We start from the raw sequence: 115343 nt of genomic DNA on the forward strand, positions 1-115343 counted from the left end.
CGAACACCTACGAGGTGATCGGCCAGTACATCGCCGAGGACGCGATCGTGGTGGTCAAGGGCCGGGTGGACCGGCGTGACGACACCCCCCGGATCATGGCGATGGACATGTCCATGCCGGACGTCAGCAGCACCCCCGGCAGTAAACCGGTGACGCTGACCATCCCGGTGCACCGCTGCACGCCACCGCTGGTGGAACGGCTCAAGGAGACCCTGGTGCTGCACCCGGGCGACACCGAGGTGCACGTCAAGCTGCTCAACGGCGGCAAGGTGACCACCCTGCGGCTCGGACCGTTCCGGGTGGCCGCCACCACCGCGCTGATGGGCGACCTCAAGAGCGTCCTCGGCCCCGCCAACGTCAGCTGACCCGCTGGCAGGTCAGCTCCACGTCGGTCGGCGGCAAGATCGTGCTCGATCCTTGTTCCGGTGGTTTCCCCCTGCGCGGATGCCACTACAACAAGGATCGAGCGGCCAGCGCGTCGTCCCCGCACGACAGCGCGGCGCTCGTCGCACAGACCGGCCGGTCGTCACTTGCCGCCGGTGACGATGCCCGGGTTGATGCACAGCCCGGGGGTGGAGCCGTTCTTCTCGGCGATCTCCAGGCAGCGGGACACCTTGTCGACCTTGGCGTTGGTCTCGGTGATCTGTTTCTGGATCTCGGCGTTCTTGCGGTCCTGTTCGAGGTTGCGGGTCTGGGCGAGCTTGTCCTGGAAGGCCTTGATGTTGCCCTCGGTCTTGTCGTCGTGGTTGACCCGGGTGATGGTGACGGACAGGATGTCGACGTCGCCGGAGAGCCGGCCCTCGGCGTTGCCCCGGATGCCCTCGGCGAACGGCTTCAGGTCGACGTTCAGGTTGCCCGTCCGGGCGTCGATCTTCTCCAGCGGGTTGTAGGTGGCGAAGGCGTCGTTGACCGCGCTGTCCAGCTGCACCCCCACCCGCTGGCCCCGGAAGCTCTCGAAGTCGCCCTTGTAGTCCATGAACTGCTTCGGCGCGTTCTCGGGCTTGACCTGCCACTCGATCAGCACTTCCACGCAGGCGTCGGCGAGGGTGCCGGTGCGGACCCGGACACACTGGTCGCCGCCGATGTGGTCGTACTTCTGCCGGCCGGCGTCCCACTCGCCGACCTTCTGCCAGGGGGCGACCCACTTCAGACCGGAGCCGGTGACCTCGCCGGTCGGCTTGTTGAAGCTGGTGACGATGCCGACCGAGCGGATCGGCACGGAGTGCGCGCTCGCTCCCACGCCGAAGAGCACTGTTCCGGCCAGGCAGCCGAGCGCGACCAGCGCGGCGATGCGCTTGACGCCCGGGTTGCGGGCGATGAGCAGCACCGCACCGGCGATCGCCAGCCCGATGGCGAGAATGACGGCGAACGTGAAGCCGACCGGCATGGAGGATCACCCTTCCGGGTTGGTCACAATGTTGATCTTCAACCTAGGGCACCCTGTCAAGCCCGGACCAGCACTGTGGCCTGCCGAGGCTCCCGCCACTGCCGTCCCGCCCGACCCAGGACCACGGCCAGGACCAGCGCCCGACCCAGGACCACGGCCAGGACCAGCGCCCGACCCAGGACCACGGCCAGGAGCAGGGCCCGACCCAGGGCCAGGGCGGACCAGGACCAGGACCAGGGCCCGGTCCGGGCCACCCGGCCCGGATTGGCGCTGACGCGCGGGCGGGGGGAGTGGCTAGCGTCGGTGGCATGGAGCTGGAACAGGCACGCGAGCTGTGGCAGCCGGAGCCGGGCTGGTTGAACACCGCCAGCTACGGGCTCCCACCCGAGCCGGTCTGGACGGCGGTGCAGGGCGCGCTGGCCGACTGGCGGGTGGGGCGTACCTCGTGGGAGGGGTGGGGAGAGGCGACCGGGCGGTCCCGGGAGGCCTTCGCCGGGCTGATCGGGGTGCCGGTGGCGGACGTCGCGGTGGCCAGCACCGTGTCGCAACTGCTCGCGCCGATCGCCGCCGCCCTGCCCGCCGGTGCCACCGTGGTCGTCCCGGAGGTCGAGTTCACCTCCAACCTGTTCCCCTGGCTGGTGCAGCAGGAGCGCGGGGTGCGGGTGCGTACCGTGCCGTTGGCTGGTCTGCGGGACGCGATCGACGCCGGCACCGACCTGGTGGCGTTCAGTCTGGTGCAGTCCGCCGACGGGGCCGTCGCCCCGTACGCCGAGATCGTGGCCGCCGCCCGCGTGCACGACGCGTTGGTGGTGGTGGACGCCACCCAGGCGTGCGGGTGGCTGCCGTTCGACGGGTCGCTGGCCGACGCGGTCGCGGTGGGGACGTACAAGTGGCTGATGTCGCCGCGCGGCTCGGCGTTGGCCTATCTGGCTCCGGCGCTGCGGGAGCGGATGCGGCCGGACGCCGCCGGCTGGTATGCGGGTAAGGACCCGCACTCCACCTACTACGGTCCGCCGCTGCGGTTGGCCGACGACGCCCGCCGGTTCGACATCTCCCCGGCCTGGTTCAGCTGGGTGGGCACCGCGCCGGCCCTGGAACTGGTCGCCGCGCTCGGCCCGGCGGTGATCGGCGCGTACGACGTGGGGTTGGCTAACCGCTTCCTGGCCGGGCTGGGTAGACCACCGGGGCGCAGCGCGATCGTCGCGGTGGAGGTGCCCGACGCGCGGCAGCGGCTGGCGCGGGCCGGGGTCCGGGCGGCGGTGCGCGCCGGGCAGGTCCGGGTCGCGTTCCACCTCTACACCACCGAGGCGGACGTGGACCTGGCGTTGACGGCGTTGACGGACTGAGCCGCCGCAGATAATCCACCGACGGCGCATCCAGACCGTGCCGTCCGGGCGAATCCCCTGGTAATGGTGAGCTACCCGGGGGTGCGTCTGGTGTTGACAGATCCGATGCCGGTGGAGGCCGTCGAGACGACCCGCAGGCGGCTCGCGGCAGCCGCCGAGGACCTCGACGCCAACCTGGTCGCCGCGCTGGTGCTGGAGTTCGCCGCCGACGCCGGGGTGGGGGCGGCCTGGGAACGGCTCTGCGTGCCGATGCTGGCCGGGCTGCGGGGGCGCGACGCCGCCGAGATCGCCGTCGAGCACGCCCTGTCCGAGGGCATCCGGATCGGGCTGGACGTGCACCGCCGTGCTCCCGTCCGGCGGTTGCGCGCCGACGGTGTGCTGCTCGCCGGTGCCGAGCACGAGGCGCACTGCCTGGGCCTGCACGCGGTGGCCGCCGCGCTGCGCGAGCAGGGTCGGGGCTGCCTGCACCTGGGGCCGGACCTGCCCTGGGCGGCGCTGCGTTCCGCCGTGCTGCGGGCCCGTCCGCGGGTCGTGGTGGTCTGGTCGCAGACGCCGGTCACCGGCCGCGCGTACCGTCTGGTCCGCTTCGGCCGCGATGTCCCGGGGGTACGCGTGTACGCCGCCGGGCCGGGCTGGATCGGGCCCCTGCCACCCCCGGCGACCCGGTTGACCAGCTTCTCCGCTGCCCTGGCCGCGTGCGGTGTGCCGGCCTGAGTCGCGCTTCGACCGTCCAGGGTGGCGTGACCCGCACCACATCCGATACGAACCGGTGCCGTATCGAAACATCCCCCTCGTAAGGTGAGTGTCGTTACGAGTCTGCCCCGTATCGTATTGCCGGTACGGGTGAACCGGGGGGAGCACCGGAGCGTATGCAACCGCACGAGAACACCGGACATCCGAGACGATGGGCGATCCTCGGCGTGCTGGTGGTCAGCCTGCTCGTCGTCGTCCTCGACAACACCATCCTCAACGTCGCGCTGCGTACCCTGGCCGACCCGGTGCACGGTCTCGGGGCCAGCCAGGGCGAGCTGGAATGGGCGATCAACTCCTACACCCTCGTCTTCGCCGGCCTGCTGTTCACCTTCGGGGTGCTCGGGGACCGGGCCGGCCGCCGCCGGTTCCTGCTCATCGGCCTGGTCCTGTTCGGCCTGTCGTCCCTGCTGTCGGCGTACGCGCAGAGCCCCGGCCAGCTGATCGCGGCCCGCGCCCTGATGGGCATCGGTGGCGCGGCGATCATGCCGGTCACCCTGTCGATCATCTCCAACGTGTTCGACCCCCGGGAACGGGGCCGCGCGATCGGCGTCTGGGCCGGCGCGGTCGGCCTGGCGGTGGCGATCGGCCCGATCCTCGGCGGCGCGCTGCTGGAGCACTTCTGGTGGGGCTCGGTCTTCCTGATCAACGTGCCGGTGGTGGTACTCGGCGTGCTGCTGGTCGCCCTGCTGGTGCCCGAGTCCCGCGACCCCCGGCCCGGCCGGGTCGACATCCTCGGCGTGCTGCTGTCGGTCGTCGGACTGGTCGCGCTGACCTACGGCATCATCGACGGCGGCGAGCACGGCTTCGGCCGGCCCACGGTCTGGGCCGCCATCCTGGGCGGAGTGGCGGTGCTGGCCTGGTTCGTCGAGCACGAGCGGCGCAGCGACCACCCGTCGCTGGACGTCCGGCTGTTCCGGGTGCCCCGGTTCGCCGCGCCGGTGGCGATCGTCGGCCTGGTCTTCTTCGCCGCGATGGGCGTGATGTTCTTCAGCTCGTTCTACATGCAGCTGGTCCGGGGCTACAGCCCGTTGGAGACCGGCCTGTTCTTCCTGCCGTTCGCCGGGGCCCAGCTGGTCTTCGCGCCGCGCAGCGCCGCGATGGTGCGCCGGTACGGCGGCCGGGCGGTCGCCACGGTCGGCCTGGTGCTGACCTCCGTGGCGCTGGCAGCCTTCGCCTTCATCGACGTCGACACGCCGATCTGGGTGGTGCTGGTGGCCTTCTTCCTCCAGGGCGTCGGGATGGCGAACATCATGCCCCCGGCCACCGAGTCGATCATGTCGGCGCTGCCCCGCGAGAAGGCCGGCGTCGGCTCGGCGGTCAGCAACACCGTCCGCCAGGTCGCCGGCGCGCTGGGCGTCGCGGTCCTCGGCTCGGTGCTGTCCGCCGTCTACCGGCAGGACATCGCCGCGACCGTCGACAGCCTGCCCGCCCCCGCCCGGGAGGCGGCCACCGAGTCGGTCTCCGGGGCGTACGCGGCGGCGGCGCAGGTCGGCCCGGCGGCACCGAAGCTGATCGCGGCGGCCAACGACGCGTTCGTCTCGGCCATGCACTGGGCGGCGGCGATCTCCGCGGTGGTGGCCGCCCTCGGCATCCTCATCGTGCTGCGCTGGATGCCGGGCCGCACCGCCACGGCCACCGACGCGACGCCGGTGGCGGAGCGGGAACTGGCCGCAACCACATAGGGCCGGGAACAATGTCTGACATGAACCCCACCGCCGATGCTCCGCGGTCGCCCGGGCGACCGCGGAGCGTCCGCGCGGACGAGGCCATCATCGAGGCCACCCTGGACCTGCTCGCCGAGGGCAGCACCCTCGAGGCACTGTCGATCGAGGCGATCGCGGCCCGCGCCGGGGTGGGCAAGGCCACCATCTACCGCCGCTGGCCCGGCAAGGACGCCCTGCTGCTCGACGCCCTGCGCCGGCTCAAGGGGGTGGTCCCCCAGCCGGCCGGGCACTCCGTGCGCGACGACCTGGTGCTGCTGGTCGGTGCGGTCGGGCACAACATCGACCCCCGGGCCGAGCGGATCATGCCGTGCCTGGTGCCCGAGGTGAACCGCAGCCCGGACCACTTCCAGCTCTACCAGAACATCATCGAGCCCCGCCGCAAGATCATGCGGGAGGTGCTCCGCCGGGGCGTGGCCACCGGCGAACTGCGCGCCGATCTCGACATCGAGGTGGCCATGGCGCTGCTCACCGGGCCGATGCTGGTCCAGCGGCTGCTGCGCTGGCATCCGGAGCTGGACGACCGGTTGCTCCCCGAACGGGTCGTCGACGGCGTGCTCGACGGCCTGCGTACCCGCTGAGCCCCACCGGCGGGCGGCGTGTCCGCCCACCGGCGTGTCGGGGTGGACCAGTAGGGTGTCGAACACCCGTACTGTCGAGGGGCCTGGAGGAGACGGCGTGCGTGTGCTGGGCGTCGACCCGGGGCTGACCCGGTGCGGGGTCGGCGTGGTCGAGGGCGTGCCGGGCCGCCCCTGCTCGCTGGTCGCCTACTACGTCGTCTACACCGATCCCGCCGACGACCTGTCGCTGCGCCTGCTGCACCTGGACCGGTCGTTGACCGACCTGGTGGCCGAGCACCGGCCCGACGCGGTCGCCGTGGAGCGGGTGTTCAGCCAGCACAACGTGCGCACCGTGATGGGCACCGCCCAGGCCAGCGGGATCGCCGTGCTGGCCGGGGCGCGGGCCGGGCTGCCGGTGCAGACCTACACGCCGAGCGAGGTCAAGGCCGCGGTGACCGGGTCCGGTCAGGCCGACAAGAAGCAGATGACCGCCATGGTCACCCGGCTGCTGCGGCTGGCCGAGCCGCCCAAGCCGGCCGACGCGGCGGACGCCCTGGCCCTGGCCATCTGCCACGTGTGGCGGGGCGGCACCCGGTCCAAGCTGGCCGAGGCCGCCGACCGGGTACGACGAGGAGGAGCACGATGATCGCCAGCGTGCGCGGCACGGTGACCGCGACCGGTCCGGACCATGCCGTGGTGGAGGTCGGGGGGATCGGCCTGGCGGTGCAGTGCGCCCCCGGCACCCTGGCCGAGCTGCGGGTCGGCCAGCCGGCCCGGCTCGCCACCAGCCTGGTGGTCCGGGAGGACTCGCTCACCCTCTACGGCTTCGCCGACGACGACGCCAAGCAGCTGTTCGAGCTGCTCCAGACGGCCAGCGGGGTCGGCCCGCGGCTGGCCCAGGCGGTGCTGGCCGTGCACACCCCGGACGCGGTGCGCAAGGCCATCGCCAACGCCGACACCGCCGCCCTGACCCGGGTCCCGGGGATCGGCAAGAAGGGCGCCGAGCGGCTGGTCCTGGAGCTGCGTGACCGGATCGGCCCGGTGCCGGTGGGGCCCGACGGCGCGGCCGGGGTGACCGCCGGGGCCTGGCCGGACCAGGTCCGCCAGGCGCTGGTCGGGCTCGGCTGGACGGCCGGGCAGGCCGACCAGGCGGTGGCTGCGGTGGCGGAGACCGTCGACGGCCCCACCCCGCCGGTGCCGGTCCTGCTCAAGCAGGCCATCCGACTGCTCGGTCGGACCCGGTGACCGCCGTGGCGCGGTCGGGGTCGGGGTGGCCGGCATGACCGGCGACGGCCTCGTCTCGGCGTACGCCGACGACGCGGAGCGGGACGCCGAGGTCAGCGTCCGGCCGAAGCGGCTCGACGAGTTCATCGCCCAGCACCGGGTCCGCGACCAGCTCGACCTGCTGTTGCAGGGCGCGATGCGGCGCGGCGCCCCACCCGACCACATCCTCCTGTCGGGGCCTCCTGGCCTCGGGAAAACGACGTTGGCCAATATCGTGGCCGCCGAGCTGGGTTCCGGTATCCGGGTGACCAGCGGGCCGGTGATCGAGCGCTCCGGCGACCTGGCCGCCATCCTGACCAGCCTCGCCGAGGGCGACGTGCTGTTCATCGACGAGATCCACCGGATCGCCAAGCCGGCCGAGGAGCTGCTCTACAGCGCGATGGAGGACTTCCGGGTCGACGTGATCGTCGGCAAGGGGCCGGGGGCCACCGCGATCCCGCTGGACGTGGAGCCGTTCACCCTGGTCGGTGCCACCACCCGGTCCGGCCTGCTGACCGGTCCGATGCGGGACCGGTTCGGTTTCGTCGCGCACCTCGACTTCTACTCCCCGGCCGACCTGGAGGCGTTGCTGCACCGGTCGGCGCGCATCCTGGGCGTGCCGATCACCCCGGAGGGGGCGGTGGAGATCTCCGGCCGGTCCCGGGGCACGCCCCGGATCGCCAACCGGCTGCTGCGCCGGGTGCGCGACTACGCCGAGGTCCGGGCCGAGGGGGTGGTCACCCTGGAGACCGCGCGCGCTGCCCTGACCGTCTACGACGTGGACGCCCTGGGGCTGGACCGGCTGGACCGGGCGGTGCTGACCGCGCTGGTCGACTCGTTCCGGGGCGGGCCGGTGGGCCTGTCCACCCTGGCGGTGGCGGTGGGGGAGCAGCCGGACACGGTGGAGGAGGTCTGCGAGCCGTTCCTCGTCCGCGCTGGACTGCTGGCCCGTACGCCCCGGGGGCGGGTGGCCACCGAGGCGGCCTGGCGGCACCTCGGCCGGACACCACCAAATGGTACATTTGGCATGGAAGCCCCCGCTGTGCCTGATCTGTTCTCGAACGCGCCCGATCCACCGTGATCTGAACGTGATCTGCGCCGCATTCGGCGTTCCCAGGTGCAGGGATTAGACTCGCCGCGGTCTGTACAGGATGTGAATATCCGCCTCCGCTCCGGCGCGCACCGCGCCGAACGGGGGCCAATGGGAAGGTCGCACACCGTGCTTTACGCAGCACAGTCCGGCGGAGGCGCCGGCAGTCTGACGCCGATCATCATGATCGCCCTGCTCTTCGGGGTCATGTACTTCATGATGATCCGGCCGCAGCAGAAGCGCCGCCGCGAGGCCGAGGCCATGCAGTCCGCGCTCGGCCCCGGTGACGAGGTCGTCACCATCGGCGGGCTCTACGGCACGGTCGTGGGCGTCGAGGACGACACCGTGCTGCTGGAGGTGGCCCCCGGCGTGCAGTCCCGTTACGCCCGGCCGGCCATCGCCCGGGTGGTCACCCGGGCGGAGCGTCCGGAGGCCGACGAGCCGGTCATCGAGGACGCGGAAGCCGTCAAGGAGTGAGTGTCCGCCCGCCCCGCCGGGGTGGGCGTGACAGGACAACTGGATAGGTGGGCCGGTCCCCGGGGCCGGCACGCGCGCCCCGCCGTCCGACGCCCCCACGTCGGCGGTGGTACGCCGTGCCGCACGGTCGGGAGCGGTCCGCGCAGAGCACGTCGGGGCGGGAACCCCGCTCCGACCTCGTCGCCGCTGCGCCGGCGGCGCGACCGTTACAGGGAGACAGACAGCCGTGGCACCACCTCAGGGACAGATGCGCCCCGGGCGGCAGCTCGCCGTGCTCGGGATCATCTTCGTCGTCCTCTATTCCTTGGTGTTCTTCTCGGGCGGCGCCAGCGGTAGCTGGAAGGACCGGTTGGAGCCACGGCTCGGCCTGGACCTCATCGGTGGCACCCGGCTGACGCTGGAGGCGACCAACAGCATCGACGGCAAGCCCCCGACGTCGGCCAACCTGGAGGAGGCCCGGCAGATCATCGAGAGCCGGGTCAACGCCTACGGGGTGGCCGAGGCCGAGGTGGTCACCGAGGGCAACCGGAACATCGTCATCTCCCTGCCCGGTGAGAACCGGGAGCTGACCGACGTCGGCAGCGCCGCGGAGCTGCGCTTCCGCAAGGTGCTCAAGGCCGCCGACGGCAGCGGTACGGTCGCCGCTCCGGCTCCGTCCGGCAGTGCGTCGCCGGCCCCGTCGGGTAGCGCCTCCCCGGCTCCGTCGGGCAGCGCGTCGCCGAAGGCCTCCGGCAGTGCGGCGCCGAAGGTGACCGGTTCGCCGAGCGCCGGTGGGCAGGGTGGTGGCGCCCCCGCGCCGAGCGCCAGCCCGAGCGCCTCCCCGTCCGGGTCGGCCTCGCCGAGCGCCCCGGCCGCCTCGCCCAGCGCCACCGAGGCGCCGGTGTCGCAGAGCATCGAGGAGCAGCGCAAGGCCGTCGAGAAGAAGGTCGGTGCACCGGCCTGGGCCGCCGCGAGCGGGCTCCAGGCTCCGGCCGACCTGGCCACCAACCCGGCCCTGGCGGAGACGCTCAAGCCGTTCGGCACGCTCTCCCCGCAGGAGATCGCGGTGCTGAGCCCGCAGATGCAGTTCAACGTGCCGACCATCACCTGCGCCCAGCTCGACAAGCGGCCCCCCGCGTCGATCAAGGACGAGAAGCAGCAGGCGGTCGCCTGTGAGGGTGGTGCGGCGAAGTACCTGCTCGACCAGGCCAAGGTGCTCGGCACCGACGTCAAGGACGCCAACGCCGTCCTCGACCAGGCCAGCACCTGGGTGGTCAGCCTGAACTTCACCGGCGACGGCCAGTCCAAGTGGACCGAGCTGACCCGGGAGGCGTTCAACAACACCGGCGGCGGCTGCGACCAGACGGCTCTGGGCCAGGACGGCAAGTGCCGGGTGGCCGTGGTGCTGGACAACGAGATCGTCTCCTCGCCCGAGATCCAGGGCGTGCTGACCGGCGACTCGCAGATCACCGGCAGCTTCGACAACACGTCGGCCAACGCGCTGGCCAGCCAGCTGCGCTACGGCGCGCTGCCGGTCACCTTCGTGCCGCAGGAGCAGCAGAACGTCACCGCGACGCTGGGCGACAGCCACCTGCGGGCCGGTCTGCTGGCCGCCGGCATCGGCATGCTGCTGGTCATCATCTACTCGTTCTTCTACTACCGGCTGCTCGGCTCGGTCATCTTCCTGAGCCTGGTGCTCTCCGCGTTGCTGGTCTTCGGCGCGCTGGTGGTGCTCGGCCGGTCGATCGGCTTCACTCTCACCCTCGCCGGCATCGCCGGCATGATCGTCTCGCTCGGTGTGGCGGCGGACTCGTTCGTCATCTACTTCGAGCGGCTCAAGGACGAGATCCGGGAGGGGCGCAGCCCGCGTAGCGCGGTGGGCCGGGCCTGGATCCGGGCCCGCCGGACGATCATCTCGGCCAACGCGATCACCCTGATGTCCGCCGTGGTCCTCTACATCGTCTCGGTCGGCACGGTGAAGGGCTTCGCCTTCGCCCTCGGCCTGGCGACCGTCCTCGACCTGGTGGTCGTCTTCCTCTTCCGGCACCCGATCATGACGATGTTCGCCCGGACCCCGGCGTTCCTGTCGCCCCGGGTCAGCGGCCTCGGTCGGGCCCTGCCAGCCCGTTCGGCCGACCCGGCCACCGCCCGCAACTCGCGCGTCAAGGAGGCCTGAGATGGCTAAGAGTGGTCTGGCGTCCCGGCTCTACCGGGGCGAGGCCGGTCTCAACATCGTCGGCCGGCGCAAGTTGTGGTTCACCGTCGCCGGCGTGCTGGTGCTGATCGCCGTGCTCAGCTTCGCGGTGCGCGGCTTCAGCCTGGGCATCGAGTTCGCCGGCGGCAACTCGTTCCAGGTGCCGGCCAGCGTCGGCACCCTAGACCAGGCCGAGGGCAAGGTCAACGACGCGCTGGCGGCCGAGGGCGGCGGCGCCGAGGTGGTGACCGCGCAGAAGGTCGGCAGCACCAGCGGCGAGTACTACGAGCTGCGCACCTCGCAGCTCAGCGCCGACCAGGCCAACGCGGTCAAGGCCGAGATGGCGCAGGAGTTCGGCATCAACGCCGACCAGATCAGCGGCAGCCAGGTCAGCGAGGCCTGGGGCAGCCAGGTGACCTCCCGGGCGCTGCTCGGCCTGATCATCTTCGTCCTGGTGGTGGCGGCCTACCTGGTGCTGCGCTTCGAGTGGCGGATGGCGGTCGCGGCGATCATCTCGCTGTTCATGAACCTGATCCTCACCGCCGGCATCTACTCGCTGGTCGGCTTCGAGGTGACCCCGTCGACGATCATCGGGTTCCTCACCATTCTGGGCTTCGCGCTCTACGACGTGGTGGTGGTCTTCGACAAGGTCCAGGAGAACACCCGGGGCATCACGGCCAACAACAACCAGACCTACGGCGAGGCGGCCAACCTGGCGCTCAACCAGAGCCTGATGCGGTCGTTGAACACCTCGGTGGTCGCCCTGCTCCCGGTCGGCGGTCTGCTCTTCATCGGTGCCGGCCTGCTCGGCGCGGGCACCCTGAAGGACCTGGGCCTGGTGCTCTTCGTCGGTATGGCGATGGCGTTCCTGACCTCGATCCTGCTGTCCACCCCGTTGCTGGTGCTGCTCAAGAACTATGACCCGCGCATCGAGGCGCACACCAAGCGGGTGCTGGCCCGGCGGGGCGCGATCGCCCGGGGCGAGGTCGTCCCGCGTGGCGCGGCCCGGCAGGCGGCCGGCGACGACGCTGCCGACGAGCCGATCGACCCCGAGGCGGCGGCCCTGGCCGGCAGCGCGCCGAAGGTCGGTTCCCGGCCGGCGGCCAAGCGGGCGACCGGTGCCCGGGGTGGTCGTCCCAGCGGCGGCGGGGGCAACCGCCCCGGTGGCGCGAAGCGGCGCTGACCGACGGGCGACCCGCCACACGTCGAGTCGACGGCGTCCGCCATGCTGTGCGAGCAGCATGGCGGACGCCGTCGTCGTAGCGAAGGAGAATCGACCATCGTGACGGAGACCCACAGCACCGCGGTACGGGGAGACAGCGGCCCGCAGGTCGCCCGGCTGGTCGCCAGCCGGGTGCTGGACGTGCCGGACTTCCCCAAGCCCGGTGTCCTGTTCAAGGACCTGATGCCGTTGTTCGCCGACGGCGACGTGTTCCGCGAGGTGATCGACGGCATCATCGACCACCACGGGCGGGACAGCTTCGACATCGTGGTCGGCATCGAGGCCCGGGGCTTCGTGATCGCCGCCGCGATCGCGTACGCGACCGGGATGGGGGTGGTGCCGGTGCGCAAGGCGGGCAAGCTGCCCCGGCCGGCGTACTCGGCCTCCTATGCCCTGGAGTACGGCGAGGCGACGCTCGAGGTGCACCAGGACGCCTTCACCGCCGGGCACCGGGTGCTGGTGGTCGACGACGTGCTGGCCACCGGTGGCACCGCCGAGGCGACCCTCGATCTGGTCGAGCGGGCCGGTGGCACGGTGGCCGGGTTCACCGTACTGCTGGAGTTGGGTTTCCTGGGTGGGCGGGAGCGGCTCGCCGGGCGTCCGGTCCATGCCCTGCTGACCGTGTGACGCCCGGTCGTCCCGCCGACCTGGGACGGACCGTCCGGCGGAGCGGCACGGCACCTACCGTGCGGGTAGCATTGCCCATTGCTGACCGGGCGATCACCCGTCCGGGCGGCGGGCAGGGCGTCGGCCGGGGGCCGGCGGGTAACGCCATCGGCCCCGACGGCGGCCGATGGGAACATGCCGGCGCGACGGCCGGTTGGAAGACAGGCGTCGGCCGCACGGCCGGCGTGGTCCCGGCGATCGGTGAGGAGGCCGGTGTCCCACGATGTCGTCCCTCCGGTGGAGGGCACGGTGCACCCGACAGGCGACGCTGACGGCGCGGTGACCGCTCGGAAGAACGACCCACCGGTCGGCCCGGCGGGGGTCGGCGACGACGTCGGTGCCACGCTCGACGGCATGGCAGCCGGGGCGGCGCTCGACGACGACCCGTCCCCGAGCGCCGGTTTCGCGTTGTCCAACGCGCCGACCGGGCGTCGGGTGCGGGCGCGGCTGGCCCGGTTCAACGCCCCCTGGCAGAGTTCCCAGGTCAGCGAGGTGCTCGAACCGCTGATCGCCAGCCACCGGGAAAACCACCCCAAGGCGGATGCCCGGCTGCTCCAGCGTGCCTTCGACACCGCCGCGCGGTGGCACTCCGGTCAGTACCGCAAGTCCGGTGACCCGTACATCACCCACCCGCTGGCGGTGGCGACCATCCTGGGCAACCTGGGAATGGACACCACCACGCTGGTGGCGGCGCTGCTGCACGACACGATCGAGGACACCGAGTACACCCTCGACCAGATGCGCACCGACTTCGGTCCCGAGGTCACCCTGCTCGTCGACGGCGTGACGAAGCTGGACAAGGTCAAGCTGGGCGACGCGGCCAAGGCGGAGACGATCCGCAAGATGGTCGTGGCGATGGCGAAGGACCCCCGGGTCCTGGTGATCAAGCTGGCCGACCGGCTGCACAACATGCGGACGCTGTCCTTCCTGCCGGCGCCCAAGCGGGAGCAGAAGGCCAAGGAGACGCTGGAGATCCTGGCTCCGCTGGCCCACCGCCTCGGTATGAACACGATCAAGTGGGAGCTGGAGGACCTGGCCTTCGGCACCCTGTTCCCCAAGCGCTACGAGGAGATCCTCCGGCTGATCGGGGAGCACCAGCCGCAGCGGGAGTCGCTGCTCAAGCAGGTCACCCAGAAGGTCGGCACCGACCTCAAGGCCGCGAAGATCAAGGCGGAGACGACCGGCCGGCCGAAGCACCTCTACTCGATCTACCAGAAGATGATCGTGCGGGGGCGGGACTTCAACGACATCTACGACCTGGTCGGGGTGCGCATCCTGGTCGACACGGTGCGGGACTGCTACGCGGCGTTGGGGGTCATCCACGCCAACTGGCAGCCGGTGCCGGGCCGGTTCAAGGACTACATCGCGATGCCCAAGTTCAACATGTACCAGTCGCTGCACACGACGGTCATCGGGCCCACCGGCAAGCCGGTGGAGATGCAGATCCGCACCTACGCGATGCACCGCACCGCCGAGTTCGGTATCGCCGCGCACTGGAAGTACAAGGAGCACAAGGGCACCCAGATCGTCGGCCCGCCCGCGCACATCGACGAGATGACCTGGCTGCGGCAGCTGCTGGACTGGCAGCGGGAGGCCGCCGACCCGTCGGAGTTCCTCGACGCGTTGCGCTTCGACCTGTCCAGCCAGGAGGTGTACGTCTTCACCCCCAAGGGGGACGTCATCCCGCTGCCGACCGGGTCGACGCCTGTGGACTTCGCGTACGCGGTGCACACCGAGGTCGGGCACAAGTGCATCGGGGCACGGGTCAACGGCAAGCTGGTGCCGTTGGAGTCGGCGCTGTCCAACGGCGACGTGATCGAGATCTTCACCTCGAAGTCCGACACGGCCGGTCCGACGCAGGACTGGCTGAGCTTCGTCAAGAGCCCCCGGGCGCGTACCAAGATCCGCCAGTATTTCAACAAGGAGCGGCGTGAGGAGGCGATCGAGGCCGGTAAGGACTCGATCGTCAAGGCGATGCGCAAGCAGGGCATGCCGTTGCAGCGGATGCTCACCTCCGACGCGTTGATGGCGATCGCCCGGGACCTGCACCTCGCCGACGTCGCGTCGCTCTACGCGGCGGTCGGCGACAGCCAGGTGTCGGCGCAGTCGGTGGTGCAGAAGCTGATGGCCGCGTACGGCGGCGAGGAGGGCGCGGCGGAGGACATCGCCGAGACCGCCGTCGCCACCCGTCCGCCGCACAGCCGGCAGAACAGCAGCGATCCCGGGGTGGTGGTGCGGGGCGTCAGCGACGTCTGGATCAAGCTGGCCCGGTGCTGCACGCCGGTGCCCCCGGACTCGGTCTTCGGGTTCGTCACCCGCTCCGGCGGGGTCAGCGTGCACCGCGACGACTGCGCCAACGCCGAGGACCTGCGGGCCCAGGCCGAGCGGGTGGTGGAGGTCAGCTGGAAGCTCACCTCCGCCTCCACGTTCCTGGTGGCCATCCAGGTGGAGGCACTCGACCGGCACAAGCTGCTGGCCGACGTCACCCGGGTGCTCTCCGAGGAGCGGGTCAACATCCTGTCGGCGACGGTCACCACCACCCGGGACCGGGTGGCGGTGAGCCGGTTCAGCTTCGAGATGGCCGACCCGAAGCACCTGGGGCACCTGCTGGCCGCCGTCCGCAAGGTCGACGGGGTCTTCGACGCCTACCGGGTCACCTCCGGCGCCTGACGGGCCTGGGACCCCACCGGGCGGACCACCCGACCGCCTCCGGATCCGTGGGTCCGTAGGGTCCCCGGGAGTGTTGCGGACACCGAGGTAACGAAAGCGCCCGCCGGCTCAGCCGGCGGGCGCTTCGTCGTACCCGAGGGGTCAGCCCTCGATGTCGCTCATGGTCAGCTTGGTGATGGTGACCTCCTTCTTGGGGTGGCCACCCCCGGCCTGCTGCGCGTACGCCTTGTCGTCACCGGCCGCCCCGACCTGCTTGACCAGGTCCATGCCGGAGGTGACGGTGCCCAGCACTGTGTATTTCGCATCGAGCTGCGAGTCGCCGTAGACGATGAAGAACTGACTGCCGGTGCTGCCCGGCTGCCCGGAGTTGGCCATCGCGATGACGCCCTCCGGGTAGGGGGGCCGCTTGTCGGTCGGCAGGTTCTCCTCGGCGAGGCCGTAGCTCGGCCCGCCGGTGCCGTCGGTCTGCCGCCAGCCGGCGCCGGTCGCGCTCGGGTCACCGCACTGGAGCACCTTGATGCCCTCGGTCACCAGCCGGTGGCACTTGGTGTTGTCGAAGAAGCCCTTGCTGGCCAGGTGGGTGAAGCTGCCGGCGGTGCAGGGCACCTTCGTCCGGTCGAGCTTGGCGACGATCGGGCCCAGGTTGGTCTCCAGGGTCAACGTCTGGGTGCCCTTGTTGGCCTGCTGGTTGGGGGGCAGCCCGACATCCTTGATCTGGGCGGGCCGGCCCTCCTTGGGCGCCTCGGTATAGGTGCACTGCGAGAAGCCCTCGGTGCTGGCGGTCTGCTGCTTGTTGTCGTCGTCATCACCGCCGAGGCTGGTCGCCAACCAGACGGTGCCGGCGACCACGAGCACCAGGATCGCGGCGGCCCCGACGATCGCCTGCGTCTGCCGGCGCTTGCGGGCCTTGGCCGAACGTTCGGCCATCTCCCGCTCAAGTCGGGCCCGCGCCGCCGCGCGCTGCCGCTCTCTCGTGGACGTCACGGTCACTCCTCCTGGGCTTTCTCTGGCGCGGCGTGGCCGCAGGTACGGGTGGTGGGCCGGCTCAGCCGGCGCTGGGGCTGGCCGCCGGGGACGCGGCCGGGGAACCGGTCGCCGGAGCCGGCGCGGCCTGCGCCTCGCCGACGGTCAGCTTGCGGATCAGCACGTCGGTCTTGGGCTTGACCTTGGCGCCCGCCCCGTTGTCCACGGTCGGCTGGGCGCCGATCTTCTCGACCACGTCGAGGCCGCCGGTGATCCGGCCGATGATCGGGTACGCCGGCTGGGCCGGGCTGGAGTCCTTGAAGAAGAGCAGGAACTGGCTGCCGTTGGCGCCCGGCGGGTTGCTGATCATCGCGACCGTGCCCTTGGGGTAGGTCGGCGGCTGCCCGGGCGGTGGGCTGGCCGAGGGGCTCGCCTCGGGCGCGGTCGGCACGTTCTCGTTGTAGAACGAGTAGCTGGGGCCGCCCAGGCCGGTGCCGCTCGGGTCGCCGCAACGCAACGCACCCTCGGTGGTGATCTCGTGGCACTTGGTGTTGTCGTAGAACGACTTGCCGGCCAGGTGGGCGATGCTCGCCCCGGCGCACGGCGCCGCGGCGAGGTCAAGCTCGGCGGTGACCGGGCCGCCCTGGTCGGTGTCGATCGTCATGGTGCGTACCCCGGTGGTGGGCAGACCGGTGGTGGCCGGGGTGCCGACGTCCTTGAGGTTGGTGTTGGCGGCCGCGTCCTGCGGCGTCCAGAGGCAGACGTCCTCGGCGGCCTTCTGCTCGGGGTCGCTGTCGAAGGCACCCAGCCCCCAGGCCGCGCCGGCCACGATCAGCACCAGCACCACGGCCGCACCGACCCCGGCCTGGATCTGCCGACGCCGTCGGGCGGCGGCGGCCCGCCGGGCCAACTGCCGGTCGAGCTTCTCCCGCGCGAGCTTGCGCTGCCGGTCCCTGCTGGAAGCCACCCGTGCTCCCCTCCTCTACCCTGGTCGTCACCGGCGGTCGGGCCGTACGCGCCACGATGTCCGCAGGTGCGCCACGCCACACGCCCGCCAGAGTGTACGGGTACCCGCTGTGAAAGTGGTGTACGAGGGCCGGCCTGGGTTTATCAAAGTGCGTCACTGTGCCGTACGGGGCCCGTGGTGCGGGTGGGCGCGGATGTCGGCTCGCGCCGACGACTAGGCTGCCCAGGAGACGGACGACTCGAACGAAAGGGGAGCGGACGTGCTCGTGGCCGGCTTTCCCGCGGACGCCTTCGGCACCAACTGCTACGTGGTGGCGACCGCGCCGGGGGAGCAGTGCGTGGTGGTCGACCCCGGTATCGGGGTGCTCGACCGGCTCGACGCCGTGCTCGCCGAGCACCGCCTGCACCCGGCCGCCGTGCTGCTCACCCACGGCCATCTCGACCACACCTTCTCCGTCGCCCCGGTCTGCGGCGCGCGCGGCATCCCGGCGTACGTCCACCCGGAGGACCGGGAGCTGCTGGCCGACCCGACCAAGGCGCTGTCGATGGACCTCACCGCGCTGTTCGGCGGCCGGCTGCCGTACACCGAGCCGGACGACGTCGCGGAGCTGACCGACGGTGCGACGTTGGCGCTGGCCGGCCTGGAGATCACCGTCGACCACGCGCCGGGCCATACCGGCGGGTCGGTGCTGTTCCGGCTGCCCGGCACCGGCTCGCCCTGGGAGGCCGACCAGCTCTGCCTCTCCGGTGACGTGCTCTTCGCCGGCTCGATCGGTCGCACCGACCTGCCCGGCGGCAGCATGCCCCGGATGCTGGCCAGCCTGCGGGAGAAGGTCCTCCCGTTGGCCGACGACACGGTCGTGCTGCCCGGCCACGGCCCGAGGACCACCATCGGCCGCGAGCGGGTGCGCAACCCGTACCTGGTCGACGTGGCGGGCCCCGGTGGCGCACGTCCGGCCGCGCCCACCCGCGGCCTCTAGCTTCTCCTCCGCGCCGCGCGCGGACCTTTCGCTCTCACCGCGCCCGGCGCGGACCCGCAAGGAGTACGCCATGAGCAAGCCCACGCCCCTGTCCGGCTTCCCGGAGTGGACCACGTCGCAGCGGATGATCGAGCAGTTCGTCCTCGACCGGATCCGGCACACCTTCGAGCTGTACGGGTTCGCGCCGCTGGAGACCCGGTCGGTGGAGCCACTGGACCAGTTGCTGCGTAAGGGGGAGACCTCGAAGGAGGTCTACCTGCTGCGCCGGTTGCAGGCCGACGCGGATGGTCCGGCCGGTGACGATGCGCTCGGCCTGCACTTCGACCTGACCGTGCCGTTCGCCCGGTACGTGCTGGAGAACGCCGGCAAGCTCCAGTTCCCGTTCCGCCGCTACCAGATCCAGAAGGTGTGGCGGGGTGAGCGCCCGCAGGAGGGGCGCTACCGGGAGTTCCTCCAGGCCGACATCGACATCGTCGACCGGGACACCCTGCCGGCGCACTTCGAGGCGGAGATGCCGCTGGTGATCGGGGACGCGCTGCGGTCGCTGCCGATCCCGCCGGTGCTGATCCAGGTGAACAACCGCAAGATCTGTGAGGGGTTCTACCGGGGCATCGGGCTGACCGATCCGGAGGCGGCGCTGCGCGCGGTCGACAAGCTCGACAAGATCGGCCCGGACAAGGTGGCCGACCTGCTGGCCGAGACGGCGGGGGCGAGCGCGGCCCAGGCGAAGGCGTGCCTGGCGCTGGCCGGGATCTCCGCCCCGGATGCCTCCTTCGCCGACGCGGTGCGCGCCCTCGGGGTGAGCGACCCGCTGCTCGACGAGGGCATCGCCGAGCTGGTCGCGGTGGTGGAGACCGCCGCCGCGCACGCGCCGGGGCTCTGCGTCGCCGACCTGCGCATCGCCCGGGGCCTGGACTACTACACGGGCACCGTCTACGAGACCCAGCTGCTCGGCTACGAGCGGTTCGGTTCGATCTGCTCCGGTGGCCGGTACGACAACCTGGCCAGCGCCGGTGCCGTGTCGTACCCGGGGGTCGGCATCTCGATCGGGGTGACCCGGCTGCTCGGTCTGCTCTTCGGCGCCGGGGCGCTGTCGGTCTCGCGCAGCGTGCCGACCTGTGTGCTGGTCGCGGTCGGTGCCGAGGAGGAGCGGGCGGGCAGCAACGCGGTCGCCGCGGTGCTGCGGTCGCGGGGGATCCCGACCGAGGTGTCGCCGAACGCGGCGAAGTTCGGCAAGCAGATCCGCTACGCCGAGCGGCGTGGTATCCCGTACGTGTGGTTCCGGGGTGCCGAGGGTGACCAGGTCAAGGACATCCGTTCGGGCGAGCAGGTGAACGCCGTGCCGGCCGAGTGGACGCCGCCCCACGCGGACCTGAAGCCGCTGGTCGGCTGAGTCTCAGTTACTGGCGCGTACGCCGACGGGGACCTACGGTGGCGTAAGTTACGCCACCGTAGGGAGGGGCCCTGTGACCGAGCTGAGCCAGACCGCGCTGCTGCACGAACTCGAACCCGTGGTCGCCAAGAACCTCGACCGTCACCTCTCGGTGGCCAAGGAGTGGTTTCCGCACGAGTACGTGCCGTGGAGCGAAGGGCGGACCTTCGACGGCCCGCTCGGCGGCGAGGCGTGGTCGGAGGGGGACTCTACCCTGCCCGAGGTGGCCCGGACGGCGTTGATCGTCAACCTGCTCACCGAGGACAACCTGCCGTCGTACCACCATCAGATCGCCACCCTGTTCGGTCCGGACGGGGCGTGGGGGACGTGGGTGGGTCGGTGGACCGCCGAGGAGGGTCGGCACGGTACCGCCATCCGGGACTACCTCACGGTGTCCCGGGCGGTCGACCCGGTGGCCCTGGAGCGGGCCCGGATGGTGCACATGACCGCCGGCTACAGCAACTCGCACGACACGTCGATGCTGCGCTCGCTGGCGTACGTGTCGTTCCAGGAGCTGGCGACCCGCATCTCGCACCGCAACACCGGCCGGATCACCGGTGACCCGGTCTGCGAGGCGTTGCTGGGTCGCGTCGCGGCCGACGAGAACCTGCACATGATCTTTTATCGCAATCTGCTCGGCGCGGCCCTCGAGGTGGACCCGAACCAGACCATGCGAGCCATCGACGAGGTGCTGGCAGACTTCCAGATGCCCGGGGTGGGTATCGAGGGGTTCGCCCGCAAGTCGGTGACGATCGCCCTCGCCGGCATCTACGACCTGCGTCAGCACCGCGACGACGTGGTGGCCCCGGTGCTGCGCCAGTGGGACGTGTTCAACGTCGTCGGTCTGGACGCCGAGGGCGAGGCCGCCCGCGACCGGATCGCCGCCCACCTGGACGGCCTGGAGCAGGCCGCGTCCCGGTTCGAGGAGAAGCGCGACGCGCGCGCCGCCAAGCTGGCCGCCCGCGCCTGACCTGACCGTCCCCTCCGGCGTTTCACCACCCCCGTGCCTGCCCGCAGGCACGGGGGTGTGCTGCAACCACGTCGCCACCCCCTGCGGCGGGCGCGTCGGGTGTGCCGCGCGGGTGGGGACGGCTCTTCCGGCCCCCGCCGCTTCGCCCGGGGTCGTGCCGACGTCATGCGTCACCCGGTTGCCCCGTCCGTCCCTCGAAGTCGGTGACTTTCGGTGACAGGTCGGCGGGTGTGACGCGCCGTGACAACGGCTCCTCCCTCGTGCTCCTACCCTTCCGCGCTTTGCTCTGCTGCCCTAGGAGCACCACCGACCTGAGCTGCCCTTCCTTGCGGCGTGTGATTCGCTTGTCTTCACATGCATGGCTACCTGAGGTAACTGTCGCGGTGAGGGCGGCAGAGCAAAGGGGACGACCGTCAGGCGGCGGGGTCGACTGATGATGACTCCCGGTGACGGGTGCCGAGTGTTGCCGTTCTCGCCGCCATCGGGCCTGCCGGCACGGGACGTCCTGGTCGGCGGCCCGGTCGTGTCGTGCCGTCCCGGCTGTGGCCGGACCGCCCCGGTGCCACCGGTCTCGTCGGACGGTGCGGGGGGCGGGTCGGCTCCGGTCGGTGCGTCCACGGGATCGGCTGCGGTGCCTGCGGGACCGGGTGCGGCGCGCAACCGGGCCGCCTGCGAACCACTCAACGCCGGGTCGGGACCGCGGCGTCGGACCCCCGGCGGGGCCGCTTCGGGCTGTCGGCGGTGGCCGCTTCGGGCCCGGCCCGCTGTGGGGGCGGGGCAGGTTGGCGGAGGGTCTGACATGGATGTGTCCACGATGTTGCCTGACCGTCATAACCGCTGGTGGGGTGAATCCGGGCAAACGCATGTCTTGATAACGATCTTAAATATGTGAATACTTCAGTCTCTCGGCCGGTTTCCCCAGGTCGGCCGGTTGTCCCCGGGCGCGTCTTCATGACGCCGCCCGTCACCCCCTTCCGGAGGTTGTTGCATGCGACCCACGAGGTCCTCACTCCGACACGCCGCCGCCGTCGCCATGGCCGGCACCCTGGTCACCGGCGCGCTCATGGGTGCCCCCGCCCAGGCGGCCCCCGCCTCACCCGCATCCCCCGACGCCGCCGCCAGCCTGGCCGAGCGTCTCGGTGACCGCGCCGCCGGCACCTACGCCGACGCCGCCGGCAAGATGGTCGTCACCGTCACCGACACCGCCGCCGCCAAGCAGGTCCGCGCCGCCGGTGCCGTCCCGAAGCTGGTCACCCGGGGCGCGGCCCAGCTCCGCTCCGCCACCGCCGAGCTGGAGCGGTCGGCCAAGATCCCCGGCACCGCGTGGTGGACCGACACCGCCACCAACCAGGTCGTCGTGTCGGTCGACAGCACCGTCACCGGCGCCAAGCTGGAGCGGGTCAAGGCCGCCGCCGCGCGCACCGGTGGCACCGTCCGGGTCGAGGCCGAGACCGGCGTGCTCAGCACCAAGATCTCCGGCGGCCAGGCCATCTACACCGGCGGCGGTCGCTGCTCGCTCGGCTTCAACGTCCGCAACAGCGCCGGTCAGACCTTCTTCCTGACCGCCGGGCACTGCACCAACATCGGCTCGACCTGGTACTCGAACTCCGGCCAGACCAGCGTGCTCGGTACCCGTACCGGCACCAGCTTCCCGGGCAACGACTACGGCATCGTCCGGCACAGCAACGCCGCCAACGCGACCGGCAACGTCTCCCTCTACAACGGCAGCTTCCGGGACGTCACCGGTGCCGCCAACGCGTACGTCGGCCAGAGCGTGCAGCGCTCCGGCAGCACCACCGGCCTCAAGAGCGGCTCGGTGAGCGCCATCAACGCCACCGTGAACTACGCCGAGGGCTCGGTCTCCGGCCTGATCCGGACCAACGTCTGCGCCGAGCCGGGCGACAGCGGCGGTTCGCTGTTCAGCGGCAGCAGCGCGGTCGGCCTCACCTCCGGCGGCAGCGGCAACTGCACCCGCGGTGGCACCACCTACTTCCAGCCGGTCACCGAGCCGCTGAGCGTCTACGGCGTCAGCATCATCTGACCGATCTGCCGCATCCTCTGATGCACCACCGGATCCGCTGATCCACCTTGCGTGAACGGGCCGTCGGGAACACCGGCGGCCCGTTCCGCGCGTCCGGTGGGCGGGCCGGCCTTGCTCACCCCGCAACCGGGCGGACCGGGCGGCTGACACAATGCGGGGGAACAGCCGTACCGCAGATGAGGAGACGCAAGTCGTGATCCGTACCCATGACGCCGGCAGCCTGCGCGCGACGGACGCCGGCACCACGGTGACGCTCGCCGGGTGGGTGGCCCGCCGGCGCGACCACGGCGGTGTCATCTTCGTCGACCTGCGCGACGGCTCCGGCGTGGTCCAGGTGGTGTTCCGCGAAGAGGACGCGCACGCGCTGCGCAACGAGTTCTGCGTCAAGGTCACCGGCGAGGTGACCCGCCGCCCCGAGGGCAACGAGAACCCGGAGCTGCCCACCGGTGAGATCGAGGTGACCGCCAGCGCGCTGGAGGTGCTCTCCGAGGCCGCGCCGCTGCCGCTGCCGGTCGACGACCAGGTCGAGGCGGGCGACGACATCCGGCTGCGCTACCGCTACCTGGACCTGCGCCGCAGTGGCCCGGCCAACGCGATGCGGCTGCGCTCCCGGGCCAACCAGCTCGCCCGCACCGTGCTGCACGAGCGGGACTTCCTGGAGATCGAGACCCCGACGCTGACCCGGTCCACCCCCGAGGGCGCCCGCGACTTCCTGGTCCCGGTCCGGCTCCAGCCCGGCAGCTGGTACGCGCTGCCGCAGTCGCCGCAGCTGTTCAAGCAGCTGCTCATGGTCGGCGGCATGGAGCGGTACTACCAGATCGCCCGCTGCTACCGCGACGAGGACTTCCGCGCCGACCGGCAGCCGGAGTTCACCCAGCTCGACATCGAGATGTCCTTCGTCACCGAGGACGACGTGATCGACCTCGGCGAGGCGATCGTCGCGGCACTCTGGAAGGACCTGGCCGGGCACGAGATCTCCCGGCCGATCCCCCGGATCACCTGGCACGACGCGATGGCCCGGTACGGCTCCGACAAGCCCGACCTGCGTTACGGCCTGGAGCTGACCGAGCTGACCGAGTACCTGCGCGGCACCGAGTTCCGGGTGTTCGCCGGTGCGATCGACGCGGGCGGCTACGTCGGCGCGGTGGTCATGCCCGGCGGTGCGGCGCAGACCCGCAAGGAGCTGGACGGCTGGCAGGACTGGGCCAAGGCGCGTGGCGCGCGCGGCCTGGCGTACGTGGTGCTGGACGCCGAGACCGGCGAGGCGCGTGGGCCGGTGGCCAAGAACCTCTCCGCCGAGCACCTGGGTGGCCTGGCCGACGCGGTCGGGGCCAAGCCGGGCGACGCGGTCTTCTTCGCCGCCGGCACGAACACCCGGGAGGCGCAGGAACTGCTCGGCGCGGCCCGGATCGAGATCGCCAAGCGGGCCAAGCTGATCGACGAGAGCGCCTGGGCGTTCTGCTGGGTGGTCGACGCGCCGATGTTCGAGCGCACGGACGAGGGCGGCTGGACGGCCGTGCACCACCCGTTCACCTCGCCGAACGCCGACTGGGTCGGCCGGTTCGAGGAGGCCCCGGACCGGGCCCTGGCCTACGCGTACGACATCGTCTGCAACGGCAACGAGATCGGCGGCGGCTCGATCCGTATCCACCGGGGCGACGTGCAGCAGCGGGTCTTCGACCTGCTCGGCATCACCCCCGCCGAGGCGCAGGACAAGTTCGGCTTCCTGCTGGAGGCGTTCAAGTACGGCGCCCCGCCGCACGGCGGCATCGCGTTCGGCTGGGACCGGGTCTGCATGCTGCTGGCCGGGGCCGACTCGATCCGCGAGGTGATCGCCTTCCCCAAGACCCGGGGCGGCTTCGACCCGCTGACCGGCGCCCCGACCCCGATCACCACCCAGCAGCGCACCGAGGCCGGCATCGACGCCAAGCCCAAGCCCCCGGCCGCGTCCCCCGGCACCGCCGGCCCCGCCGCCCCGGTAGCCGACCCGGCCTAACTCCCACCCCACCCCACCCCGGCCGGCCCGCCCGGCCGCCCTACCCCGGATCGTTGATCAAGAGGTTTACGTCATCATCACGCCGTGAGGTGACGTGAACCTCTTGATCGCTGTAAGGGGAGTGGTGGGATGCGGGCGTTGGTGGTGGGGGGTAGTGGGTTTCTCGGGGGTGAGGTGTGTCGGCGGGGGGTTGCTGCCGGGTGGTCGGTGGTGGGGACGTGCTGGTCGGGTGCGGTCGGGGTGCCCGGGGTGGCGGCGCGTCGGCTCGACGTGACCGATCGGGAGGCGGTGCGCCGGCTGGTCGCCGAGGTACGCCCGGACGTCGTCGTCGCGACCGCGTACCGCACCGACGACTGGACGGTCACCGCCGACGGGGCGGCGCACGTCGCGTATGCGGCGGCCGAGGTCGGGGCGCGGTTGGTGCACCTGTCCAGTGACGCGCTGCACGCCGGCCGTCCGACCCCCTATCTCGACGACGACGTGCCGACCCCGGTGCATCCCTACGGTGCGGCGAAGGCGGCGGCGGAGACCGCCGTACGGGTGGTCGACCCGGGAGCGGTGCTGGTGCGGACCTCGCTGATCCTGGGGGAGGGCAGCAAGCAGATACAGCTCTGCCGGGATGCGTTGGCGGGTCGGGCCACCCTGTTCACCGACGAGTTGCGCTGCCCGGTCGACGTCGGCGACCTGGCCGACGCGGTGCTGGAACTGGCCGACTCGACAGTCGCCGGCCCGCTCAACGTGGCCGGCCCGGAGCCGGTCAGCCGGGCCGGGCTGGGACTGCTGGTGGCCCGTCGGCACGGGATCGATCCGGCCGGGATGACGACCGCCACGACCACGGCGGCCGGGCTGCGGCGCCCCACCGACGTGCGGCTGGACTCGTCCCGCGCCGTCACCCTGCTGCGGACCCGGCTGCGCGGCGCGACCGAGTTGCTCGCCGACTGACGGGAGACCGTCGGGTCGGCCGTGTCGGGCCCCACAGGAGATCTTGCACAGAATCTATGCACAAATATTGTGCATAGATTCTGTGCACAGTTATTGTGCATGCATGGAGAACGACGACACCGGCGGGCGACCCGCGACCAGCTCCGTCCGGATCGACCACCGGCAGGTCCGCGTCCTGGCCCACCCGCTGCGGCTGCGGCTGCTCGGCGCGCTGCGGGTGCAGGGACCGGCCACCGCCACCACCCTCGCCGGCCTGCTCGCCACCAACACCGGCGCCACCAGCTACCACCTGCGCCAGCTCGCCGACGTGGGGCTGGTGGTCGAGGACCCGGACCGCAGCGCCGGGCGGCAGCGCTGGTGGCGGGCCGCGCACGAGGTGACCGACTGGGAGCCGAGCGACTTCGACGACGACCCCGACGCCCGGGCCGCGATCGAGTGGATCCAGGGCGACCAGGTGCGCCTCCTGGCTGAGCGGGCCGAACGCTGGTTCGCCGTCCAGCAGGACTGGTCACCGGCCTGGCGGGACGCGTTCGGGATGAGCGACGCCTTCCTCAGCCTCCCCGCCGACCGGCTCCAGGCCCTGGAGGACGAGCTGTGGCAGGTGCTGGAGCGCTACCGCACCGAGGCGGACCCGGCGCAGCCGGACGCCGAGCGGGTGCACGTCTTCGTGGCCGCGTTCCCGATGATCGAGCAGCAGTGATGGCCGCGCTGACCGTACGCCAGGTCCGGTTCCGTTATCTCACCCTCTACGGCCTGCGGTGGCTGCCCACCGGCCTGACCATTCCGGTGCTGATCCTGCTGATGCAGGAACGCGGCCTGTCGCTGTCCCAGATCGGTCTGGTCGCCACCGCCCAGGGCCTGGTCGTGCTGGTGCTGGAGCTGCCGACCGGTGGCCTGGCCGACGCGCTCGGCAGCCGGGTGGTCCTGGTCACCGCCTGGTCGGTGAGCCTGCTGTCGCTCGGGCTGTTCGCGGTGGCGGACTCGTTCGCCCTGTTCTTCCTGGTCTGGGCCCTACAGGGGGTCTACCGGGCGCTCGACAGCGGCCCGCTCGACTCCTGGTACGTCGAGTCCACGCTCGCCGCCGACCGGGACGCCGACTACGAGCCCGGCCTCGGCTTCGCCGGCACCGTCGCGGGCGTCACCATCGCCGGCGGTGCGCTGCTCAGCGGCGGTCTCATCGCGCTCGGCCCGGTCGGGCCGGTGAGCGCCCTGACGGTGCCGGTGCTGGTCGCCGCCGCCCTCCAGGCCGTCGCCCTGGTCGTCCTGCTGATCCTGCTGGTCGAGACCGGCCCGGCCCGGGGCCCCGGCACGCTGCGTGCCTCGGTCGTGGCGGCACCCCGGATGGTGGGTCGGGCCGTCGGCCTGTTGCGCCGCTCCCGGGTGCTGCTCGCCCTGGTCTCGGTGGAGCTGTTCTGGGGTTTCGGCATGGTCACCTTCGAGTCGCTGCTGCCGATCCGGCTCGCCGACGTGGTCGGCGACCCCGAGCGGGCGGCGGCACTGCTCGGCCCGGCCAACTCGGCGGCCTGGCTGGTCTCGGCGGCCGGTGCGGCGGCCACCCCGCTGCTGCTGCGCTGGCTCGGTGCCGCCCCCGCCGCCGGGCTGCTGCGCATCCTCCAGGGTGTCACCGTGCTCGGTATGGGGCTGTTCGCCGGGCCGGTCGGGGTGCTGGTCGCCTACCTGGCCTGCTACGCGGTGCACGGCGCATCCAACCCGCTGCACCTGGGGCTGCTGCACCGGCAGGTCGACGGGCCCTACCGGACCAGCGTCATCTCGCTCAACTCGATGATGGGGCAACCGGGGTTCGCCCTCGGCGCGGTGCTGCTCACCGCGCTGGCCGACCGTAACGGGGTCGGCCCGGCGATGGTGGTCGGCGCGGTCGCGCTGGCGGTGGCCGCCCCGCTCTACCTGCCCGCCTGGTGGGCCGGCCGGCGGGCCGCCCCGGCCGCAGCCCCACCCGGCGATGTCCCGGTCGAAGCCGAGCCGGGGAACGTCCCGCTCGAAGCCGGACCCGGGAACGTTCCGGCCACACCGGCCGGGGCCGGACTTCCGGCTGTGCCCGCCGGGGCCGGACTTCCCGCTGTGCCCGCCGGGGCCGGACTTCCGGCTGTGCCCGCCGGGGCCGACCACCGGGGCGCCCAGTCGGCCGGGTCGGCGGCCTCAGCCGAGCCACACCGAGCTGCGCCGTAGGGTGCCGGTGAAGCCGAGCCGGCGGTAGAGCCGCAGTGCGGCGAGGTTGTCGGCGTAGACGCCGAGCCCGACCTGGTCGTACCGGGTGAGCAGGGCCCGGGTCATCCCGACGGTCAGCGCCGCGCCCAGCCCCCGCCCCCGTCGGTCGCGGGCCACGGTCAGCCCGGCGAGGAAGCCGATGTCGCCGCGACTACGGTCCGCCCCACAGGCGACCAGTCGCTTGGCCTCCCACCTGCCGTACCAGTCGACGACTGTCGGGTCCTCGGGGCGCGACGAGGAGGTGGGGAAGGCGTCGTCGATCAGCGCGGACAGTGCCGGGTGGTCCGCCGGGCCGAGGCGGACCACCCGCTCCTGCCCGGGTTGCCGTGGCGGGGCGGCGGTGGTCCAGAGGAAATCCCAGTCGTCGACCCGGGTCGCGCCGAACCGGTCGACCAGCAGCCTCCGGTCGGCCCGGGGCAGCTGCAGGTACTGCCCCGGGCGCACGAACCCGTCGGTGACCAGCGCCGCGACCAGCTCCACCGCCGCGTCGACCGGACCGACCACACCACCCGCCCGGTCGTTCTCCGCCGCCGGGAGCACCCAGGCCACCGCGCCGTCGCGGACCCAGCCGCGGGGCCGGTCGTCGCGCCGCAACGCGTGCCGTACGTACGGATGGTTGTCGGTGGCGGCGAGGACTGCCGCCCGGCCGGCAAGTTCCCGGTCGGTGTCGATCATGCCAGCAGCCTAGAACCCGGCCGGTCGAGACGCCCCGGCGACGACGATCTCCACGGTGGAGATTGACGAGTCGACCGATTGGGTACATCGGGGCCGACCTACTGGGACCCCCTACCGGAGGACATACACATGCTCGCCATCCTCGCGGCCGTCGTCTTCGGCTTCGCGCTCCTGCTGGACCTGCTCAACACCAACTTCGGCGCCCCCGACCTGTTCAACTGGAACACCCTGGTCCTGATCGGCCTGCTGCTGCTCTCGCTCTACCTGGCCGGCGTCGGCAGCGGCCCGCGCGGCGGTGGCGGCGGCCGGTGGTACCGGGGCCGTCGGCCGGGTCGCGGCTGACCGCACCTGACCGCATCGGATCAGAACGGGCGGGGCCGACGGCGCGATTCCGGCGTCGTCGGCCCCGCCCGGTACTGTCTTCCTGATGGATTCCGACGCCCTCTTCTCCCTCGGTGCACCCGCCGCGGCGCCCAGCGCCCCCGCGGGCACCGTCGGCGTCGACGACTTCGCCTCGGTGGGGCAGGACGCCCCCCTTCCGGTGCGGATGCGGCCCGCGAGCATCGACGAGCTGGTCGGGCAGGAACACCTCCTCGCGCCCGGCGCCCCGCTGCGTCAGCTCGTCGGCGGCGGCGCGGCGCTGTCGGTCATCCTCTGGGGCCCGCCGGGCAGCGGCAAGACCACCATCGCCCACCTGGTGGCCCGGGCCACCGACCGTCGCTTCGTGGCGATGTCGGCGCTGACCGCCGGGGTCAAGGATGTCCGGGCCGTCATCGAGGCCGCCCGTCGGCAGCGCCGCTCCGGCGGCCCGCAGACCGTGCTCTTCATCGACGAGGTGCACCGGTTCAGCAAGACCCAACAGGATTCGCTGCTCGCCGCCGTCGAGGACCGTACGGTCACCCTGCTCGCGGCGACCACCGAGAATCCGTACTTCTCCGTCATCTCGCCGCTGCTGTCCCGGTGCGTGCTGCTCACCCTCCAGCCGCTGGACGACGCGGCCGTGCGGGCGCTGCTACGGCGCGCGGTGACCGACCCGCGCGGCCTCGCCGGCGCGCTGACCCTGGCCACCGACGCCGAGGACCACCTGGTGCGCCTGGCCGGCGGTGACGTCCGCAAGGCGCTCACCGCGCTGGAGGCGGCGGCGGCCTCGGCGACCGCGCTCGACGTCGACCGGATCGACCTGGCCACCACCGAACAGGCGGTGGACGTGGCGGCCGTGCGTTACGACCGCGACGGCGACGCGCACTACGACGTCACCAGCGCCTTCATCAAGAGCATGCGCGGCTCGGACGTCGACGCCGCGTTGCACTGGCTGGCCCGGATGCTGGTCGCCGGGGAGGACGCCCGGTTCATCGCCCGCCGCATGGTCATCTTCGCCAGCGAGGACGTCGGCCTGGCCGACCCGTCCGCCCTGTCGGTGGCCACCGCCGCCGCGCACGCGGTGGAGTACGTCGGCCTGCCCGAGGCCCAGCTCAACCTCGCCCAGGCGGTCATCCACCTGGCGACCGCGCCGAAGTCCAACTCGGCCACCACGGCCCTCGGCGCGGCGATGGCCGACGTACGGGCCGGTCGGGGCGGCGCGGTGCCGCGTGGGCTGCGCGACGCGCACTACTCCGGCGCCCGGGGGCTCGGGCACGGCACGGGCTACCGCTACCCGCACGACGACCAACGCGGAGTGGTCACCCAGCAGTACGCTCCCGACGACCTCGTCGGGACCGACTACTACCGGCCCAGCGGGCACGGTGCCGAGCGGTCGGTGGCCGCCCGGCTGCCCCTGCTGCGCCGGATCGTCCGGGGGCTGTCCACCCCGGTGTCACGACCCGACGGGCCGGTGCCGGTGGTCAACGGCCGTCACCCGTCGGGCCCGGGACACGCCGGTGGGGCGGATGAGGACGGCGGCGACGCCGGGGAGGTTCAGCAGTGACATCGCGAGGTGGGGAGCAACCGCAGGACGGTCCCGACGAGCGGCGTGAACCTCGCGCCAAGGGACGTCGGTGGGGTCGGGGGCGGGGCGGCGACGACACCCCGCCCGAGCCGGCCGGCGAAGAGTTCGGTTGGATCGACGACCTGCGTACGGCGAAACAGCAGCGCACCGAACTCGGCCCGGACGGTGGTCCCGTGCCGCCGGTCCGCCCGGTGCCGCCGGTTGCCGGACGGGGACCGGTCGCCCCGCAGGACGCCCCGGGGGGGCCGGTCGCGCCGCGCGTCGGTCAGCCGGTGTCCCGTCCCGACGGGCCCCCCTCGGCCGGCGTCCGCCCACCGCAGCCGGACCCCCGGCCGCAGCAGGCGCCGCCGGCTCTCCGGCCGCAGCCGGCCCCGCCGGAGCCTCGGCCGCAGCAGCAGCCGGGCGCCCGACCGGAGTCCGGACCTCCGACAGGTCCGCCGGCCGGTTCACCGGGTCCGCGGCGGGAGACGCCGACATCCGGTGGCCCCCGCCCGCCGCAGCCGGGTGGGCCGTCCCCGCTGCCGCCGGTCGGCCCCGCCCGGCCCGGGTCGGCGTCAGCCGGCACCGATTCGCCCCGTCCCGCCCGCCCCGACGGACCTCCACCGGGGCCGGCACACCCCGCTACCCAGGCTGCCCCACCGGTGCGCGGGCCGGGCTGGTCCGCACCCTCCGGGCAGCATCCGCGTCCGGGTGCCGGGCCCTGGCCGGGCCAGGCGTCCGCCGATCACCCCGGCCCGCAGCGGCCCGGACAGGCATCCCACCCGGACGCCACCGCCGGTGGTTCCGGTCCGGGCCGGGCTGCGGTCCCGGCCCCCGGCCGGGCGACGGTCCCCGGCGCCGCTCCCGGCCGGCCGGTGCCACCCGGTCAGGCACCACCTGTCGGATGGGTCGGTCCCGGTGCCCCGACGCCTGCCGGGCCTTCGCACGGTGCCCCGACACCCGCCGGGCCACCCCTGGGCCGTCGGGCGGTACCCGACGACCGGTCGGGGGCGGCAGCAGCGGATGGTCCTTCCCTGCGGGGTCGCCGGGCCGTGCCGGACGACCGGCCGAGAGAGCGACGTCCCGGTCCGGTCGAACCGGCGAACCGGCCCGGCCCCGGGCCCGGTGGTCCCGCGCCCGCTGCGGCGCAGCCGGCGGGCACACCCCGCGCCGGGGTGGGTGCCCCGACCGGCGCCGGAGTACTACCGGACCCGACTGCCGGCGGCCCCCGTACCGCCCCGACGGCCCCGCCGGGCGGTAACCCTCCGCCCGAGAGGGCCGGGGGGTCCGCCGCGCCGAGGCGCCGCCCACCCCAGTGCGCGATCCCGGTGGCCGGCCGGCCGGCGAGCGGGCAGGCCGTCGTCGTGCCGCCGAACCGGACCAACCGGTGGTGCCGCTGACCGGCAACGCGCCACCGCTACCCGGGGCCGCGCCGACCCCACCCGATGTTCCGTCGTCGCCGTCCGTTCCCGGCACCGGCCGGTCCGGTCCGGCTGCCCACGACGACAACGGGCGTCGCCGCCCGCCCACCGACATCGCCCCCCACCGGGCCGACGGTCCGGTCCGGACGGCGGGCCGGCGGCCCACCGTCCCGGGTCGGACGGCGACGGGCCCGGGGGCGGCGGAACCGCCCGGACGGTGAGGAGCCGTCAGGGCAGTGGCATGTCCGGACCGGGAACGAGTCCGATCCCCAGGGTCGCCCGCCCCTCGACGAGTCGCGCGGCCGGCGGAGTCGGCCGGACGAGGGTACGGCGGCTGGTCGACCGGTCCCGACCGGTCCCGCCCAGGACGAGCGGCCCCGTGGCGACCGGCCGGATCGGCCGGCGGACTGGCTGCGGCAGGCCGGTCGCACCTCACACACCGACCCCGCCCTGCGGGTGCTCAACCGATCGACCCCACCGGGTGGTCGGCCGACCCCGCCGGGCGGCGTTGGTCCGGCCGACCCGGCTGGTCGGGGGCGACCGGGTGACCCGCACCGGCCGGAGCAGGCTGGCCCACGCCGGCCGGAGCACGGTGACCCGCATCGGCCGGAGCAGGCTGGCCCACGCCGGCCGGAGCACGGTGACCCGCATCGGCCGGAGCAGGCTGGGCCGGCTCGGGGGACGGCACGGCCGGTCCCGCCCGAGCGGCCGGCCGGTCCCGGGCCGGTGGGCGATGACCCCGGTCCGGTCCGTGCAGCCCGCCCCGGGCCCGACCCGGCTCGGGGTCCGCGTCCCGGTGGCTCCGATCCCGGGTCCGGCGGCCCCCGGGCCGGTGGTACCGCTTCCGTACCGGTTCCTGGCACCCCGCCGGTTGCGGGGGCTGCGCGCCCCGCCGGTCCCGGTCCGGTGTCCGGTGGCCCCCGGGTCGGCGGCTCGGCCCCGGTGCCCGGCACCGCGCCGGTCCCGGGCGGGTCGCGCCCGGCAGGCCCGCCGCCGGTGGCCCGACCGTCCCGCGACGCCGGTCCGGACGGTGCCGCGACGGCACCGACCTCCGGCGCTCCCCGCTTCGGCGCACCGGGTCCGAACGCTGCCGCCGCGCCCCGCAACGAGGTACGCGCCGGGGGCGGGCCACGTCCGGACGCCCCCGCCCCGCCGGCCCCGCAGCCGGGGGCACCCGAACCGGGCGCACGCCGACCGGGCGCGTCCGACCCGAGGACGACCCGACCGGGCGCGTCCGACCCGAGGGCGGCGCAGCCTGACCCGAGGGCGGCCAAGCCCGGCGCGTCCGACCAGGTCGCACCCCGTCCCGGCACGTCGTCGCGGGGCACCGCCCGTGCGGAGGGGTCGGCCACCGGCACCGCCCGCCCGGACGATCCCGCCACCGGCCCGGTCACCGGCGTCGCCCGACCGCCCGCCATCACCGACGATCCGCATCGGGCGGCTGGCGCGGACGGCGGCCGGCCCGCCGGGCCACGGTCCGCTGCCCGACCCGCCGGTACGGGTGGGGCCGTCGCGGCGGCGGCTGTCGCCCGGGCCACCGCGCCGGGCGGACGACCGGTCGCCGGCCCGCAGGACGCCGTGGGCCGGGCAGCACCTCCGGTGCGCCCCCCCGATCGGACGGAGCCGGCAGGTGCTCCGGCCGGCCCGTCCTCCGGTCGGGTCGACGGCCCCGGGGTGGCCCGGGTGACGCCACCGCAGGGGGCCCGGTCTGATCCGGACGGGTCGGCCGGGGCGCCGTTGCGTTCGCCCACGCAGGACGAGCCCGACGGCGCCGACGACACCGGTGGCGAACCGCGTCGCCGGACCGGGCACCGGCGTCGCCTGCGGCTGGGAATCCTGGTGCTGGCCAGCGCGTTGCTCCTCGGGGCGCTCCCGGCCTTCTTCGGGATGCGGACCTTGAGCCGGGACCCGGTCTTCGGCACCCTCGACGAGTTGGGCGTGCCGGGTTGGGCGACGGTGGAGACGGTGGACAACGTCAGTGGCAGCCGCTGGTGCCTGCAGGACTGCCGGCTGCGGGAGCGCACCGTGGAGTCCGACCGCGCGCCGCAGGAGACCACCCAGGTCTACGAACAGGCCCTGCGCGCGCAGGGCTGGCGGCCGTGGAAGGTGACCCGGTGCCCGGAACAGCCGGCCAAGGGCAGCTACACCTGCTGGCGGCGCGACGAGTTGACCCTCGACCTGTGGGTGCGGGAGCCGACCTGTGCGGCACCGCAGGCCAGCGGTGACCCGGCGGTACCGCCGGCCACCCCGGTCCCGCCCGCGGCGGGGGAGTGCACCGGCTCGTTGGTGTCGGTGAAGATCCGCAACGCGATCGACGACGAGCGGACCCGGCCACAGCCGAGCACCGACCCGTCACTGACCGGTGAGGACCCGTTCCCGACGATCACCGACGATCCGCTCGGCAGCCCGACACCTTCACCATCCTGAGCCGGCTTCCATCACGGACGGTAGGGTCTGGGGCTGGCAGGCCCGCCTGCTCCCGATCGACCCGGTGCGGGTCACGCCGCGACCCGGGTCGCGTGTTCCGGGGCGTCGGGCCCCGGAACCCTGCTTGAGGAGGACATGCGTGGATGGTGGACAGATCGCTGCGCTGATCGCGGCCGGCGCGTTCCTGATGCTGGTGCTCGTGCTGGCGGTACCGATCCTGCGGCTGCGGCACACCGTGGACGCGACGACCCGGATGATCAACGACCTCAACGAGCAGACCGCCCCGTTGCTGGGGGACGTGAACACCACGGTCAAGAACGTCAACGTCGCCCTGGAGCAGGTGCAGACCTCCCTCGACGGGGTGAACCTGCAACTCGCCAAGGTCGACACGATGACCAACCACGCGCAGAACGTCACCGCCAACGTGGCGAACCTGGCCACCGTCGTCTCCGCCGCCGCGGCGAACCCGCTGGTGAAGGTGGCGGCGTTCGGGTACGGCGTCCGCCGGGCCGCCTCGGCGCGGCGTACCGCGGAGACCGAGCGTGAGGTGCGCGACACCATCAAGCAGCAGCGTCGGGCCGCCCGGCGCGGCAACAGCTGACCCGGCCGGCGTCGCACAGGAGGAATGAGACATGAGGCGACTTTTCTGGCTCGGCATCGGGCTGGCCGTGGGCGTGGTGGTGGTCCGCAAGGCCACCCGGACCGCGCAGGCGTACACCCCGGCGGGGATCGCCAGTGGGCTGTCCGAATCCGCTGGCGGTCTGGTCGAGTCGCTGCGTAGCTTCGTGGAGGACGTACGGATCGGGATGGCCGAGCGCGAGCAGGAGATCCACGAGGCGTTCGCCCGGGGTGAGGCGTTCGACGACCAGTTCGCCGAGCTGCGGGAGGACCCGCGTATCGGTGACCGAGAGATCTTTCCGGAGGAGCACCAGCGATGAAGACGGCGGAGATCAAGCGGCGGTACCTCGCCCATTTCGAGGCGAACGGGCACACCGTGGTGCCGTCCGCTCCGCTGCCCGCCATCAGTGATCCGAACCTGCTGTTCGTCAACGCCGGCATGGTGCAGTTCGTTCCGTACTTCCTGGGGCAGCAGACCCCGGCGTACCGGCGGGCGGTGAGTGTGCAGAAGTGTCTGCGTACGCCGGACATCGACGAGGTCGGCAAGACCAGCCGGCACGGCACGTTCTTCCAGATGAACGGCAACTTCTCCTTCGGTGACTACTTCAAGTCCGGGGCGATCCCGCTGGCCTGGGACCTGGTCACCAAGCCGGTCGCCGAGGGCGGTTACGGGCTGGACGGGGAGCGGGTCTGGCCGACGGTCTACCTCGACGACGACGAGGCGTTCGAGATCTGGCGGTCGGTGGGGGTGCCGGCCGAGCGGATCGTGCGCCGGGGCAAGGCGGACAACTTCTGGTCGATGGGCATTCCGGGGCCGTGCGGCCCGTGCTCGGAGCTGTTCTACGACCGGGGTCCGGAGTACGGCCGCGAGGGCGGCCCGGCGGTCGACGAGGACCGCTACATGGAGTTCTGGAACCTGGTCTTCATGCAGTACGAGCGGGGTCCGGGCAGCGGGAAGGAGGACTTCCCGATCCTGGGTGACCTGCCGGCGCAGAACATCGACACCGGCATGGGCCTGGAGCGGATGGCCTCGATCCTGCAGGGCGTCGACAACCTCTACGAGATCGACGAGGTGCGGCCGATCCTGGACCGGGCGGCGGAGCTGACCGGCAAGCGGTACGGCGCGCACTCGGGTCACGTGGCGAGCGAGTCGCACCCGGACGACGTACGGCTGAGGGTGGTCGCCGACCACGTGCGGACCGCGTTGATGCTGATCGGTGACGGGGTGACCCCGAGCAACGAGGGGCGCGGCTACGTGCTGCGCCGGATCATGCGGCGGGCGATCCGGGCGGTGCGCCTGCTGGGCTGGCAGGAGCGGGCGTTGCCGGAGCTGCTGCCGGTGGCCCGGGACTGCATGTCCCCGTCGTACCCGGAGCTGGCGGCCGAGTTCGACCGGATCTCGCAGTACGCGTACGCGGAGGAGGACGCGTTCCTGTCGACGTTGCGGGCGGGGACGACGATCCTGGACACGGCGATCGCGCAGACCCGGTCGGCGGGCAAGCCGGCCCTGTCGGGTGAGCAGGCGTTCCAGCTGCACGACACGTACGGTTTCCCGATCGACCTGACGTTGGAGATCGCCGCCGAGCAGGGCCTCCAGGTCGATGCGGAGGGTTTCCGCCGGTTGATGGCCGACCAGCGCAACCGGGCCAAGGCCGACGCGCAGGCCCGCAAGACCGGGCACACCGACGTGTCGGCATACCGGTCGGTGCGTGACGACGGTGGTGCGGTGGAGTTCACCGGCTACAGCGAGCTGAGCCGGGAGTCCCGGGTGCGGGCGCTGCTCAGCGGTGGCGTCACTGTCGGCGCGGCGGTCGAGGGTGACACCGTCGAGCTGGTGCTCGACACCACCCCGTTCTATGCCGAGGGTGGCGGTCAGCAGCCCGACCAGGGGCTGATCACGGTCGGTGCCGGTCAGGTCGAGGTCTTCGACGTGCAGCAGCCGGTGCCGGGTCTGATCGTGCACCGGGCGAAGGTGGTCCGGGGTGAGGTGCGGGCCGGCGAGACCGGCTACGCGGAGATCGACGTGACCCGGCGGCGGGCGATCTCGCGGTCGCACACCGCCACCCACCTGGTGCACCAGACGATGCGCAACTTCCTCGGCGAGTCGGCGACCCAGGCGGGCTCGCTGAACGCCCCGGGGCGGCTGCGGTTCGACTTCAACACCCCGACCGGGGTGTCGCCGAGCGTGCTGCACGACGTGGAGCAGCAGGTCAACGAGGTGCTGTTGGCGGATCTGGAGGTCAACGCCTTCATCACCACCCAGGAGGAGGCGCGGCGGATCGGCGCGATGGCGCTGTTCGGCGAGAAGTACGGCGAGCGGGTCCGGGTCGTCGAGGTCGGCGACTACGCCCGGGAGCTGTGCGGCGGCACCCACGTGGCCCGTTCGGCCCAGCTCGGCCTGGTGAAGATCCTCTCCGAGGCGTCGGTGGGTTCGGGCGTGCGCCGGATCGAGGCGCTGGTCGGGATGGACGCGTTCGGTTTCCTGGCCCGTGAGCACCTGCTGGTGTCCCGCCTCGCCGAGTTGTTCCGGGTGCCCGGTGAGCAGGTCGCCGACCGGGTCGAGCAGACCGTGACGCAGCTGCGTGACGCCGAGAAGGAGCTGGAGAAGCTCCGCGCCCAGCTGGTGCTGGGCGGGGCGGCGGCGCTGGCCGGGCAGGCGAAGGACGTCGGCGGGGTGGCGTACGTCGGCACCGAGGCGCCGGAGGGCGCGGCCGGTAACGACGTGCGGACCCTGGCCCAGGAGATCCGCGGCAAGATCGATCCGGCGCGGCCGGCGGTGGTGGCGGTGGCGGCCCGATCGAACGGCAAGGCGTCCCTGGTGGTGGCCGTGAACGCGGCGGCCCGTGGCCGTGGTCTGGCGGCGAACGACCTGGTGAAGGCGGCCTTCTCCGGTCGGGGTGGCGGCAGCCAGGACGTCGCGCAGGGTGGTGGCCTGCCCGCCGCCGAGGCGCCGAAGCTGCTGCTCACGGTCGAGAAGGCGATCGCCGACGCGTGACGGATCAGCGCACGAGCCAGGGCGGACCAGAGCTGGTCCGCCCTGGCTCGTCACCGGGGAGGGTGACCGACGGTGAGTGAGTTGTCCCGGGGGGTCCGGTTGGGTGTCGACGTCGGGCAGGTCCGGGTGGGGGTGGCCCGCTCCGATCCGCACGGGATCCTGGCCACTCCGCTGGTCACTCTGGCCCGGGATCTGACCACCGGCCCGGACGCGGTGCCCGGTGACCTTGCGCAGCTCGCGCAGCTGGTGGCCGAGCACGAGGCCGTCGAGGTCGTCGTCGGGCTGCCGGTCAATCTGGCGGGCCGGCAGGGGCCGGCGGCCCAGCACGTGTTGGCGTACGTGCGCCGGTTGACCGAGGTGATAGCGCCGGTTCCGGTGACGCTCACCGACGAGAGGATGTCAACCGTCGTCGCGTCTCGTAGGCTTGCCGAGCGTGGCGTCCGGGGAAAGCGCCAACGTGCGGTGGTGGATCAGGCCGCCGCGGTCGAGATCCTGCAGAGCTGGCTGGAAGCGCAGCGGAGGCGGACGGAATGATCGACGATCTGGACCTCGGGTTCGACGAGCAGGAGAGGGGGGAGAAGGGCCGGCACCGGCGTGGCTTCGTCAGCCGACGCAACGGCGCGTCGGGTGGCGGCAAGTCGGGCGGCGGGCACCTGAAGACGATCTTCGCTCTGTTCATGGCCCTGGTGCTGCTGGGTGGCATCGGGGGCGGGGCCTTCTACGGCTTCGACCGGATCCGTAACCACTTCATCACGCCGGACTTCGACGGCCCGGGCACCGGTGAGGCGCTGGTCGACGTCAAGCAGGGCGACACGGCCACCGACATCGGCAACTCCCTCTATGACGCCGGTGTGGTCAAGAGCACCAAGGCCTTCGTCGAGGCGGCCGACGACAACGCGCTCAGCAAGAACATCCAGGTCGGCCGGTACAAGGTCAAGAAGGAGATGCGCGCCTCCGACGCGCTCGCCCTGTTGCTGGATCCGAAGAGCCGGGTGGTCAACGGGATCACCATCCCCGAGGGCATGATCACCCTGGCGATCTACGACCTGCTGGCCAAGGAGACCAAGATCCCGGTCGCCGAGTTCAAGGCCGCCGCGAAGGACCCGGTCAAGTTGGGCGTGCCGGAGTTCTGGTTCAACCGCAAGGACGGCAAGAAGGGGCCACGGAGCCTGGAGGGCTTCCTCTACCCGGCCACCTACGAGCTGCCGCCGAAGGCGACCGCCCCGCAGATCCTGTCGCTGATGGTGGACAAGTTCCTCGACGTGACCGGGGAGATGAAGTTCGTCGAGACGGTCGAGGCCGACCGGGGCATCTCCCCGTACGAGGCGTTGATCACGGCGTCGATCGCGCAGGCCGAGTCGGTCAACCACGTGGACATGCCGAAGGTGGCCCGGGTGATCTACAACCGGGTCTACACCGACCGCTACCACTGCAAGTGTCTGGAGATCGACAGCGCGATCAACTACTGGCTGCGGTTGCAGGGCAAGAACCCGAAGGATTCCGACATCCTCAAGCAGTCCGAGCTGAACGACCCGAAGAACCCGTACCGGACGCACGGCGCGGACGGGCTGACCATCACCCCGATCAGCAACCCCGGCGAGGACGCCCTCAAGGGGGCGATGAGCCCGCCCAACGGCACCTGGGTCTATTTCATGACCGTCGACAAGAAGGGCACCATGGGCTACGGGACGACCGACGCCGACTTCCGTGACCTGCAACGCCAGATGTGCACCAACGGCGTGCTGAGCGGAGAGAACTGCCGGTGAGGGCTGCGGTGCTCGGCCGGCCGATCGCGCACTCCCTCTCCCCGGTGATCCACAACGCCGGTTACGCCGCGGCCGGGCTCGACGGCTGGTCGTACACCCGGATCGAGTGCGGGGCGCAGGAGCTGCCGGCCCTGGTCGCCGGCCTGGGACCGGAGTGGGCCGGGTTGTCGGTGACCATGCCGGGCAAGGAGGCCGCGCTCGCGGTGGCCGACCGGGCGTCGCCGGTCGCCACCGCCGTCGGCGCGGCCAACACGCTGGTACGGCGTCCCGACGGCTCCTGGTACGCCGACAACACCGACGTCTCCGGCATGGTGACCGTGCTGACCTCGGCCGGGGTGCCGGCCGGGGCCGCCGTCACGGTGCTCGGCGCCGGGGGCACCGCCCGGGCCGCCCTGGCCGCCGCCGGTGGGCTCGGCGTGACCACGGTGACCGTGGTGGCCCGCCGCCCGGCGGCGGTGGCGCAGCTGCGGCCGGTGGCGGCGGCCGTCGGGGTGGACCTGGTCCCCGTGGCCTGGGCCGACGCCGCCGCGTACCTGCGCGCCGACCTGGTCGTCTCCACCGTGCCGAAGGGGGTCGCCGACCCGTTGGCGGACGGGGTCGACTGGGGACCGTCCACGGTGTTCTTCGACGCGTTGTACGACCCGTGGCCGACCCCGCTGGCCGCCTCGGCGCTGGCCGCCGGCCGTCAGGTGCTCTCCGGGCTGGATCTGCTGCTGGCCCAGGCCGTCGGCCAGTTCACCCAGTTCACCGGGGTGCCGGCACCGGTCGAGGCGATGCGCGCGGCGCTGGCGGCGGCCCGCCGCTGACCCGCCCTCCCGTCGGGCCGGCCGGTCCGGCCGGCGTTCCCCGCGACCCTGCCCGGCCGGTCAGGAGCGGCCAGGATGACGGCGAACCGCATCGCCGACTTTCCGGTCAATCAGGCGTAACCTCGGGAAGCCGGCATTCGTTTGCTCGCCCGCCGAAAAGCAACCCCGGCTGCCTTATTCTTTGGTTAAGTCCTGTCGCCACCTTGATTTCACCCCTGCCACAGCCGCCCGTGGTGGTTACGCTGCTGCCGGTAATCGTCGCCCACCCGGGGAGAGTTCCTTGAGCAGGCACGGAATCCACCGCGCCCTTCCGGCCATCACCGGCCGACGCAAGGCGGTCGTCCTCAGTGTCCTGAGCGTCACCGCAGTCGGCGGCATCGTGGCCACGATGATGCCGCTGATCGCCGCCGAGGTGCCGCCGATCGTGCTCTCCGCCGTCGCGGACACCACGGCCACCCAGGTCCCGCAGGACGGCGACAACGGGGTCAAGACCACCCTGGCCAGCTGCCCGCAACTCTGCGACGGCAACCGGGTCGGCCAGCGCGACGCCGTCCTGGAATTCCAGGTGCGTGGCCTGCCCGCCGACGCGGTGAAGGTCAAGGCGTCCCTGCGGGTGTACGCCTGGCAGCAGTTCACCTCCCGGGTCCGGGCGCACGCCGCCGAGGGCACCGCGGTCGGTACCGGCGCGTGGCACGAACGGCCCGTCCTCGGCCCGGCGCTGGCCACCGTCGACCGGGTCGCCCAGGGCTACAACGAGTGGGACGTCTCCGGCGCGGTCAGCGGCAACGGCCAGGTCACCTTCGCCCTGACCCAGGAGAACTGGAACACCCGCATCTACTGGGCGTCCCGGGAGAACACGAAGGCCACCATCCGGCCCAGCCTGGTGGTGACCTACCAGCGGGGCGGCCGGCCGCCGACCCGGCCACCGGCCACCACGGCCCCGCCGACCACCGCCGCCCCGAAGCCCACGCCGACGCGTACGGTGGCGCCGTCGCCGACCCGGACGGTCGGCCCGCCCGCGCCGACCACGGCCGCCCCCGCCCCACGCCGACGGTCCGCCCCGGCACGGACGTGCCCGGCTGGCGGCTGGTCTGGTCCGACGAGTTCACCGGGCCCACCGTCGACCTGAAACGGTGGAACCTGCGCGACAACGAGGGCCGCGACATCGACAAGGGCTGCAACGTCGACGACGCGGACAACACCTTCGTCGCCGACGGGGTGCTGACCCTGCGCGCCCAGCGGGAGACCGCGGTGTGCAGCTCGCAGACCCGGCAGTACACCCAGAGTTACCTGGACACCATCGGCAAGGCGTCGTTCACCTACGGCCGGTTCGAGATGCGGGCCAAGTCGCCCAACGGGCCGACCGACTCCAAGGGCCTCTGGCCGGCGTTCTGGCTGCGCCCTGACGACGGCGGCAAGGGCGAGATCGACGTGGTGGAGCTGCCCGGCGGGTCGTCCCTGCACGGGGCCGCCACCCAGGCGATCTTCTACGACTACACACCGGTCAAGCAGGACCAGCGGTGGGACTTCCCGACCGGCTACCCGGGTGACGGCTTCCACACGTACACCACGGAGTGGGAGCCGGGGGTGATCCGCTGGTACATCGACGGCCGGCAGGTCTGGCAGCGCGACCGCAGCACCACCCCGTGGTTCGACGAGGCGTTCAACAAGCCGTTCAACCTGCGGCTGAACTTCCAGGTCGGCGGCTGGCTGGGCGACCCCGACGCGGCCACCCGCTTCCCGGCCGACTTCCGGGTCGACTACGTCCGCGTCTGGCAGCGCTGACCCGGACCGGGCACCGTACGCCGCCCGGTGGGCCTCGGCCCGCCGGGCGGCTGCTTGCCCGCTGCCCCTATCGTGTCCGCCAGCGCGCGGCGCTCGGGCGAGGACGGGAGAGGGCATGACGGCGGTGGCGGACCCACGGACCCGGCAGGACGGCCTGGGCTGGGTGACCCGGGCCATCTTCGGTGACCCCCGGCTCTGGCTCGGCGGTCCGGCCGACCCGGTGCCCACCACCCACCGCCCGGCCGTCCGGTACGCCGTGGTGCCCTCGGTGGAGCGGGCCAGGTTCCTGCTCCCGCTCGTCTCCCGCCGGGTCGGCGCGGCGTCGACCCTGGCGTACAACGCGCTGCGCCCGCCCCGGGTGCGGGCCAACCGGTTGGCCGTCGGGATGCTGGCCGGGCTCGGGGCGACCGGGCTGGCCCGGATGCCGGTGCTGACCGTCGCGGTGCCCACCGACGCCGATCCGGCCGAGTTGCTGCTCGCCGAGCACCTGGGCCGGCTGGCTGGCCGACCGCTGCACGCCGCGATCGGCATCCGGCCGCCGGACCCGCACCACAAGCCGACGTTGCAGCTCTTCGACGACCGGGGCGCCGCGCGGGCGTACGCGAAGATCGGGTGGAACGACGCGACCCGGGCGATGGTCCGCGCGGAGGCCGCCGCGCTGCGGGATCTGCCCCGCGACGGCGGTGACTTCCCGGACGTGCCCCGGCTGCTGGACGAGGTGAGCTGGGGTGACCTGGCGGTGACCCTGGTCGAGCCGATGCCGGCTCGGATCCGCCGGCCGCGTCACCCGCTGCGCCCGGAGGTGGCCGCGATGCTGGCGGTGGCCCGCCGCGGTGGCCCGGCGGCGGCCCGCCGCCCATTGCGCGGCTCGGCGTTCCTGGCCGATGTGACCGCGCGGGCCGCGACCGCCGGTGGTCCGGTGGTCGGGGCGCTGGCCGCCCTCGTCGACCGTGACGGCGACCGGCCGGTGGAGTTCGGGCACTGGCACGGCGACTGGGTGCCGTGGAACCTCGGCCGGCACCGGGGCCGGTTGGTCGTCTGGGACTGGGAGAACAGCGGTGCCGACCGGCCCCTCGGGCTCGACCTCGCCCACCAGGGTTTCCAGAGCGCGTTGTCGCTGGCCGGCCGGGACGTGGCGGGGGCGACCGGCGAGATGGTCGAGCTGTTGGACCGGCACGGCCCGGCGTTCGGCCTGGACCCGGCGGGGCGTCAATTCGTCGCCGACGCATATCTCGTCGAGCTGTGGTTGCGGACGGCGGAACTGGCAGCCGGCGGGGGCGGCTGGAGTGCGAAGTTGCATCCCGCACTGCTGCACACGCTCGCCGACCGGCTGGGCTCACCCGGCCCCTGACCGGCGGTTTCTCCCGGTGAATGGGACAAGTGTCGGGGTCCCGACCGGAAAAACGGCGAAAAGCCCACACTGCCGTCACCGCCGCTACCGAAGCCGGCTCACGTTCCATTAGGGTGGCCCCACTCGATGACCACTGGCCGGCGACGGCGTGGTCGGTGCGGCCCGGGACGGCGTGGGGACCTCGTCCGGGGTGTGGGGAGGCCCGGCCGATGGCCGGCACAATCAGGGAGCACGATGGGATCGTCACGCGTCAATCAGTTCGGGGTCACCTGCGCCCCGGCCGCCGGCCGTTCGGGCGGCGGTGACCCCAGGTGACCATCGTCTACGTGTTGGCCGTGTTGGCCGTGCTGGTGCCCCTGCTGACAGTTCCGGTGCTGGCGGCCCGGTGGGCGTCGGCCGTCGACACCGGCCGGACGGCCGAACGCTTCCGGATCGCCCTCGCCGGGCTGACCGCCGCGTTCGGTCGGACCGGAGCGGCGCTGGTGGTGCTGCTGGCCGGTGCAGCGGCGGTCGTCGCCGTCTGCTGGCCGCTCGGTGAGGCGATCTCCCGGCTCGAACCCCACGTCGACCACCCCGTCTTCGACTACGTGCACGCCCACCGGGTCGGCTTCTGGGAAGACGTCAACCTGTTCATCTCCCCGATCGGCGACCGCTACCCGCTCAAGTGGGTGACCGTGGTGGCCGCGATCGGCTTCGCCATCGCCTGGCGTCGCCGCCGCTGGTGGATTCCGCTGGTGGCGATGCCGTTGCAGTTCGTCGTCGAGCAGTACACCCAGACGATCCTCGCGAAGGTCGTCGACCGGGGCCACCCGCCGACCGACCTGGGCACCTACCCCTCCGGCGGCTGCGCCCGGGTGCTGATGACCTTCGGCACCATCCTGGTGCTGGCCGCGCTGACCTGGCGGATTCCGCGTAGGGTGCTGATCGGCCTGGTCACCGCCCTGGCGGTGCTGGTCACGGTGGAGGGCTACACCCGCATCTACGCCGAGAAGCACTGGCTCACCGACGTCTTCGGCGGCTGGTTCTTCGGCACCCTGCTGACCGGCGTGATGGTGCTCGCCGTGCTGGTCGCCGACGGCCGGGTCCGCCCGCCGGGGACGCCTGCCGACCCGGCACCGCGCAACGCCGACCGGCTGACCACCGGTACCTGACCCCCTCCCCGTCCGGACCGGCGCTACCCCTCCCCGCGCCGCGACGGACCCGGCCCCCACCACTCCTCGAACGGAAGTTGGGCCACCACCGTGACCACCCTCCTCGTCGCCTCCACCGGTGGGCACCTCGCCGAGCTGCACGATCTGCTGCCCCGGCTCGGGGTGCAGGACGACTGCGTCTGGGCGACGTTCGACTCCCCGCAGAGCCGCTCGCTGCTCCACGGACACGAGGTCATCCACGTGCCGCCGGCCGCCACCCGGGACCCGGTCGGTGCGCTGCGCGATCTGCTGGCCGCCCGCCGGGTGCTCTGCGGCGGACGGTTCCGCCGGGTGGTCAGCACCGGTGCCAGCGTCGCCATGTCGTTCTTCCTGCCCGCCGTGCGGCACGGCCTCGACTGCCACTACATCGAGAGCGCCACCCGCACCGAGGGCCCGTCGCTGACCGGTCGGCTGGTCGCCCGGGTGCCCCGGACCCGGCTCTACACCCAGTACCCGGGTTGGGCGGACGGCCGGTGGCGCTACGGCGGTTCCATCTTCGACGGCTACCTGCCCGCACCCGCCGCCCCGCGCCCGGTCTCCCGGATCGTGGTGACCCTCGGCACCCAGTCCCGCTTCGGCTTTCCGCGCCTGCTGCAACGCCTGGTCGACGTGGTGCCCCCCGAGGCGGAGGTGCTCTGGCAGGTGGGGTCGACCCGGATCCCCCGGATGCCGGCCGGGGCCCGCCGGCAGGTGCCGCACGCCGAGATGCAGCAGGCCATGCGGGAGGCCGACGTGATCGTCACCCACGCCGGGGTCGGTTCGGCGCTGGCCGCGATGCGGGCCGGACGCCGTGCCGTCTACGTGCCGCGCCGGGCCCGGCACGGCGAACACGTCGACGACCACCAGGTCGAGATGGCCCGGGAACTCGACCGGCGGGGCCTGGTGCTGGCCCGGGAGGCCGACGCCGTCACGGGCGACGACCTGGCCAGCGCGGCATCCTGGACGGTCACCACCACCGGCACGGTCCCGCCGTTCCGGTGGGCGGAGCCGGCGTGAGGCCGGCCGGGACCGGGCAGGCCGGTGACGGGTCCCGCCGGTCGATGCGCAATCCTCGTCCTCCGTGGGTCGCCCGGACGCGACCCGTACGGCAGGACCGGACCGAGCCGGTGGTCGAGTGGACCGGTCGGTTGATGGTGCGAAATGTCCGGGCAGAGCAAGCTACGCGTGATCTCACTTCATTTTGGGGGCGCCAGTGCTTCACAGAACGTCTCGACCGGTGTGGCGGCGGTGGTTCGCCGCTCTCGCCGTACCGGTGCTCGCGGTCAGCCTGCTGGCCGCGCCCGCCCACGCGGCGGACCTCACCCCGGTGACCAGCACTCTCACGTCGGCGAACCCGGCGGACAACATTCCGCACGCGCAGGACGGCGACACCAAGGCGTTCGCCGAGATCGGTAACACGATCTACGTGGGTGGCTCGTTCACCTCGGTCAAGGCCGCCGGGGGCACGAGCTGGACCTCCCGCAACTACCTGTTCGCCTACGACCGCAGCAGCGGGGCGTTGAAGGCCGACTTCGCCCCGACCCTGGACGGTGCGGTGCACGCCCTCGCGGTGAGCCCGGACGGCAAGCTGATCGTCGGCGGCGCGTTCAAGAACGTCAACGGGGTCAGCCGCAAGAACCTCGTCCAGCTGGACCCGGCCACCGGCGCGACGATCACCGGCTGGGTCGGCCGCAGTGACGGCGGACTGGTCCGCCGGACCGTCGTGGTCGGCAACAAGCTCTACATCGCGGGCGCGTTCCACTGGGTCAACGGCACCGAGCACTCGCTGCTGGCCCGGCTCGACGCGACCACCGGTGCGATCGACCCGAGCTTCCAGATCGACGCCAGCGTCGCCCGGGCCAGCAGTGAGCTGGTCTGGGGTCTCGCCGTCGCACCCGACAACAAGACCCTGGTCGCGGTGGGCAACTTCACCGAGGTCAACGGCCAGCCCCGCAACCAGGTGGTGGTCGTCGACCTGGACGGCACCCCGGCGGTCGCCAACTGGAGCACCCAGCGCTACGTGGCGCCCTGCTACAGCGGCTCGTTCCCGTTCTACGCCCGGGACGTCGACTTCTCCGACGACGGCTCATACTTCGTGATCATCGCCGATGGTGGCCGGGGCGACGGGGCGTACTGCGACGCCATCGCCCGGTTCGAGACCGCTGACCGGGGTACGGCCCTGGACGCCACCTGGGTCAACTACACCGGCACCGACTCGGTGACCTCCCTCGAGGTGGCCGACAACGTGGTCTACGTCGGCGGTCACTTCCGCTGGCTGAGCAACGCCAACGGCAACGACTCGGCCGGCAGTGGCGCGGTCAACCGGTTCGGCCTGGGCGCGCTGGACCCGATCAACGGCCTGCCGCTGGTCTGGAACCCGACCCGGTCGGGCGCCCCGGCGGGCACCACCACCTGGGGCCCGATCATGTGGGAGCTGTGGCGGGGCAGCACCGGCCTGTACGCCGGCTTCGACTCCGACGGGCTGGGCAACGAGTACCACGGGCGGATGGGCCTGTTCCCGCTCGCCGGTGGGCGTACGGTCGCGGCGACCAACGCGCCGACGGCGTCGTCGGGTTACCTGTACGTCGGCACCGGCAACGGGCAGACCACCCGGGTGCCGTTCGACGGCAGCACGCTGGGCACGCCGGCGGGCAGCGCGCAGGCGAACCTCACCGCGGCCGGCGCGGCCTTCTCGGTCGGCAACAAGCTCTACTGGTCCAAGACCGACGCGACCGCCGCCGGTGGCAGCTACCTGGGTGTGTCGATGTTCACCGGCGGTTCGGTGGGCGCACCCTGGGTCAGCAGCGGCTACAACGACTGGTTCAACCCGGCGACCATGGCCGGCGCGTTCTACCTCGACGGCCGGATGTACTACACCAAGGCCGGCACCAACAAGTTGTTCTACCGCTACCTGGAGCCGGACGGCTACGTGGTGGGCTGCACCGAGTTCACCCTGCCGAGCGTGGGCCTGAACTGGGGCTCCGTGCGGGGGATGGCCTGGGTCAACGGCAAGATCGTCTATGGCAACACCAACGGCTCGCTGCGCGCCGTGCCGTTCGACGAGGTCGCCGTCGACGGCGCCGCCTCGGTGGAGATCGCGCCGGCCGGTGCCGGCGTGGACTGGTCGAGCAAGACGCTGTTCTTCGCCACCTCCTGACCCACCTTTGGTACGGGCGGTCCGCCGGTGTCCCCGAGGCACCGGCGGGCCGCCCGTCGCGCAGGGGACCGGTCGGCTGTCGACCATAAGTGAACGGTCGGCGACAATAGGACGACCGGCGGCTCGCACCGGGGCCGACGTCCGGCCCACGCCGACCTGCCCACCCCCCTCATCGCTAGAGGACCTGACTGATGGACGTGACCGACGTCACTCCCGCCCGGCAGCGCCCGGTCGGCCTGGCCGAGTTGGCCCGTATCCCGGTGCGGCGGTGGCGCACGGTGCTCGCCGCCACCGGGTTGGTGCTGTTACTGGTGGCCGCCTACCTGCTGGTCTTTCCCGCCACCTACACCGCCACCACGGCCGTGGTGGTCCGCCCGGTGGTCACCGACCCGTTCTCGGTGCCCTCCGGTGGTGCCGACCGGGCGGTCAACATGACCGCGGAGAGCGGGATCGCCACCAGCAACGGGGTCATCGACAAGGTCGCCTCGATCACCGGCCGGGACACCACCGGCGTGGCCGACGCGCTCACCGTGGAAACCCCGGTCGGTGGACAGGTGATGCGGTTCAGCTACTCCGGGCACAGCGAGGCCGAGGCGGTGGACGGCGCGAACGGCGCCGCCGAGGCGTACCTCGAACTGCGCAAGGGGATGTACGAGAACCAGCGCGCCGCCGTGCTCAAGTCGTACGACGACACGATCGCCCTGGTCACCAGCCAGCGCACCACCACCCAACGGTCGTTGCCGGCCAACCAGAACTCCTCCACCCCGTCGCCGCGCACCAGCGCCCTGCTGGACCAGCTGCGGGCGCTCAACGACCAGCTGGCGACCCTCGCCGAGCAGCGTTCCAAGATCGGCTCGGCGGATCTGAGCCCCGGATCGGTCACCAGCGCCGCCCGCGCCCCCGTCCCGTCGAGCCGGGACGCCGCCCCGCTGATCCTGGTCGCCGGGCTGCTCGGCGGGCTGCTGGTCGGCGGTCTGGTCGCCTTCGTCCGGGAGTCCATGGACCGCCGGGTGCGTACCGCCGACGAGGCGTCCGCGCTGGTCGGTGCCCCGCTGCTGGGGACCGTCGGGCGGGACCGCTCCGGGCGGCTCTCCGACACCGACCTGCGCTACCTGGTGCTGGCCCTGAGCCGCTGGGTGGACGGGCCGAGACCGCTGCCGCTGGTACTGCTGTCCAGCGCCGCCGACGAGCGACGCGAACAGGTCACCGCCGGGATCGCCGCGGCGCTCGCCCAGGGCGGGCACGAGGTGCGGCTCGGGGTGGCCCCAGAGAGCCGGGACCGGATCCGGCCGTTGCTCCAGGACGCCCAGCGCCGCCACCCGGCCACCGAACCGACCCGCCCCCGGGTGCCCCGCCCGCGCCCGGCGCCCAGCGCCGTCCCGGCACCGGCGGCCACCGCCCCGATGGGCAGCCCGGAAGACACCATGATCATCCAGCCGGTCCGCAAGCCCCGGCCGTTCCCCACCGAGGACCCGAAGAACGGCGGGGTCTACCGCTCCACCACCACCTCGGCGGACAAGACCGAGATCATCCCCCGGGTGCTGCCCAAGGAGACCCCCACGGTCGACGGTGAGGAGCTGCGCATCGGGTCCGGCGCGGTGCACCTGGTCCCGCTGGACGCCCCGACCGGCGGTGGCGTCACCGTGATCGACGCGCCTCCCGCCCTGCACGACGAGCGGGGCGTGCGAGCCGCCCGGGAGGGCCGGGCCGTGCTGGTCGCCGCCCGGGACAAGACCCGCACCGGCCGGCTGAGCCAACTGGTGGAACGGCTGCGCGCGGTGGGCGTCGAGCCGGTCGGATTCGTGGTGACGGGAGAGAAACGTGACTGAGTCGACGGCCGTCGGGCAGCACCCGCCGGTGACCGTGGTGATCGCCACCCGGGACCGGCCCGGCCTGCTGGAACGGGCCGTGGGTGCCGTGCTCGGCCAGGACTACCCCGGCCCGGTGGAGTGCATCGTCGTCTACGACCACACCGACCTGCGCGAGCTGGCCGTGGACGTCCCGGCCGGCCGTAGCCTCCGCTATGTCAACAACGCCCACCGGCAGGGCCTGCCCGGCGGTCGCAACACCGGCGCCGACGAGGCCACCGCCGACCTGGTCGCGTTCTGCGACGACGACGACTTCTGGCTGCCGGCGAAGCTGCGCCGGCAGGTCGAGCTGCTGGCGCAGCGCCCCGACGCCGCCGCCGCGAGCTGCGGCATCCGGCTGGAGGGCCCCGGCATCGCCAAGGAACGCCAACTCGACCGGGCCGAGGTCACCCTCCCCGACTTCGTCGAGGACCGGATCATGGAGGTGCACTCCAGCACCATCCTGATCCGCCGCTCGACCTGGGACGCCATCGGCCCGGTCGACGAGGAGCTGCCCGGCGGCTACGGCGAGGACTACGAGTGGCTGCTGCGGATCGCCGCGCACGGCCCGGTGGTGATCGTGCCCGAGGTGCTGGTGGTGGTCGACTGGCACGGCGGATCGTTCTTCTTCGGCCGCTGGGCGACCATCGTCGAGGCCACCCGCTACCTGCTGGACAAGCACCCCGAGCTGGCGGGCAGCCGGACCGGCCTGGCCCGGCTGCACGGCCAGATCGCCTTCGCGCTCGCCTCCGGCCGACGGCGGCGGGAGGCGGTCCGGGAACTCGGCCGGGTGGTCCGGCTCAACCCCCGGGAGAAGCGGGTGCTGGTGACCGTCCCGGTGGTGCTCGGGCTGCTCTCCGGGGAACGGGTGCTCCGACTGGCCCAGCGTCGGGGTCGAGGTGTCTGACCGGCGGCGTCGGGCCGGCACGTCGCCGACCGGACTGCCGCCGCTGCCCACCTGGCCGCTGTTGGCCATGTTCGGGTTGATGCCGCTGTGGTGGGCGCTCGGCGGCTTCTACCTCGGCTGGTCGGCGTTCGGACTGGTGCTGCTGGGCCTGATGGTCACCCGGGGCCGGGTGGCGTTGCCCGCCGGCACGGCCTGCTGGATGGTGCTGCTGGCGCTGGTGCTGCTCAGCTTCACCCGGCTGGACCGGGCCACCGCCTACCTCACCTCCGGGTTGCGGCTCGGCTTCATGGTCACCGCCCTGATCGTCTGCGTGTACGTCTACAACCTGGTCCGCGACGGCGTCCCCTGGGCCCAGGTGCTCCGCCCCCTCGGCTGGTACTGGCTGGGCGTGGTCGCCCTGGGCTGGCTGGCGGTGCTGGCCCCCCGCTTCCAGCTCACCACCCCGATGGAACTGCTGCTGCCGGGCAGCATGTCGGGGGAGCGGTTCATCCAGGCGCTGACCCACGTGCGGGCCAACGAGTTCAACCCGGTCTCGCGCGCCCCGATCTACCGGACCGCTGCGCCCTACCCGTACACCAACAACTGGGGCACGGCGTACGCGCTGCTGGTGCCGTGTGTGCTGGCGTACCTGACGTCGGTGCGTACCGGCAAGTTCCGGGTGGCGCTGCTGGTGTCGTTGCCGCTGTCGATGGTGCCGGCGTTCATGACCCTCAACCGGGGCATGTTCCTCGGCCTCGGCGCGGGACTGACCTACCTGGGCCTGCGGGCGCTGGTACGGGGCAACGCCAAGCTGATCGCCTCGATCGGCGGGCTGGTGCTGCTGGTCTGGGTGGTCAGCCTGGTGGTGCCCGTGCAGGAGCTGATCGACAACCGGGTCAGCAGCACCGACACCAACGTCGACCGGATGGACCTCTACGTGCGTACCCTCCAGGCCGTCGAACGCTCGCCGCTGCTCGGGTACGGCGCACCCAACAGCGTCGACACCACGCTCGCCGAGGAGCCGCCGGGCACCCAGGGCATGATCTGGCAGGTGCTCTACAGCCACGGCATCCCGGCCCTGGTCGCCTTCCTGGCCTGGCTGGTGCTGATCGCCAAGCGGCTCGCCGGCGCGGTCTCCCCGGCCGGGCAGTGGCTGAGCACCATCCCGGTGATCGCCCTGGTGGTGATCCCCGTGTACGCCTACATCGACCCCAACATGTCGGTGATCTTCTATGCGGTCGGGGTCGGGTTGGCGGCGGTCAGCGGGCCGGTGAACCGCCCGGTGACCCTCGCGCCCGGAGTCGTCGAGCCCCGCGCACCCCGCCCCACCGCGGCGGCCTCCGGCCCGCCGACGGCGGCGCTCACCGGCCCGCCGACGGCGGCGACCGGAACGGCATCCGTGCCGACCAGGGCATCGGCCACCGTCCCGCCCCCCAGCGCCACCGGCACCGCCCCGGCCACGCGTGGCCGAGCCACCGCCAGCGTCCCGTCCCCGCCCACCAGGGTCACGGCCAGCGCTTCCCCGTCCGCCCCCCGGGGCGCGACCCCACCCCCGACCCCGGTCCCGCCCCGCCCCGCGGCCCCGGCCCCAGCCCCAGCCCCAGCCCCAGTGCTGGCCCCGGCCCCGAGCCGAGTTCCAACCCCGGGCCCGAGTCCGGTGCCGAATCCGGCCCCAGGTCCGGCTTCGGCACCCGCTGCGGACCCGGCTCCCGCTCCCGCCGGCCGGAGCGCGTCGCCGTCGGCCCCGGCCCCGGCCTGGCCCCCGCTCCCGGCTTCCGCTCCGGCTCCGGCTCCCGCTTCCGCTTCCGCTTCCGCTCCGGCTCCGGCTCCGGTTTCCGCTCCGGCTCCGGCTCCGGCTCCCGCTCCGGCTTCCGCCGCTGCGCCGCACCCGGTGCCGGCCGCCACCCAGGCTTCGGTCCGGCCGTCGGTCCCACCGTCGGTGCCGGCCGCTACCCAGGCTTCGCCCCGGCCGCTTTCACCGCCGCTGCCCGCTGCCGCCCAGGCTTCGGCCCGGCCGTCGGTCCCATCGCCGACCTCGGCCCCGGCTCCGGGCGGCGGGTCCCGGCCGGGTGGCGGGGTGGACGCACCCACCGTGGTGCAACCGGCCCGGCCCGACGGGCCCACCCCACCGGTCCGGACCGCCACCCGGACCGCAGACCAGACCGGCACCGAGGACGGCAGGGAGCGGACATGAGCCATCCGGGCACCGGGACCGGGACCACACCCGCGGCTCCTCGGCAGGTCGACCGCCGTGCCACGGCGGCCGACGCACCGGCCGGGCCGGTGGCGGACACCTCCGACGCGGCGAGCGGCGCCGGGGAGGTCCGCCGCAGCGCCCGCAGCGGCGCGGTGGGGCTGGTCGGCGCGGCGGTCAACGGCGCGCTGGGTTTCCTGCTCACCGTGGTCATCGTGCGCGGTTTCGGCACCGACGGATCGGGTGCGCTGTTCACCGCCATCGGTGTGGTCTCCATTCTGGGCGCGATCTGCTGCGCCGGTGCGGACACCGCGCTGGTCTGGGCGCTGCCCCGACGCCGCACCGGTGTCGACGGTGACGCCGCCCGGCTGCTGCCGGTGGCGTTGCTGCCGGTGCTGCTGCTCACCGGGGTCGTCGCGACGGTGGGCGCGTTCACCGCCGACCGGCTCGCCCCGGTCTTCTTCGAGCGGTCGGACGGGCCGACACTGCTGCGGCTGGCGTTCCTCGCCCTGCCGGTCACCGTGGCGATGACCGTGCTGCTCGCCGCCGTCCGGGCGGTCCGCCCGGTGACCGCCGTGATCGGCATCCAGTACGTGCTGGTGCCGCTGGCCCGACCCGTACTGCTGCTGGCGACGGTCGCCACCGGGGCCGGGGTGGCCGTCGGGTTCGGCGGTTGGCTGCTGCCGGTGGCGTTGGCCGTGGTCGCCGCCGCCGTCCTGCTGCTGCGTCCGCTCGGGGTGCTGGCGGGGGCGCGGCTGCGGCCGGACGGCGCGGACTGGCGTACCCTCTGGGGCTTCGCGCTGCCCCGGGCGGTGTCGGCGGCGATCGACGCGAGCAGCATGTGGGTCGGGGTGTTGCTCACCGCGGCGCTGGCCGGTGCGGACGAGTCAGGTGTCTTCGGCGCGGTCGGCCGGTACGCCCTGGCCGGGCTGCTGATCATGCAGGGGTTGCGGGTGGCCGTCGCGCCCCAGCTCTCCCGGCTGCTCGGGCAGGGGCGCACCGCCGACGCGGCGCTGGTCTACCGGCGGGTCACCGTCGTGATCATCCTGCTGTCCTGGCCGGCGTACCTGCTGCTGGCGGTGTTCGCGCCCGGGTTCCTCAGCCTCTTCGGTGACGGGTTCACCGTCGGGGCCGCCCCGCTGGCGGTGCTCGCCTTCGCGATGCTCGTCAACTCCGGGGTGGGGATCGTGCAGACCATGCTGCTGATGAGCGGCAACAGCACCCGGCACCTCCAGGCCACCGTGGTGGGGCTGGCGCTCACCGTCGGCCTGGGTTTCCTGCTCATCCCCGACCACGGGGCGCTCGGCGCGGCGTACGCCTGGACGGCCGGCGTGGTCGCCGAGAACGTGCTGGCCGCGATCGCCGCCCGGGTGGCGATCGGCGAGCCGCTGCTCACCCGGTCGGTGGGTTGGGCGGCGCTCGGGGCCGGCGGCGGTGCGGCCGTGGTGGCGGTGCTCAGCGCGCTGGTCGCCGGCCGGGGCGTGGCCGGTCTGGCGCTGGCCCTGGCGGTGCTGGCGGTCGTCGCCGCCGGGCTGCTGCTGGACCGGCGGGTCCGGGGTACGGTCCGGGCCGCCGTGACGATGCTCAGGCCGAAACCGGCATGAGGCGTTCGGGCCGAGGCCGCCGTGACGATGCTCAGGCCGAAACCGGCGTGACGAGAGGGAGACGATGACGATCCGCGACCGCCTCAAGGGTGTGGTCCCGCACCAGGTCACCCACCAGGTACGCAGCTCGCTGGTCCGGTACGGCGAACGCACCAGCGACCGTCGGCCGCTGCCCGACTTCCTGATCACCGGCACCAAGCGGGGCGGCACCACCTCGCTGTGGCGCTACCTGCTGGCGCACCCCCTGGTGCCCCGGCTCTTCCCGGCCTGGAACACCAAGACCTCGCACTACTTCGAGGAGAACTGGGGTCGGGGCGAGGCGTGGTACCGCTCGCACTTCCCGACCGTGCGGCACCGGCAGGCCCTGGAACGTCGGCACGGCGGGCCGGTCCGCGTCGGTGAGGCCGCCCCGCTGTACATGTTCCACCCGCTCGCCGCGCAGCGGGTAGCCGAGCTGATGCCCGACGTCCGGTTGATCTTCCTGCTCCGGGACCCCGTGGAGCGGGCGTACTCGCACTGGAAGGAGCGGCGCACGGAGGGCAAGGAGCCGTTGGACTTCGTCGAGGCGCTGGCCCGGGAGGAGGAGCGGACGGCGGGGGAGCGGGAGAAGCTGATCGCCGACCCGACGTACTTCAGCGAGGCGTACGACTGGTACACCTACCGGGCCCGGGGCCGCTACCTGGAGCACCTGACGCCGTGGCTGGACCGGTTCGACCGTTCCCAGCTGCTGATCCTGCCCAGCGAGACGCTGTACGCCGAGCCGGCCGCCACGTACGCCCGGGTGTTGGACTTCCTCGGTCTGCCCCCGCACCAGCTCGCCGCGTACGAGGCGCACAACCACCGCCGCAGCAGCGCCATGCCCGAGCAGGTACGGGAAGAGTTGAGCGTGCACTTCGCCCCGCACAACGCGGCGTTGGAACAACGACTGGGTATGCGCTTCGACTGGTCGTGAACCCGGTCGGCGGCCCGCCCGGCGCAGCTCGGCGTCCGCAGGGCGGGACGGACCGGACAGGGTGCCGACGCCGGCACCGGGCGTGACAGACTGACCGTCGTGTTGCGTTGGCTGACTGCAGGTGAATCGCATGGTCCGGCTCTGGTGGCGTTGTTGGAGGGGGTTCCCGCCGGGGTGGCGGTGACTTCTGGTGACATCGTGGGTGAGTTGGCGCGGCGTCGGTTGGGTTATGGCCGGGGTGCGCGGATGGCGTTCGAGCAGGATGAGGTCGAGGTCGTCGGTGGTCTGCGGCACGGCGTCACGCTGGGCAGTCCGGTCGCGATCCGGGTGGGGAACTCGGAGTGGCCGAAGTGGCAGACGGTGATGGCCGCCGACCCGGTGGATGCGGACGAGTTGGCGAGTCAGGCCCGGAACGCTCCGCTGACCCGTCCCCGGCCCGGCCACGCCGACCTGGCCGGCATGCAGAAGTACGGTCACACGGATGCGCGGCCGATCCTGGAGCGGGCCAGCGCCCGGGAGACGGCTGCGCGGGTGGCCGTGGGCACCGTGGCGAAGGCCCTGGTGAAGCAGGCCCTCGGCATCGAGATCGTGTCGCACGTGGTGGAGTTGGGTTCGGTGGCCGCGAAGCCCGGTTTGCGGCCGGTGCCGGAGGATGCTGAGCGGATCGACGCGGACCCGTTGCGGTGTCTCGATCCGGACGCGAGTGTCCGGATGGTCGCTGAGGTGGATGCTGCGAAGAAGGCTGCTGACACGCTGGGTGGGGTGGTGGAGGTGTTGGCGTATGGGGTGCCGCCGGGTCTGGGTAGTCATGTGCAGTGGGATCGGAAGCTTGATGCCCGGTTGGCGACGGCGTTGATGTCGATCCAGGCGATCAAGGGCGTCGAGATCGGGGACGGGTGGCAACAGGCCCGGTCCCGAGGCTCGGAGGCGCACGACGAGATCATGCCCACCGCGACCGGGGTGCGTCGGGTCACCGACCGGGCGGGTGGTCTGGAGGGTGGGATCACCACGGGTGAGCCGGTGCGGGTGCGGGCGGCGATGAAGCCGATCTCGTCGTTGAACCGGGCGTTGGCCACGGTGGATGTGACCACGGGTGAGCCGGCGACGGCGATCAACCAACGGTCGGATGTGTGTGCGGTTCCTGCTGCGGCGGTGGTCGCGGAGGCGATGGTGGCGTTGGTCCTCGCCGAGGCCACCATGGAGAAGTTCGGCGGTGACTCGGTGGCCGAGATCCGCCGCAACCTTGCCGGCTACCTCGACGCGCTGATCATCCGGTGAGCGCCGGCTGCCAAGAAGGGCTGGCTTCGGTGAGGGCGAGGAGTGCAGCGCAGCGGAGCCCCGCAGTCGCGAACGAAAGGCTGGACCAGTGACGAAGCCTGTCTGCGTGCTGGTCGGGGCGCCCGGCTCCGGCAAGAGCACCGTCGGCGCGGAGCTGGCCACCCTGCTCGGGGTGGCGTTCCGGGACACCGACACCGACATCGAGCAGATGGCCGGCAAGCCGATCCCGGAGATCTTCATCGACGAGGGCGAGGCGCACTTCCGGGCCCTGGAACGGGCCGCGGTGCTGGCGGCGCTGACGTCGCACGCCGGGGTGCTCGCCCTCGGCGGTGGGGCGATCCTCGCCGAGGATAACCGGGCCGCGTTGGTCGGGCACACCGTGGTGCACCTGTCGGTGGAGTTGCCCGACGCGGTGAAGCGGGTCGGGCTCGGTGCCGGCCGGCCGTTGCTGTCGGTGAATCCGCGCGCCACCCTCAAGCACCTGATGGACCAGCGTCGGCCGCTCTACGCGGAGGTCGCGACGGCGACGGTGGTGACCGACGGCCGCGCGCCGGAGGACCTCGCCGCCGAGATCGTCGCCCTGCTCAAGCCCTGACCGGGCCCACCCGGCGACGCCGGTGCGGCCGGACGGCCGTCGACCCGTTCCGGCGGGGTTCGGGCCGCCAGGTCACCAGCAGGGCCAGCGCGAGCAGGATCTCGGCCAGGTCGCCGACGTAGTACATCAGGGTCGCCGCCGTCCGTAGTTGGTCGGCGGGGGCGTCGGCGTCGACCAGGCCGGCGTACATCAGCTGGGCCAGGGTGGCGTGGGCGGCGACGGACAGGCCCAGCACCACCAGGCGCACCGGCACGCCGGGGCGGTGCGGCCCGGGGTCGGGGCCGGCGATCGCCCAGGTGAAGGCGTACCCGCTGAGCAGGAAGTGCAGCAGGAGCAGCGGGTGCAGGCCGGGGTGGGTCAGGGTGGCCCGGTACAGCGGCGTCAGGTGCAACAGGTACAGGCCCCCGGCGGTGAGCAGCAGGCCGGTGACCGGGTGGGTGGCCACCGCCACGGCGGGATGCCGCAGCAGCCGCAGCGCGGCCCGGCCGGCCCGGGGGCGTACCGTCCGCAGGGCCAGCGTGCCTGGTGCGCCGAGCACCAGCCCGAGCGGCGCGAGCATCCCGACCAGCAGGTGCTGCCACATGTGCCCGACCAGGTCGTGGGCGGGCAGCAGCAGGGCCACCGCGAGCAGCGCAGCGCCCGCGCCGAAACTGGCGGTCCGCCAGTGGCTCCAACCGGCCCGCCCCGGGTCACCCTGGCGCAGGGCGGCGGCCAGATAACCCCAGAACACCATCGCCGGTACGAGCAGCAGCGGTCCGACCCCGCCGTCGTGCGCCCCGGTCATCGCGGCCCGGCGCAGGTGTCCACGGCCGTGGCGCGACGCTGGACCGCCCAGCCGAGGGCCACCAGTGCCGCCCCGAGCAGCAGGAAGCCGACGTCCCAGGCGGTCTGGTGCGGACCACCGTGTACGTGGTGGATGCCGAGCAGATGGTGGTCGATCACCCCTTCGACCAGGTTGAACAGTCCCCACCCGACCAGTGCCCAGCCCCAGAGCACCCCGGAGCGCCACAGTCGGCCCCGGGACCGGGTGACCCGGGAGTGGAGCAGGGCCAGCCCGGTGAGCACCGCCACCCAGGTCACCACGTGGAACAGTCCGTCCCACAGGGTGTTCATCTGCAACCCGGGCACGGTGTCCACCGGATACGCCCTGATCCCGACGTTGTCGCTGCCGGTGCTGCTGAGCATGTGGTGCCACTGGAGCACCTGGTGCAGGACGATGCCGTCGACGAACCCGCCGAGGCCGACGCCGAGGATGACGGCCGGCAGCCGGATGTCCGCGCCGTCGATGGTGGTGCCGGCCATGGGTTCCTCCGCGTTCGGGTCGATCCCGTCCCCGGTGCCCGGGTTCTGTCGGGCTAAACGCCGGCCCTGCCGTGCGGTCACGCGGTGGGTCCGGCACGCGGTGGGCCCGGCATCCGGCGGGTCCGGCATGCGACGAGGGTCCGGCATCCGGCGGGTCCGGCACCCGATGAGGGTCCGGTCGGGCGGCCGATGGTCCGATCTCCGGGCCGTGGTCGGTCGGCCACCTCCTCTCCCGGACCGCCACCAGGTGGACACCCGCCGTGTCGAAGCCGACGCTGGACTAGGCTCCCGGCGATGGACGAGGTGACCCGGATTCCGGTCGGCGGCGAACGGCCGTACGACGTACTGGTCGGGCGGGGCCTGCTGGCCGAGCTGCCCGCGTTGCTGCCCGACGCGACCCGGGCGGCGGTGCTGTACGCGCCGCCCCTACGGGCGTTGGCCGAGGAGATCGGCGAGCGGTTGGCCGGGGCGGGGGTCACCCCGCTGGCGATCGAGGTGCCCGACGCCGAGGCGGGCAAGCGGGTCGAGGTGGCCGCCGACTGCTGGGAGCAGCTCGGTGCGGCCGGCTTCACCCGTACCGACGCGGTGGTCGGGGTGGGCGGCGGTGCCGTGACCGACCTGGCCGGCTTCGTCGCGGCCTGCTGGCTGCGCGGGGTGCAATGGGTGCCGGTGGCGACGTCGCTGCTCGGCATGGTCGACGCCGCCGTCGGCGGTAAGACCGGAGTCAACACGGGGGCCGGCAAGAACCTGGTGGGGGCCTTCCACCCGCCGGTCGGGGTGCTGGCCGACCTGGGCACGTTGGACAGCCTCCCGGCGGCCGACCTGGCCGCCGGGCTGGCCGAGGTGGTCAAGTGTGGCTTCATCGCCGACCCGGCGATCCTGGACCTGGTCGAGGGGGACCCGGCCGCCGCCGTCGACCCGACCGGCCCGGTGGCCCGGGAGCTGATCGAGCGGGCGATCCGGGTCAAGGCCGACGTGGTCTCCGGTGACCTGCGCGAGTCGGGTGTCCGGGAGGTGCTCAACTACGGGCACACCCTGGCCCACGCGATCGAGAAGGTCGAGGGGTACCGCTGGCGGCACGGGCACGCGGTCTCCGTCGGCACCGTCTATGCCGGCAGCCTGGCCCGGTTGGCCGGTCGGCTCGACGCGGCGACCGCCGAGCGGCACCGCAGCGTGCTGACCGCGCTGGATCTGCCGACCAGCTACCCGGCGGACGCCTGGCCGGACCTGCTGGCGGCGATGCGGGTGGACAAGAAGGCCCGGGGCAGTCGACTGCGGTTCGTGGTGCTCGACGGGCTGGCCAGGCCGGCAATCCTGGACGGCCCGGACGACGAGCTGCTGCACGCCGCCTACCGGGAGGTCAGCCGGTGACCACCGCCACCCCCCGGGTGTACGTGCTCAACGGGCCCAACCTGGGCCGGCTGGGCACCCGTCAGGTCGACGTGTACGGCGTTACCAGCTATGCCGACCTGGTGACGCTCTGCGTCGAGACGGGCCGCGAACTGGGGCTGGACGTGGTGGTCCGGCAGACCGACGCCGAGCACGAGCTGCTGGGCTGGCTGCACGGGGCGGCGGACGAGGGTGCGGCGGTGGTGCTCAACCCGGCGGCCTGGTCGCACTACTCGATCGCGGTGCGGGACGCCTGCGCGTTGCTGCGTGCGCCCCTGGTCGAGGTGCACATCTCCAACATCCACGCCCGGGAGGAGTTCCGGCACCACTCGGTGGTGTCGGCGGTGGCCACCGGCGTCATCTGTGGGCTCGGCGTGGACGGTTACCGGCTCGCGCTGCGGCACCTCGCCACCCGGCTCGGCGGGGCCGACTGACCCCCGCTTCCGTCACTGTGCGTGACGGTCGGGGTGGTCGGTGGCGGCGGGGCGGTCCCCGGCCGCCGGAACCGCCGCCGATTAGACGCAGCTAGTAGACTTGCCAGGTCTGTCCGCCAATTGATGATCAAGGCAGGAAATGGCATCCACCAACGACCTCAAGAACGGCCTGGTACTCAACCTCGACGGGGAGCTCTGGGCCGTCGTCGAGTTCCAGCACGTCAAGCCCGGTAAGGGTGGGGCGTTCGTCCGCACGACGCTGAAGAACGTGCTGTCCGGCAAGGTCGTCGACAAGACCTTCAACGCGGGCACCAAGGTCGAGACCGCCACCGTCGACAAGCGCACCATGCAATACCTCTACGCCGACGGCGAGGACTACGTCTTCATGGATCTGGAGACGTTCGACCAGATCACCGTCCCCGGCGGCACCGTCGGCGAGGCCGCCAACTACCTCCTCCCGGAGGCCGAGGCGACCGTCGCCACCCACGAGGGTGTGCCGCTCTACATCGAGCTGCCGACCAGCGTGGTGCTCCAGGTCACCTACACCGAGCCGGGTCTGCAGGGCGACCGGTCGACCGGCGGCAACAAGCCGGCCACCGTGGAGACCGGCGCGACCGTGCAGGTGCCGCTCTTCATCACCACCGACGAGAAGATCAAGGTCGACACCCGCGACGGCCGTTACCTCGGCCGGGCCTGATGGCCGAGGGCGCCAAGCAGCAGATGCCGGCGCGTCGCAAGGCGCGTAAGCGGGCGCTGGACGTGCTCTTCGAGGCGGACCTGCGGGACCGGCCTCCGGTCGAGGTGCTCGCCGGCTACGTCGAGCGGATCGAGAAACCGCGTCCCGAGCACCTGGACTACGCGGTCGGTCTGGTCGAGGGGGTCGCCGCGCACCTCGACCGGATCGACGAGGTGATCGCCAGCTACGCCGAGGGCTGGACCCTGGACCGGATGCCGGCGGTCGACCGCAACCTGGCCCGGATCGCCGTCTACGAGCTGCTCTACGTCGACGAGATCGACGACGCGGTGGCGATCAGCGAGGCGGTGGAGCTGGCCCGGCAGATGTCGACCGACGATTCGCCGCGCTTCCTCAACGGCATCCTCGGCCGGATCGCCGAGTACGCCACCCGCTGACCGGGTCGCGCGCGTGCCGCCCCACCAGGGCCGGTCCGCGCCGCCGGGGGCGGGAGACGGTGTGACAGAAGGGCCCGTGCCGGACGGCACGGGCCCTTCGACGTCAGCGACCGCGGATCAGGAGGCGAAGAACGCCCGCGGGTCGGCGACCAGCACACCGTGCTCGGTGAGCCGCTCGATCAGCCCGGACGGCGAGGCGTCGTAGACGATCGCCAGGGCGCGCAGGTCGTCGGCGCGGATGGAGAGCACCCGGCCGTTGTAGTCGCCCCGTTGCTGCTGGATCGCCCGGGCGTACCGGGCGACGTAGGCGAGGTCCTCGGAGGCCTCGTCGTAGAGCCGCTCCAGGTCCAGGACGATCTTGCTGGTGGGCTCGTGCCGTACGCCGCTGCCGTCGGGCAGCAGCTCCGAGACGGGTACGCGGTAGAAGTCGGCCAGCTCCGCCAGCCGGGACACGGTGACGGCCCGGTCGCCGCGCTCGTACGAGCCGACCACCACCGCCTTCCAGCGTCCGTTTGACTTCTCCTCCACCCCCTGCAGGGACAGGCCCTGCTGCTGGCGGATGGAGCGCAGGCGGGCGCCCAGCGACTTGGCGTATTCAGAGGGCATTCGGACACTCCCAGTGCTGTGCTTTGGGGTTCTCCCAGCGATCGCTACGGAGCGTGACGGTACGGGGATTGCGACACGTGGTCAAGTGCTCGTGACATTCCCATCGGAGATAGCGGGGGAGTTGTCCGGATTTCACCGTCCTGATCCAGGGATCAGTGGGTCGCGGTGAACCGCGAGGTGACCGCTGGTAACGTGGCCGCCAGCCCCGGTCGGGCCACCCTGACCCGACCGGACACCCCCGACATCCTTTAACGACCCGTCCCGTGAGGCGGGGAAGGAGGTCCGCCGTGGCCTGCCCACCGGCTGCCCATCCGTCGCCCGAGCGACAACCCTCGGTGAAGGTGATCCTCGCCAGCGCCGACGTCCAGCGCGTCGTCGACCGGATCGCCCACCAGATCCTGGAGAAGACCCAGGGCGCCGCCGACACCGTCCTGCTGGGAATCCCCACCCGGGGCGCCCCGCTCGCCCGACGGCTCGCCGCCCGGATCAGCACCTTCGAGGACGTCGACGTCCCGGTCGGGGTGCTCGACATCACTCTCTACCGCGACGACCTGCGTCGGCACGCCACCCGTGCGGTCGGCCCGACCCAACTGCCCCCGGGCGGCATCGACGGCAAGCGGGTCGTCCTCGTCGACGACGTGCTCTTCTCCGGCCGTACCGTCCGGGCCGCCCTCGACGCCCTCAACGACGTCGGCCGACCCGCCTCGGTGCAGCTCGCCGTGCTGGTCGACCGGGGCCACCGGGAACTGCCGATCCGCGCCGACTACGTCGGCAAGAACATCCCGACCGCGCTCGCCGAGAGCGTCAAGGTCACCCTCGTCGAGACCGACGGCGCCGACGAGGTCCGACTCTGCGGGGGGACCCGGTGAGCGCGCCGCGACGGCATCCGGCAGACGCGAACGAGAGGCGGCCCCGCCCGTGATCAGACACCTGCTCTCCGGGGCCGACCTGGACGCCGACACCGCGACCCAGATCCTCGACACCGCCGCCGAGATGGCCACCGTCGCCGGCCGCGAGGTCAAGAAGCTCCCGGCGCTGCGCGGCCGGACCGTGGTGAACCTCTTCTACGAGGACTCCACCCGGACCAGGATCTCGTTCGAGGCCGCCGCCAAGCGACTCAGCGCCGACGTGATCAACTTTTCCGCCAAGGGCTCCAGCGTCACCAAGGGCGAGAGCCTGAAGGACACCGCGCTGACCCTCCAGGCGATGGGGGCCGACGCGGTGGTCGTCCGGCACCCCGCCTCCGGGGCCCCGCACCGCCTGGCCAACTGGGTGGACGGGTCGGTGGTCAACGCCGGCGACGGCACCCACGAGCACCCCACCCAGGCGCTGCTCGACGCGTACACCATGCGGGCCCGGCTGGGTCGGCTCGCCGGCCTGCACGTGGCGATCGTCGGCGACGTCCTGCACTCCCGGGTGGCCCGCTCCAACGTCCTGCTGCTGAGCACCCTCGGCGCCAAGGTCACCCTGGTCGGTCCGCCGACGCTGATCCCGGTCGACTGGGCCGCCCGCGCCGGCGTCGGGTCCGTGGCGACCGACGCCGACCCCGGCACCGACGTCTGCTACGACCTCGACGCGGTGCTGCCCGGGGTGGACGTGGTGATGATGCTGCGGGTGCAGCGGGAGCGGATGAACGACTCCTACTTCCCGTCCGCCCGCGAGTACGCCCGCCGCTACGGGCTGGACGGGCCACGGATGCGCCGGCTGCCCGAACACGCGATCGTCATGCACCCCGGGCCGATGAACCGGGGGATGGAGATCACCCCCGAGGTCGCCGACTCACCCCGCTCCACCATCGTCGAACAGGTCGCCAACGGGGTCTCCGTGCGGATGGCCGTGCTCTACCTGCTGCTCGGAGGAAACAACCGGTGACCGCGTACCTGATCACGAACGTGAGCGTCGTCGGCGGCCCGCCGACCGACCTGCTGATCCGCGACGGCGTCGTCGCCGAGACCGGAGCCGGGCTGACCGACCCGGAGGCCGCCGTCATCGACGGCACCGGCCTGGTCGCCCTGCCCGGCCTGGTCGACCTGCACACCCACCTGCGCGAGCCCGGCCGGGAGGACGCCGAGACGGTCGACTCCGGCTCCCGGGCGGCGGCGCTGGGCGGCTACACCGCGGTCTGCGCGATGGCGAACACTTCGCCGGTCGCCGACACCGCGGGCGTGGTCGAGCAGGTCTGGCGGCTCGGCCGGCAGGCCGGGCTGGTCGACGTGCAGCCGATCGGCGCGGTCACCGTCGGGCTGGCCGGCGAGCGGCTCGCCGAACTGGGCGCGATGGCCGACTCGGCGGCCCGGGTGCGGATCTTCTCCGACGACGGGCACTGCGTCGCCGACCCCAAGCTGATGCGCCGGGCCCTGGAGTACGTCAAGGCGTTCGACGGGATCATCGCCCAGCACGCCGAGGAACCCCGGCTCACCGAGGGCGCGCAGATGCACGAGGGGGAGGTCTCCACCCGGCTCGGGCTGACCGGCTGGCCGGCCGTCGCCGAGGAGGCGATCATCGCCCGCGACGTGCTGCTCGCCGAGCATGTCGGCAGCCGGCTGCACGTCTGCCACGTCTCCACCGCCGGCAGCGTCGAGGTGCTGCGCCAGGCCAAGGCCCGGGGGGTACGGGTCACCGCCGAGGTCACCCCGCACCACCTGCTGCTCACCGACGAGGTGGTGGCCGGCCGGGGTGAGCAGGCCAGCCCCGGGCTCTCGCCCGACTGGAGCCCGACGGCCAGCTACGACCCGGTCTTCAAGGTCAACCCGCCGTTGCGGACGGGCACCGACGTCGCCGCGCTGCGCACCGCGCTCGCCGAGGGCGTCATCGACGTCGTCGCCACCGACCACGCCCCGCACGCGGTGGAGGACAAGGAGTGCGAGTGGACGTACGCCCGGCCGGGCATGCTCGGTCTGGAGACGGCGCTGTCCATCGCCCTCGACGTGCTCGGCCCGCAGTGGGACCTGATCGCCGACCGGATGTCACGGACCCCGGCCCGGATCGCCGGACTCGACGGCCACGGCCTCGACCCGGCACCCGGGGTACCGGCCAACCTGACCCTGGTCGACCCGGCCGCCCGACGCGTGATCGAGCCCGCGGAGCTGGCCAGCCGCAGTCGCAACACCCCGTACGCCCGCATGACGCTGCCGGGTCGCATCGTGGCGACCTTCCTGCGCGGCGAGCCGACGGTCCTGGACGGAAAGGCTGTCAAGTGATCCGAGCGAGGAACGTAGCGAAGCGGAGTCCCGCAGTCCGGATCGGAGGTGGGCGCGTGATCCGAGCGAGGAACGTAGCGGAGCGGAGTCCCGCAGTCCGGATCGGAGGTGGGCGCGTGATCCGAGCGAGGAACGTAGCGGAGCGGAGTCCCGCAGTCCGGATCGGAGGTGACGTGTGATGGGTAGGCGCAGATCGGCGATCCTGGTCCTGGAGGACGGGCGCACCTTCCACGGTGAGGCGTACGGCAGTGTCGGGGAGACCTTCGGCGAGGCGGTCTTCAACACCGGGATGACCGGCTACCAGGAGACCCTGACCGACCCGTCCTACCACCGGCAGGTGGTGGTGCAGACCGCCCCGCACATCGGCAACACCGGCGTCAACGGCGAGGACGACGAGTCCGACCGGATCTGGGTCGCCGGGTACGTGGTGCGCGACCCGGCCAGGATCGGTTCCAACTGGCGGTCCACCGGCGGCCTGGAGGACCGGCTCGGCGTCGAAGGTGTGGTCGGCATCGCCGGGGTGGACACCCGGGCGCTCACCCGGCACCTGCGCGAACGTGGTGCGATGCGGGTCGGCATCTCCAGCGTCGAGGACGACCCGCGCGCCCTGCTGGAGCGGGTCCGGCAGTCCCCGCAGATGGTCGGCGCGGACCTCTCCGCCGAGGTGAGCACCGCCACCCCGTACGTGGTCGAGGCCGAGGGCGAGCACCGCTACACCGTCGCCGCGCTGGACCTGGGCATCAAGCGCAACGTGCCGCGGCGGCTGGCCGCCCGGGGGGTCACCACCCACGTGCTGCCCGCCAACTCCAGCATCGACGACCTGCTGGCCACCGGCGCGGACGCGGTCTTCTTCTCGCCCGGCCCGGGTGACCCGGCGACCGCCGACGGGCCGGTGACGCTGGCCCGGGAGGTGCTGAGCCGGCGGATCCCGCTGTTCGGCATCTGCTTCGGCAGCCAGATCCTCGGCCGGGCGCTCGGCTTCGGCACCTACAAGCTGGGCTACGGCCACCGGGGCATCAACCAGCCGGTGCTCGACCGGGCCACCGGCAAGGTCGAGGTGACCAGCCACAACCACGGCTTCGCGGTGGCCTGGCCGGGCCGCGAGCCCGGGGCGGCGGCCGGCGCGGTCGTCCCCGACGAGGTCATCGAGACCGAGTTCGGTGGCGTGCAGGTGTCGCACGTCTGCCTCAACGACAACGTCGTCGAGGGGCTGCGGGCCGTGGACGTGCCCGCCTTCACCGTCCAGTACCACCCGGAGGCGGCAGCCGGCCCGCACGACGCCGACTACCTCTTCGACCGCTTCGCCGAGCTGATCGAGGGCCGTGGCCCCGACGGGCAGCCCGGTGCGGGTCGGAACCACAGCGAGGGGCGCACGAATGCCTAAGCGCGACGATCTCAAGCACATCCTGGTGATCGGCTCCGGGCCGATCGTGATCGGTCAGGCCTGCGAGTTCGACTACTCCGGCACCCAGGCCTGCCGGGTGCTGCGCAGCGAGGGGATCCGGGTCAGCCTGGTCAACTCCAACCCGGCGACCATCATGACCGACCCTGAGTTCGCCGACGCCACCTACGTCGAGCCGATCACCCCGGAGTTCGTGGAGCTGGTCATCGCCAAGGAGCGCCCCGACGCGCTGCTGCCGACCCTGGGCGGGCAGACGGCGTTGAACACGGCGGTCGCCCTGCACGCGGCGGGCGTCCTCGACAAGTACGGCGTCGAGCTGATCGGCGCGAACATCGAGGCGATCAACCGGGGTGAGGACCGCCAGCTGTTCAAGGAGATCGTCGCCAAGGCCGGCGTACGGCTGGGGCTGGCCGACCCGGCCGGCCTGGTGCCCCGGTCGCGGGTCTGCCACTCGATGGACGAGGTCCGGGAGACCGTCGCGGAGCTGGGCCTGCCGGTGGTGATCCGGCCGTCGTTCACCATGGGCGGACTGGGTTCCGGCATGGCGCACACCGACGAGGACCTGACCCGCATCGCCGGGTCCGGCCTGGCCGCCAGCCCGGTGCACGAGGTGCTCATCGAGGAGAGCGTGCTCGGCTGGAAGGAGTACGAACTCGAGCTGATGCGCGACCGGCACGACAACGTGGTGGTGGTCTGCTCGATCGAGAACATCGACCCGATGGGCGTGCACACCGGCGACAGCGTCACCGTCGCCCCGGCGATGACGCTCACCGACCGGGAGTACCAGAACCTGCGTGACCTGGGCATCGCGGTGCTGCGCGAGGTCGGGGTGGACACCGGCGGCTGCAACATCCAGTTCGCGGTCAACCCGGCCGACGGCCGGATCGTGGTGATCGAGATGAACCCCCGGGTGTCCCGGTCGTCGGCGCTGGCGTCGAAGGCCACCGGCTTCCCGATCGCCAAGATCGCCGCGAAGCTGGCCATCGGCTACACCCTCGACGAGATCCCCAACGACATCACGTTGAAGACGCCGGCGGCGTTCGAGCCGACGCTGGACTACGTGGTGGTGAAGATCCCCCGGTTCGCGTTCGAGAAGTTCCCCGGCGCGGACCCGGAGCTGACCACCACGATGAAGTCGGTCGGCGAGGCGATGAGCCTGGGCCGTAACTTCACCGAGGCGCTCAACAAGGCGATGCGCTCGATGGAAACCAAGGCGTCGGGTTTCTGGACCACCCCGGACCCGCAGGGGGCGACGCGGGAGAACACCCTCGCCGCGCTGGGGACGCCGCACGACGGGCGGCTCTACACCGTCGAGCGGGCGCTGCGGCTGGGCGCGTCGGTCGCCGAGGTCGCGGCGGCGTCCGGCGGTATCGACCCGTGGTTCCTGGACCAGATCGTCAGCCTGGTCGAGCTGCGGACCGAGATCGTGGCCGCCCCGGTGCTCGACGCCGACCTGCTGCGCCGGGCCAAGCGGGCCGGGTTGTCCGACCGGCAGCTCGCCGCGCTGCGCCCGGAGCTGGCCGCCGAGGACGGCGTGCGCACCCTGCGGCACCGGCTCGACGTGCGCCCGGTCTACAAGACGGTGGACACCTGCGCCGCCGAGTTCGAGGCGACCACCCCCTACCACTACTCGACGTACGACGAGGAGACCGAGGTCGCCCCGTCGGACCGGCCGAAGGTGCTGATCCTCGGGTCGGGGCCGAACCGGATCGGGCAGGGCATCGAGTTCGACTACTCCTGCGTGCACGCCGTCCAGGCGCTGCGTGCCGCCCCGCTGCCCGACCCGGACGGGTCCGGTGCCGGATCGGGTTCCGGCGGTGGGTCCGGCTCCGGCGGTGGGTCCGGTGCCGGCGGCTACGAGACCGTCATGGTCAACTGCAACCCGGAGACGGTGTCCACCGACTACGACACCGCCGACCGGCTCTACTTCGAGCCGCTGACCTTCGAGGACGTGCTGGAGGTGTGGCACGCCGAGGACTCCTCCGGGAAGGCGGCCGGCGGCCCCGGCGTGGTCGGGGTGGTCGTGCAGCTCGGCGGGCAGACCCCGCTGGGGCTGGCGCAGCGGCTCAAGGACGCCGGGGTGCCGGTGGTCGGCACCTCCCCGGAGTCGATCCACCTGGCCGAGGAGCGCGGCGCGTTCGGTCTGGTGCTGGCCCGGGCCGGCCTGCGTGCCCCGGCACACGGCATGGCCACCTCGTACGACGAGGCGAAGGCGATCGCCGACGAGATCGGCTACCCGGTGCTGGTGCGCCCGTCGTACGTGCTCGGCGGGCGGGGCATGGAGATCGTCTACGACGATGCCACGCTGCGCGACTACATCGGGCGGGCCACCGACATCTCCCCGGACCACCCGGTGCTGGTCGACCGGTTCCTCGACGACGCCATCGAGATCGACGTGGACGCGCTCTGCGACGCCGACGGTGAGGTCTACCTGGGCGGCGTGATGGAGCACATCGAGGAGGCCGGCATCCACTCCGGCGACTCGTCGTGCGCGCTGCCGCCGATCACGCTGGCCGGTTCGCACCTGACCGAGGTACGCCGCTACACCGAGGCGATCGCCCGGGGGGTGGGGGTCCGCGGCCTGCTCAACGTCCAGTACGCCCTCAAGGACGACATGCTCTACGTGTTGGAGGCGAACCCGCGGGCCTCGCGTACCGTCCCGTTCGTCTCCAAGGCCACCGCCGTGCCGTTGGCGAAGGCGGCGGCCCGGATCGCCCTCGGCGCGACCATCGCCGAGCTGCGCGCCGAGGGGCTGCTCCCGGCGACCGGCGACGGTGGGGTGCTGCCGCCCGACGCCCCGATCGCGGTCAAGGAGGCGGTGCTGCCGTTCAAGCGGTTCCGCACCCCGGCCGGCAAGGGTGTCGACTCGTTGCTCGGCCCGGAGATGAAGTCCACCGGCGAGGTGATGGGCATCGACACCAGCTTCGGGCACGCCTTCGCCAAGAGCCAGTCCGCCGCGTACGGCTCGCTGCCGACCACCGGGAGGATCTTCGTCTCGGTGGCCAACCGGGACAAGCGGGCCATGATCTTCCCGGTCAAGCGGCTGGCCGACCTGGGCTTCGAGATCGTCGCCACCACGGGTACCGCCGAGCTGCTGCGCCGGCACGGCATCGCCTGTGAGCAGATCCGCAAGCACTACCAGGCGGGCGAGGGCGCGGACGCGGTGTCGATGATCCTCGCCGGTGACGTGGCCCTGGTGGTGAACACCCCGCAGGGCTCCGGCGCGAGCGCCCGCTCGGACGGCTACGAGATCCGTAGCGCCGCCGTCACGGCCGACATCCCGTGCATCACCACCGTGCCGGGGGTGGCGGCGGCGGTGATGGGCATCGAGGCCCGCATCCGGGGCGACATGCGGGTACGCCCCCTCCAGGAACTCCACGCCGCCCTCCGGGCCGCCCAATGACCCCCACCCCCCGCTCGGTCCGCGCTCCCCGCTCGGTCCGCGCTCCCCGCTCAGGCCGGTGATCAAGAGGTTTCGGTCACCGGACGGCGGTTGTGGTGACGCAAACCTCTTGATCACCGACGAGGGCGTCACCGACGAGGGCGTCACCCATGAGGGCTCCGGCCGAGGGGGCGTCACCGACGAGGGTGCCGGCCGGGGGAGTGTCGGTTGGGGGGCCGGGGCGTGGTGATGTTCGAGAAGGGGGTCCGGAGGGCGCTGTTCCGGATCGGGGGCGGGGACGCCGAGGCGGCGCACGAGTGGACGTTGCGGCGGTTGGCGACCCTGTCGCGGCGGCCGGCGGCGCTGGCCCTGCTGCGGGCCCGCAACCTGCACCGGGCGCCCCGGACGGTGTTCGGGGTGGAGTTCCCCAACCCGGTGGGCCTGGCGGCGGGGATGGACAAGAACGGGGTGGCCCTGCCGGCCTGGCCGGCGCTGGGGTTCGGCTTCGTCGAGGTGGGCACGGTCACCGCGCACGCCCAGCCGGGCAATCCCCGGCCCCGGCTGTTCCGGCTGCCCGACAGCGCGGCGGTGATCAACCGGATGGGCTTCAACAACGCCGGCGCGCAGGCTCTGGCCGACCGGCTGGCCGCGCTGCCCCGCCCGCTCGGGGTGCCGCTGGGCATTTCGCTCGGCAAGTCCAAGGTGACCCCGCTGGACGAGGCGGTCGAGGACTACCTCGCCTCCTACCGGGCGTTGCGGGGGCACGGTGACTACTTCGCGGTCAACGTCTCCTCCCCGAACACCCCGGGTTTGCGGTCGTTGCAGGACAAGGCACACCTGGATGCCCTGCTGACCGCCCTGGTGGGGGAGAAGCCCGTCCTGGTGAAGATCGCCCCGGACCTCACCGAGCCGGCCGTGGCCGAGCTGTTGGAGGTCTGCCTGGCCCGGGGTGCGGCCGGCGTGATCGCCACCAACACCACCCTGGGCCGGGCCGGTCTCGCCCCCGCCGACGCGGAACGTGGCGCGCAGGCCGGCGGCCTGTCCGGTCGTCCGCTGACCGGACGGGCCCGGGAGATGGTCGCCTTCGTCCACCGGGAGACCGGCGGTCGGCTCCCGGTGATCGGCGTCGGTGGCATCCTCGACCCGGACGACGCGGCCCGGATGTTCGACGCCGGTGCCAGTCTGGTCCAGCTCTACACCGGTTTCATCTACCGGGGCCCGGCTCTGGTCCGGGCCGCCGCCCGCGTCTCGACCGGGTCCGGGATGCCGACGGGTGATCCGGCGGTGAGCGGCCGGTGATCCGGCGGGCGCGTCCGGTGTATCCGGTCGTGCCCGCCGTGGTGCCGCCCGGGAGCCGATCCGACCCCGGCCGGGCCGCCGCGCACCGCCACGGGCGCGGCGCGTGACACCCGCGCGGGTCGCCGCCGCCGCAGCCCTGCGGCGGTCCGGGGGCGTCGCTGTCCCTGTCGCCGCGCAGCCGGGGCGGGGCGTGGCCGTCGGGGCCACCGTGCGGCAGGTCCAGACCCGCCGCCGTCGCCGTCAGGGCAGCAGAGCAGCGCAGGCCGCCGGTGGTGCGGCGGCTGACGAGGGTACGGAGGAACGCGCGTGACGCCCGAGCAGATCCTGGCCGTCGACCGGGCCCGTGTCTGGCACCCGTACGCGGCGCTGCCGCCGGCTCACCCGCCCTATGTGGTGCACAGCGCCGAGGGTGTCCGGCTGCGGCTGGCCGACGGCCGGGAACTGGTCGACGGGATGTCGTCGTGGTGGGCGGCGATCCACGGTTACCGGCATCCGGTGCTGGACGCGGCGGTCACCGACCAGCTCGGCCGGATGAGTCACGTGATGTTCGGCGGGCTCACCCACGAGCCGGCGGTCCGGCTGGCCGAGACGCTCGTCGAGTTGGCCCCGGACGGCCTGGAACACGTCTTCCTGGCCGACTCGGGCTCGGTGTCGGTCGAGGTGGCGATCAAGATGTGCCTGCAGTACCAGCGGGCCACCGGCCGGCCGCAGCGCCGTCGGCTGGCCACCTGGCGGGGCGGTTATCACGGGGACACCTTCCACCCGATGAGTGTGTGCGACCCCGAGGGCGGGATGCACCACCTGTGGGGCGACGTGCTGCCCCGGCAGGTCTTCGCCTCGGTGCCGCCCGGTGGCTTCGCCGACCCGCCCGACCCGGCGTACGTGACGGCGCTGACCGACGCGGTCGCCCGGCACGCCGACGAGTTGGCTGCGGTGATCGTCGAGCCGGTGGTGCAGGGGGCCGGCGGGATGCGCTTCCACCACCCGGGGTACCTGCGGGTGTTGCGCGAGGTGACCCGGGCGCACGGGGTGCTGCTGATCTTCGACGAGATCGCCACCGGGTTCGGCCGGACCGGGCGGATGTTCGCCGCCGACCACGCCGGGGTGACCCCGGACGTGCTCTGCGTGGGCAAGGCGCTCACCGGGGGCTACCTGACCCTCGCGGCGGCGCTGTGCACGCCGGAGGTGGCCTGGGGGATCTCCGCCGACGGGGTGTTGGCACACGGCCCCACGTTCATGGGCAACCCGTTGGCGTGTGCGGTCGCCAACGCCTCCCTGGGGCTGTTGCGGGCCGGTGACTGGGTCGCCGGGGTCGCCCGGGTGGGTGCGGGGCTGCGGGCCGGCCTGGAGCCGTTGCGCGGGACGCCAGGGGTGGTGGACGTGCGGGTGTTGGGTGCGATCGGCGTGGTGCAGTTGGACCACGAGGTGGACGTGGCGGCGGCGACGGCCGCTGCGGTGGCCCGGGGCGTGTGGCTGCGCCCCTTCCGCGACCTGGTCTACGCCATGCCGCCGTATGTGACCGGGGAGGACGACGTGGCCCGGATCGCGGCCGGGATGACCGCTGCGGTGGCGGCCGGCTGACCGGCCGCCCGGGGCCGACGCCGCGGTGGCGACCGCCGCTCGCGGTGAACGCAGGAGCAGACGAGAGGAGCATCGATGGAGACCTTCGGATTTCGATTGCACCGGGCGGTGGCGGAGCGTGGGCCGCTGTGCGTGGGCATCGACCCGCATCCCGGGCTGCTGGCCCGCTGGGGGCTGCCGGACGACGTCGACGGCTTGGAGCGGTTCGCCCGGACCGTCGCGGAAGCGCTCGGTGACCGGGTTGCGGTGATCAAGCCTCAGTCGGCCTTCTTCGAGCGATTCGGGAGCCGCGGAGTGGCGATTCTTGAGTCAACTATCCGACAGTTGCGCGAAGCTGGCGCGCTCGTTCTCCTCGACGTCAAGCGTGGCGACATCGGTTCGACCGTCGCCGCGTACGCCTCCGCGTACCTTGATCCATCCAGCCCGCTGTATGTCGACGCGGTCACCGCGAGCCCCTACCTGGGAGTAGGTTCGCTGGCCCCGATGTTCGAGTCGGCCGTCGCGCACGGTGGCGGAGTGTTCGTGTTAGCGCTCACCTCCAACCCCGAGGGGGCTCAGGTGCAGCGTGCCGTCACGGCCGGTGGGCGGACGGTCGCGCAGCTTGTTATCGATGAGATTTCGCAGCTCAACAGGGGTGCGGAACCGCTCGGCAGCATCGGGTTGGTGGTCGGCGCGACCATCGGCGACACCGGTCACGACCTGTCCCGGGTCAATGGCCCACTGCTCGCGCCGGGGCTCGGCGCCCAGGGTGCGACGGCCGCCGACCTACCCACCGTGTTCGGTTCGAACCTGTCCGCAGTGCTGCCGTCGTACTCCCGGGAGGTGCTCAACGCGGGCCCGGACGCCGACGCGTTGCGGGCCGCCGCGGACCGGGCGGTGGCCGACTGCCGGCACATCCTGGCTGCCCGACACTGACTGACGGCTCGGTCACTTTACGTTGATCATCGCGCGTCCACGTTGCCGAAAGCTCCGCCGAACGCTAGTTTTCCCCGCGCTGGGAACCACGGACCCCTTTGGTTTTCAGCGACACCACGTTTCACAGAGCGACGGTGCGTTCCGCCCGTCGCGATAGGGACCTGAGGAGAACTGGTGCCGCTCCCGTCACTGACCCCCGAGCAGCGCGCTGCCGCGCTGGAAAAGGCCGCGGAGATCCGCAAGGCCCGTGCTGAGCTGAAGGAGCAGCTCAAGCAGGGCAAGACCACCCTGGCCGCCGTCCTTGCGCGAGCCGAGTCCGACGACGTCGTCGGCAAGCTCAAGGTGTCGGCCGTGCTGCAGGCGATGCCGGGTATCGGAAAGATCCGGGCCACCCAGATCATGGAGAAGCTCAAGATCGCCGACAGCCGCCGTCTGCGTGGTCTGGGCGAGCAGCAGCGTAAGGCGCTGCTTGGAGAGTTCGCCGCCAACTGATCGCCGCAGCAGGTAGAAACAAGCGGTGAGCACGGTTGACGAGGCGTGCCCGGCGGCGCGGCTCACCGTCCTGACCGGACCTTCGGGTGCCGGTCGGGGCGGTGTGGTCGGAGCGGTCCGGGCACGTTCTCCCGCCGTGTGGGTGCCGGTCCCGGTGACCACCCGGGCACGTCGCCCCGGCGAGTCCGACGGCGTCGACCGGCTCTTCCGGGAGCCGGCCGAGTTCGATCGGATGATCGCCGCGGGCGAATTGCTGGAGTGGTCCCGGGCCGGGCCGTACCGGCGGGGCACCCCGCGTGCCCCGCTGATCGACCGACTGACCCGGGGGTGGCCGGTGCTGCTCCCGTTGGACCCGCCCGGGGCGCTCGTGGTGACCGAAGCCCTGCCATCGGCCCGGCTGGTGCTGCTGCTCCCGCCCGGACACCGCGCGGACCCGGCCCTGGCGGCCCTCGTCGAGCGCACCGTCCACCACGACCACACCGAGCGTGCTGCCGCTGAGCTGGTAAGCTTGCTCGGTTCGTCCTAATCTGGCTCCCGTCCGACCGCAGACCGTGTTCGAGCGACCAGCAGTGTTCGAGTGACCAGCCGCGGTCGAGCGACCAGCCGCGTCCGCGCGGCGAGCGACCAGCCGCGTCCGCGCGGACACCTTTCAGACGCAGAGGTATTTCGTGGGATCCATCGCCAACCCCGAGGGCATCACCAACCCGCCGATCGACGAGCTGCTCGAGAAGACCACCTCGAAGTACGCGCTGGTGATCTTCGCTGCCAAGCGTGCGCGTCAGGTCAACGCCTACTACAGCCAGCTCGGTGAGGGCCTGCTCGAGTACGTCGGCCCGCTCGTGGAGACCACCCCGCAGGAGAAGCCGCTCTCCATCGCCATGCGCGAGATCAACGCGGGCCTGCTCACCGCCGAGCCGACCGACCAGCCGTAACCCCCGTACCCCCGATGTCCGCCGAGATCGTGCTCGGAGTCGGCGGTGGCATCGCCGCCTACAAGGCGTGTGAGCTGCTGCGGCTCTTCATGGAGTCGGGTCACCGGGTCCGGGTCGTGCCGACCGCGTCGGCGCTCCGCTTCGTCGGGGCGCCGACCTGGGCGGCGCTGTCCGGCCAGCCGGTCGCCGACGACGTCTGGGCCGAGGTGCACGAGGTGCCGCACGTCCGGCTCGGCCAGCGGGCCGACCTGGTGGTGGTCGCGCCGGCCACGGCGGACCTGCTCGCCCGGGCCGCCCACGGCCTCGCCGACGACCTGCTCACCAACACCCTGCTCACCGCCCGCTGCCCGGTGGTGCTCGCCCCGGCGATGCACACCGAGATGTGGGAACACCCGGCCACCGTCGCCAACGTGGCCACCCTGCGGTCCCGGGGGGTGCGGGTGATCGAGCCCGCCGTGGGCCGGCTCACCGGGGCGGACAGCGGCAAGGGCCGGCTGCCCGACCCGGCCGAGATCTTCGCGGTCGCCCGCCGGGCCCTCGCCCGGGGCGTCGACGCCCCCGCCGACCTGGCCGGTCGACACCTGGTGGTCACCGCCGGCGGCACCCGGGAGCCCCTCGACCCGGTCCGCTTCCTCGGCAACCGTTCCTCCGGCAAGCAGGGGTACGCCTTCGCCCGCGCGGCCGTCGCCCGGGGCGCCCGGGTCACCCTGATCGCCGCCAACGTCGCCCTGCCCGATCCGGCCGGGGTCGACCTGGTCCGGGTGGGCACCACCGAGGAGTTGCGCACGGCGACGCTGGCCGCCGCCGTCGACGCCGACGCGGTGGTGATGGCGGCGGCGCCGGCCGACTTCCGCCCGGCGACGTACGCGCCCGGCAAGATCAAGAAGTCGGACGACGGCAGCACGCCGACCATCGCCCTCGTCACCAACCCGGACATCGCCGCGGAGCTGGGTCGAACCCGTCGTCGGGAGCAGGTGCTGGTGGTGTTCGCCGCCGAGACCGGTGACGCCGAGGCCAACGGCCGGGCCAAACTCGCCCGCAAACGCGCCGACCTCGTCGTCGTCAACGAGGTCGGCGTCGACAAGGTCTTCGGGGCCGAGACCAACGCGGCCACCGTGATCGGTGCCGACGGCGCCGTGCACCGCCTGCCTGAGCAGGCCAAGGAGGATCTGGCCGACCGCGTCTGGGACCTCGTGCTCGCCCGGTGGCCCGCCCGGTCCTGAACGGTGGATGCCGACTCGCCGGGTCGTGAGCGGTACGTGAGGGTGACTAGACTGCTGCGCAACGATTATCTAAAGAGCTTAGGAGTGCCGTGACACGCCGCCTCTTCACGTCCGAATCGGTCACGGAAGGCCACCCGGACAAGATCGCCGACCAGATCAGCGACGGGATCCTCGACGCCCTGCTGACCCAGGACCCGCACAGCCGGGTGGCGGTCGAGACCCTGATCACCACCGGTCAGGTCCACGTCGCCGGTGAGGTGACCACCAAGGCCTACGCCGACATCCCGACCATCGTCCGCGAGACGATCCTCGGTATCGGCTACGACTCGTCGAAGAAGGGCTTCGACGGCGCCTCCTGCGGCGTCAGCGTCTCCATCGGCGCCCAGTCGCCCGACATCGCGCAGGGCGTCGACAACGCCTTCGAGCTGCGCACCGGGGCCTCGGAAAGCGCGCTGGACGCGCAGGGCGCCGGCGACCAGGGCATGATGTTCGGCTTCGCCTGCTCCGAGACGCCGGAGCTGATGCCCCTGCCGATCGCGCTGGCACACCGGCTGGCCCAGCGGCTGTCCGCGGTGCGCAAGGACGGGACCATCCCCTACCTGCGGCCGGACGGCAAGACCCAGGTCACCATCGAGTACGAGGGGCTGCGTCCGGTCCGGCTGAACACCGTCGTGGTGTCCAGCCAGCACGCCGCCGACATCTCGCTGGACTCGCTGCTCACCCCGGACGTGCGCGACCACGTCATCGCCCCGGAGCTGCAGAACCTGGGCCTGGACACCGAGGGCTACCGGCTGCTGGTCAACCCGACCGGCCGGTTCGAGATCGGTGGCCCGATGGGTGACGCCGGCCTGACCGGTCGGAAGATCATCGTCGACACCTACGGCGGGTACGCCCGGCACGGTGGTGGCGCGTTCTCCGGCAAGGACCCGTCCAAGGTGGACCGCTCGGCCGCGTACGCGATGCGTTGGGTGGCCAAGAACGTCGTCGCCGCCGGCCTGGCCGAGCGCTGTGAGGCGCAGGTCGCGTACGCGATCGGCAAGGCCCACCCGGTCAGCCTCTTCATCGAGACCTTCGGCACCGAGACGGTGCCGGTGGCCGCGATCGAGAAGGCGGTCGGTGAGGTCTTCGACCTGCGGCCGGCCGCCATCATCCGGGACCTCAACCTGCTCCGCCCGATCTACCGGCAGACCGCCGCCTACGGCCACTTCGGCCGGGAGCTGCCGGAGCTGAGCTGGGAGAGCACCGACCGGGCCGCCGACCTGAAGTCGGTAGCGGGCGCCTGACCGGCACCACGCCCAGCGACCGGCGACCCGCGGACGGGTCGCCGGTCGCGCGGGTTTGCGTGGACGTCCCGCTGCCGCACCTCGACCGGCCCTTCGACTATCTGGTCCCCGCCGGCCTGGCCGCCGACGCGGTCCCCGGGGTGCGGGTCAAGGTGCGCTTCGCCGGTCAGCTGGTCGACGGGTGGCTGCTGGAGCGGGTCGACGCCTCGGCGCACGGCGGCAGGTTGGCCTACCTGGAGAAGGTGGTCTCCGCGGAGCCGGTGCTGGCCGCCGAGGTGGCCCGGCTGGCCCGGGCGGTCGCCGACCGGTACGCCGGCAACCTCGCCGACGTGCTCCGGCTGGCCGTGCCGCCCCGGCACGCCCGGGTCGAGAAGGAACCCCACACCGCCCCCGAGCCGCCTGTCTCCGATCCGACAGTCGCCGATCCGACAGTTCCCGTTCCGGGCGGCGGCCCGGCGGCGCGGCGGCGGGCGGTACCCGACCCGCGCGGGTGGCGGGAATACCCGGCCGGCCCGGCCTACCTGACGGCGCTCGCCGACGGGCGGGCCCCCCGGGCCGTGTGGTCGGCGCTGGCCGGGGAGGACTGGGCGGCCCGGTACGCCGACGCGGTCGCCGCCACCCTCGCCGGTGGCCGGGGCGCCCTGGTGGTGGTCGCCGACGCCCGGGACCTCGACCGGCTCGACGCGGCGTTGACCGCGCTGCTCGGCCCGGGGCGGCACGTGACCCTCTCCGCCGCGCTCGGCCCGGCCCGCCGCTACCGGGCCTTCCTGGCCGTCCGGCGGGGCGACGTGCCGGTGGTGATCGGCACCCGGGCCGCCATGTTCGCCCCCGTCGACCGGCTGGGTCTGGTGGCGATCTGGGACGACGGCGACGACCTGCACGCCGAGCCGCGCGCCCCCTACCCGCATGCCCGGGAGGTGCTGCTCACCCGGGCCCGGCTCGGCGAGGCCGCCGCTCTGGTCGGTGGCTGGACCCGGACCGCCGAGGGGCAGCTGCTGGTGGAGACCGGGTGGGCCCGTGAGGTGGTGGCGGACCGGGCGACCCTGCGGGCGCGTACCCCGGCGATCGCCCCGACCGGGGACGACCCGCAGCTGGCCCGCGACCCGGGCGCGGCGACGGCCCGGCTGCCCAGCCTGGCCTGGACCACCGCCCGGGACACCCTGCGCGCGGACGCGCCGGTGCTGGTCCAGGTGCCCCGCCGGGGCTACCTGCCGTCGGTCTCCTGCGCCGACTGCCGGACCCCGGCGCGCTGCCCGCACTGCGCCGGTCCGCTGGCGTTGCGCGCCGCCGACGCCCCGCCGGCCTGCCGGTGGTGCGGCCGGGTCGCCGCCGCGTACGCCTGCCCGCAGTGCGGGGGGCGGCGGCTGCGGGCGGCGGTCACCGGGGCCCGGCGGACCGCCGAGGAGCTGGGCCGGGCCTTTCCCGGGGTGCCGGTGCGCACCTCGGGCCGCGACGAGGTGCTGACCGACGTCCCGGCCGGCGCGAGCCTGGTCGTCGCCACCCCCGGCGCCGAGCCGGTGGCCGAGGGTGGGTACGGCGCGGTCCTGCTGCTGGACTCCTGGGCCCTGCTCACCCGGGCCGATCTGCGGGCCGGCGAGGAGACGCTGCGCCGGTGGCTGTCCGCCGCCGCCCTGGCCCGGCCCGCCCCGGCCGGTGGCAAGGTGGTGGTGGTCGCCGACGGCGCGCTCGCCCCGGTGCAGGCGTTGCTGCGGTGGGACCCGGGCTGGTTCGCCGCCCGGGAGCTGGCCGAGCGTCGGGAGCTGGGTTTCCCCCCGGCGGTGAAGATGGCCAGCGTCACCGGCGGCGCGGAGGCGGTGGCCGACCTGCTGGCGCAGGCCCGGCTGCCCGACGGGGCGGAGGTGCTCGGCCCGGTCCCGGCCGATCAGGACCGGGAGCGGATGCTGGTCCGGGTGCCCCGGTCCCGGGCCGCCGCGCTGGCCGAGGCGCTGCACACCGCCGCCGGGGTACGCAGCGCCCGCCGGGCCGCCGACCCGGTCCGCCTCCAGGTCGACCCGCTCAGCCTTTTCTGAGTCACCAGTCAGCTTTGGAGTGCACCTGGCCAGTCGTCCGTCGCACACCGCGTGCGGCGGGAGGCGATGGGCCGCGTGATAGCATCGCCCGTCATACCCGGGCGCACGATGGCGCGACGAAGGCGCAAACGCGTCGGGCCGACGCCGGATCGATGAAGTCAAGCAGCCGGTGAGCAGGGGTGGGTCAGTCGTGACCGTTCGTCAGTCGATCGTCTTCAACGGTGACCTCGGCAGCGGCAAGAGCACCGTCTCCGTCGAGATCGCCCAGCGGTTGGGCCTGCGCCGGGTCAGCGTCGGTGACCTCTACCGGCAGATGGCGCAGGAGCGGCAGATGACCGCCCTCCAGCTCAACCTGCACGCCGAGCTGGACCAGGCCGTCGACGGCTACGTCGACCAGCTCCAACGCGACATCGCCGCCTCCGGCGAGTCGCTGGTGATGGACTCCCGGCTGGCCTGGCACTTCTTCACCCACGCGCTCAAGGTCCACATGATCACCGAGCCGGCCGAGGCGGCCCGCCGGGTGCTGCTGCGCCCCTCCGGCCCGGCGGAGAGCTACACCTCGCTGGACGAGGCGGAGGCCAAGCTGCGCGAACGCAGCGAGAGCGAGCGCAACCGGTTCATCCTGCGTTACGGCGTCGACAAGGCCCGGCTGCGCAACTACGACCTGGTCTGCGACACGACCCGCGCCTCCGCCGAGGAGGTCATCACCCACATCGTCGACGTGTACGAGGGCCGCCTCGGTGCCGACGTGCTGCGTGACGCCCCGCCGCTGCTGCTGCTGGACCCGGCCCGGGTCTACCCGACCGAGGACGTCGCCACCCTGCGCGGGCTCGACGGGTCCGAGTTCGTCGGCGGGCTGGCGGCGGCCGGCGACGAGGCGCTCGAACCGCTGCGGATCGGCTTCACCGGCGAGTACTTCTTCGTCGTCGACGGGCACCGCCGGCTCAGCGCCGCCCTGCGCAACGGGTTCTCCCTGGTGCCGGCGCAACTGGTCGCCGAGGTGGACGAGCCGGTCGTCGGGCAGACCAGCGCCGTCGACTACTTCGCCGCCCACGTGCGCCCGAGCCTCGTGCACGACTGGGAGGCCGCCCACGGCACCCGGCTCCCGCTGCCCGCGCACGCCCTGCTCGGCGACCACGCGGTGCTGGCCGGCGAACCGGGCGCCAACGCCTGACGCCGGCGTCAGCGGCACCATCCCGACCCGTCGCGGTACGCCGGCCGACACCACCTCGGCACTCCGTAGACTGGTACGGCACCACGCCGTCCAACGAAGGAGCCACCCCGCGTGACCGTCCAGCCCATCCGTCTGTTCGGGGACCCGGTGCTGCGCACGCCGGCCGATCCGGTCGTCGACTTCGACGTCGAGCTGCGTAGGCTCATCGCCGACCTCACCGACACGATGCGTGACCGTGGCGGCGCCGGGCTGGCCGCCCCCCAGCTCGGGGTGGGCCTGCGGGTCTTCACCTTCGAGGTGGACGACGTGCTCGGCCACCTGGTCAACCCGGTGCTGGAGTTCCCCGACACCGAGGAGCAGGACGGCCCGGAGGGCTGTCTGTCCATCCCCGGGCTCTACTTCGACACCAAGCGCCGGCAGAACGTCGTCGCCAAGGGCTACAACGGCTACGGCGACCCGTTGCAGATCGTCGGCACCGGGCTGATGGCGCGCTGTGTCCAGCACGAGACCGACCACCTCGACGGGGTGCTCTTCCTCGACCGGTTGGACCCCGCCGGGCGCAAGGAGGCGATGAAGGCGATCCGCCAGGCCGACTGGTACGACGACGCCGCCCCACCCACCGTCAAGGTCAGCCCGCACGCCGCCGGTGGCCCCTTCGGTCTGGGCCGGTGACCCGCCGATGCGTCTGATCTTCGCCGGCACCCCGGCGGTCGCCGTCCCCGCCCTGGCCGCCGTGCACGCCTCCGGGCACGACCTGGTGGCCGTGGTGACCCGCCCCGACGCCCCCGCCGGACGGGGCCGGGGGTGCTCCGCTCACCCGTCGGCGCCTGGGCCGACGAGCACGGCGTCGAGGTGCTCACCCCCGCCCGGCCCCGGGAGCCCGAGTTCCTCGACCGGCTCGGCGCGCTGGCACCCGACTGCGTGCCGGTCGTCGCGTACGGCGCGCTGGTGCCCCCGGCGGCGCTGGAGATCCCCCGGTTCGGCTGGATCAACCTGCACTTCTCACTGCTGCCCGCGTGGCGGGGCGCGGCACCCGTGCAGCACGCGGTGCTGCACGGCGACGAGCTGACCGGGGCCAGCGTCTTCCAGCTGGAACAGGGGCTGGACACCGGCCCGGTCTACGGCACCCTCACCGACGAGATCCGCCCCACCGACACCTCCGGCGACCTGCTGGAGCGGCTCGCCCACTCCGGCGCCGGGCTGCTGGTGGCCGTCCTGGACGCGATCGAGGCGGGCACCGCCCGGGCCGAACCGCAGCCCGCCGACGGGGTGTCGCTGGCCCCGAAACTGACCGTGGACGACGCCCGGGTGCGCTGGACCGACCCCGCCTTCGCGGTGGACCGTCGGATCCGCGCCTGCACCCCGGCCCCCGGCCCGTGGACGACCTTCCGGGGCGAGCGGGTCAAGCTCGGCCCGGTCACCCCGGTCGGCAACGGCCCCGAACTGAAGCCTGGAGAACTGCTGGTGGAGAAGTCCCGCGTGCTGGCCGGCACGGCGACCGTACCCGTTCAACTCGGTGAGGTGCGCGCAGCCGGCAAGCGGGCGATGCCGGCGGCCGACTGGGCGCGCGGCGTGCGGGCCGGTGCCGGGGAGGAACTCGCGTGACCGGGCCGACGCAACGACCCGAGCGCCCTGTCGACGGCGGGCGACGTGAGCAACGCGGCGACGACCGGCGACCTGATCGGCCGAGTGGCGGCTTCCGGGGGGACCGCACCGCCCGTACCGGCGGCTGGGGTGGCCGGGACGACACGCGGGGCGGGCGGCCGGGCCGCCCGGTCCGCCCGGCCGTGGACCTGCCCCGGTACGCGGCGTACCAGGCGGTCGCGGCGGTGCACCGCGACGACGCGTACGCCAACCTGGTGTTGCCGGTGATCCTGCGCGAGCAGGGACTGACCGGTCGGGACGCCGCCTTCGCCACCGAGCTGACCTACGGCACGCTGCGTCAGCTCGGCACCCTGGACACCATCCTCACCGCCGCGGCCGGCCGGGACGTCGAGCGGATCGACCCGCCGGTGCGTGACGCGCTGCGGCTCGGGGCCTACCAGCTGCTGCACACCCGGGTACCGGCGCACGCCGCCGTGTCGTCCACGGTCGACCTGGTCCGCACCGTGGGGGAGGGGGCCACCGGGTTCGCCAACGCGGTGCTGCGCGAGGTGGCCGGCCAGGACCTCGACGCCTGGGTGACCAAGCTCGCTCCGTCCCCGACGGCCGACCCGATCGGCCACCTGGCCGTGACCTACAGCCACCCGCAGTGGATCGTGCGGGCCTTCGCCGACGCCCTCGACGGTGACCTGGGTGAGGTCACCCGGCTGCTGATCGAGGACAACGAGCGCCCGCCGGTGCACCTGTGTGCCCGTCCCGGCCGGGCCGACCCGGTCGAGCTGGCCGACGAGGTCGGCGGCGCTCCGGGCGCGTTCTCCCCGTACGCGGTCTACCTGGCCGGTGGGGCCCCCGGTGACCTGCCGGCGCTGGCCGACGGTCGGGCCCACGTGCAGGACGAGGGTTCCCAGTTGGTGGCGAACGCGCTGGCGGCGGGCCCGCTGGACGGCCCCGACGGGCGCTGGCTGGATCTGTGCGCCGGCCCCGGCGGCAAGGCCGGGCTGCTCGGTGCGCTCGCCGCGCAGCGGGGCGCCCGGGTGACCGCGGTCGAGGTGTCCGAGCACCGGGCCCGGCTGGTCGAACAGGCCACCCGGGGGTTGCCGGTGAACGTGCTGCACACCGACGGGCGCACCGTCGGGGCGGACCCGAAACTGCCGGAGGGGCACTTCGACCGGGTGCTGGTCGACGCCCCGTGCACCGGGTTGGGTTCGCTGCGTCGTCGGCCGGAGTCGCGCTGGCGGCGGCAGCCGTCGGACCTGCCTCCGTTGACCCGGTTGCAGCGGGAGCTGCTCGCCGCCGCGCTGCGGGCGACCCGCCCGGGTGGTCTGGTCGCCTACGTGACCTGTTCCCCGCACACCGTGGAGACGCACGTGACGGTCACCGAGGCCGCCCGTCGCGCCGGGGTGCCGGCGGACTTCGTGGACGCCCGTACCCTGCTCCCGTCCGGCATGCCCGGCCTGGGCGACGGCCCCACCGTCCAACTCTGGCCCCACCGCCACGGCACCGACGCCATGTTCCTGGCCGTCCTCCGCCGCAACTAACCCACCCCAAACCCCACCCCCACCCACCCTCACCCACCCCCGCCTGACCTCGGTGATCAAGAGGTTTACGTCACCCGCCAGCGCGATCCTGACGTAAACCTCTTGATCAACTCGGGTGGGGGTGGGGGGTGGGGTTGGGGTTAGGTGATGGGGAGGCCTTTGGGGCCGGCGCCGCGCATCGAGCGGGTCAGTTTGCGGTCGTCGCTCCAGAGGAAGCAGCGGATGCCGCGGTCGCCCTCCTCCCACTCCCGCTGCGACGGCGGATAGAAGATCGACCCGGCCCGGTACGGCAACTCGCTGTTGTTGGGGACCTCGGCGAAACCGGCGATCAGCGCCATGCACCGCCGGTGCACCCGCTGGTTGGCGCGACTGAAATCGGCCCAGCTCAGGTCGCTGCGTTCCAGGTAGACGCCGACGAACTCGGCGCGGTGCGGCTCGGAGCACAGCACCGGGGCCATGTAGTTGAGGTTGTTGCCGATCAGCTTGGGATCGAAGCAGCGGTGGCTGAGCGGGTTGTCACCGACCATCGCCCCGCGCAGGCTGCCGACCCGGTTGACCGGCCGGGTGTTGTCGATGCTGTCGGTCTCGCTGAGGTCGCACCGGAACCAGCGGGCCCCGCTGTTCCACGCCGAGTTGGACGGCAGCGCGATGTTCATCGTGAGCCGGGCCGAGTGCCAGTCACCGCCGAGCACGGCCCGGGCCCGCTGGTCGCACTCGGTGCGGGCGGGACGCAGCGCGGCGGAGCCCGGCTCGGGCCGCTCACCCCGGGTCACCGCGCCGGTGAAGGTACCGACGTGGACGGCCTCGGCCAGGTGGCTGCGCGCACAGTCCACCGTCTCGTAGGTGCCGGCCTGCACGACGGGGGTGATCCGGGGCAGGCAGGCGTCGGTGGCGGGCACGAACGACTGGGCCACCGGGAGCACCGGCCAGTCGTCGAGCAGGTCGCCGTCGGCGCTGTGCTGCGACACGCAGCCGCTGAGTGACACCGTCACCGCGCCGGCCACCGCCACCGCCACGAACCACCGTCGCATCGTTCGCCCTTCCCGCGCCATGACGGTCCGTCGCCGTGCCCCATGTGGCGTCACCCGTCGACGGGCGAGCAGCATACGTGACCATCCCTGATGGAGTGTCGTCATTTCGGTGCCGTTCGGCCAGTCGCCACCGGCCATTCGTCCCGCACTCCCGCCGAAGGGAGCCGATGCTGCACCGTGGGTCACGCCTGGATCACAGGGCGTCGCTCATGGTGCCGTGCTGTCCGCGGCGGATGGCCGCGTTCGTACACTTGCCCTGTGACCGTACCGCCGTCGATCATCGCGCCCAGCATCCTCGCCGCCGATTTCGCCCGCCTCGCCGATGAAGTCCGCGCCGTCGAGGACGCCGCGGACTGGCTGCACGTCGACGTGATGGACAACCACTTCGTGCCCAACCTGACCATCGGCCTGCCCGTGGTGCAGAGCCTGCGGGCGGTGACCCGGCTCCCCTTCGACGTGCACCTCATGATCACCGACCCGCGGCGGTGGGCCCCCGGGTACGCCGACGCCGGCGCGTACAACGTCACCTTCCACGCCGAGGCGTGCGACGACCCGGTGGCCCTGGCCAAGGACCTGCGCTCGGCCGGCGCCAGGGCCGGGCTGGCCATCGACCGGGACACCCCAATCGAGCCGTACCTCGACCTGCTGCCCAGCTTCGACACCCTGCTGATCATGACGATCAAGGCCGGTTTCGGCGGGCAACGGTTCATCCCGCAGCTGCTCGACAAGGTGCGGGTGGCCCGGCGGCACGTCGACAGCGGCCACCTGGAGCTGCGCATCGAGGTCGACGGCGGGATCGCCGCCGACACCATCGAGCAGGCCGCGGCGGCCGGCGCGGACGCCTTCGTGGCCGGCACCGCCGTGTACGGGGCGGCCGACCCGGCCGAGGCGGTCCGCCGCCTGCGCGGGCTCGCGGAGCGCGCTGCCCCCGGGGCCTGAGGTGGAACCCGCAGGCGACCGTCCCGACGTGATCCTGGTCGTCGACGACGACGAGGACATCGCCCGCTTCGTCGAGTTCAACCTGCGGCTGCACGGCTTCGAGGTGCTGCATGCCGGTGACGGTCAGGAGGCCCTCGACATGGTCGAGCGGCACCGGCCGGACCTGGCCGTGGTGGACCTGATGATGCCGCGCATCGACGGCCTGGAACTGACCCGGAGACTGCGGGCCAACCCGATCACCTCGGCGCTGCCGGTGATCATGTTGACCGCCAAGGGCATGACCGTGGACAAGGTGCACGGGCTCAGCGCCGGTGCCGACGACTATCTGGTGAAACCGTTCGACACCGCCGAGCTGGTGGCCCGGGTCAGTTCCACGCTGCGCCGCAACAAGGAGTTCCGCGAGGTCTCCCCGCTGACCGGCCTGCCCGGCAACAGCCGCATCCGCCGGGAGATCAGCGACCGGGTCCGCAGCGGCGTCGACTACGCCGTCGGCTACATCGACATCGACCGGTTCAAGAGCGTCAACGACCGGTACGGCTTCGTCCGGGGCGACGAGTTCATCTCCGCGCTGGCCCGCAGCCTGCACCGGGCGGTGGTGGCGATCGGGCTGCCGCCGGCCTTCCTCGGTCACGTCGGCGGCGACGACTTCGTGATCGTCTGCGCCCCCGAGCAGATCCGCCCGCTGACCTCCCGGGCCGTGGTCGACTTCGAGAAGTCCGCCGACACCCTCTACGACCCGACGGACCGGGAGCGCGGCTTCGTCGAGCTGAAGGACCGCCGGGGCAACATCCGGCGGGCCGCCCTGGTCACGCTGTCGATCGGCGTTTCGCTCTCGGACGCCCGCAAACGCTTCACCGACCCCCTGGACGCGATCGCCGTGGCCAGTGAGATGAAAACGGTCGCCAAGAGCCAACCGGGGTCATACGTCGCGGTGGACCGCCGCCGCGCCGACGGGGTGTGAAGTAGCACGCTGGAGGTGGCGGACCTCCCGGGGTGACGTGTAAGACTTCGCATGTACCCACCACGCGCTGGCGGGGCTCGGTGAAATTCCGAACCGGCGGTGATCCACGTAACAGTGGTAAGCCCGCGACCCGGACGGCTGTGCCGCCCGGTGGACCTGGTGAGAATCCGGGGCCGACGGTGGGGGAGCGGTCCGTCCGCACCCCCGACAGTCCGGATGGGAGACAGCGCGCGGGCGGGGCGGGCCTGCGCGGGCGTCATCCGGCCGCGCGTGGGCTCCCCCGGGGGCGGCCCTGCCGTTCCCGGTTCCGCCGCCGCCTGCCCGTTCCTCCCGTACCGCCCGCGCGCGGACCGGCGAGGGAGAGGGCAGGGCATGGGCGGCGTCTCCGTGGACGAGGCGATGCGTCGTGCCATCGAGCTGGGTGCCCGGGGCCTCGGCACCACCAGCCCCAACCCGGTCGTCGGCTGTGTGCTGCTCGACGCGGACGGCACGGTCGTCGGGGAGGGCTTCCATGCCTACACCGGCGGGCCGCACGCCGAGATCGTCGCACTCGCCCAGGCCGGTGAGCGGGCCCGGGGCGGCACCGCCGTGGTCACCCTGGAACCCTGCGACCACACCGGTCGTACCGGCCCGTGCAGTCACGCGCTGATCCGCGCCGGCATCGCCCGGGTCGTCGTCGCCGTGCCCGACCCCAACCCGGTCGCCTCGGGTGGTGCCGCCACCCTGCGCGCCGCCGGGGTGCGGGTCGAGTTCGGGGTACGCGCCGACGAGGCCGAGGCCGGCAACGTCGCCTGGCTGACCTCGATGCGGCGCGGCTGGCCGTACCTCATCTGGAAGTACGCCGCCACCCTCGACGGCCGGTCGGCGGCGGTCGACGGCAGCAGCATGTGGATCACCTCCGAGGCCGCCCGGATGGACGTGCACGCGCTGCGCGGCACCGTGGACGCGGTGATCGCCGGGGTCGGCACCGTGCTCACCGACGATCCCCGGCTGACCGCCCGTAACCTGCGCGACGGCACCCTGGCCATCCGGCAGCCGCTGCGGGTGGTGGTGGACAGCGCGGGGCGTACCCCGGCCGACGCCCGGGTCCGCGACGGTGCCGCCCGCACCTGGATCGCCACCGTCGCGGAGGTCGGGGCCGGCCCGGACGGCCGGGTCGACCTGCCGGCCCTGCTGGCCGAACTGCACCACCGGGGGGTACGCGCCGCGCTGCTGGAGGGCGGCCCCCGGCTGGCCGGGGCGTTCCTCGCCGCCGGCCTGGTCGACCGGGTCGTCGGTTACGTCGCGCCGAAGCTGCTCGGGGGTGGCCCCACCGCATTGATCGACGCCGGTGTGACGACCATCGCCGACGCCATCGATCTGGAACTCACCGACGTTACCCGGGTCGGATCCGACCTGCGGATCACCGCGCTGCCCCGGAAGAGGGAGGCCTGACATGTTCACCGGCATCGTCGAGGAGTTGGGCGAGGTCGTCCGGATCGCCGACACGGGGGGTGACTCGGCGCTGGTCGCGATCCGCGGCCCGCTGGTCACCTCCGACGCCCGGCACGGCGACTCCATCGCGGTCAACGGGGTCTGCCTGACCGTGGTCGAGGTCGACGGCGGGGTGTTCACCGCCGACGTGATGGGGGAGACCCTGCGGCGTTCGGCGCTCGGCGGGCTGCACCCCGGTGACCCGGTCAACCTGGAGCGGGCCGCCGCGTTGAACAGTCGGCTCGGCGGACACCTGGTGCAGGGCCACGTCGACGGGGTCGGCGAGGTGCTCTCCCGGGAGCCGGCCGCGCAGTGGGAGACCCTGCGGTTCCGGCTCCCCGCCGCCCTGGCCCGGTACGTGGTGGAGAAGGGCTCGATCACCGTCGACGGGGTGTCGCTGACCGTGGCGGCGGTGGGCGACGACTGGTTCACCGTCGGGCTGATCCCCACCACCCTCAAGCTCACCACGCTCGGCGGTCGGGGCGTCGGTGCCCCGGTCAACCTGGAGGTGGACGTGTTGGCCAAGTACGTCGAACGTCTCCTCGGCACCCGCCTGCCCGGCGACGGCGCACCGCCGTCCGCAGGCCCCCACGGGCCGGTGGCCGGGAACGCCGGTGGCCCGGTGCTCCCGTCGGTCGGCGGGGGTGCGCGGTGACCGGCCCGATAGGTTGGCTGCTCGACGCCCAGGTGCAGGTCGTCGGTTCCCCGGTGCTCGTCCGGGAGATCGTCGGCAACGCCTTCGGGCTGGTCTCGGCGCTGCTCGGGTTGCGCCGGCTGGTCTGGGCCTGGCCGGTCGGCATGATCGGCAACGGGTTGCTGTTCACGGTCTTCCTCGGCGGCGTGTTCGCCACCCCGCAGGCGCACGACCTCTACGGCCAGGCCGGCCGGCAGGTCTTCTTCTTCGCGGTCAGCGTCTACGGCTGGTGGCGCTGGTCGAGCAACCGCCGCCAGGGTGGGGACGCCCCGGCGGTCACCCCCCGCTGGGCCACCGGCCGGGAACGGCTGGGCCTGCTGCTCGCCGCCGTCGTCGGCACCGCGCTGGGCTATCCGCTGCTGGCCGCGCTCGGCTCCTGGGGGCCGCTGCCGGACGCCTGGATCCTCACCGGCAGCCTGCTGGCCACCTACGGGATGGCCCGGGGCTGGGTGGAGTTCTGGCTGGTCTGGATCGCCGTGGACGCGGTCGGCGTACCGCTGCTGCTGCGCGGCGGTTTCTATCCCTCGGCGGCGATGTACCTGGTCTACGGCGCACTCTGCGGCTGGGGCTTCGCCGCCTGGTGGCGCACCTCGCGGGCCGCCCGTACGGCGTCCGCGCCGATCCCGCCCACCTACTCGGAGGTCGTGGCATGAGCACGCACGGTGTCACCTTTGCCCGCATCGAGGAGGCGGTGGCCGACATCGCCGCCGGCCGGCCCGTCGTGGTGGTCGACGACGAGGACCGGGAGAACGAGGGCGACCTGATCTTCGCCGCCGAGCTGGCCACCCCGGAGCTGCTCGCCTTCATGGTCCGCTGGACCTCCGGTTACGTCTGCGTACCGCTGACCGAGGCGGAGTGCGACCGGTTGGACCTGCCGCCGATGCACCACACCAACCAGGACCGGCGCGGCACCGCGTACACGGTGACCGTGGACGCCCGGGAGGGGGTCAGCACCGGCATCTCCGCAGCCGACCGGGCGCACACCATCCGGCTGCTCGCCGACCCCGGCACCGACCCGACGGATTTGGCCCGCCCCGGCCACGTGGTGCCGCTGCGCGCCCGTGCCGGCGGGGTGCTGCGCCGACCAGGGCACACCGAGGCGGCGGTCGACCTGACCCGGCTGGCCGGGCTGCGGCCCGCCGGGGTGCTCTGCGAGCTGGTCAACGACGACGGCACCATGATGCGGCTGCCGGATCTGGAAAAGTTCTGCGTCGAGCACTCGCTCACCCTGGTCACCATCGCCGACCTGGTCGCCTACCGGCGGCGGCACGAGAAGCAGGTCGAGCAGGTCGCCGAGGCCCGGATGCCCACCCCGTACGGGGTGTTCCGGGCGCTGGGCTACCGGGCCGAACACGACCCGGCCGAACACGTCGCGCTGGTCTTCGGCGAGTTGGGCGAGGGCGACGACGTGCTGGTCCGGGTGCACTCCGAGTGTCTCACCGGGGACGTCTTCGGGTCGCTGCGCTGCGACTGCGGGCCGCAGTTGCAGGCGTCGCTGGCCCGGGTCGCCCGGGAGGGGCGGGGCGTGGTGCTCTATGTGCGCGGCCACGAGGGGCGGGGCATCGGTCTGCTGCACAAACTCCAGGCGTACCAGCTCCAGGACCAGGGCCGCGACACCGTGGACGCGAACCTCGACCTGGGGTTGCCCGCCGACGCCCGGGACTACGGCACCGGCGCGCAGATCCTCTACGACCTGGGCGTGCGGTCGATGCGGCTGCTCACCAACAACCCGGCCAAGCGTGCCGGCCTGGAGGGGTACGGGCTGACCGTCACCGGCCGGGAGGGGCTGCCGGTCCGGCCGCACCCGGAGAACGTCCGCTACCTGCGGACCAAGCGGGACCGGATGGGCCATCTGTTGGACGAGCTGGACGAGGTGACCGAGGCCCCGATGGGCCGGCCGGTCCCCGGCGACGAGATCGGAGCATGACCATGGCGGGTTTCGGTGAACCGGGAGTGACCCCGGTGGACGCCACCGGGTTGACGGTCGGGGTGGTGGCCGCGCGTTGGCACGGCGAGCTGACCGACCACATGCTCGACCGGGCGGTGGCCGCCGCGCAGGCGTGCGGTGCGCGGGCCGTGACGGCCCGGGTGGCCGGCTCGGTGGAGCTGCCGGTGGTGGCGCAGGCCCTGGCCCGGCGCTGCGACGTGGTGGTGGCCCTGGGCGTGGTGGTGCGCGGTGCGACCGCCCACTTCGACTACGTCTGCCGGTCGGTGACCGACGGGCTGACCCGGGTCGCCCTGGACGAGGGCAAGCCGGTGGCGCACGGGGTGCTGACCGTGGAGACCCTCGACCAGGCCCGGGACCGGGCCGGGCTGCCCGGCTCGGCCGAGGACAAGGGCTGGTCGGCCACCGTCGCCGCCCTCGACGCCGCCCTGGCGATTCGTACCGCCACCACCAACCCCCACCGCGTCGGCTTCGCCCACTGACCACCCGCTGCCCGCCGGTGAGTTGCTCACCATTGACGCGGGACACGCCCCGCACATCCATCGACCGGCCGAGTTCCACGCCGCAGTACGGGCGTTCCTGGACCGCACCCTCGGCTGATCCCGGGTCCCGCTGTCGCGCTGGTCGGGAAGGGCCCCTTCCTATACGGAAGGCGCTGGTGAGGGGCCCTTCCTTACAGGCGGCCGGCGTCGATGATCCGCTTGAGGAACTGGCGGGTCCTCGGGTGGGTCGGCTCACCGAGCACCTGGGCGGGTGGCCCGGCCTCGACCACCCGACCGGCGTCGAGGAAACAGACCTGGTCGGCGACCTCCCGGGCGAAGCCCATCTCGTGGGTGGCCAGCACCATGGTCATCCCGGCGGACTTCAGGTCCCGGATCATCGCCAGCACCTCCCCGACCAGCTCCGGGTCGAGCGCCGAGGTGACCTCGTCGAGCAGCATCAGCCGGGGCGAGTTGGCCAGCGCCCGGACGATCGCCACCCGCTGCTGCTGGCCGCCGGAGAGCCGGTCCGGGTAGGCGTCGGCCTTCCCGCCCAGGCCCACCCGGTCGAGCAGTTCCCGGGCCTGCGCCTCGGCCTCGGCCCGCTCCCGCCGATGCACCCGGCGCGGCGCGAGGGTGACGTTGTCCAGCACGCTCAGGTGCGGAAACAGGTTGTACGACTGGAAGACCATGCCGATGCGCCGGCGGACCCGGTCGGGGTCGACCCGGGGGTCGGAGATCTCCACGCCGTCCAGCTCGATGGTCCCGTCGTCCAGCTCCTCCAGCAGGTTGACGCAGCGCAGCAGGGTCGACTTGCCCGACCCGGACGCGCCGATCAGGGCGACCACCTGGTGTTCCTCGACGGTCAGGTCGAGCCCGTCGAGGACCACCTGACCGCCGAACTCCTTGCGCAGCCCCCGGCAGGTCAGCACGGCCATCTCAGCCTCCGGACTGGCGTCGGGCCGAGCGCAGCGTCACCCAGTCGGTGACCGCGATCAGCGGGATGGCGAGCAGCACGAACAGCACCCCGGCCAGGATGTAGGGGGTGTAGTTGAAGGTCTGCGCGGTGGCGATCTGCGCCGCCCGGACGGCGTCGATCGGGCCGGCCAGGGAGACCAGGCCGACGTCCTTCTGCAACGCCACCACGTCGTTGAGCAGCGGCGGCGCGACCCGTCGGACGGCCTGCGGCAGCACCACGTGCCGCATGGTCTGCCGGTAGGTCAGCCCCAGCGAGCGGGCCGCCGCGAGCTGGCTCGGGTGGACCGACTCGATGCCGGCCCGGAACACCTCCGCCAGGTAACCGCCGTAGGTGAGCACCAGCGCCAGCCCGCCGAGCACCAGCACCGGGGGCATCCCCTGCAACCGCAGGCCGGGCACGCCGAGGGTGAGCACGTACAGCACGATGATCAGCGGCAGACCCCGGAAGGTGTACGTGTAGCCCGCCGCGAGCGCGCGGACCGGGAAGAAGACCGGCCCGCGCAGGGTCCGCAGCAGCGCGATCAGCAGGCCGAGCAGCAGCGCCCCGACGGCGCAGCAGGCCAGCAGCCGGACGTTGAGCCACAGCCCGGCGAGCACGTCCGGCAGGGCTTCCAGGGCGATCTGCCGGTCGAGGAACGACCGGCGGACCCGGTCCCAGCCGGGCGCGCCGGTGACCGCGACGACCAGCAGCGTGCCGAGCACCGCCGTGGAGGCGGCGGCGACCAGCACGCTGCGGGTCGTCTGCCGACGCCGGTACGCGGCCCGCCGCCGCTGCGCCGTCGACGGGACGTGTCGCCGGGGCGCGGCCGGGCTGTCGTGGTGTGGTGACACCCGGCTCACTGGAGTTCGGTCGCCCCCGCCACCTGGGCGAGCCACTTCTGCTCCAGTTGCTTGAGCGTGCCGTCCCCGGAGAGTTCACCGACGGTCTTGCTGACGCACAGGGTGATCGGTGAGTCCTTGTCCAGCAGCAGCCCGAACGCCTCCGGCGCACCCACCTGCGGCAGTTGGCCGACGATGGTGGCTTCGGGCAGCTCCGACCCGGTGATGTAGAACGCGGTCGGCAGGTCGACCACCAGACCGTCGAGCTGACCGTTCTGCAGGGCCTTCTTGGCGTCGTCGTTGCTGTTGTAGACCTGCGGCTTCACCGTCGGCTTGATCAGCGCGGTGATCGCCTGGTAGCTGGTGGTGCCCACCTGGGCGCCGAGCTTGGCGTTCTTGAGGTCCGCCACCGACTTCTTCCCGGCGATCTTCGAGGACTTGAGCGCGATGACCGTCTGCCGCACCAGGTAGTACGGGGCGGAGAAGTCGACCGCCTGCTTGCGCTCCTCGGTGATGGAGAACTGGTTGATGTCGAAGTCGAAGGTCTTCGGGCCGGGGGCGATGGCGGTGTCGAACTTGACCCGGGTCCAGGTGACGTCCCCCCGGGCGTAGCCGAGCTTCTCCGCCACCGCGTACGCGACGGCGGCCTCGAAGCCCTCGCCGGTGTCCGGTTTGTTGCCCTTGAACCATGGTTCGTACGCGGGTTCGTCGGTGGCGACGGTGAGCTTGCCCGGCGTCCGGGTCTTCAGGCTGTCCTTGGCGCAGGTGGCCGCCGTGGGGACGGCGTCGGGGGTGGGGGTCACTTCCTGGGGTGCGCATCCGGCCACCGCGACGAGGAGAACGGCGGCGGTGGCGGCGGCGCGGGCACGTGAGCTGCTGCTGACCATGGCCGCCAGGATAGAGAAGAGCGCCGATCCCTCGAAGGGTGTCCCATCAGGTAGATGAGAGATCGATGTCCAAACGTGTCCGGTCCGTTGCCGGCGTGCCGTCCGGTCGTCCCGGCTGGGCCGGCACGCCACCGGGCTGGCGGGCGCGTCCCAGCCTGCGGGAACCCGGCGTGGCCGGACGACTCGGCCGGACCCCGGAGCGCACGGCGTCGGGGGGCGGCTGGAAGAATCCGGTCCCGTGAAGACGTTCGAGGAGTTGTTCGCCGAGCTCCAGGCCAAGGCCGCCGCCGGCACGCCGGGCTCGGGCACGGTCGCCGCCCTGTCCAAGGGGGTGCACTTCGTCGGCAAGAAGGTCGTCGAGGAGGCGGCCGAGTCGTGGATGGCCGCCGAGCACGAGGGGCCGGAACGCACCGCCGAGGAGATCTCGCAACTGCTCTACCAGGTGCAGGTGCTGATGCTGGCCAGCGGTCTGGAGCTGAAGGACGTCTACCGACATCTGTGAGTGCGCCCGCGTCGTTGATCTGATCCGATCGAAGGAGCACTCCGTCATGCTGCGTGTCGCCGTACCCAACAAGGGCGCCCTGGCCGAGAAGGCCGCCCAGATGCTGCGCGAGGCGGGCTACCGCCAGCGCACCGACCCCAAGGACCTGGTCTGCCCGGACGAGGCCAACGACATCGAGTTCTTCTACCTGCGCCCGAAGGACATCGCCACCTACGTCGGCTCGGGTGACCTCGACGTCGGGATCACCGGCCGGGACCTGCTGATCGACTCCGGCGCCCCCGCCGAGGAGGTGGTCGACCTGGCGTTCGGCCGGGCCACCTTCCGCTTCGCCGCCCGCCCCCAGGACGTCGGTGACGTGCAGGAGTTGGGCGGGCACCGGATCGCCACCGCGTACCCGGGGCTGGTCGAGCGCTACCTGGCCGACCTGGGCGTCAAGGCCGACGTGATCCGGCTCGACGGCGCGGTGGAGAACGCCATCCGGCTCGGGGTCGCCGACGTCGTCGCCGACGTGGTGGAGACCGGCGCGACGCTGCGCCAGGCCGGGCTGGTGGTCTTCGGGGACCCGCTGCTGCGCTCCTCGGCGGTGCTGGTCCGCCGGGCCGGTGCGCCGGCGCACCCGCAGGCGGAGCAGTTGCTGCGTCGCCTGCACGGGGTGCTGGTGGCCCGCCGGTACGTGATGCTCGCCTACGACGTGCCGGCCGGCCTGCTCGACCGGGCCAGCGCCCTCACCCCGGGCATCGAGTCGCCGACGGTCTCCCCGCTGCACCGGGAGGGCTGGGTCGCCGTGCAGGCGATGGTGCTCCGCGACGACGTGCACCGGATCATGGACGAGCTGTACGAGTTGGGCGCCCGCGCCATCCTGGTCACCAACATCCACGCCTGCCGCCTCTGATCCCGCCACCGGGTGGCGGCGCGGGGGTGGGCTGCGGCGGGTGGCAGACTGGAGCGGTGAGCGACACCGAGTTGATCCGCCTGAAGCCGCGCCGTATCCGGGTCGTCTGTTGGGCCTCGGCGATCGCCCTGCTGGTGGTCTTCAGCCTGGTGGCCACCTCGTTGACCGGGGCGACCGGCGAGGGCTACGGCACCTTCCAGCGGGGTGACCAGTTCGCCATGATCGGCCTCGGGGTGTTCGGCGCGCTGGGCATCCTGCTGTTCACCCGGCCCCGGGTCGAGGCGGACGCCCGGGGGGTGCGGGTGCGCAACATCCTCGGCTCGTACGAGCTGCCCTGGGAGGTGGTCCGGGGGGTGCGCTTCGACCGGGGTGCGCCGTGGGCCAGCCTGGAGCTGCACGACGACGACCTGCTGCCGATGGTGGCGCTCCAGGCCGCCGACAAGGAGATCGCGGTCGACGGGGTGCGCGCGTTGCGCCGGTTGCACCAGGCCCACCTGGCCCGCCTGGGCGGCGCCTCCACCATCCGCTGACCGCGCCGACCGACCGGCGACGGGGGTAGCCGACCGGCAGCCGGTCGGCTACCAGGCTGGCCGTGCCGGCCGGTCCGGGCCCGCCGCCGGGCTTCTCGGGCCGTGTTGACCTGCGGGCCCGGTTTGGGGATGGCTGGGGCGGGGGTGTAGTGTTTCGGAGTCGACCAGACTGCCTCCGCCTCCGGCGGTCAGGCGGTCCCGAAGCGGAGCGCCTGCTCCCACCCGAGTCGCCCCAGTCGGTGGCCGGGTCCGGTCACCGGTTCCGGGCATGTCCCGGTGCCGGATGCGCGATCATGTGATCGTGCCGACCGGTCGAGCGGGCCCTGGCATGTGCCGGGGCCTTCTGCTTTCCGAGTCGTCCCCACCCGGGGGCCGCGCGGAGTCGGCCACACAGCAGACTCGACTCGAGGAGGCCCCATCAGCGTCGAACCACGCGTGAACGAGCAGATCCGGGCACGTGAGGTCCGACTGGTCGGCCCTGAGGGTGAGCAGGTGGGCATCGTCCCGCTGGAGCGCGCCCTGCAGCTGGCCGCGGACGTCGACCTGGACCTGGTCGAGGTTGCGCCGATGGCGCGCCCGCCGGTGTGCAAGCTCATGGACTTCGGCAAGTTCAAGTACGAGAGCGCACTCAAGGCGCGCGAAGCGCGGCGTAACCAGCAGCAGACCGTCATCAAGGAGATGAAGCTCCGGCCGAAGATCGACCCGCACGACTACGAGACCAAGAAGGGTCACGTGGTGCGGTTCCTCAAGGCGGGCGACAAGGTCAAGGTGACGATCATGTTCCGTGGTCGGGAGCAGAGCCGCCCGGAGCTGGGTTACCGGCTCCTGCGCCGGCTCGAGTCCGAGATCACGGACCTGGGATACGTCGAGGCCGCTCCGAAGCAGGACGGTCGGAACATGATCATGGTCCTCGCGCCGCACCGGGCCGTGAAGGCCTCCGCGGTCGCCGCCACGGCGTCCCGCACCGGCCCCCGGGACCGGACCGCGGACGAGTCCGCGCCGCCGGCAGACGGCGAGGCCCCGGTGGCCGGCGAGACCGCAGCAGCCGGCGAGACCGGCCCGACCGCTGACACCAGCGGCCAGTAACAGGGAGAAGACGTTCCACATGCCGAAGATGAAGAGCCACACGGGTATGGGCAAGCGGGTCAAGGTGACCGGCAAGGGCAAGATCGTCGCCCAGCAGGCCGGCCTTCGCCACAACCTGGAGAAGAAGCCGTCCACCCAGACCCGGCGGCTGACCGGCACGGTCGAGCTGGCCAAGTCCGACGTCAAGCGCATCAAGAAGCTGCTCGGCCGCTGACGCGCGCCACCTTTACCTAACAAGGAGTTGAGATGGCACGCGTCAAGCGGGCTGTGAACGCCCAGAAGAAGCGTCGTACCCTGCTGGAGACCGCGAGTGGTTACCGCGGTCAGCGCTCCCGGCTGTACCGCAAGGCCAAGGAGCAGGTGCTGCACTCGATGCAGTACGCCTACCGGGACCGTCGTGACCGCAAGGGCGACTTCCGGCAGCTCTGGATCCAGCGCATCAACGCTGGCGCCCGGGCCAACGGCATGACCTACAACCGGCTCATCCAGGGCCTGCGCCTGGCCGGCATCGAGGTCGACCGCAAGATCCTCGCCGACATGGCCGTCCACGACGCCGCGTCGTTCGCCGCGATCGTCGAGCTGGCCCGCGCCGCCGTGACGGCCGAGGGCACCGGTGGCGCCGCAGCCCAGGCTGCCTGACCACCCGCAACAACGGATCGAGGCGTCTCCCATGCAGTCACCAGCGCACGGGAGACGCCTCGACGCCGTCACCGGCCCGTTCACCCCGCGTACCCCCAGGGTGGTCGCCGCCCGCCGGCTGCACCGGCGTCGGGACCGCGACACGGCCGGCCGGTTCCTCGCCGAGGGCCCGCAGGCGGTCCGCGAGGCCCTCGACCGCACCGACACGGTGGTGGAACTCTTCGGCACCCCGACCGCCCTGGACCGGCACGCCGACCTGGCGGCCCGCGCCGCCCGCGCCGACCTGCCGGTCTCCGAGATCACCGACGAGGCCCTGGCCGCGTTGACCGAGACCGTCGCCCCGCAGGGGCTGGTCGCCGTCTGCCGGCACCTCGACGTGCCGTTGCGGACCGCCCTGGCGCGCGGACCGCGCCTGGTCGCGGTGCTCGCCGGCATCCGTGACCCGGGCAACGCCGGCACCGTGCTGCGCACCGCCGACGCGGCCGGCGCGGGCGTGGTGGTCTTCGCCGGTGACACCGTCGATCCCTACAACGGCAAGTGCGTGCGGGCCTCCGCCGGCAGCCTCTTCCACGTCGACGTGGTCCGCGCCGCCGACCCCGGCGCGGCGGTCGCCGGGCTCCGCGCCGCCGGGCTCACGATTCTCGCCACCACCGGGTACGGCGACAGCGACCTCGACGACCTCGTCGACCACGGCCGGCTCGCCGCCCCCACCGCCTGGCTGTTCGGGGCCGAGGCGCACGGTCTGCCCGAGGAGTTGACCGCCGTCGCCGACGCCCGGGTCCGGGTGCCGCTGCACGGGCGGGCCGAGAGCCTGAACCTGGCTGCGGCTGCCGCCGTCTGCCTGTACGCTTCAGCCCGAGCACTGCGCTGACCCCGGTCGGCGCACACCCAGCAGGGGAGTCGGTCACGTGCGGAACGCGCCACGGCGTTCGTTTACCCAGCCCGCCGGTGTCGGCGGGCGGCGGGCCTGACCCTTCCCCGCGCGCAACTCCCACCGGCGGGCTGCGGCGAAGCCGCGCGTCCGTAGACTCGCCTAGCCGCCCGGGAGGGTCGGCGCCGCCGTGAGGGAGTGCCCGTACGCCATGAGCTACCGCAACGATCCGTACGACCCGAAGCAGGTCGCCCTGCTCGACCCGGCCGCCCTGGCCGAGGCGGTGGCCACCGCCGAGCAGGCGTTCACCGCCGCCACCGACCCCGACGCGTTGACCGCGCTGCGCCCCGCGCACCTCGGTGACCGGTCCCCGGTGTCGCTGGCCCGCCGGGAGATCGGCGCGCTGCCGCCGGCCGCGAAGTCCGACGCCGGCAAGCGGGTCAACGAGGCCCGCCGGGCGATCGAGTCCGCGTACGCGGCCCGCGCCGAGGTGCTCGACCGGGAGCAGGCCGCCCGGGTGCTGGTCGAGGAGCGGGTCGACGTGACCCTGCCGTACGACCGGCGGCCCCGGGGTGCACGCCACCCGCTGTCGACCCTGATGGAGCAGATCAGCGACCTGTTCGTCGGGATGGGCTACGAGGTGGCCGAGGGTCCCGAGGTCGAGTTGGAGTGGACCAACTTCGACGCGTTGAACATCCCCGCCGACCATCCGGCACGCGGGCTGATGGACACCTTCCACATCGCACCGCCGGCCGGCGCGGACACCTCCGGCCTGGTGCTGCGCACCCACACCTCGCCGGTGCAGGCGCGCACCATGCTCACCCGCAAGCCCCCCATCTACGTGGTGGTGCCCGGCCGGGTCTACCGCACCGACGAGTTGGACGCCACCCACGCGCCCGTCTTCCACCAGGTCGAGGGCCTGGTGGTGGACCGGGGCATCACGATGGCGCACCTGCGCGGCACCCTCGACCACTTCGCCCGGGCCATGTTCGGCGCGGGGGCGAAGACCCGGTGGCGTCCGCACTACTTCCCGTTCACCGAGCCGTCGGGGGAGTTCGACGTGTGGTTCCCCGAGCACCGCGACGGCCCGCGCTGGGTCGAGTGGGGCGGCTGCGGCATGGTCAACCCGAGGGTGCTGCGGGCCTGCGGCATCGACCCGGAGGTCTACTCCGGGTTCGCGTTCGGCATGGGCATCGACCGGACGGTGATGTTCCGGCACGGGGTCAGCGACATGCGGGACATGGCCGAGGGCGACGTGCGGTTCACCCGCGCGTTCGGGGCCGGGGCGTAGGGCGATGCGGGTACGAGTCACGGAGACGGTGGTCTGAGTCATGCGAGTTTCTGTCAGTTGGCTGCGGGAGTATGTCGATCTCCCCGTCGACCTGCCCACCGAGGATCTGGAACAGGCCCTGGTGGACCTCGGCATCGAGGTCGAGTCAGTGGTGGACCTGCGCCGCACGGTCACCGGTCCGCTGGTCGTCGGTGAGGTCCGCGAGATCGAGGAGCTGACCGGGTTCAAGAAGCCGATCCGGCACTGCCTGGTCGACGTCGGCGCCGCCAACGGCACCGGCGAACTCCAGCAGATCGTCTGCGGGGCGCGGAACTTCGCCCCCGGCGACCGGGTCGTGGTGATCCTGCCCGGCGGGGTCCTGCCCGGCGACTTCACCATCGGCGCGCGCAAGACGTACGGCCGGATGTCGGCCGGCATGATCTGCTCGGCGCAGGAGTTGGGCCTGGGTGACGACCACTCCGGCATCATCGTGCTGCCGCCGGACACCGCCGCCCGACCCGGCGACGACGCCCGCCCGGTGGTGGGCCTCGACGACGTCGTGGTCGAGCTGGAGATCACCCCCGACCGGGGGTACGCGTTGAGCGTGCGCGGCATCGCCCGGGAGCTGGCGTACGCCCTGGGGTTGTCCTTCCGTGACCCGGGCCTGGTGCCCGCGCCGGCCGGGACGGCCGAGCCGGCGTACCCGGTGCAGCTGCGCGACACGGTGGGCTGTGACCGGTTCACCGCCCGGATGGTCCGGGGTGTCGACCCGACGGCGGCCACGCCCGGCTGGATGCGGCAGCGGCTGACCGTGGCCGGCATCCGCAGCATCTCGCTGCCGGTCGACATCACCAACTACGTGATGCTCGAGTTGGGTCAGCCGATGCACGCCTTCGACGCCGACCGGATCACCGGTCCGCTGGTGGTGCGCCGGGCCGAGGCGGGCGAGAAGGTGACCACCCTGGACGGTGTGGTCCGCGCGCTCACCACCGAGGACATGGTGATCTGCGATGCCGGGCTGCCCAACTCCCTCGCGGGCGAGGGCGACGGCGTCCCGATCTCGCTGGCCGCGGTGATGGGCGGCGAGACCAGTGAGGTGGTCGGCGGCACCACCGACGTGCTGCTGGAGGCAGCCCACTGGGACCCGGTGATGGTGGGCCGTACCGCCCGCCGGCACAAGCTGTTCAGCGAGGCGGCCAAGCGGTGGGAGCGGGGGGTCGACCCGGCGCTGCCGCTGGTGGCCCTCCAGCGCGCCGTCGAGCTGCTCACCACGCACGGCGGTGGCGAGGCCGGCGCGGAGGTCCTCGACCTCGACCACGTCCGGCCGATGCGCCCGGTCACCCTCCCGGCCGACCTGCCGTCGCGCCGGATCGGGGTGGACTACTCCCCGCAGCGGGTGGTCGACCTGCTGGAGCAGGTGGGTTGCACGGTGATCCGGGGCGGCGACCGGCTGGCCGAGGACCCGGGGACGGTCGGGACGGCCGCCGATGCCGGCGACGTGCTCACCGTCACCCCGCCGACCTGGCGGCCCGACCTCACCGACCCGGCGGACCTGGTCGAGGAGGTGGTCCGCCTCGACGGTTACGACCGGGTGCCGTCGGTGCTGCCGACCGCGCCGCCCGGCCGGGGTCTGACCTGGCAGCAGCGTCGCCGCCGGGCGGTGGCCCGCTCACTGGCCGAACGCGGCTACGTCGAGGTGCTGGGCCTGCCGTTCGTCGCCCCGGAGCTGGCCGACCAGCTGGGGCTGCCCGCCGACGATCCGCGTCGGCCGGCGGTGCGGCTGGCCAACCCGCTGTCGGAGGAGGAGCCGCTGCTGCGCACCACGCTGCTCGGCCCGCTGCTGGGCATCCTCAAGCGCAACCTGGGCCGGGGCCACCGTGACCTCGCGCTCTATGAGATCGGCACGGTGTTCCACCCGCGGGCCGGGGTGGGTGCGCCGCCGGTCATGGGGGTGGACCGTCGCCCCACCGACGCCGAGTTCGCCGCCGCCGACGCGGTGGTGCCGGCCCAGCCCCGGCACGTCGCGGTGGTGCTCACCGGTGACGTGGAACCGGCCGGCTGGTGGGGCGCTGGCCGCGCCGCCGGCTGGGCCGACGCCGTGGAGGCCGGCCGGGCGGTGCTCGCCGCCGCCGACCTGCCGGCGGACCGGATAGAGGTACGGGCCGCCGAGCACGCCCCCTGGCACCCGGGTCGCTGTGCCGCGCTGCTGGTCGACGGGGTGGTGGTCGGCCACGCCGGTGAGCTGCACCCGACGGTGGTGGCGGCGTTGGAGCTGCCCCGCCGCACCAGCGCCATGGAACTGGACCTGGACGCCCTGCCGGCCGCCCCGGTGGTGTCCGCGCCGACCGTGTCGGGGTTCCCCCCCGCGTTGATCGACGTGGCGTTGGTGCTGGACGAGTCGGTGCCGGCCGCCGACGTCCGGGCCGCACTGGTCGAGGGGGCCGGTGAGCTGCTGGAGCACGTCCGGCTCTTCGACGTGTACGCCTCGGAGTCGCTCGGCGCGGGTCGCCGGTCGCTGGCGTACAAGCTCACCTTCCGGGCGCCGGACCGGACGCTGACCGTGGAGGAGGCGGTGGCCGCCCGGGACGCCGCCGTGGCCGTCGCCGCCCGGCGGTTCGGGGCGACCCTGCGCGGCGCCTGAGGCGCACCGGCCTGACGACGGCCCCGATCCGTTCACCGGGTCGGGGCCGTCGCCGTCACGTCTCGTCGGTGATCTCCCCGCAGGCCCGCAGGGCGGCCAGGTCGCGCACGGTGATCCGCCGGTAGTCGGTCTCCACCAGCCCGTCGGCGCGCAGCTCCCGTAGCGCCTTCTGGATCGAGGTCTCGGCGGCCCCGCAGATGGTGGCGAGTTCCGGTTGGGTCAGCCGGACGTCGATGACCACCGCGTCGCGGTCCTGTCGACCGTGTGAGCGGCACAGGTCCGCCACCACCCGGGCCACCCGGATCTTCACCGAGTACGAGGAGAAGTCGATCCGGCGGCGGTTGGACCAGCGCAGCCGGTCGGAGACCATGGCGGCCAGTTCCAGGGCGGCGTTGGGGTGGCCCCGCAGGAAGGTCTTGAACTGCTCGGGCTGGATGACGCTGTAGCTGGTGGGCCCGCAGGTGGTCACGGTCGCCGATCGGGGGCGGTCGTTAAGGGCCGACATCTCGCCCACCAGGTCGCCGCCGACCCGCAGTGCCAGCAGGGCGGTCCGCCCGTCGGGCAGGGACGCCGTGACCTTTGTCAGGCCGTCCTCCAGTAGCACCAGGTGCGCCTCCCGGTGACCCTCGTGGATGAGGATCTGCCCGGCCGGCACCTGACGCCGGACTCCGGACGCCAGCAACGCGGTCCGCACCGGGTCGTCGAGCCGTTGCAGGAAGGTCCCGTACGGCCAGTCGCCGTCGGGCCGGTCGTGTGGTAGCCGCATCAGCATCAGCACCTTCCTCAGCAGACGAGAAGTGTCGAAGCGTATCCGTGTGGACACGCGTCGCACCGCCCCGCTGCGGACCGCGAGGGCCTCGACGACCAGCAGGGCGAGGATCGCGGCGGGGGACACCCCGAGCGCCAGGAGCAGTTCGGTCAGGTTCGTCCACATGCTGGCAGCAGACCGGATACCGGCTACCACGACATCTGTCCACGGTGGGATGACCGGATGCCGACAGTCCCGCCGATGCCGTACTTCTGAGGGGTCTGCGGGCATCGGGCCGGGTTCGATGTGCCCGGTGGTGCCCGCTCGCCGAGCGGGCCGGCGACGAAGGGTGTGCCGGATGCGACATCCCGAACGGCGTCTGCTGGTTTCCGTGGACATGGAGCGGTACAGCCGACGCAGCAATCTTCAGCAGTACGAGGCACAGGAGAACTTCCACACCCTGCTGCACGCGGCGGCGACCGAGGTGGGCCTGGACCGGGTCGCCTGGACCACCCAGCAGGCCGGTGACGGCGAGCTGGCGATCCTGCCCCGCGACGTCCCGGAGTCCCGGGTCATCGGCCGGTTCGTACCGGAACTCAACCGGCGACTGCGGGCGTTCAACAGCAGCCGGACCGCTCCCGCGCAGATCCGGTTGCGGGTGGCCGTACACCAGGGTCTGGTGCACCTGGACGGGGCCAACGGTTTCCCCGGCCACGCGGTCGTGCACGTCTGCCGGCTCTGCGACGCCACCCCGGTGCGGCAGGCGCTCGCCGCGTTCCCCGACGCGGGGGTCGCGCTGGTCGTCTCGACGGAGATGTACCGCGACGTGGTCTGCGAGTATCCGGAGGAGATGCGGCCGGAACGGTTTCGCCGGATCGAGGTCGAGCACCCGGCGAAGGAGTTCCGGGAGCCCGCCTGGCTCTACGTGGTCGACGAGGACATGTCGTCGTGGCCACCGCCGCAGGAGCCGTCGTCGCCCACCGGGGGACCGCCACCTCCCCGGCCGGACACCGGGGCCGGCACGGCCGGGAAGGATACCGGGGCCGGCGCGGCCGGGTCGGGCATCCGCACCGGCGACATCTGGGTGCAGGGGCAGAACGCGATCGGCCCGAACGCGACGGCCATCGGATCGGTCGGCCGCGACGCCGTCTTCGGCGGCGATGGCGGCGGCCGATGAACGGGACGGCGGATTCGTGGGACCCGCCGGCCCCGGACGACGTCGGAGCCCCCGCACCGGTCGACGCCGCGCCGGACTCCGCCCGCTCCGACGAACGGGGGTCGGGCGAGACCGTGGCCGGGCGGCCCGCGCCGACGGATGCGCCCCCGCCGGGGTCGGCCGCCGAGGACGAACCGCAGGACGAACCGGAGGAGGCACCGGACCCGGCTGCCGTCCTCGCCCGGCTCACCGCACTGCTCGGTGCCCCGTCGAGCATCGGGGTCGGTGACGTACGGGTCCGCGGCCAGAACGCGACCGGTCCGGGGGCTACCGCGATCGGCACCGTGAACATCACCACGGCGACCGTGGGGGCGGGCGGCCGGACCTGGTCGGAGACGCTCAGCGGCACCTGGGTGCGGCAGTTGGCCGACGGCTACGCCCCCGCGCCGAGCGACCAGCGGCTGGACCGGCAGCTCAAACTGCGCCACCTGGTCTGTCTGACCGGCCCCGACGGAACGGGGCGACACACCGCCGGCTGCCTGGCCTCGGCCCGCCGCTACGGCTACGACCGGGTCGGCGTGCTCGACGCGGAACACCTGTCGGACCTGTTGGGCGCCGACGCACCCGTTCGGCCCGGCCACGGCTACACCCTGGCGCTCGGCGACGAGGCGGTCCGGGAGTTGGACGGCCTGACCCTGGTGGGACTCGCGGCGAGGTTGGAGACCCTCGGGAGCAGCCTGGTGCTGGTCGGGGACTTCGCGCACCGGGAGCAGGAGTTCACCGGGCAGCTGGTGCCCCACCGCCCGGCGGCCTCGGTGGAGGTGTTCCGGGCGCAACTGCGCCGGCTGCTGCGTGGGCAGTGCGTCGGCTGGTGCGCCGACCACTGCACCGGTGACTGCGTCGACGCGTACGTCGAGGAGGAGTGCGTCCCGCATCCGCTGCTCGCCGCCCACCTGGCCGGCGGTCCGCGCGCCGGTGAGGTCGTCCGGCTGGCGGAGCTGATCGCCCAGGCGCCGCCGCGCGGCGGCGACCTCACCGAACGGCTGGAGCGACTGCTGCCCCGGCAGTTGCGCGAGCGTGCCCGACGGGTGCTCTGCGCCGAGGAAGACGGTGTCGACGGGTCGTCCCGGTGGGACGTCGACCAGCGACGGGCGTTCCGGCTGTCCTGCGCGGTGCTGGCGGGACAGTCGGTGGTGGAGGTCCAGGCGGCGGCCGGACGGTTGCTCACGGGGCCGGCACCGGACACCGACGGCGCGACCACGCCACCGGTGGGGTTCCTCGGTGGGGTGGTCGACCTGCTGCTCGGACCGGTGCTGCGGCAGGCCGTCGTCCTGGTCGACGACGACCGGCTCAGCGGTGGGCGGCGGATCGAGTTCTCGCCCGGCAACGACCAGTTGCGGACCAGCCTCCTGGAGGTCGCCTGGTCGGACTGGTGGCTGCCGGAGCATCTGCTCGGTTGGCTCGCCACCCTGGTGCGCACGGGGTCGCCCGGGGTCCGGGAGGCCGCTGCGGGAGCGGTGGGCTGGTCCGCCCGGCACGGGGTGCGGGTCGCCCTGGAGACCGTGGACCAGTTGGCCCGGGAACGCCGGGCCGGCGTCCGGCAGGCCGCCGCCATCGCGTTGGTCGCCATGGCCATGCAACCGGAGCTACGCCAGCGCGTACGCACGGAACTGGACCGGTGGGCGTCCGTAGGGCCGGCCCACCTGCGGGACACGGTTGCCCGCGCCTACGCGTTGGGGCTCGCCCGGCTCTGGCCCGACACCGCCCTGCTGCATCTGCGCCAGATCGCCGGGGCGCGGATGCAACGCTGGCACCACTCGGTGGTGCGGGGCCTGGTCGAGGTGCACACGGCCGGTCACCAGGCGACCGTGTTGCCGGCCCTCGCGCAGTGGACGCGGTCGCCGGACCCGGAGGTGTGGCTGCACGCCGGACGGGCGTTGCGGGTGCTCGCCGACCGGTGGGCGCCCGCCCCTCGGGAGCACTGGCCGGAGCTGCTCGATCTGGCGCGGGTCGGCACCGTGTCGACGACCGACCTGGCCGACTGCTGGGCGAACGCGCTCAGCCTTCCCACGACCGCCTACCGCGCGTGGCGCACGCTCGGTTTCTGGCTCAACCGGGCCGACGGGCACCCCGAGGTCGCCGCCCACTGCCTGGAACTGCTCGCTCTGGTGGTGGCGGGCCGGGCACCCCTGCGGCACCGGCTGGACCACCAGCTGAGCCACGTCTGGGGACCCCTGATGCCCCACAACTCCCTGCTCGCCGCCGTACGCCGACTCACCGACGAGGATCACCGATGAACCCGCACCCCAGCACCGCCATGGGCAGCCAACTTCCGATGCCGCAGCGCCGCCACTGGTGGCAGGGCCTGTTCGGCTCGCCGGCTCCGCTGGAGCCGGTGCCGCCGCTGCCACCGCCGCCGCCCGTCACGGTGTCGTTCCGCCAGGACGTCCCGCATCCGCTGCTGGTGCCGGCGAAGGGGGACGCGTTCGATTTCCGGGTGCACCCCGTGTATCTGTGGACCGGCCGGCGGATGACGTTCGACGAGTTGAAGTTCCGTGCCGAGCGGTATCTCGACTGGGCCGGTGGGATCGTCCGGGAGCGGATCGTGGACGTGTCCCGGGAGTTCGAGCCGCACCGCTCCCACGAGCTGGAGCGGGTGCTCAACGAACGGCTCGCCGGGCAGCGGTGGCCGGCGAACGAGTCGCTGCCGCAGTTCACCGCCCACGTGCGGGTCAGCCCCGACGAGCGGGTGCGTGACCGGCTGCGGCCGTACTGGGAGGAGCGGATCCGGCTGGAGTGTGACCACGAGTTGCAGAAGATCCGGGCCCGGCACGTCGACGACCTGACCCGCCGGTGGTGTGCGGTGCTCCAGGCGTTGGAGGCCGATCCGGTGACCGCGCACGCGGCCCGGTTGACCGGGGAGCAGTTCGCCGACGTCTTCCGCCGTTATGTCGACGAGCGTCGGGGAACGGTGCCGGAGCTGGTGGCCCTGCTGCGGGAGGCGGTCCGGGGACACCACGACCTCAACCTGGGCCCGTCGGAGTACACCGAGGCCTGGGACGTGGCGCTGCGGACCTACCAGCGGCAGCACGGGTTGGCCGAGCGGGCGAACTGAGCCGGTGGTCGGGTCCCGGGCCGGCAAGCCGGGACCCGGCCACCTCTGGGTCGGTCGACGTAGCCAGGGCAGCGGGTTCGCCCAGGGTGGTCGGGGCGTGACCGGTGGTCAGGCTTATCATTTACATGCGGACAGGTGTATTAACTTGCATCCGGCGCAGGCGCGGACTAGCCTTCTCTGCATAGTCATGCGGAGGTAGGAATGGGTATCCGAGTTGCGGTCGCCGGGGCGAGTGGTTACGCCGGGGGCGAGCTGCTGCGCCTGATCGCCGGTCATCCCGAGTTCGACCTGGTCACCGCCACCGCCCACCGCCAGGCCGGAGCGCCGGTCACCGCCGTACACCCGCAGCTCGTGGGGTTGGACCTGGTGTTCGCGGCGACCGATGCGGCCACGCTGGCCGACGCGGACCTGGTCTTCCTGGCCCTGCCGCACGGCGAGTCAGCGGCGCTCGCCGCCGAACTGCCCGAGTCGGTGCGGGTGGTCGACCTCGGTGCCGACCACCGGCTGCGCGACGCCGACGCCTGGTCCCGCTACTACGGCGGCCCGCACGCCGGGGCGTGGACGTACGGCCTGCCGGAGCTGCCCGGCCAGCGGGCCGCGATCGCCGGGGCGACCCGGGTCGCCAACACCGGCTGCTACGCCGTGGCCATCACCCTGGCCCTCGCGCCGCTGGTCGCCGCCGGTGCGGTCTCGCCGGCCGACGTGGTCGTGGTCGCCGCCTCCGGCACCTCCGGGGCCGGGCGGGCCGCCAAGACACACCTGCTCGGCAGCGAGGTGATGGGGGACCTGTCGCCCTACAAGGTGGGTGCCCACCAGCACGTCCCGGAGATCAAACAGGCCACCGGCGCGACCGGGCTGTCGCTGACCCCGGTGCTGGCCCCGATGCCGCGCGGCATCCTCGCCACCGTCACCGCCGTGCCCACCGGCGACGCCGACCCGCGCGCGGTGCTGGCCGAGGCGTACGCCGACGCGCCGTTCGTGCACCTGCTGCCCGAGGGGGCGTGGCCGCACACCGCCGCCACCGCCGGGGCGAACTCCTGCCACCTCCAGGCCACCGTCGACGTCGACTCCGGTCGGGTGATCGTGGTCAGCGCCATCGACAACCTCGGCAAGGGCGCCGCCGGTCAGGCGGTGCAGAACGCCAACCTGATGCTCGGCCTGCCCGAAACCACCGGCCTGCCCCTCTTTGGAGTTGCACCGTGAGCGCGAGGAGCGCAGCGCAGCGGAGCCCCGCAGTCGCGAACGAAAGGCCTGCACCGTGAGCGCGAGGAGCGCAGCGCAGCGGAGCCCCGCAGTCGCGAACGAAAGGCCTGCACCGTGAGCGCGAGGAGCGCAGCGCAGCGGAGCCCCGCAGTCGCGAACGAAAGGCCTGCACCGTGAGTGTCACCGCCCCTCGGGGGTTTCGTGCGGCCGGAGTCGCGGCCGGGTTGAAGAGCGGCGGGGCCACCGACGTGGCCCTGGTCGTCAACGACGGCCCGGACGCCGGCGTCGCCGGCGTCTTCACCACCAACCGGGTCAGGGCCGCGCCGGTGCGGTGGACCCAGCAGGTCGTCCGGGGCGGTGTGGTCCGCGCCGTGGTGCTCAACTCCGGCGGGGCGAACGCCTGCACCGGTCCGGCGGGCTTCCAGGACACCCACGCCACGGCCGAGCACACCGCCGCCGCGCTCACCGCGTCCAGCCCTCGGCTGCGGCTCGGTGCCGGTGACGTGGCGGTCTGCTCGACCGGCCTGATCGGTGAGCGGCTGCCGATGGACCGGCTGCTGCCCGGGGTGCGTGCCGCGATCCGGGCGCTGGCCCGCGACGGCGGCCCGGCCGCCGCCGAGGCGATCATGACGACGGACACCCGGCCGAAGACCACCGTCGTGCGGGGGGCCGGCTGGACGGTGGGCGGGATGGCCAAGGGCGCCGGGATGCTCGCCCCCGGCATGGCCACCATGCTGTGCGTGCTGACCACCGACGCGGTGGCCGGGCCGGAGCTGCTGGACGCCGCGTTGCGGGCCGCCACCCGGGTCACCTTCGACCGGGTCGACTCCGACGGGTGCATGTCCACCAACGACACGGTGCTGCTGCTGTCCAGCGGGGCGTCCGGGGTGGAGCCCGACGAGGCCGAGCTGACCGCCGCCGTCACCGCCGCCTGCCACGACCTGGCCCAGCAGTTGGTCGCCGACGCCGAGGGGGCGACCAAGCAGGTCGCCATCGAGGTGGTCGGTGCCGCCGACGAGGACGACGCGGTCGAGGTGGGCCGGTCGGTGGCCCGCAACAACCTGGTCAAGACCGCGCTGTTCGGCAACGACCCGAACTGGGGTCGGATTCTCGCGGCGGTCGGCACCACCGCCGCCGCGTTCGACCCGGACGCGGTGGACGTGGCGGTCAACGGGATCTGGGTGTGCCGTGGCGGTGCCGCCGCCGAGGACCGGTCCAAGGTCGACCTGACCGGGCGGGACGTCACCATCCGCATCGACCTGCACGCGGGTGCGGCGGCGGCGACGATCTGGACCAACGACCTGTCGCACGCGTACGTGCACGAGAACTCGGCGTACTCGACATGAGCCTGTCCGCGGATCTCACCCGGGCCCAGGTGAAGGCCGAGACGCTGATCGAGGCGCTGCCCTGGCTGGCCCGGTTCTCCGGGGCCACCGTGGTGGTCAAGTACGGCGGCAACGCGATGGTCGACCCGGCCCTGCAACGGGCCTTCGCCGCCGACATGGTCTTCCTGCGCTATGCCGGGCTCAAGCCGGTCGTGGTGCACGGCGGCGGGCCGCAGATCTCGGCGATGCTGGGGCGGCTCGGCATCGCCAGCGAGTTCAAGGGTGGCCTGCGGGTCACCACCCCCGAGGCGATGGACGTCGTCCGGATGGTGCTGGTCGGCCAGGTCGGCCGGGAACTGGTCGGCCTGATCAACGCGCACGGTCCGTTCGCCGTCGGCCTGTCCGGGGAGGACGCCGGCCTGTTCACCGCCGTGCGGCGGCCCGCCTGGGTCGACGGTGAGGCGGTCGACGTCGGTCAGGTCGGTGACGTGGAGTCGGTGGACGGGTCGGCGGTGACCGACCTGATCGCGGCCGGTCGGATCCCGGTCATCTCCACCGTCGCCCCGGACGCCGACGGCGTGCTGCACAACCTCAACGCCGACACCGCCGCCGCCGCGTTGGCGATCGCCCTGCACGCCCGCAAGCTGGTCGTCCTCACCGACGTCGCCGGTTTGTACGCCGACTGGCCGGACACCACCAGCCTGGTCAGCGAGATCGACGCCGAGGCGTTGGCGGCGCTGTTGCCGTCCCTGGAATCGGGGATGGTGCCCAAAATGGAGGCCTGCCTGCGGGCGGTGCGCGGGGGAGTGCCCGCCGCGCACGTCGTCGACGGTCGGGTCGCGCACTCCACCCTGCTGGAGGTCTTCACCTCGGAGGGGTTCGGCACGATGGTCGTCGACACCCCGTCCGGGTCCACCCATGAGGAAGGCACGGTCGGCGCATGAGCACGCTGGTGCAACGCTGGGGCGAGTCCATGATGGACAACTACGGCACCCCGCCGCTGGCGCTGGTCTCCGGCTCCGGCGCGGTCGTCGTCGACGAGGCCGGCCGGGAGTACGTCGACCTGCTCGGCGGTATCGCGGTCAACGCGCTCGGGCACGCCCACCCCGCCGTGGTGGCCGCCGTCTCCAAACAGATCGCCACCCTCGGCCACGTCTCCAACCTGTTCGTCGCGGAACCCCCGGTGGCCCTCGCGGAGTTGCTGCTGGCGTTGGCCGGCCGGCCCGGTCGGGTGTTCTTCGCCAACTCCGGCGCCGAGGTCAACGAGGCCGCGTTCAAGCTGTCCCGGCTCACCGGCCGGTCGCACGTCGTGGCCACCGTCGGCGGTTTCCACGGCCGCACCATGGGGGCGCTGGCGTTGACCGGCCAACCGGCGAAGGCCGACCCGTTCCGCCCGCTGCCCGGCGACGTCGACCACGTCCCGTACGGCGACGTGGCGGCGCTGGCGGCGGCCGTCACCGACGCCACCGCGATGGTGATCCTGGAGCCGGTCCAGGGCGAGAACGGGGTGGTCGTCCCGCCGCCCGGCTACCTGGCCGAGGCGCGGCGGATCACCGCCCGGCACGGGGCCCTGCTGGTGCTCGACGAGGTGCAGACCGGCATCGGGCGCACCGGTCACTGGTTCGCCCACCAGGCCGACGGGGTGGAGCCGGACGTCATCACCCTGGCCAAGGGGCTGGGCGGCGGGTTGCCCATCGGCGCGTGCCTGGCCTTCGGTCGGGCCGCCGAGCTGCTCCGGGCCGGTTCGCACGGCACCACCTTCGGCGGCAACCCGGTCAGCTGCGCCGCCGCCCTCGCGGTGGTCTCCACCATCGCCGGCGAGGGCCTGCTCGACCACGTCAAGCGCACCGGTGAACGGCTGCGTCGGGGCGTCGAGGCGCTGGGCCACCCGCTCGTCGCCGAGGTACGCGGAGCCGGTCTGCTGCTCGGCATCGTGCTCGCCGCACCGGTCGCCGGCCCGGTGGCCGGCGCGCTGCGCACGGCGGGGTTCCTGGTCAACCCGGTCCAGCCGGGGGTGATCCGGCTCGCCCCGCCGCTGATCCTCACCGGCGAGCAGGTCGACGCGTTCCTGGCCGCCCTCCCCGCCGCCCTCGACACGGCCGTCGACCTTCCGGCCGCTGACAGCACGCCGGCCACCCACGGCACGCCGGCTGCGCAGACCCGCACCGCGCCGCCGTCCATCCCCACCCCGACCCCGACGGAGACCCGCACATGATCCGGCACCTGCTGGCCGACGACGACCTCACCCCGGCCGAACAGTCGGCCGTGCTCGACCTGGCCGCCCGGATGAAGGCCGACCGGTTCGGGTTCACCCCGCTGGCCGGGCCGCGTTCGGTGGCGGTGCTGTTCGACAAGCAGAGCCTGCGGACCCGGATCTCCTTCGACGCCGGCATCGCCGAACTCGGCGGTCACCCGCTCGTGGTGGACACCCAGGTCACCCACTTCGGTCGGGGCGAGACACTCGCCGACGCCGGCCGGGTGCTGTCCCGCTACGTCGCCGCGATCGTGCTGCGTACCCACGGCGACGACCGGATCGCCGAGGTCGCCTCGCACGCTGGCGTGCCGGTGATCAACGCGCTCACCGACGGCTACCACCCGTGCCAGCTCCTCGCCGACCTGCTCACCGTCCGCGAGCACTGCGGCGGCACCGCCGGGCGGACCCTGGCGTACGTGGGGGACGCGGCGAACAACCTGTCGCACTCGTACCTGCTGGCCGGGGCTACCGCCGGGATGCACGTACGGGTCGCCGGCCGGCCGGGTTCCAACCCGATCCGGGGGTGCTGGACCGGGCCGGGAAGATCGCCAAGGGCACCGACGGGTCGGTACGGGCACTTATCGACCCGGTCGAGGCGGTCCGGGACGCCGACGTGGTCGCCACCGACACCTGGACCTCGATGGGCCAGGAGGACGACGGGCTGGACCGGATCACCCCGTTCCTGCCCTACCAGGTCAACGCCGCGCTGCTCGGTCACGCCGGGCCGGACGTGAAGGTGCTGCACTGCCTGCCCGCCCACCGGGACGAGGAGATCACCAGCGAGGTGCTCGACGGCCCGCACAGCGTGGTCTTCGACCAGGCGGAGAATCGGCTGCACGCCCAGAAGGCGCTGCTGACCTTTCTCCTGGAGGCATCCTCATCATGACCGCCCCGACCCGCGCCGCCCGGCACGCCCGCATCGTCGAGTTGATCCGGGCCAGGGCGATCCGTTCCCAGACCGAGCTGGCCGACCTGCTCGCCGCCGACGGGGTGCAGGTCACCCAGGCCACCCTCTCCCGGGATCTGGAGGAGTTGGGCGCGGTGAAGGCCCGGGGCGGGGACGGGCGGGCCGGCTACCTGATCCCCGAGGACGGCCACCGGCCGCTGCGCGACGCCGAGGCGGCCCCCGCCCGGCTGATCCGGCTGCTGCGCGAGCTGCTCAACGGGGTCGACTCCAGCGGCAACATCGCCGTGCTGCGTACCCCGCCGGGTGCGGCGCACTACCTGGCCAGCGCCGTGGACCGGGCGGGTCTGACCGAGGTCGTCGGCACCATCGCCGGTGACGACACCATCCTGGTGGTGGCCCGCGAGGCCGACGGTGGGGCCGCGCTCGGCGACAAGCTCGCCGGGTGGGCCCGCCGCGACGAGGCCGGGGAAGGAAACACCCCGTGACCGGGTCGGTCACGGGTTTGCGTACGACGGACGAGCCGGCGCCGGGAGTGAACCCCGCAGTCGGTGAGCGAAAGGTGAGCACTGCCAGAATGAGCGGCGTGGACGACAAGAGCCTGACCGAGAACAGCGCCGCGACGAACCGGACGAGCCTGTGGGGTGGCCGGTTCGCCGGTGGCCCCGCCGAGGCCCTGGCGCGGCTGTCGGTGAGCGTCCAGTTCGACTGGCGTCTCGCCCCGTACGACATCGCGGGTTCCCGCGCGCACGCCCGGGTGCTGGCGGGCGCGGGGTTGCTCGACCCCGACGAGCTGGGGCGGATCCTGGCGGCGTTGGACGACCTGGAGGCGGCCTGCGCGTCCGGGCAGTTCCGTCCGACGATCGACGACGAGGACGTGCACACCGCGCTGGAGCGGGGCCTGCTGGAGCGGCTCGGCAGCCTCGGCGGCAAGCTGCGCGCCGGCCGGTCCCGCAACGACCAGGTCGCCACCGACCTTCGGCTCTATCTGCGCGACCACGCCCGGGGGGTGGCCGCCCGGCTGGTGGAGCTGGCCGAGGCTCTGGTGGAGCAGGCGGAACGGCACGTCGACACGGCCGCGCCGGGGATGACCCACCTCCAGCACGCCCAGCCGGTCACCTTCGGGCACTGGCTGCTGGCCCACGTCCAGCCGCTGCTGCGGGACCTGGAGCGGCTGCGCGACTGGGACCACCGTACGGCGATCAGCCCGCTCGGCGCGGGCGCGCTGGCCGGCTCGGGCCTGCCCCTGGACCCGGTGGCCGTCTCCAAGGAGTTGGGTTTCCGGACATCCTTCGCCAACTCCATGGACGCGGTCGCCGACCGGGATTTCGTCGCCGAGTTCCTCTTCGTCACCGCGCTCGTCGGGGTGCACCTGTCCCGCCTCGGCGAGGAGGTGGTGCTCTGGACGTCGCACGAGTTCGGTTGGGTCGAGCTGGACGACGCGTTCGCCACCGGGTCGTCGATCATGCCGCAGAAGAAGAACGCTGACATCGCCGAGCTGGCCCGGGGCAAGTCCGGTCGGCTGGTCGGCGGTCTGATGAGCGTGCTCACGATGCTCAAGGGCCTGCCGTTGGCCTACGACCGGGACATGCAGGAGGACAAGGAGCCCGCGTTCGACGCGGTCGACACCCTGGAGCTGCTGCTCCCGGCGCTGGCCGGGATGATCTCCACGATGACCGTCCGGGTGGACCGCCTGGTCGCCGCCGCGCCGGTGGGCTTCTCGCTCGCCACCGAGGTCGCCGACTGGCTGGTCCGGCGCAACGTGCCGTTCCGCGACGCGCACGAGATCACC

102 protein-coding genes, 3 pseudogenes and 1 riboswitch (2 of these 106 only partly in view) are annotated in these 115343 nt (G+C 73.0%); of the genes and pseudogenes, 91 read left to right on the forward strand and 14 right to left on the reverse strand.

Features of this window, described 5'->3' with window-relative positions; translation table 11 throughout:
• Positions 1-365 carry the final stretch of a DNA polymerase III subunit alpha gene (dnaE, locus tag J7462_RS30825; protein WP_219469609.1) on the forward strand. Its footprint begins 3166 nt before the window's first position, so only the last 365 of its 3531 coding nucleotides appear in the window; its start codon lies off the left edge, out of view; its stop codon occupies positions 363-365.
• 161 nt (positions 366-526) lie between these two features.
• Here dnaE and J7462_RS30830 read toward each other — a convergent pair whose 3' ends face one another.
• Entirely contained in the window at positions 527-1387 is an 861-nt protein-coding gene (locus tag J7462_RS30830; protein ID WP_219469612.1) for an SPFH domain-containing protein, read from the reverse strand.
• Positions 1388-1443: 56 nt separating this feature from the next.
• Entirely contained in the window at positions 1444-1641 is a 198-nt protein-coding gene (locus tag J7462_RS30835; RefSeq protein ID WP_219469614.1) for a hypothetical protein, read from the reverse strand.
• A gap of 54 nt (positions 1642-1695) precedes the next feature.
• Here J7462_RS30835 and J7462_RS30840 point away from each other — a divergent pair, with 54 nt between their 5' ends.
• The 12 genes and pseudogenes from J7462_RS30840 to J7462_RS30895 form a co-directional block, all read left to right on the forward strand.
• Complete coding sequence (locus tag J7462_RS30840; RefSeq protein WP_219469616.1) at positions 1696-2733, forward strand: aminotransferase class V-fold PLP-dependent enzyme; 1038 nt, start codon at positions 1696-1698, stop codon at positions 2731-2733.
• Positions 2734-2823: 90 nt separating this feature from the next.
• Positions 2824-3447, forward strand: a complete 624-nt coding sequence (locus J7462_RS30845) for a transcriptional regulator (RefSeq protein ID WP_308291082.1) — start codon at positions 2824-2826, stop codon at positions 3445-3447.
• Between the two features lie 155 nt (positions 3448-3602).
• Positions 3603-5168: an MFS transporter gene (locus tag J7462_RS30850; RefSeq protein ID WP_219469619.1), complete on the forward strand. Its 1566-nt coding sequence runs from the start codon at positions 3603-3605 to the stop codon at positions 5166-5168.
• A gap of 11 nt (positions 5169-5179) precedes the next feature.
• On the forward strand, positions 5180-5788 hold the full coding sequence (locus J7462_RS30855; RefSeq protein ID WP_219469622.1) for a TetR/AcrR family transcriptional regulator: 609 nt from the start codon (positions 5180-5182) through the stop codon (positions 5786-5788).
• Positions 5789-5885: 97 nt separating this feature from the next.
• Entirely contained in the window at positions 5886-6413 is a 528-nt protein-coding gene (ruvC, locus tag J7462_RS30860) for a crossover junction endodeoxyribonuclease RuvC (RefSeq protein ID WP_218108214.1), read from the forward strand.
• Positions 6410-7012: a Holliday junction branch migration protein RuvA gene (gene ruvA, locus J7462_RS30865; RefSeq protein ID WP_208569454.1), complete on the forward strand. Its 603-nt coding sequence runs from the start codon at positions 6410-6412 to the stop codon at positions 7010-7012. The genes ruvC and ruvA overlap by 4 nt, the downstream gene beginning before the upstream one ends.
• Before the next feature lie 34 nt (positions 7013-7046).
• A complete protein-coding gene (ruvB, locus tag J7462_RS30870) occupies positions 7047-8111 on the forward strand; it encodes a Holliday junction branch migration DNA helicase RuvB (RefSeq protein WP_219469625.1) in 1065 nt (354 codons plus the stop codon).
• Positions 8112-8231: 120 nt separating this feature from the next.
• On the forward strand, positions 8232-8597 hold the full coding sequence (yajC, locus tag J7462_RS30875; protein ID WP_244253083.1) for a preprotein translocase subunit YajC: 366 nt from the start codon (positions 8232-8234) through the stop codon (positions 8595-8597).
• A gap of 226 nt (positions 8598-8823) precedes the next feature.
• The gene (gene secD / locus J7462_RS30880; RefSeq protein ID WP_219469627.1) at positions 8824-10752 is read left to right on the forward strand and encodes a protein translocase subunit SecD; all 1929 of its coding nucleotides are present in this window, start codon (positions 8824-8826) and stop codon (positions 10750-10752) included.
• A gap of 1 nt (position 10753) precedes the next feature.
• Positions 10754-11953, forward strand: a complete 1200-nt coding sequence (gene secF / locus J7462_RS30885; RefSeq protein WP_219469630.1) for a protein translocase subunit SecF — start codon at positions 10754-10756, stop codon at positions 11951-11953.
• 99 nt (positions 11954-12052) lie between these two features.
• Positions 12053-12619: an adenine phosphoribosyltransferase gene (locus J7462_RS30890; protein WP_208569459.1), complete on the forward strand. Its 567-nt coding sequence runs from the start codon at positions 12053-12055 to the stop codon at positions 12617-12619.
• A 429-nt stretch (positions 12620-13048) separates the two neighbouring features.
• Positions 13049-15328, forward strand: a pseudogene (locus J7462_RS30895) (bifunctional (p)ppGpp synthetase/guanosine-3',5'-bis(diphosphate) 3'-pyrophosphohydrolase); the annotation flags it as partial.
• Positions 15329-15469: 141 nt separating this feature from the next.
• Here J7462_RS30895 and J7462_RS30900 read toward each other — a convergent pair.
• Both J7462_RS30900 and J7462_RS30905 read right to left on the reverse strand, forming a co-directional pair.
• The gene (locus J7462_RS30900) at positions 15470-16312 is read right to left on the reverse strand and encodes a peptidylprolyl isomerase (protein ID WP_219469632.1); all 843 of its coding nucleotides are present in this window, start codon (positions 16310-16312) and stop codon (positions 15470-15472) included.
• Positions 16313-16373: 61 nt separating this feature from the next.
• Positions 16374-17258: a peptidylprolyl isomerase gene (locus tag J7462_RS30905; protein WP_208569461.1), complete on the reverse strand. Its 885-nt coding sequence runs from the start codon at positions 17256-17258 to the stop codon at positions 16374-16376.
• Positions 17259-17517: 259 nt separating this feature from the next.
• Here J7462_RS30905 and J7462_RS30910 point away from each other — a divergent pair, with 259 nt between their 5' ends.
• The 8 genes from J7462_RS30910 (at position 17518) to J7462_RS30945 (ending at position 27805) form a co-directional block, all read left to right on the forward strand.
• Entirely contained in the window at positions 17518-18237 is a 720-nt protein-coding gene (locus J7462_RS30910; RefSeq protein ID WP_208569462.1) for an MBL fold metallo-hydrolase, read from the forward strand.
• A gap of 70 nt (positions 18238-18307) precedes the next feature.
• Positions 18308-19630 (forward strand): histidine--tRNA ligase, encoded by a 1323-nt coding sequence (gene hisS / locus J7462_RS30915; protein WP_219469635.1) that lies wholly within the window; start codon positions 18308-18310, stop codon positions 19628-19630.
• A gap of 73 nt (positions 19631-19703) precedes the next feature.
• On the forward strand, positions 19704-20639 hold the full coding sequence (locus tag J7462_RS30920; protein ID WP_208569464.1) for an acyl-ACP desaturase: 936 nt from the start codon (positions 19704-19706) through the stop codon (positions 20637-20639).
• A gap of 988 nt (positions 20640-21627) precedes the next feature.
• Positions 21628-22680, forward strand: coding sequence for a S1 family peptidase (locus J7462_RS30925; protein ID WP_219469638.1), 1053 nt, complete (start codon positions 21628-21630; stop codon positions 22678-22680).
• A 193-nt stretch (positions 22681-22873) separates the two neighbouring features.
• On the forward strand, positions 22874-24676 hold the full coding sequence (gene aspS / locus J7462_RS30930) for an aspartate--tRNA ligase (RefSeq protein WP_219469641.1): 1803 nt from the start codon (positions 22874-22876) through the stop codon (positions 24674-24676).
• Between the two features lie 129 nt (positions 24677-24805).
• Positions 24806-25618, forward strand: a complete 813-nt coding sequence (locus J7462_RS30935) for a sugar nucleotide-binding protein (RefSeq protein WP_219469646.1) — start codon at positions 24806-24808, stop codon at positions 25616-25618.
• A 103-nt stretch (positions 25619-25721) separates the two neighbouring features.
• Complete coding sequence (locus J7462_RS30940) at positions 25722-26318, forward strand: helix-turn-helix transcriptional regulator (protein WP_219469647.1); 597 nt, start codon at positions 25722-25724, stop codon at positions 26316-26318.
• Positions 26318-27805, forward strand: a complete 1488-nt coding sequence (locus J7462_RS30945; RefSeq protein WP_219469650.1) for an MFS transporter — start codon at positions 26318-26320, stop codon at positions 27803-27805. Before J7462_RS30940 ends, J7462_RS30945 begins: the two co-directional genes overlap by 1 nt.
• Here J7462_RS30945 and J7462_RS30950 read toward each other — a convergent pair.
• Positions 27776-28519, reverse strand: a complete 744-nt coding sequence (locus J7462_RS30950) for a GNAT family N-acetyltransferase (protein WP_219469653.1) — start codon at positions 28517-28519, stop codon at positions 27776-27778. The genes J7462_RS30945 and J7462_RS30950 overlap by 30 nt on opposite strands.
• Before the next feature lie 129 nt (positions 28520-28648).
• Between J7462_RS30950 and J7462_RS30955 the strand changes: the two genes are divergently transcribed.
• On the forward strand, positions 28649-28861 hold the full coding sequence (locus J7462_RS30955; protein WP_067307861.1) for a hypothetical protein: 213 nt from the start codon (positions 28649-28651) through the stop codon (positions 28859-28861).
• A gap of 85 nt (positions 28862-28946) precedes the next feature.
• Positions 28947-30443 carry a replication-associated recombination protein A gene (locus J7462_RS30960; RefSeq protein WP_219469657.1) on the forward strand — a complete coding sequence of 499 codons (1497 nt, stop codon included), beginning with the start codon at positions 28947-28949 and terminating at the stop codon, positions 30441-30443.
• A 1853-nt stretch (positions 30444-32296) separates the two neighbouring features.
• On the opposite strand, the gene J7462_RS30965 is transcribed toward J7462_RS30960, so the two are convergent.
• Positions 32297-32515: a hypothetical protein gene (locus tag J7462_RS30965; RefSeq protein WP_219469660.1), complete on the reverse strand. Its 219-nt coding sequence runs from the start codon at positions 32513-32515 to the stop codon at positions 32297-32299.
• Between the two features lie 1086 nt (positions 32516-33601).
• Between J7462_RS30965 and J7462_RS30970 the strand changes: the two genes are divergently transcribed.
• The 20 genes from J7462_RS30970 to J7462_RS31065 all read left to right on the forward strand — a co-directional run bounded on the left by J7462_RS30970 (position 33602) and on the right by J7462_RS31065 (position 57294).
• Entirely contained in the window at positions 33602-34291 is a 690-nt protein-coding gene (locus tag J7462_RS30970) for a hypothetical protein (RefSeq protein ID WP_219470871.1), read from the forward strand.
• A 139-nt stretch (positions 34292-34430) separates the two neighbouring features.
• Complete coding sequence (locus J7462_RS30975; protein WP_219469662.1) at positions 34431-34892, forward strand: DUF948 domain-containing protein; 462 nt, start codon at positions 34431-34433, stop codon at positions 34890-34892.
• 31 nt (positions 34893-34923) lie between these two features.
• On the forward strand, positions 34924-35229 hold the full coding sequence (locus J7462_RS30980; RefSeq protein ID WP_208569474.1) for a hypothetical protein: 306 nt from the start codon (positions 34924-34926) through the stop codon (positions 35227-35229).
• Positions 35226-37904, forward strand: coding sequence for an alanine--tRNA ligase (gene alaS, locus J7462_RS30985; protein WP_219469665.1), 2679 nt, complete (start codon positions 35226-35228; stop codon positions 37902-37904). The genes J7462_RS30980 and alaS overlap by 4 nt, the downstream gene beginning before the upstream one ends.
• A 72-nt stretch (positions 37905-37976) precedes the next feature.
• Positions 37977-38438, forward strand: coding sequence for a Holliday junction resolvase RuvX (ruvX, locus tag J7462_RS30990; RefSeq protein ID WP_208569476.1), 462 nt, complete (start codon positions 37977-37979; stop codon positions 38436-38438).
• Positions 38435-39670, forward strand: a complete 1236-nt coding sequence (gene mltG, locus J7462_RS30995; RefSeq protein WP_219469668.1) for an endolytic transglycosylase MltG — start codon at positions 38435-38437, stop codon at positions 39668-39670. Before ruvX ends, mltG begins: the two co-directional genes overlap by 4 nt.
• Positions 39667-40476, forward strand: coding sequence for a shikimate dehydrogenase (locus J7462_RS31000; RefSeq protein WP_219469670.1), 810 nt, complete (start codon positions 39667-39669; stop codon positions 40474-40476). Before mltG ends, J7462_RS31000 begins: the two co-directional genes overlap by 4 nt.
• 280 nt (positions 40477-40756) lie before the next feature.
• Positions 40757-41605 carry a hypothetical protein gene (locus J7462_RS31005; protein ID WP_219469673.1) on the forward strand — a complete coding sequence of 283 codons (849 nt, stop codon included), beginning with the start codon at positions 40757-40759 and terminating at the stop codon, positions 41603-41605.
• A complete protein-coding gene (locus J7462_RS31010) occupies positions 41548-42261 on the forward strand; it encodes a family 16 glycosylhydrolase (RefSeq protein WP_219469676.1) in 714 nt (237 codons plus the stop codon). Before J7462_RS31005 ends, J7462_RS31010 begins: the two co-directional genes overlap by 58 nt.
• 115 nt (positions 42262-42376) lie before the next feature.
• Positions 42377-43612 (forward strand): hypothetical protein, encoded by a 1236-nt coding sequence (locus J7462_RS31015; protein ID WP_219469679.1) that lies wholly within the window; start codon positions 42377-42379, stop codon positions 43610-43612.
• A 311-nt stretch (positions 43613-43923) separates the two neighbouring features.
• Positions 43924-44763 (forward strand): phosphatase PAP2 family protein, encoded by an 840-nt coding sequence (locus J7462_RS33500; protein WP_219469682.1) that lies wholly within the window; start codon positions 43924-43926, stop codon positions 44761-44763.
• A 90-nt stretch (positions 44764-44853) separates the two neighbouring features.
• Complete coding sequence (locus tag J7462_RS33505; protein WP_219469685.1) at positions 44854-45798, forward strand: glycosyltransferase; 945 nt, start codon at positions 44854-44856, stop codon at positions 45796-45798.
• Between the two features lie 220 nt (positions 45799-46018).
• A complete protein-coding gene (locus J7462_RS31030; RefSeq protein WP_219469688.1) occupies positions 46019-47938 on the forward strand; it encodes a delta-60 repeat domain-containing protein in 1920 nt (639 codons plus the stop codon).
• A 191-nt stretch (positions 47939-48129) separates the two neighbouring features.
• Positions 48130-49767 (forward strand): hypothetical protein, encoded by a 1638-nt coding sequence (locus J7462_RS31035; protein ID WP_219469691.1) that lies wholly within the window; start codon positions 48130-48132, stop codon positions 49765-49767.
• Positions 49760-50692, forward strand: a complete 933-nt coding sequence (locus tag J7462_RS31040) for a glycosyltransferase family A protein (protein WP_219469693.1) — start codon at positions 49760-49762, stop codon at positions 50690-50692. Before J7462_RS31035 ends, J7462_RS31040 begins: the two co-directional genes overlap by 8 nt.
• Positions 50685-52865: an O-antigen ligase gene (locus J7462_RS31045; RefSeq protein WP_219469697.1), complete on the forward strand. Its 2181-nt coding sequence runs from the start codon at positions 50685-50687 to the stop codon at positions 52863-52865. Before J7462_RS31040 ends, J7462_RS31045 begins: the two co-directional genes overlap by 8 nt.
• Positions 52862-54469, forward strand: coding sequence for a lipopolysaccharide biosynthesis protein (locus J7462_RS31050; protein WP_219469700.1), 1608 nt, complete (start codon positions 52862-52864; stop codon positions 54467-54469). Before J7462_RS31045 ends, J7462_RS31050 begins: the two co-directional genes overlap by 4 nt.
• A 64-nt stretch (positions 54470-54533) precedes the next feature.
• The gene (locus tag J7462_RS31055) at positions 54534-55421 is read left to right on the forward strand and encodes a sulfotransferase domain-containing protein (protein WP_219469702.1); all 888 of its coding nucleotides are present in this window, start codon (positions 54534-54536) and stop codon (positions 55419-55421) included.
• Between the two features lie 99 nt (positions 55422-55520).
• Positions 55521-56699 (forward strand): chorismate synthase, encoded by a 1179-nt coding sequence (gene aroC, locus J7462_RS31060; protein WP_219469705.1) that lies wholly within the window; start codon positions 55521-55523, stop codon positions 56697-56699.
• Between the two features lie 88 nt (positions 56700-56787).
• Positions 56788-57294 carry a shikimate kinase gene (locus J7462_RS31065; RefSeq protein WP_219469708.1) on the forward strand — a complete coding sequence of 169 codons (507 nt, stop codon included), beginning with the start codon at positions 56788-56790 and terminating at the stop codon, positions 57292-57294.
• Here J7462_RS31065 and J7462_RS31070 read toward each other — a convergent pair.
• Together J7462_RS31070 and J7462_RS31075 are read right to left on the reverse strand one after the other, a co-directional pair.
• A complete protein-coding gene (locus J7462_RS31070) occupies positions 57284-58078 on the reverse strand; it encodes a cytochrome c oxidase assembly protein (RefSeq protein ID WP_219469711.1) in 795 nt (264 codons plus the stop codon). The two genes, J7462_RS31065 and J7462_RS31070, sit on opposite strands and share 11 nt — an antisense overlap.
• Complete coding sequence (locus tag J7462_RS31075; protein WP_219469714.1) at positions 58075-58596, reverse strand: DUF2243 domain-containing protein; 522 nt, start codon at positions 58594-58596, stop codon at positions 58075-58077. Before J7462_RS31075 ends, J7462_RS31070 begins: the two co-directional genes overlap by 4 nt.
• Positions 58597-58890: 294 nt before the next feature.
• Here J7462_RS31075 and aroB point away from each other — a divergent pair, with 294 nt between their 5' ends.
• From aroB to nusB, 4 genes are all read left to right on the forward strand, one after another.
• A complete protein-coding gene (gene aroB / locus J7462_RS31080) occupies positions 58891-59967 on the forward strand; it encodes a 3-dehydroquinate synthase (RefSeq protein WP_219469717.1) in 1077 nt (358 codons plus the stop codon).
• Positions 59964-60419, forward strand: a complete 456-nt coding sequence (gene aroQ / locus J7462_RS31085) for a type II 3-dehydroquinate dehydratase (RefSeq protein WP_208570157.1) — start codon at positions 59964-59966, stop codon at positions 60417-60419. Before aroB ends, aroQ begins: the two co-directional genes overlap by 4 nt.
• A gap of 139 nt (positions 60420-60558) precedes the next feature.
• Complete coding sequence (gene efp / locus J7462_RS31090; RefSeq protein WP_091253160.1) at positions 60559-61116, forward strand: elongation factor P; 558 nt, start codon at positions 60559-60561, stop codon at positions 61114-61116.
• A 23-nt stretch (positions 61117-61139) separates the two neighbouring features.
• Positions 61140-61550 (forward strand): transcription antitermination factor NusB, encoded by a 411-nt coding sequence (gene nusB, locus J7462_RS31095; protein ID WP_208570213.1) that lies wholly within the window; start codon positions 61140-61142, stop codon positions 61548-61550.
• A gap of 117 nt (positions 61551-61667) precedes the next feature.
• Here the strand turns inward: nusB and J7462_RS31100 are convergent, their stop codons facing one another.
• Positions 61668-62156, reverse strand: coding sequence for a transcriptional regulator (locus J7462_RS31100; protein WP_013285505.1), 489 nt, complete (start codon positions 62154-62156; stop codon positions 61668-61670).
• 287 nt (positions 62157-62443) lie between these two features.
• Between J7462_RS31100 and pyrR the strand changes: the two genes are divergently transcribed.
• From pyrR to J7462_RS31190, 18 genes and pseudogenes are all read left to right on the forward strand, one after another.
• Positions 62444-63025, forward strand: a complete 582-nt coding sequence (pyrR, locus tag J7462_RS31105; RefSeq protein ID WP_088645219.1) for a bifunctional pyr operon transcriptional regulator/uracil phosphoribosyltransferase PyrR — start codon at positions 62444-62446, stop codon at positions 63023-63025.
• A gap of 49 nt (positions 63026-63074) precedes the next feature.
• The gene (locus J7462_RS31110) at positions 63075-64028 is read left to right on the forward strand and encodes an aspartate carbamoyltransferase catalytic subunit (protein ID WP_208570158.1); all 954 of its coding nucleotides are present in this window, start codon (positions 63075-63077) and stop codon (positions 64026-64028) included.
• The gene (locus tag J7462_RS31115) at positions 64025-65356 is read left to right on the forward strand and encodes a dihydroorotase (protein WP_219469720.1); all 1332 of its coding nucleotides are present in this window, start codon (positions 64025-64027) and stop codon (positions 65354-65356) included. The genes J7462_RS31110 and J7462_RS31115 overlap by 4 nt, the downstream gene beginning before the upstream one ends.
• Before the next feature lie 178 nt (positions 65357-65534).
• Positions 65535-66740, forward strand: a complete 1206-nt coding sequence (gene carA, locus J7462_RS31120; protein ID WP_219469723.1) for a glutamine-hydrolyzing carbamoyl-phosphate synthase small subunit — start codon at positions 65535-65537, stop codon at positions 66738-66740.
• The gene (carB, locus tag J7462_RS31125; protein WP_219469726.1) at positions 66733-70161 is read left to right on the forward strand and encodes a carbamoyl-phosphate synthase large subunit; all 3429 of its coding nucleotides are present in this window, start codon (positions 66733-66735) and stop codon (positions 70159-70161) included. Before carA ends, carB begins: the two co-directional genes overlap by 8 nt.
• A gap of 225 nt (positions 70162-70386) precedes the next feature.
• Complete coding sequence (locus J7462_RS31130) at positions 70387-71439, forward strand: quinone-dependent dihydroorotate dehydrogenase (RefSeq protein ID WP_219470873.1); 1053 nt, start codon at positions 70387-70389, stop codon at positions 71437-71439.
• A gap of 306 nt (positions 71440-71745) precedes the next feature.
• Positions 71746-73020 carry an adenosylmethionine--8-amino-7-oxononanoate transaminase gene (locus tag J7462_RS31135; protein ID WP_219469728.1) on the forward strand — a complete coding sequence of 425 codons (1275 nt, stop codon included), beginning with the start codon at positions 71746-71748 and terminating at the stop codon, positions 73018-73020.
• Positions 73021-73095: 75 nt separating this feature from the next.
• Positions 73096-73935 (forward strand): orotidine-5'-phosphate decarboxylase, encoded by an 840-nt coding sequence (gene pyrF / locus J7462_RS31140; protein ID WP_219469730.1) that lies wholly within the window; start codon positions 73096-73098, stop codon positions 73933-73935.
• Between the two features lie 174 nt (positions 73936-74109).
• On the forward strand, positions 74110-74427 hold the full coding sequence (mihF, locus tag J7462_RS31145) for an integration host factor, actinobacterial type (protein ID WP_067309448.1): 318 nt from the start codon (positions 74110-74112) through the stop codon (positions 74425-74427).
• A 25-nt stretch (positions 74428-74452) separates the two neighbouring features.
• Complete coding sequence (locus J7462_RS31150) at positions 74453-74953, forward strand: guanylate kinase (protein WP_208570165.1); 501 nt, start codon at positions 74453-74455, stop codon at positions 74951-74953.
• Between the two features lie 142 nt (positions 74954-75095).
• Positions 75096-75359, forward strand: coding sequence for a DNA-directed RNA polymerase subunit omega (rpoZ, locus tag J7462_RS31155; protein WP_007075826.1), 264 nt, complete (start codon positions 75096-75098; stop codon positions 75357-75359).
• A 14-nt stretch (positions 75360-75373) separates the two neighbouring features.
• On the forward strand, positions 75374-76582 hold the full coding sequence (coaBC, locus tag J7462_RS31160) for a bifunctional phosphopantothenoylcysteine decarboxylase/phosphopantothenate--cysteine ligase CoaBC (RefSeq protein ID WP_219469733.1): 1209 nt from the start codon (positions 75374-75376) through the stop codon (positions 76580-76582).
• A gap of 89 nt (positions 76583-76671) precedes the next feature.
• Positions 76672-77865: a methionine adenosyltransferase gene (metK, locus tag J7462_RS31165; RefSeq protein WP_208570167.1), complete on the forward strand. Its 1194-nt coding sequence runs from the start codon at positions 76672-76674 to the stop codon at positions 77863-77865.
• A 59-nt stretch (positions 77866-77924) separates the two neighbouring features.
• A complete protein-coding gene (locus J7462_RS31170; RefSeq protein WP_308291083.1) occupies positions 77925-79895 on the forward strand; it encodes a primosomal protein N' in 1971 nt (656 codons plus the stop codon).
• A gap of 190 nt (positions 79896-80085) precedes the next feature.
• Positions 80086-81069: an AAA family ATPase gene (locus J7462_RS31175; protein WP_208570168.1), complete on the forward strand. Its 984-nt coding sequence runs from the start codon at positions 80086-80088 to the stop codon at positions 81067-81069.
• A 111-nt stretch (positions 81070-81180) separates the two neighbouring features.
• Positions 81181-81741, forward strand: a complete 561-nt coding sequence (gene def / locus J7462_RS31180; protein ID WP_208570169.1) for a peptide deformylase — start codon at positions 81181-81183, stop codon at positions 81739-81741.
• Positions 81742-81748: 7 nt separating this feature from the next.
• Positions 81749-82674, forward strand: a pseudogene (fmt, locus tag J7462_RS31185) (methionyl-tRNA formyltransferase).
• Complete coding sequence (locus tag J7462_RS31190; protein ID WP_308291084.1) at positions 82671-84209, forward strand: RsmB/NOP family class I SAM-dependent RNA methyltransferase; 1539 nt, start codon at positions 82671-82673, stop codon at positions 84207-84209. The pseudogene fmt and the gene J7462_RS31190 overlap by 4 nt, the downstream one beginning before the upstream one ends.
• A 140-nt stretch (positions 84210-84349) precedes the next feature.
• Here J7462_RS31190 and J7462_RS31195 read toward each other — a convergent pair whose 3' ends face one another.
• Positions 84350-85240 (reverse strand): septum formation family protein, encoded by an 891-nt coding sequence (locus J7462_RS31195; protein ID WP_219469735.1) that lies wholly within the window; start codon positions 85238-85240, stop codon positions 84350-84352.
• 258 nt (positions 85241-85498) lie between these two features.
• Here J7462_RS31195 and rpe point away from each other — a divergent pair, with 258 nt between their 5' ends.
• From rpe to ribH, 7 genes are all read left to right on the forward strand, one after another.
• Entirely contained in the window at positions 85499-86179 is a 681-nt protein-coding gene (rpe, locus tag J7462_RS31200; RefSeq protein WP_219469740.1) for a ribulose-phosphate 3-epimerase, read from the forward strand.
• Positions 86163-87140 carry a response regulator gene (locus J7462_RS31205; protein ID WP_219470877.1) on the forward strand — a complete coding sequence of 326 codons (978 nt, stop codon included), beginning with the start codon at positions 86163-86165 and terminating at the stop codon, positions 87138-87140. The genes rpe and J7462_RS31205 overlap by 17 nt, the downstream gene beginning before the upstream one ends.
• Positions 87141-87202: 62 nt before the next feature.
• Positions 87203-87372: riboswitch (FMN riboswitch) on the forward strand.
• A gap of 140 nt (positions 87373-87512) precedes the next feature.
• Entirely contained in the window at positions 87513-88574 is a 1062-nt protein-coding gene (ribD, locus tag J7462_RS31210; RefSeq protein ID WP_219469743.1) for a bifunctional diaminohydroxyphosphoribosylaminopyrimidine deaminase/5-amino-6-(5-phosphoribosylamino)uracil reductase RibD, read from the forward strand.
• Position 88575: 1 nt separating this feature from the next.
• Positions 88576-89268, forward strand: coding sequence for a riboflavin synthase (locus tag J7462_RS31215; RefSeq protein WP_255597958.1), 693 nt, complete (start codon positions 88576-88578; stop codon positions 89266-89268).
• Complete coding sequence (gene pnuC / locus J7462_RS31220) at positions 89265-89960, forward strand: nicotinamide riboside transporter PnuC (protein ID WP_208570175.1); 696 nt, start codon at positions 89265-89267, stop codon at positions 89958-89960. Before J7462_RS31215 ends, pnuC begins: the two co-directional genes overlap by 4 nt.
• On the forward strand, positions 89957-91234 hold the full coding sequence (locus J7462_RS31225; RefSeq protein ID WP_219469746.1) for a bifunctional 3,4-dihydroxy-2-butanone-4-phosphate synthase/GTP cyclohydrolase II: 1278 nt from the start codon (positions 89957-89959) through the stop codon (positions 91232-91234). The genes pnuC and J7462_RS31225 overlap by 4 nt, the downstream gene beginning before the upstream one ends.
• Positions 91235-91236: 2 nt before the next feature.
• Entirely contained in the window at positions 91237-91734 is a 498-nt protein-coding gene (ribH, locus tag J7462_RS31230) for a 6,7-dimethyl-8-ribityllumazine synthase (RefSeq protein WP_219470879.1), read from the forward strand.
• Positions 91735-91925: 191 nt separating this feature from the next.
• Here the strand turns inward: ribH and J7462_RS31235 are convergent, their stop codons facing one another.
• From J7462_RS31235 to J7462_RS31245, 3 genes are read right to left on the reverse strand one after another with little or no spacing between them, the layout of a single operon-like run.
• Positions 91926-92669 (reverse strand): amino acid ABC transporter ATP-binding protein, encoded by a 744-nt coding sequence (locus J7462_RS31235; RefSeq protein ID WP_219469749.1) that lies wholly within the window; start codon positions 92667-92669, stop codon positions 91926-91928.
• A 1-nt stretch (position 92670) separates the two neighbouring features.
• Positions 92671-93540 (reverse strand): amino acid ABC transporter permease, encoded by an 870-nt coding sequence (locus J7462_RS31240; protein WP_219469753.1) that lies wholly within the window; start codon positions 93538-93540, stop codon positions 92671-92673.
• Positions 93541-93545: 5 nt separating this feature from the next.
• A complete protein-coding gene (locus J7462_RS31245; protein ID WP_208570179.1) occupies positions 93546-94415 on the reverse strand; it encodes a transporter substrate-binding domain-containing protein in 870 nt (289 codons plus the stop codon).
• Positions 94416-94653: 238 nt separating this feature from the next.
• Between J7462_RS31245 and J7462_RS31250 the strand changes: the two genes are divergently transcribed.
• The 9 genes from J7462_RS31250 (at position 94654) to pheT (ending at position 102846) form a co-directional block, all read left to right on the forward strand.
• Positions 94654-94917, forward strand: a complete 264-nt coding sequence (locus J7462_RS31250; protein ID WP_132265090.1) for a phosphoribosyl-ATP diphosphatase — start codon at positions 94654-94656, stop codon at positions 94915-94917.
• A 46-nt stretch (positions 94918-94963) separates the two neighbouring features.
• Positions 94964-95809 (forward strand): ATP phosphoribosyltransferase, encoded by an 846-nt coding sequence (gene hisG / locus J7462_RS31255; RefSeq protein ID WP_208570180.1) that lies wholly within the window; start codon positions 94964-94966, stop codon positions 95807-95809.
• A gap of 56 nt (positions 95810-95865) precedes the next feature.
• On the forward strand, positions 95866-96339 hold the full coding sequence (locus tag J7462_RS31260) for a PH domain-containing protein (protein WP_219469755.1): 474 nt from the start codon (positions 95866-95868) through the stop codon (positions 96337-96339).
• A gap of 435 nt (positions 96340-96774) precedes the next feature.
• Entirely contained in the window at positions 96775-97425 is a 651-nt protein-coding gene (gene infC / locus J7462_RS31265) for a translation initiation factor IF-3 (RefSeq protein ID WP_219469758.1), read from the forward strand.
• Between the two features lie 19 nt (positions 97426-97444).
• Positions 97445-97639 carry a 50S ribosomal protein L35 gene (gene rpmI, locus J7462_RS31270; RefSeq protein ID WP_088645193.1) on the forward strand — a complete coding sequence of 65 codons (195 nt, stop codon included), beginning with the start codon at positions 97445-97447 and terminating at the stop codon, positions 97637-97639.
• A gap of 32 nt (positions 97640-97671) precedes the next feature.
• Positions 97672-98064, forward strand: coding sequence for a 50S ribosomal protein L20 (gene rplT / locus J7462_RS31275; protein WP_219469761.1), 393 nt, complete (start codon positions 97672-97674; stop codon positions 98062-98064).
• 31 nt (positions 98065-98095) lie between these two features.
• Complete coding sequence (locus J7462_RS31280) at positions 98096-98935, forward strand: RNA methyltransferase (RefSeq protein ID WP_091253229.1); 840 nt, start codon at positions 98096-98098, stop codon at positions 98933-98935.
• A gap of 211 nt (positions 98936-99146) precedes the next feature.
• On the forward strand, positions 99147-100226 hold the full coding sequence (gene pheS / locus J7462_RS31285) for a phenylalanine--tRNA ligase subunit alpha (protein ID WP_219469765.1): 1080 nt from the start codon (positions 99147-99149) through the stop codon (positions 100224-100226).
• A gap of 40 nt (positions 100227-100266) precedes the next feature.
• Positions 100267-102846: a phenylalanine--tRNA ligase subunit beta gene (gene pheT, locus J7462_RS31290; RefSeq protein ID WP_219469767.1), complete on the forward strand. Its 2580-nt coding sequence runs from the start codon at positions 100267-100269 to the stop codon at positions 102844-102846.
• 55 nt (positions 102847-102901) lie between these two features.
• Here the strand turns inward: pheT and J7462_RS31295 are convergent, their stop codons facing one another.
• On the reverse strand, positions 102902-103780 hold the full coding sequence (locus J7462_RS31295) for a Crp/Fnr family transcriptional regulator (RefSeq protein WP_244253374.1): 879 nt from the start codon (positions 103778-103780) through the stop codon (positions 102902-102904).
• A 172-nt stretch (positions 103781-103952) separates the two neighbouring features.
• Here J7462_RS31295 and J7462_RS31300 point away from each other — a divergent pair, with 172 nt between their 5' ends.
• From J7462_RS31300 to argH, 10 genes and pseudogenes are all read left to right on the forward strand, one after another.
• On the forward strand, positions 103953-104771 hold the full coding sequence (locus J7462_RS31300) for a hypothetical protein (RefSeq protein ID WP_219469770.1): 819 nt from the start codon (positions 103953-103955) through the stop codon (positions 104769-104771).
• On the forward strand, positions 104768-107047 hold the full coding sequence (locus J7462_RS31305; protein ID WP_219469774.1) for a hypothetical protein: 2280 nt from the start codon (positions 104768-104770) through the stop codon (positions 107045-107047). The genes J7462_RS31300 and J7462_RS31305 overlap by 4 nt, the downstream gene beginning before the upstream one ends.
• A complete protein-coding gene (locus tag J7462_RS31310) occupies positions 107044-107865 on the forward strand; it encodes a hypothetical protein (protein ID WP_255597959.1) in 822 nt (273 codons plus the stop codon). The genes J7462_RS31305 and J7462_RS31310 overlap by 4 nt, the downstream gene beginning before the upstream one ends.
• 201 nt (positions 107866-108066) lie before the next feature.
• Complete coding sequence (argC, locus tag J7462_RS31315; RefSeq protein WP_219469777.1) at positions 108067-109068, forward strand: N-acetyl-gamma-glutamyl-phosphate reductase; 1002 nt, start codon at positions 108067-108069, stop codon at positions 109066-109068.
• A gap of 173 nt (positions 109069-109241) precedes the next feature.
• Entirely contained in the window at positions 109242-110414 is a 1173-nt protein-coding gene (argJ, locus tag J7462_RS31320) for a bifunctional glutamate N-acetyltransferase/amino-acid acetyltransferase ArgJ (protein ID WP_219469780.1), read from the forward strand.
• Positions 110411-111337: an acetylglutamate kinase gene (gene argB / locus J7462_RS31325; RefSeq protein ID WP_219469784.1), complete on the forward strand. Its 927-nt coding sequence runs from the start codon at positions 110411-110413 to the stop codon at positions 111335-111337. Before argJ ends, argB begins: the two co-directional genes overlap by 4 nt.
• Positions 111334-112608, forward strand: a complete 1275-nt coding sequence (locus J7462_RS31330; RefSeq protein ID WP_219469786.1) for an acetylornithine transaminase — start codon at positions 111334-111336, stop codon at positions 112606-112608. Before argB ends, J7462_RS31330 begins: the two co-directional genes overlap by 4 nt.
• Positions 112605-113533: pseudogene (argF, locus tag J7462_RS31335) on the forward strand (ornithine carbamoyltransferase). The gene J7462_RS31330 and the pseudogene argF overlap by 4 nt, the downstream one beginning before the upstream one ends.
• Positions 113530-114039 (forward strand): arginine repressor, encoded by a 510-nt coding sequence (locus J7462_RS31340; RefSeq protein WP_208570193.1) that lies wholly within the window; start codon positions 113530-113532, stop codon positions 114037-114039. The pseudogene argF and the gene J7462_RS31340 overlap by 4 nt, the downstream one beginning before the upstream one ends.
• 89 nt (positions 114040-114128) lie before the next feature.
• Positions 114129-115343, forward strand: partial view of an argininosuccinate lyase gene (argH, locus tag J7462_RS31345; protein WP_219469788.1) — the 5' portion only. Its footprint extends 249 nt past the window's final position; the window shows 1215 of its 1464 coding nt (coding positions 1-1215); its start codon is at positions 114129-114131; its stop codon lies off the right edge, out of view.

This window comes from Micromonospora sp. RL09-050-HVF-A (assembly GCF_019374995.1).
GTDB classification, from domain to species: Bacteria; Actinomycetota; Actinomycetes; order Mycobacteriales; family Micromonosporaceae; genus Micromonospora; species Micromonospora antibiotica.

What these genes read in the sequence shown, in the direction of transcription:
- J7462_RS30830 (WP_219469612.1), bottom strand. Translation starts at nt 1,387, where the DNA reads ATGCCGGTCGGCTTCACGTTCGCCGTCATTCTCGCCATCGGGCTGGCG.
- J7462_RS30840 (WP_219469616.1), top strand. Translation starts at nt 1,696, where the DNA reads ATGGAGCTGGAACAGGCACGCGAGCTGTGGCAGCCGGAGCCGGGCTGG.
- J7462_RS30850 (WP_219469619.1), top strand. Translation starts at nt 3,603, where the DNA reads ATGCAACCGCACGAGAACACCGGACATCCGAGACGATGGGCGATCCTC.
- J7462_RS30855 (WP_219469622.1), top strand. Translation starts at nt 5,180, where the DNA reads ATGTCTGACATGAACCCCACCGCCGATGCTCCGCGGTCGCCCGGGCGA.
- ruvA (WP_208569454.1), top strand. Translation starts at nt 6,410, where the DNA reads ATGATCGCCAGCGTGCGCGGCACGGTGACCGCGACCGGTCCGGACCAT.
- ruvB (WP_219469625.1), top strand. Translation starts at nt 7,047, where the DNA reads ATGACCGGCGACGGCCTCGTCTCGGCGTACGCCGACGACGCGGAGCGG.
- yajC (WP_244253083.1), top strand. Translation starts at nt 8,232, where the DNA reads ATGGGAAGGTCGCACACCGTGCTTTACGCAGCACAGTCCGGCGGAGGC.
- secF (WP_219469630.1), top strand. Translation starts at nt 10,754, where the DNA reads ATGGCTAAGAGTGGTCTGGCGTCCCGGCTCTACCGGGGCGAGGCCGGT.
- hisS (WP_219469635.1), top strand. Translation starts at nt 18,308, where the DNA reads ATGAGCAAGCCCACGCCCCTGTCCGGCTTCCCGGAGTGGACCACGTCG.
- J7462_RS30925 (WP_219469638.1), top strand. Translation starts at nt 21,628, where the DNA reads ATGCGACCCACGAGGTCCTCACTCCGACACGCCGCCGCCGTCGCCATG.
- J7462_RS30935 (WP_219469646.1), top strand. Translation starts at nt 24,806, where the DNA reads ATGCGGGCGTTGGTGGTGGGGGGTAGTGGGTTTCTCGGGGGTGAGGTG.
- J7462_RS30940 (WP_219469647.1), top strand. Translation starts at nt 25,722, where the DNA reads ATGGAGAACGACGACACCGGCGGGCGACCCGCGACCAGCTCCGTCCGG.
- J7462_RS30945 (WP_219469650.1), top strand. Translation starts at nt 26,318, where the DNA reads ATGGCCGCGCTGACCGTACGCCAGGTCCGGTTCCGTTATCTCACCCTC.
- J7462_RS30950 (WP_219469653.1), bottom strand. Translation starts at nt 28,519, where the DNA reads ATGATCGACACCGACCGGGAACTTGCCGGCCGGGCGGCAGTCCTCGCC.
- J7462_RS30955 (WP_067307861.1), top strand. Translation starts at nt 28,649, where the DNA reads ATGCTCGCCATCCTCGCGGCCGTCGTCTTCGGCTTCGCGCTCCTGCTG.
- J7462_RS30960 (WP_219469657.1), top strand. Translation starts at nt 28,947, where the DNA reads ATGGATTCCGACGCCCTCTTCTCCCTCGGTGCACCCGCCGCGGCGCCC.
- J7462_RS30965 (WP_219469660.1), bottom strand. Translation starts at nt 32,515, where the DNA reads ATGCGGGTCACCGTGCTCCGGCCGGCGTGGGCCAGCCTGCTCCGGCCG.
- J7462_RS30980 (WP_208569474.1), top strand. Translation starts at nt 34,924, where the DNA reads ATGAGGCGACTTTTCTGGCTCGGCATCGGGCTGGCCGTGGGCGTGGTG.
- alaS (WP_219469665.1), top strand. Translation starts at nt 35,226, where the DNA reads ATGAAGACGGCGGAGATCAAGCGGCGGTACCTCGCCCATTTCGAGGCG.
- mltG (WP_219469668.1), top strand. Translation starts at nt 38,435, where the DNA reads ATGATCGACGATCTGGACCTCGGGTTCGACGAGCAGGAGAGGGGGGAG.
- J7462_RS31015 (WP_219469679.1), top strand. Translation starts at nt 42,377, where the DNA reads ATGACGGCGGTGGCGGACCCACGGACCCGGCAGGACGGCCTGGGCTGG.
- J7462_RS31035 (WP_219469691.1), top strand. Translation starts at nt 48,130, where the DNA reads ATGGACGTGACCGACGTCACTCCCGCCCGGCAGCGCCCGGTCGGCCTG.
- J7462_RS31050 (WP_219469700.1), top strand. Translation starts at nt 52,862, where the DNA reads ATGAGCCATCCGGGCACCGGGACCGGGACCACACCCGCGGCTCCTCGG.
- J7462_RS31055 (WP_219469702.1), top strand. Translation starts at nt 54,534, where the DNA reads ATGACGATCCGCGACCGCCTCAAGGGTGTGGTCCCGCACCAGGTCACC.
- J7462_RS31070 (WP_219469711.1), bottom strand. Translation starts at nt 58,078, where the DNA reads ATGACCGGGGCGCACGACGGCGGGGTCGGACCGCTGCTGCTCGTACCG.
- J7462_RS31075 (WP_219469714.1), bottom strand. Translation starts at nt 58,596, where the DNA reads ATGGCCGGCACCACCATCGACGGCGCGGACATCCGGCTGCCGGCCGTC.
- aroB (WP_219469717.1), top strand. Translation starts at nt 58,891, where the DNA reads ATGGACGAGGTGACCCGGATTCCGGTCGGCGGCGAACGGCCGTACGAC.
- efp (WP_091253160.1), top strand. Translation starts at nt 60,559, where the DNA reads ATGGCATCCACCAACGACCTCAAGAACGGCCTGGTACTCAACCTCGAC.
- nusB (WP_208570213.1), top strand. Translation starts at nt 61,140, where the DNA reads ATGCCGGCGCGTCGCAAGGCGCGTAAGCGGGCGCTGGACGTGCTCTTC.
- J7462_RS31100 (WP_013285505.1), bottom strand. Translation starts at nt 62,156, where the DNA reads ATGCCCTCTGAATACGCCAAGTCGCTGGGCGCCCGCCTGCGCTCCATC.
- carA (WP_219469723.1), top strand. Translation starts at nt 65,535, where the DNA reads ATGGGTAGGCGCAGATCGGCGATCCTGGTCCTGGAGGACGGGCGCACC.
- carB (WP_219469726.1), top strand. Translation starts at nt 66,733, where the DNA reads ATGCCTAAGCGCGACGATCTCAAGCACATCCTGGTGATCGGCTCCGGG.
- pyrF (WP_219469730.1), top strand. Translation starts at nt 73,096, where the DNA reads ATGGAGACCTTCGGATTTCGATTGCACCGGGCGGTGGCGGAGCGTGGG.
- coaBC (WP_219469733.1), top strand. Translation starts at nt 75,374, where the DNA reads ATGTCCGCCGAGATCGTGCTCGGAGTCGGCGGTGGCATCGCCGCCTAC.
- J7462_RS31195 (WP_219469735.1), bottom strand. Translation starts at nt 85,240, where the DNA reads ATGCGACGGTGGTTCGTGGCGGTGGCGGTGGCCGGCGCGGTGACGGTG.
- ribD (WP_219469743.1), top strand. Translation starts at nt 87,513, where the DNA reads ATGGGCGGCGTCTCCGTGGACGAGGCGATGCGTCGTGCCATCGAGCTG.
- J7462_RS31215 (WP_255597958.1), top strand. Translation starts at nt 88,576, where the DNA reads ATGTTCACCGGCATCGTCGAGGAGTTGGGCGAGGTCGTCCGGATCGCC.
- J7462_RS31225 (WP_219469746.1), top strand. Translation starts at nt 89,957, where the DNA reads ATGAGCACGCACGGTGTCACCTTTGCCCGCATCGAGGAGGCGGTGGCC.
- ribH (WP_219470879.1), top strand. Translation starts at nt 91,237, where the DNA reads ATGGCGGGTTTCGGTGAACCGGGAGTGACCCCGGTGGACGCCACCGGG.
- J7462_RS31235 (WP_219469749.1), bottom strand. Translation starts at nt 92,669, where the DNA reads ATGGCCGTGCTGACCTGCCGGGGGCTGCGCAAGGAGTTCGGCGGTCAG.
- J7462_RS31245 (WP_208570179.1), bottom strand. Translation starts at nt 94,415, where the DNA reads ATGGTCAGCAGCAGCTCACGTGCCCGCGCCGCCGCCACCGCCGCCGTT.
- hisG (WP_208570180.1), top strand. Translation starts at nt 94,964, where the DNA reads ATGCTGCGTGTCGCCGTACCCAACAAGGGCGCCCTGGCCGAGAAGGCC.
- rpmI (WP_088645193.1), top strand. Translation starts at nt 97,445, where the DNA reads ATGCCGAAGATGAAGAGCCACACGGGTATGGGCAAGCGGGTCAAGGTG.
- rplT (WP_219469761.1), top strand. Translation starts at nt 97,672, where the DNA reads ATGGCACGCGTCAAGCGGGCTGTGAACGCCCAGAAGAAGCGTCGTACC.
- J7462_RS31280 (WP_091253229.1), top strand. Translation starts at nt 98,096, where the DNA reads ATGCAGTCACCAGCGCACGGGAGACGCCTCGACGCCGTCACCGGCCCG.
- pheS (WP_219469765.1), top strand. Translation starts at nt 99,147, where the DNA reads ATGAGCTACCGCAACGATCCGTACGACCCGAAGCAGGTCGCCCTGCTC.
- pheT (WP_219469767.1), top strand. Translation starts at nt 100,267, where the DNA reads ATGCGAGTTTCTGTCAGTTGGCTGCGGGAGTATGTCGATCTCCCCGTC.
- J7462_RS31295 (WP_244253374.1), bottom strand. Translation starts at nt 103,780, where the DNA reads ATGTGGACGAACCTGACCGAACTGCTCCTGGCGCTCGGGGTGTCCCCC.
- J7462_RS31300 (WP_219469770.1), top strand. Translation starts at nt 103,953, where the DNA reads ATGCGACATCCCGAACGGCGTCTGCTGGTTTCCGTGGACATGGAGCGG.
- J7462_RS31305 (WP_219469774.1), top strand. Translation starts at nt 104,768, where the DNA reads ATGAACGGGACGGCGGATTCGTGGGACCCGCCGGCCCCGGACGACGTC.
- J7462_RS31310 (WP_255597959.1), top strand. Translation starts at nt 107,044, where the DNA reads ATGAACCCGCACCCCAGCACCGCCATGGGCAGCCAACTTCCGATGCCG.
- argC (WP_219469777.1), top strand. Translation starts at nt 108,067, where the DNA reads ATGGGTATCCGAGTTGCGGTCGCCGGGGCGAGTGGTTACGCCGGGGGC.
- argB (WP_219469784.1), top strand. Translation starts at nt 110,411, where the DNA reads ATGAGCCTGTCCGCGGATCTCACCCGGGCCCAGGTGAAGGCCGAGACG.
- J7462_RS31330 (WP_219469786.1), top strand. Translation starts at nt 111,334, where the DNA reads ATGAGCACGCTGGTGCAACGCTGGGGCGAGTCCATGATGGACAACTAC.
- J7462_RS31340 (WP_208570193.1), top strand. Translation starts at nt 113,530, where the DNA reads ATGACCGCCCCGACCCGCGCCGCCCGGCACGCCCGCATCGTCGAGTTG.